This window comes from Candidatus Pantoea gossypiicola (assembly GCF_008632075.1).
In the GTDB taxonomy this organism is placed as follows: Bacteria; Pseudomonadota; Gammaproteobacteria; order Enterobacterales; family Enterobacteriaceae; genus Pantoea; species Pantoea gossypiicola.
Map to the genome: position 1 here is coordinate 1 of NZ_VWVM01000002.1, position 111,838 is coordinate 111,838.

The following is a 111,838-nucleotide window of genomic DNA, read 5'->3' on the forward strand; positions in this document are numbered from 1 at the left end:
AGCATGAAGTTGAAGATAAACAACTGTCGCTTCATGAGGTGTGAAGAGAGGGCTCTAAGAGTCCGAACTTAGTACGCCCCTATGGGGCGGAAAACAAAGCCGCCTTCTATGAAGGCGGATTTTTACTGCTGACCTTTTGCCCTCATCGATCCCTGAACCTTATCACTGGTAATCTCCCTCTGAGCCTTTACTATGCTGTGATCCCATTGCAACAAGGAGTACATGGTCATGAAACTGTTTTGCAAAGCAGGAGCCTGCTCTCTCTCTCCCCACATTGTCATGCGCGAATGCGGTCTCGACTTCACTCAGGTGAATGTTGATCTGGCCACAAAACTCACTGAGCGGGGCGATGATTTCCGCCAGATTAACCCTAAAGGCCAGGTGCCCGCGCTGCAGCTCAGCGACGGCAGCGTGCTGACAGAGGGCGTTGCCATTGTACAGTATCTGGCTGACCTGAAGCCCGATCGCCATCTGCTGGCTCCGGTCGGTAGCCTGACGCGTTATCACACCGTGGCGTGGCTCAGCTACATCGGCAGCGAGCTGCACAAAAGCTTTGGGCCGCTGTTTCGCCCGGGTTATTCCGACGAGGTGAAAGCGCAGACGCGCAGTCAGCTGGAAGCGAAATTCCGTTATGTCGATGCGTCATTGCGTGACAGACAGTGGCTGACGGGGATGCATTTCAGCGTGGCGGATGCCTATCTGTTTGTGGTGACGCGCTGGGCAAAAGCGCTGGGACTGGATCTGTCCGGCTTTACGGCGCTGGAGGCGTGGTTTGATCGGGTCGCGGAGCGTCCTGCGGTGCAGGCGGCGCTGAAAGCGGAAGGCTTAGCCTGAGTGAACAGGGCCGGTTAACCGGCCCTGATGCGTTACAGCTTTTCTGCCGTGAAGTGCTGCGTCGGACTGGCGATGGCATCCTGGGCCGCCACCAGCTGCAGCTCATACTCGCCCATCTGATGGGTTTTCAGCATCACCTCATAGACCGCCGCAGTGACGTGCTCCAGCGCATCCTGCAATGATTTACCGTGCAGCAGATTCACCAGCAGCAGACCGCTGGTGAGATCGCCTACGCCGACCGGCTGACGGACGCCGAAATCGACCAGCGGACGGCTGATGTGCCAGGCGTCTTCCGCCGTTACCAGCAGCATCTCAAAGCGATCGCTGCGACGCCCCGCACGCGCCAGGTGCTTCACCAGCACCACGCGTGGTCCCTGGGCAATCAGCGCCCGTGCAGCGTCGACTGCCGCGTCGACGTCGGTGACAGTGCGTTCGCTCAGCATCTCCAGCTCAAGCAGATTCGGGGCAATAATATCGCTGGCCGGCATCGCCATCTTGCAGTGAAACTCCGCGACGCCGGGTGCCACGATGCAGCCTTTCTCGGGGTGACCCATCACCGGATCGCAGAAGTACCAGGCATTTGGGTTAGCCGCTTTGACCTGCTGAACAATCTGCAGAATCTGCTCGCCCTGCTCTGCCGAACCCAGATAGCCGCTCAGCACCGCGTCGCAGGTCTTCAGACGGTCAATGTCTGCAATGCCTTTAACGATGTCGGTTAAATGCGTGGCAGGCATCACCGTGCCGGTCCAGTGGCCATATTGCGTATGGTTGGAAAACTGAACGGTATTCAGCGGCCAGACGTTTGCCCCCAGGCGACGCATCGGAAACTCAGCCGCCGCATTACCGGCGTGACCAAAAACAACGTGCGACTGAATCGCTAAAATATTTTTCACTTGTTTGCCCTGTCCTGCCTTGCCATAAAAAAGGGCCGGAAACCGGCCCTGAAATCTTACTGCCAGTTAATCAGGCAGTAATGTTTCTTGCCGCGACGCAATAGCGTAAAGCGGTTAAACAGTTTGTCGCTGTCGCTGAAGCGGTATTCCGCATCAGACTGCTTTTCACCGTTCAGAGAAACGGCGTTGGAGCCAATCATGGTACGCGCCTGACCGCGTGACGGCACCAGCTCTGCTTTCACCAGCGCCTGCTGCAGATCGTCTTCAGCGCCCAGGGTGATGGTTGGCATACCATCCTGTGCCAGTTGCTCGAAATCCGCTTCAGTCATGTCGCTCACGGAACCAGAGAACAGGCTCGCCGTAATACGCTTCGCTGCCGACAGACCCGCTTCGCCATGCACCAGACGCGTTACCTGCTCAGCCAGCACATACTGCGCACGCGGTGCGGTGCCGCTGTTTTTGTCCTCTTCTTCCAGCGCGTTGATCTCTTCAATGCTCAGGAAGGTGAAGAACTTCAGGAAGCGATAGACATCGGCATCCGCGGTGTTGATCCAGAACTGATAGAACTTGTACGGGCTGGTTTTCTTCGCATCGAGCCAGACTGCGCCGCCTTCGGTTTTACCGAATTTGGTGCCGTCAGACTTGGTGATCAGCGGAACGGTCAGGCCAAAGACCTGGTTCTGATGCAGACGACGGGTCAGGTCGATACCGGAGGTGATGTTACCCCACTGATCGGAACCGCCAATCTGCAGCGATACGCCGTGACGCTCGTTCAGGCAGGCGAAATCATAGCCCTGCAGCAGATTGTAGGAAAACTCGGTAAAGGAGATGCCCTGATCGTCACGGTTCAGACGCTGCTTCACCGCTTCTTTATTGATCATCTGGTTAACGGAGAAGTGTTTGCCGATATCACGCAGGAAGGTCAGCACGTTCATGCTGCCAAACCAGTCGTAGTTGTTGGCGGCGATTGCGCTGTTGCTGCCGCAATCGAAGTCGAGGAAGGGTGCCACCTGCTGGCGGATCTTCTCAACCCATTCATTGACGGTGTCGCTGGTATTAAGTTTACGCTCTGCGGCTTTAAAGCTCGGGTCGCCAATCAGGCCGGTTGCACCCCCGACCAGCGCCACCGGCTGATGGCCGGCATCCTGAAAACGCTTCAGGCAGAGCAGCGGTACCAGATGGCCCAAATGCAAGCTGTCAGCAGTGGGGTCAAAGCCGCAATAGAGCGAAATTGGCCCCTGCGCCAGTTTCTCTGTTAACGCGTCTTCATCCGTCACCTGGGCGATAAGGCCCCTCTCCTGCAATTGTTGTATCAGGTTACTGCTGGTCATCACTGACTCCAAATTGATCAGACTGCACCTATGCTGGTACACAGCTTTCCGCTGAGTTGCGGAATCGAAAAAAATGAGGGCTATAGCATAAAGCGCTGACGCCTTCTGTGCCAGCGCTGATAGGGGGAAATCATGCAGATTCAGGGTGCCAGACGGTCGATTTTCCAGCCGTCGTGATCGCGCTGATAGATGAAACGATCGTGCAGGCGATGTTCGCCTCCCTGCCAGAACTCTACTGTGTGAAATTTCACCCGGTAGCCACCCCAGAAGCTGGGCAGCGGCACGTCGCCCTGCTGGAACTTCTGCTTAAGCTCAAGAAACTTCCCTTCCAGAATGCCACGGGCAGAGATCCGGCTCGACTGCTTCGACACCCAGGCACCAATCTGACTGTCGCGCGGGCGGCTGTGGAAATATTTCAGCACCTCCAGCGGCGACAGTTTTTCCACTTCGCCCAGCACCATTACCTGACGTTCCAGGTAGTGCCACGGGAAGTGCAGGCAAATGCGCGGATTGTGCGCCAGCTGCAGCGCTTTGCGGCTGCCAAGGTTGGTGTAAAACACCATGCCCTGCGCATCAAAGTGTTTCAGCAGCACGATGCGCTGCCACGGCTGGCCCTGCTCATCCACGGTGGCCACGGTCATTGCCGTGGGATCGGGCAGTTTTGCTTCACACGCCTGGCTCAGCCACTGTTCAAACAGGGCTATCGGATCATCCGGCAGATCCTTACGACGCAATCCGCCGCGGGTATATTCGCGCCGCAGATGGGCAATGGTGTGTAGCGTTTCGCTGTCGCTCATAATGCTCGCCTTTTCAGATAAAGAGTCAGCTGGCAGGTTGCAGCTCACAATCATTCACGACGATTTTATCGTTACGTTCGATAAATGCGCCGTTTCCTTTGGACCAGAACACATAGGTGTTGTCGCTGTAGCGCGCGCCGGAGGCGGATGCCGTCTGCTTCAGCGTCAGGGGCTGGCCATCCATGATGAAGCTCACCTGCTCGTTCGCCTCATCCAGCGTCACGGTCAGGGGCAGAGTTCCGCAGCGATAGTGCAGGGTCTGCGGCGACGGTGGCTGTTTATGCATCAGGCTACAGCCCGAGAGCAGCAGCACCGCGGCAACGGTTAATCCTTTCAACATAAGCGGGTCTCCTTTATGAGTGAAGCTGGCATTATAAGAAGGATTTTGCGCGAAGTAAGTGGGAATCCGCGCCAATCTGGTGGATGCTGTCAGGCAGCCTGAATTATTGCGCGTTTTCAGGCGGTTGTCTGAATGCACAGGCCGCGTTCTCAGGCTACGCTCTATAGATCTTAAGCGAGGAAAACCAACATGAAATTTGATAACGAAGATGCATTTAAGCTGGCCGTGGCGTTTATGAACCATAAAGAGAATGCCACCGTCGCCAGCAGCTACTTTAAAACCTTTATCGACACCTACCAGAAATTTGACCGCTGGCTGAGCGCATCCGACCCGGTCAGCGCCATGAAAGCGGAAAAAGCGGCAGCCAAAGCCGGCGAAGACTCCATTCTTTGATCCCCTTCTTCACTGGCCCGGTAGTCATCAGGGTATCGGGCCAGCGGACATGATCAGCGGTTAACGCTGGTGCAGATGATTACCCCTGGGGCGACTCTGGCTTTAACGAACAATATCTGCTCTGGCTGCCGTGCTTATTTCCCCACATTGGCGTCACTTTTATTCCGGCCTGGTAATGCCTCTGCTGAAACGGCATAAACAGCCATGCTCATTTGCAATAAATGCTATTTCCCGCCGTCACTCCCGCAAATAATCGCTACACCCCCCTTTTTTGTCTAAAAAATCGGCAGCGAAGCGTGGCAGGCCCAGCAAACTCTATAAAGCCGTCTATGCTGTAAGCGTCTGGTTATACTTCATGGAGTTGAAAAAAATGAAAATGAAATCCCTGTCAGCCATTGCTTTGCTGGCGCTTTCTTTAGGTACGCTGGCAGGCTGCGCCTCGAATCAGTCGATTAAGACCACTGATGGCCGCACCATTGTCACTGATGGCAAACCGCAGATCGATTCAGATACTGGCCTGGTTTCTTATCGCGATGCTCAGACAGGAAAAACTGAGCAGATCAATCGCAATGAGATCAGTAATATGAGTGAACTCGACAACTAATATAAGGTGAATAAGATGAAAAAAGCGCTGATTTTACCTCTCGCCGCATTGATTGGTATGACCGTATTAACCGGCTGCACCCGTACCAGTTATGCGATTCAGACTAACGATGGACGCACCATTATTAGTGATGGCAAGCCTTCTGAGTCAGATGCCGGCCTGCTGGCTTACACTGACGCCAATGGCGTGAAGCAGCAGATTAACAAAGCGGACGTTAAAGCGGTCTCTGAAGTACCGAAGAAATAAACCTGGCGCTATCGTTCAGTAAATAAAGCCGCCCATGGGCGGCTTTATTTTTGCCTGCGCTTAGCACGACATGTGGCACCCACGAGGTTCCCCGCCACCTGCCGGTTTTAATCAGAAATATCCGTTATTCCTCGGCAATAATATGGCAGGCGGCATGACAGTAATCGTGATTCACCTGCTTATTACTTATCTGAATTTCAGGCAGCCTTTATCTTTTTTAACCAGCTTAATAGCTCAATATGATTTATCCGTAAACCAGCCATCTGCTTTTACTCTTTATTATCATAGAGTTATCACTCTACTTAAAGGTTCATTTTATTTTTAATAATTTCAACTGCCTTTATCGGCGGTTTCCGATCTTTTAGTCCGGATTGCCTTTAACTAGACTATTCATTTCGTTATTCAATCAGGAGGTCGCTGATGGTTTACCATGATAAATCAATCGGTCATATGATTCTTGGTGAAGCTGCAATCAATCTGGCGTTTGAAGAGCAGGAGATTACACTGGTATCACTGATTCGCCAGCTGGGTGAGATGGCTGAAAACGAACGCAGCGATGAGCGCGTCGCGCAGATTGCTGATGCACGCAACTGGCTCAAAGGCTTTATCAAGGCCTCGACGCGCGACCGCGCCGAATTAAACTGGCTGGTCGAGACCGGACAGGCGCCGGTTTACCTTAAAGATTATCGTTAATGTGCTGAAGGATGACGCCGTCGGTTCAGGGTGCCAGGCCTTGCCTGGTGCCCTTCAGCATTTCTCAGCTCCACGTCAGTTTTGTATTTCCCTGTTTATCGCTAAGTGCTATGTAAATAGCACAAAAACTTCCCTCTTCTGCGCTGAAATAGCTGTACAGGCTCACTTTTTTTGTATAACTTTGCCGCGAACCGATCGCTTTTCCATCACCTGACAGGAAATCACCTATGTACCCGAACCAGAGACTGCCGCGGACGGCAGACGATATTGCCCGTTATTTTAATGCGGCAAGCCTGCCCTCACAGCAGGAAACGCTGGGCCAGGTGGTGGTGGAAATTCTGCATGCGGGCGGGAACGTAAACCGTAAATCGATCTGCACCAAACTTCTTCGTCGGCTGGAAACAGCGTCTACACAGGAAGAAGAGCGCCACTACCATGCTCTCATCAGCCTGCTGTTTGGTCGTTAAGCAGCGGACGCTCTCTGCCAGCGACTTCTGTTAGTGCGTCAGCGGCTCTCCGCTTTCTGTCACCTGCTGTTGCAGCGGGTGTTTCGCTGCGCGGGTTTCAAATCCCCCCTGGGCAGCAAAAACAGAGCAGCCAATAGCGGCTACGAGTGTCAGTAAGATTGAGGTTTTCACGAAGCAGACCTTAATTATTACGCTACAGAATAAAACGTAAAAGCCTGGCACATAAACAGCGTCGGGAAAAGCGTACTGCAAACTTTCTCTGTGCGAAAAACGCGGGCGGAGAAATGCAGGTGTATTGACCCGCCCCGTAACGATTACCCCAGTACTTTTAATGCCAGCGCCAGCGTCTGCTGTTCATTGGTCACATCGCTGACCTTGCCTGCAACCCGCATTCCGTATGCAATGCAGAGGATTAAACCGGCTGCCGCTTCATTGTCCAGCGTATTATCGATTGAGCCATCCCGTTGCCCCAGCTCCAGCAGCGAGACCAGGAAGCGCTGATTACGCCGAACCACCTCATCAATGCGCTGCGCCAGCGCCTGATCCATCGTCTGCAGAGCAATGGCGCTGGCAACGACCAGACAGCCGCGCCGCCCTTCAATGGCACGCGCCGAGTCCAGATAGAACTGCAATAGCTCAGTTATTTTTTCCCGTCCGCTGACACAGGTTGCCAGACGACGGCGCAGCTCGGTATTTCTGAGTAACAGATAACGTTCAAACACCAGCAGAAAGAGCGAGCGCTTATCTTTAAAGGCCTTATAGATGCTGCCTGCGGAGAGGTTCATCGCCTCGCCCAGATCGCTTATTGATGTGGCGTGATACCCTTTTTGTCGGAAAACGATCATGGCGTGATCCAGAGCCTGTTCAATATCGAACTCTCTGGGACGTCCCCGCTCTTTGTTTTGTTGCACTGTCGCTGTTGTGATCATTGTTACCGGTCTGGGAAGTTCGTTCCTGTCAGAATCAGCCCGGATTCTATCCCAGGCACGGGTAACAAGTATAGATAGCGACAATCGACCAGCGGTCTGACACTGACGGATATCCGTTTCTGTCGCCTGATGATCAAGGGAAGTAACCGGTTGTGCCCTGAAACCCGACACAGGTTACAGGGCGAACCGGTCACGATTCACTCAGATAATAACGCGGTCTCTTTGCGGCGCTCTGCCCGTTGCTGCCTGCGTTGCTGGGCGTTTATTTTGATTAGCCATAACATAAACTGCTTAATGAGCAGACTGGCGTGGTGCTCATTGTCAGCAAAACATAAAAAGAGTCGGGTTTTTATATTGCTGTTGTCGTCGACCACATAAATCTCATAGTCGTCGTGGTGGCGGGATTGAATGATTGCTGTGAAATGTATTGCAGGCCAGAGCATCACTCTGGCTTCAAACTCTCTGAAATCCATTATATTTACCTGGTTATTTTTTTAAAATGCCCGATGAAAAACTACACATCGAGCCAGGTAAAGCATAACTTCCTGTTACTTAAATCGCGTGATAAAAAAAGCTTTTAACAGACGCTGCTACGTCAGCAACAGAGGAAGCCGGAGCCGCGCCTACTTCACCGCAGCTACCGGCAAATCCGTTACCCGTGTGGTATAGGCAGGCGACAGCATCTCGCGCTTCATCGCCCAGGCCTTATTGATCCCCTGCCCGGCAAACCACAGTTTTCCACTGCCGGTTTTGTTAATTGTATCAATCAGCTGCATCAGCTCCTGGCTGTTGCGGCGCGGCTGATGCTCGTCAAACAGATCAAGCTGGGCCACGCCCTGACTGAAAAAATCCCCCAGCACGATGCCCGCCTTGATATAGCGATATCCCTTAATCCAGATGTTATCCAGACACGCCATTGCAACATTGATGATGTCGCGGGTGTCCTGCGTCGGGATCAGCAACGTCTCTATAGACTGATTGCCATAAAAGGGTTCGTCAGTCGCGTGCGGGCTGGTGCGCAAAAATACGCCTATCTGACGGCAGTATTGATTCTCACGACGCAGTTTCTCTGCCGCGCGCTCCGCATAGGCACAGACGGCTTCGCGCATCTGGTCATAGTCGGAGATGCGGCTGCCAAACGAACGGGAACACATGATTTGCTGCTTATCCGGTGTCACTGACTCCAGTTCCAGGCAGGATTCGCCACGCAGTTCTCTGACGGTGCGCTCCATCACTACGCTGAACTGTTTGCGAATGGATTCGGTGCTTTGATCGGCCAGATCTTTCGCCGTTATGACGCCCATAGCGTTGAGCCGTTTGCCGATCCGGTGCCCCACGCCCCAGACGTCAGCCACATCAATCAGTGCCAGCAGCTTTTTCTGTCGTTCGGGGTCCGATAAATCAACAATGCCACCGGTTTTGCTCCACTTTTTAGCCGCAAAATTCGCCAGCTTGGCCAGCGTTTTGGTCTGGGCAATGCCGACGCCGACGGTCAGATGGGTCTCTTTGCGGATCCGTTCTTTGACCTGCCGGCCAAAGGTCTCCAGCGCCATGCAGTTCTGCACGCCGGTGAGATCCATAAACGCCTCGTCAATCGAATAGATCTCCACCGAGGGTGCCATCTCTTCGAGGATGGTCATCACCCGCTCACTCATGTCGGCATAAAGCGCGTAATTGGAGCTGAAGACCTGTACCGCGTGACGCGTCAGCTCTTCGCGCATTTTAAAATAGGGCGCGCCCATTTTTATACCGGCTTTCTTTGCCTCGGCGCTGCGCGCAATCACACAGCCGTCATTGTTCGACAGCACCACCACTGGTTTGCCTTTCAGATCGGGCCGGAAAACGGTTTCGCACGACGCATAAAAGCAGTTCACATCGACCAGCGCGAACATGGTCAGTGCGTCGATTTAATAACAAAGGTCACAACACCAAATACCTCCAGCGCATCTTCGGTCTGGATAGCGATCGGTTTAAATTTGGTGTTCATCGGCATCAGTTGCAGGCAGGGATGAAGCTGAAGACGTTTAACGGTAAATTCACCGTCGACGGCGGCCACCACGATATCGCCATGTGAGGCGGTGAGCGAGCTGTCAACCACCAGCATATCACCATCATTAATGCCCGCCTCAATCATCGACTCGCCGCTGACGCGGACAAAATAGGTGGCGCTGGGATGCTGCACCATCAGCGCATTGAGATCGATACGTTGTTCGACATAATCCTGCGCCGGAGAGGGAAATCCGCACGGCACACGTTCGATATAAAGCGGTAAAGGCATAACGGCGCGAATGTCCGCAGGTTTAATGAATTCCACAATTTCACTCCTTGCTCAGATTACTGTATATAAATACAGTAATGGCTAATCCCCCTTTTAATCAAGTGACACGGAACATTTTTAAGTAAAGCAGTTGATGGTAATGCACTTTTTTAACCCTCTTTTTTCTTACTGCTGCGCGAGTAAGCGGAAACGGGTTACTTTTGCCGCAGCACGGGAATATCAGCGTTTTTTTCTTTCAGTAACTAATCTTATAAATTCACCCGCTGATTATTTTTACTTAAGGAAAATCTGACAACGTCTCTGTGGCATTTGCCGAGGTTTGAATATTCAGAGCGGGCTGGTTATTCTGCTTTTTTTAAGGCATGGAGGAGTTATGGCAGACGACGATCGAATTAAACATCTGGAAGAAGCCGTTGCGCAGTTAACGGTTGAGACCACGGTATTAAAAGCGATACTCGGTCAGCAAATTGCGCTGAATAATCTCAACTACAAAGGGAAGTTTGACGATGTGCTGGCCGCGCTGGCGAAAGAATATGCCGAACGCGGTCTGGAGGAAGGCAATAATCAGGCAATCCATGACGCCCTGCGTCAGTATATTAAATATGAGCCACCCGCGATGGAATAGGACTTTCCGGCAGCGTCCGCTCACCGGACGTTACCGGCTCCTGAACACTGCCATCTTCTGACCCGTCCCGGCAGCAGCCTGAGGCGCTGCGGGTTAGTCTTTAAGCCTGGCTATCACTCTCCAGCGCATCCTGAATCGCATCAGCCAGATTACCAATTTCATTCGCCACGGCCTGCAGGTCCCAGGAAGCTTTTGAACCGGTTGCTGATGTTGAAGCGCTGACTGACTCCTTTGCCACTGACAGCGCCGCTGCCACAGCCACTGAACGTTTATGTTGTTCCTGCGTCACGCCCGCAGGCGGAATCGCAAAATAGTCGTGAACCATGATCATTTCCTTGTGATGAATAAGGGCTCAACCTTAGCCTTCTGCATCAGGCGTGGGAAGTGAATTATGTGGCATGACCTGTCAGGCGGACAGGATTGCAGCAGCCGTGTTGCGTTGTCTGCTTTTCCTGCGCAAAAAACCTGTACAGGCTGTACAGGTTTTTTTGCTGAAATAACTGCCTGAACCGCTGTTGTATCATTTTTGCAGAGCCGCAAAGAAGAGACGTTACGCACAAGCGGACGCTCTCACCCTGCAAAAATAATCCTTTAACTCTCTGAATTAAATCATATAAACACTAAAAACCCGACACACTTCCGTTGTCTGCCTGCCCCTCAACACCTCTGACCAGTGATTTTTTGTCAAATTCTATTGTACAACTTTGCCATCTTTGTATAACTTTATCTCGTGATGTTAAATCACTTGTAACGAGGGTGCTTTGCACCGCATCTGAAGGTGTTGTGGATTTCCACCTTCAGATGCAATTTTTTTGCGTCAGCCGGTTACCGGATCTGTATCGACGCATTCCTCCCCAATTTTTTATGAGGCCTGACATGCAAACAACGATGAATACAGAGTCTCAGATTTCTGATTACTTCATGAACTCTGGTACAGCGCTGACCACTGAAAAACAGGTCATCGCCGCGGTCCATACTGAACTCGCGCGAGCCAAAGCCCATGTCTCCGATAAAGACATTGTGCTGGGCCTAATTCACCGCCTGGAGAGCGAGCGCGACGTGGTTAAGCAGGATATTTACCGTCAGGCTCTTGAACATGTTCTGCAGCGTGCAACGGCTACCAGCGAAAGCTAAAAACCTGTGTCTGTTATGACGGAACGCGAATTAGCACGGATGCTTTTCCACTACGGAATCGGCCCCTTTTAAAGGGGCTTTTTTATTTCTGCTGCACTGCATCACCCGCCTCTTTTTCATCTCACGCATTGCCTGCCCTGCCGGGCCACATATAGCTCTACTATTTACCTTTTTTGCCGCTTATTTCACCTTAAATTGCGATTAATTGCTCTCGGTTCGCTTTATTTATCCGATATCTGTGTCCAGGCTTTTTCTGCATCCACTGCAAACACAGACGAGGAAAATAACCATGTTTCATCATTCATCAAAACTTCAATTCCCGGTTCGTGTAGAGAAGCCCGATCCAGAGTTTGCCATGCTGTTACAGCAGGCCATCGGCGGCGTCGAGGGTGAGATTCGTGTAGCGATGCAATACTTTTTCCAGGCGATGGGCGCGCGGGGTGATGCGCGGATTCGGGATCTGCTGATCTCTACCGCCACCGAAGAGCTGAGCCATATCGAAATGCTGGGCTATGCCGTAGCGCTGAACCTTGAAGGCGCACCGCTCTCTTATCAGGAAGCGTCAGCGAAAGATCCGGTGGTTAATGCGATTCTGGGCGGCATGAATCCGCGCCATATTCTCTCTTCCGGTCTGGCAGCCATGCCGGTGAACGCCAACGGCATGCCGTTCGACATGAGCCACATCTACGCCTCCGGCAACGTAGCCGCCGATATGCTGGCTAACGTCACTGCAGAAGCCACCGGCCGCGTCCTCGCCACCCGCCTCTACAACATGACCGAAGATAAAGGCATGAAGGATTTCCTTTCCTTCCTGATCGCCCGTGACACCATGCACCAGCAGCAGTGGCTGGCGGTAATCGAAGAGATGGGTGGCCTGAACGCATCACTGCCGATCCCGAACAGCTTCCCGCAGGAACATGAGGCGCAGGAGCACTCTTACTACTGCCTGAATACCTCACTGGATAAACCGCTGCCGGAAGGACGCTGGAGCAGTGGCCCGGCTTACGATGGTCATGGTCAGTTCAGCGCGAAACAGCAGCCCGAGATTCTGGGTGATGAGCCGCTGCTCGGCAATGCACGTCCCGGCTCCGGTGCGCAGTCAGAGCAGATTGACGGCATCACGCCACCGAAACCTTAATTGCCCGCCTGTCAGGGAACGATGCCCTGACAGGTTTTTCCCATCTTTTTATGGAGGAGTCGTCATGTCATCCACTCAGCGTCCACAACCCCCTTTCGAAGAGCAGCAGCAGACGTGGCCTGGCAGTACCGCCGCGATGCAGCCACAGCCCGATCATGGTGAAGAGAGTTATCAGGGTTCAGGCCGTCTGGCGGGTAAAAAAGCGATTATTACCGGCGGCGATTCCGGCATTGGCCGGGCCGTGGCGATTGCTTTTGCCCGGGAAGGTGCTGACGTGCTGATCTCTTATCTTGATGAGCATGAGGATGCGCAGGATACCGCCCGACTGGTTGAGGCCGCCGGTCAGAAAGCCGTCCTGGTGCCTGGCGACATTACCGATGCGTCACACTGCAACGCGCTGGTCGATAAAGCCGTTGAAGCCTTTGGTGAAATTAACATTGTGGTGAATAACGCGGCGTATCAGATGACGCGCGAATCGCTGGATGAGATCGGTGACGACGAGTTTGATCGGACGATGAAGACTAACCTGTACGCGATGTTTTACATCACCAAAGCGGCCACTAAACATATGCCTGCAGGCGGGTCGATCATTAATACGGCCTCGATCAATGCTGACCAGCCGAAACCGAAACTGCTCGCCTACTCCGCGACTAAAGCCGCCATCGTTAACTTCTCCGGTGGCCTGGCAGCCCTGCTGGCGGAGAAAGGCATCCGTGCCAATGCGGTCGCACCCGGTCCCATCTGGACACCGCTGATCCCGTCGACCATGCCGGTTGAACAGGTGAAAAACTTTGGCAGTGAAGTACCTCTGCAGCGTGCCGGTCAGCCTGCTGAGCTGGCACCCACCTATGTGATGCTGGCCAGTGATGAAGCCAGCTACATTTCCGGGGCGACCATCGCCGTCACGGGCGGCGTGGCGATTATTTAACGTTTGCCGATTCCCTGGTCGCTTCGGCCAGGGGATTCCTTATCAGCTTCTGCGCTATCCCCCACTGATAAAGCGGTTCCCGCGCCAGATTTTTCATTTTCACTTCACACATGATGTCGAAAGCCTGAAACGACAACGCCCAGCCATTCAGCGTCGGATTGAAGAAGAAGTCTGAGTGCGCCCGCAGTTTGCTTTTGCTCACACCCAGCTGCTGCTGATCGGGCCAGCCCTGTTCGGGAATCATCCCCTCCTGTGAAATCGAATAGTGAAGCACCGGTCGCACGCCGCGCCAGGAGTCGATGACCCTGGCCACACGCGCGTCATCCGGCTGAATAAACTCACTCTCTTTCACCCAGTGATGGTGGATATCCAGCACGACCGGACAGAGCGATGCCGCCTGCAGCACATCATCCAGCGAGCAGGAGATCTCATCATTCTCCACCGTCAGCATCAGCCGTGCCTCCGGGCTGAGCTGATTAAATGACTGTTTAAAGCCGTCGAATCCTGCCTTACCATTCATATGGATGTTGATTTTAAAATCCTGGAAGGTCTTGCCGTAGCCCATCAGACAGGCGCAGAGCGTGTGATACTCCACATCCTCCAGAGCACGCACCACGACATCGGGATTATCAGAGGCCAGCACGGTATATTGGCCCGGATGGAAGGAAAGCCGGATGTCATGCGCCCGCGCCAGCTCACCACAGCGGGCAAACAGCGGATAGAGTTCAGGCAGGAATTCCGCAAACAGCGGCGTCGCTTCGGGCACCGTATAAAGCGGCAGCAGATCGCTGCCGATACGCATCATTCGCAGCGGCGCGGGTAACGTAGCCAGATGCTCAAGCGTCAGGTAGAGATTATTGAGATTGGTAACGGTGATCTCATGAACCAGCTGATGACGTTCAGCGTGCGGTAAACTCAGAAATCGTTTACGGGTCGTCGCGCGAAACGGGAAAAACTGTTTGCCGTCGCTGTTGAGATACTTACATGCAAAGCCTAATTTCATGACTGCTCCTGATTGATGCTTATCAGAAGTGTAACAGGCCTCTGGCGACCAGCCAGTCGCGGGCCACAGAGGCAGAGTGAATAATGACAGGGAGAGAGACTATGCAGGGTCACGCGATCCAGCGCATCGCTATCGACGCGGCTGAAAGGCTGCCCGCCGCCGAATCGGGCTATCCGTTCGGGCCGGAACATCAGGTTTTTAAAGTGTGTGGAAAAGTGTTTTTACTGCTGACCGAACTGCGGGGCGTGCCAATTATCACCCTGAAATGCGAACCGCAACAGGCGGAGCTGCACCGGGTCATCTATCCCTCGATCACTGCCGGTTACCATATGAATAAGCGCCACTGGATTACGGTTTATCCCGGCGACGGCCTCTCGCCAGGTCTGATTCAGCAGCTGGTTGAGGAGTCATATCAGCGGGTGGTGCGCGGCATCCCCGCCTCACGCCGCCCGGTGTGGGTGGGATGAAGGCGGCCGGATGGGATGAGCATTATCCCGCGTCAGAGAGAAAGTGTGTTTGATGGCAGGAATAATCTATAGCAGGACCAGAATCAACGCCTGCCATCCTTAGTCAGTCAGAGGGAAATCTGAGGATTTTCAACGCCACAGGCGCGGGCATAGCGGGCGAGTGTTTCAACTGTGGCTTTATCTGCGCGACGTTCGGTGCGTGAGACTGCAGAGGGACTGACACCGAGTGCCTCTGCGACCTGGGCGCTGGTCATTCCCGCGCTTTCCCGCCATTTGGCTAACTGCTCGCGCAGGTGCTCTGCCCGAACCTCAGCCTCATAATGCTCGCGAACAACCGGATCAGATAAAATTTCTTTGCGGGCCGTCGTCCACGCAACTGATTTTTTACTCATCGTTTAACATCTCCTCTAAACGGTGCGCCGCTGCGATCATGACTGCTGCTGGCGTTTTTTTAGTCTCTTTCACAAAAGCTTTCAGGATAAAAATACGTCTGCCTTTCTGATAAACATACACCGCTCGCCCAATCTCATTTGCCTTCGCCCTGAGCTCAAAAAAACCCGACCCTAATGGTTTGGTATCAGGCTCTCTCAAATCAGTTCCACGGGTAGCCAGTTTATCTATTTGCCGGGCTAGCTTAGCCCGGAGCATCTCTGGCATTGCCTTAATTTCAGCGAGCGCTTCCATGTGTATCGTTATCTCAAACATAAATCCTCCGTTGGCGTTAAGTTAACTCATGAGTTAACTTAACTCAAGGATCTATATCTTTCACAGACGGGGTAAATGAATGCAGTCGCCATCTTTGCAAAAGAGCCCTGAATCGTGAGTCATCCTATCCCGCACGGCACTCAGTGGTGCAACATCTCATCCACCACCTCTGCATTCATCATCTGGTAGGGATAATAGGTCGGCCAGTTGTCCATCTCCGCCAGCAGGGCCTGCTGAGACGCGTTACCCATAAAGATATGGAAATGGGCGGACTTACGCGGCCCGATGGTGTGATCGCTGAACTGCACATATTTCGGTGCCTTGCTGCTGGCGTCCTGACACTCGAACAGGTAGCGCACCCCTTTCTTCCCGGACGTATAGGTCAGGATTTTGTGGCCTGCATAGTGATAGTGGCAGGCGCTGACCTTATCGCCGACATGGAACTCCATCACGCCATTTTCGATCCCAATGGTATCGACGTCGGTGGCGTAGCCTTTGCGATAGTAGGCCTTGTACTGCTCTGCCGTTTTACTCTTGTCCTGCTGCGCTTTCTTCTGCCAGACCGGGTCCAGTTCGCCACTTTGCAGCAGGGGATAGACCGACTGCCAGATTCCATCCCAGTCAGAGAGCGGACGATCTTTCACATCGCCGTCAGCGAAAACCCCTTCCGCCGCCTTCTGCTCCATCGCTGACAGCGGTTTGCCATGTGAATGCGTGCCGTGTGCCAGCGTCTGCGGGCTGATTAGCAGCGCGCCCACGATCCCAATCCATTTACCTGCGTGTTTCGTCAAAGCCAGATCCTCAGTCAACGTTACAAAATGAAATGTTATGATATAACATTTCTTATATCAACGTAAAATCTCGCCTGACTCTATTAATTTTATTTATTGGTTAGTGACCTCGTATGGCACATCACACGCGCCTGCAACGGGCAAAGCTGGCGTGGTATCAAAACGGGTTGCCCGCATAGCAGGCGCGGGCTGACAAACCGCTAAGCCAGACGGCACAAGGTGTGAATAAGCGAAGCGAGAATAAGCATTCAGTGATAAGCCCGGTTTTGCTGTCGGATGAAACAGGCGCTGTCGCTAAGGTTAAATAGTCGAATTAGCCTCAGCATTGTTCAGGTTGTTCTATATTTAGTGTCGCCGAACGTAAAATAACAGCTGGAGCATGGATTAATGTCGAAAGAAACCGAGAAGAAACCCCTGAGCGAACGCGCGCCGACCACCGGCCCGGAATCATCAGAGCCGGGGCTGGGATCGCTGGCACCGAAAGATGGTTCACATCAGCCCCCAGCCGAACCGACCCCGCCAGGCAAGCAGCCTACCGCCCCAGGCAGCCTGAAAGCGCCACAGACGCACAACGCCAAACTTGACCAGCTTGAAGCCAGCCGTAAAAACGGCACCGACCGCGCCCTTACAACCAACCAGGGCACACGCATCGCCAACGATCAGAACTCACTGCGTGCCGGTTCGCGTGGTCCGACGCTGCTGGAAGACTTTATTATGCGTGAGAAGATCACGCACTTTGACCATGAGCGTATCCCGGAGCGTATCGTGCATGCCCGTGGCTCTGCCGCACACGGCTATTTCCAGCCGTATCGCTCCCTGAAAGATCTGACTAAAGCGCAGTTCCTCAGCGATCCCGAGCAGACCACCCCCGTCTTCGTGCGTTTCTCCACGGTTCAGGGCGGTGCAGGATCTGCCGATACCGTGCGTGATATTCGCGGTTTCGCCGCCAAGTTCTACACCGAAGAGGGAGTGTTTGACCTGGTCGGCAACAACACGCCGGTATTCTTCATTCAGGATGCGCACAAATTCCCTGACTTTGTGCATGCCGTGAAGCCAGAGCCGCACAACGAAATCCCGCAGGGCCAGAGTGCCCATGACACCTTCTGGGATTACGTCTCTCTGCAGCCGGAAACCATGCACAATGTCATCTGGGCGATGTCTGACCGCGGTATTCCACGCAGCTATCGCACCATGGAAGGTTTTGGTATCCACACCTTCCGCCTGATTAACGCCGAAGGCAAAGCGACCTTTGTCCGTTTCCACTGGAAGCCGGTGGCCGGTAAAGCCTCGCTGTTGTGGGACGAGTCACAAAAACTGACCGGTCGCGATCCCGATTTCCATCGCCGCGATCTGTGGGAAGCGATTGAAGCGGGGGATTTCCCGGAATATGAGCTGGGCCTGCAATTGATCCCGGAAGAAGATGAGTTCAAATTCGATTTCGATATTCTGGATGCCACCAAGCTGATCCCGGAAGCCCTGGTGCCGGTGGAAATTGTCGGCAAGATGGTGCTTAACCGCAACCCGGACAACTTCTTTGCCGAAACCGAGCAGGTCGCGTTCCACCCAGGCCATATCGTGCCGGGTCTGGATTTCTCCAACGATCCACTGCTGCAGGGGCGTCTCTTCTCCTATACCGACACGCAGATCAGTCGTCTGGGCGGACCGAACTTCCATGAAATCCCGATCAACCGTCCGACCTGCCCGTACCATAACTTCCAGCGTCAGGGCATGCATCGTCAGGATATCGACACCAATCCGGCAAACTACGAGCCGAACTCAATTAATGACAACTGGCCGCGCGAAACGCCACCTGCTGCAACAGGCGGCGGCTTCGAAAGCTATCAGGAGCGGGTTGAGGGCCACAAAGTGCGCGAGCGCAGCCCGTCATTCGGCGAATATTATTCCCAGCCGCGCCTGTTCTGGAACAGCCAGACTGAAGTTGAGCAGCAGCATATCATCGGTGCCTACTCGTTTGAGCTGAGTAAAGTGGCGCGCGCCTATATCCGTGAGCGTGTGGTCGATCATCTGGCACGCATTGATACCAAACTGGCGCAGGGCGTGGCGGATAACCTCGGACTTGCCCTGACTGATGAGCAGCGCAATCTCCAGCCACCGGCTGCGGTGAACGGCCTGACCAAAGATGACAGCCTGAGCCTTTACGCTATCCCGGATGGTGAGATTAAAGGTCGTCAGGTGGCGCTGCTGCTGAGCGATGGTGTGAAAGCGGCTGATGTGCTGGCGATTTTGCAGGCGCTGAAAGCGGAAGGTGTGCATGCCAAACTGCTGGCACCGCATATGGGCCAGGTGCGCGCGGATGACGGTTCAGTGCTGCCGGTTGATGCCACCTTTGCCGGTCTGCCTTCTCTGACCTTTGATGCAGTCATCGTGCCGAATGGCAATATCGATGCTCTGCTGTTAAGCGGCGATGCCCGTTACTTCCTGCTGGAAGCCTACAAGCACCTCAAGGTGATTGGTCTGGTGGGCGACGCGCGCCGCTTTAAAGCGCAATTCGGCCTGGAAGATGCCGATCAGGAAGAAGGCATTGTACAGGGCGACTCGGCGGAGATCGCACTGATGTCGGATTTCACGCAGGCGATGAAAGCGCACCGCGTCTGGTCCCGCAGCCAGAAGGCACAGTCCGTTCCGGCCTGATGCGTTGAGTAAATAAAAAACCGCCTCCAGGGGCGGTTTTTTTATGCCGGAAAGCGTAGCACAGTCGCGTGCGCGGTGATCCGTAAGACGTTCCGTTATCAGAAGGTCTGCCAGTTCTCATTGTCCGTCACAGCAGCAGGCTGACGTTTTGGCACAGCAATCGCCTTCGCAACCGGTGTGGCGGAGAACGCCGTATGCAGACTGCCGGTTTTAAATACCGACACCGTTTTACGCAGGTAGCTCGCCTGCTCCTCCAGCGAGGCGGCAGCAGTGGCGGACTCCTCCACCAGCGCGGCGTTCTGCTGCGTCACCCCATCCATCTCAGAAACCGCAATGCAGACCTGCTCAATGCCCCGCGTCTGTTCGGTCGAGGATGCCGCAATCTCTTCGATCAGCTGCGTTACCCGGCTTACCGACTTCACGATGCTCTCCATCGCGGTGCCCGCCTGCGCAGCATGACCAGCACCGGTTTTGATCCGCTCGGCTGAGCGGTCGATCAGTCCGCGAATTTCCTGCGCGGCGCTGGCGCTGCGTCCAGCCAGCGAGCGCACTTCACCCGCCACCACCGCAAATCCACGCCCCTGTTCACCGGCACGCGCGGCTTCAACCGCAGCGTTCAGCGCCAGAATATTGGTCTGGAAGGCGATGCTGTCGATAATGGCGATAATACCGGCAATTTGATTCGAGCTTTCGCTGATCTGATCCATGTTGGCAATCACCCGGGCAACGGTCTCGCCACCCTGCAGGGCCGTCGCTGACGCCTCTTTCGACACCGTGGTCGCCTGCTGCGCATTGTCTGCGTTGAGTTTTACCGTCGAGGTAAGCTGCTCCATGCTGGCGGCGGTCTGTTCCAGAGCAGCTGCCTGCTGTTCGGTTCGCGAGGAGAGATCGGTGCTGCCGGCGGAAATTTCCGCTGCACCGGTGAAGATAGAGCGGGTGGCGTCATCGACCGAGGTAATGGTGACCACCAGCGCATCACGCATCTGCTGCAGCTCCTGAATCAGCTGGCCCATCTCGTTGCGGCCTTCCTGCTGAATCGCCGAAGTTAAATCCCCTGCCGAGATAGCGCGCATATGCGCGGTCAGCCTGGCCAGCGGGTTAATCAGCAGCTTCTGCAGTCCTATCCAGACAGCAACCCCAATCACGCCGGTGATCAGGCCGATGGTCAGCAGCGCCCAGAGTGCATCCGTCAGGCTGCGCTGATTGTGCAGAGAGGTATCTTTCATCAGCTGGATGTTCACCGCACGCCAGGCCTCATAGGCCGTGTCGAGCTGATCCTGCGCCGCCTGCGCTTCGAGGTTGCCATACGCCGGGTAGTTGCCCTGCTTCAGAAAGGTAATAGAGGCCAGCATAGTGTCACGCATCTGCTGATAAGCCGTCTGAACCTGCGTTGACTGGGCGTCGCCCTGTTCTGCTTTACGCGGCATCGCCTGCCACGCTTTAAAGTCTGCATCCGCGCTTTCCGCTGACTGACCCGCCTGCTCCAGCAGCGCAGCCATCGCCGCAAGGGATTTTGGGTCCTGCTGATTTTTCAGGAAACGGATTGCCACGCGATTGATGGTAACGCGGGTTTTAATCAGGGTTTTCACCGCATCGCTCAGGTGCTGCTGCTGCAGCGTCAGCTGCTCGGCCGCCACGAAGTTTTTGTCGGCTTTTGACACGCCGTTGTAGAACAGAAATCCGGTCAGGGTCAGTAACGTAATAAAGACGGCAAGCACCGCCAGAATACCGTGAGTTATTTTAAGATTTTTAAGCATGTCCGCAGACTCATATCAGAGGAGGTAAAACGGTTATCGGCCAGCAAGACATTTATCTGAGTGCAGTTGCAGAGAAGCCTGCTCTCCGCAACACGCCGGATGCAGCCAGCACGCCGTTTACGGCAGAAAAACGGGGCCGACGGAGCCTGGACGCATTCGGCGCTTAACAAGCGCCCCCGTGCTGTGGTTGAATTCGCCCCTTACATTTTTCGCACGTGGTTAACATGCATTACATTCAGAGTCTGATGAGTTTTATTGAGGGAAACCGGGTGCTGTCGATCGGCTTCAGCCTGCTGCTGCTGATTATGGCGGGGATGGTCACTCACCTGATCTGCAAATTTTTCATCGTCAAAGTGATCAGGAAGGTCTTTTTCAGCAGTCATAAAAAAGATGTTCCGCTGGATAAAGATGTCCGCCTCTCTCAGAAGCTGTCAAATTTTGTGCCGGTGATTGTGGTCTACAATTTCCTGCAATTCATGCCGGGCCTGCCTGAAAACCTGAAAGTGGCGATTCAGACCATCTGCGGCATTCTGTTTTTTGTCTATCTGTCGATCTTCTTCAACGAAGTGCTGGAGATTGTTAACAACTCCTACTCACGCAAATCGAAGCGCAAGAATCACTCGATCAAGGGCTATATCCAGATTGGCAAAATCCTGGTGCATATTATCGCTGCGATCATGATTCTGGCGATTATGTCCAACAAGTCGCCCGCGATTATTATCTCCTCGCTGGGTGCGGTCGCCGCGGTGCTGATGCTGATCTTCCAGCATACGCTGCTGTCGCTGGTGGCGAATATTCAGCTCTCCTCCAACGATGTGCTGCAACTGGGCGACTGGATTGAGATGCCGGACAGAAATATCAGCGGCGAGGTGATCGATATTGCGCTGCATACCATCACTATCCGCAACTGGGATAACACCATTTCGCGTATCCCGACCAAGAACTTCCTGACCGAAACCTACACCAACTGGCAGGCGATGTTCTCCTCGGGCGCGCGCCGCATCATGCGCAGCTTTTATCTTGACCAGAAATCGATCAGCTTTGTGAATCAGGAGATGCTGCAGGCGATGAGCCAGATCCGCCTCGCGGGCGAAACGATCACTGAGCTGCTGGATGGACGGGATATCAATGCCGTCGGCGACCGCTGGTTTATGGAGAACGGCATCACTAACCTCATGGTGTTCCGTAAATTCCTGAGTGCCTGGCTGGCCCAGCGTGATGATATTAAGAAAGAGATGTATATCGTGGTGCGGCCGCTGAAACCGTCGCCGGATGGGTTGCCGGTAGAAATCTACTGCTTCACCTCATCCATTTTCTGGGCCGATTATGAAAATACCCAGGCGGCAATTTTTGAGTATATCTATGCCATGGCCCGGTTATTTGAATTGCAGATTTACCAGCATCCTGCCGGTTCTGATTTCGCCCGTCTGGCGCAGCCGCGTCCCATTAGCGGGGATGCAGAGCCCAACGGCATGCCGTAACCGGCGACCTGCTGTGGCGGTCCCGCACCGCCACAGCAGGTCATTAACTCTTACTCAGCGCATAGTTCAGCACTTTGTCATTCTTCATCTGCACGGTCAGCGTCTGCCCTTCGGTGGTATTCAGGGTGCGCGCCTCACTGTAGGTCCACTTCAGCAACCGCTGACCGTCCGGGTAAGGCGTCTCACTGTCAGGCTGACCAAACAGCGCGATCAACTGGGCTTTGGTCGTCTGACCCGCATGAATCTGCTGCAGATTACGGTTGTCCAGCCGATGTCCGACCCGGTTAGAACAGGCGGAAACCAATAGCAGCAGCGTGACTAACAGAACGCGTTTCCTCACGTAATATCCTTTTGAAATGTTCAGCGCCGCAGATCCTCCAGCGTGACCTGCGCGATCGCGCTTAAGCTTATAGTGAATCCGCGCCATCCGGCAGGATTTTCTGGGCCAGCCCCCCATGATTTTCCCCTGGCAGAGGCCGATTCAGAGCAATTAACGCAAATTAATGCGCCTGAACAGCCTGCCGCCCTGCGACTGCAACATCTTAGTCTATGATTACTCTCTGTATGCCGCGTGGAAGCGGTCTCACTTTTTCTCTTCCCGCCGCATCACGCTGAATACCAGTCCAGCTTCCTGGCTGAAGAGGCGCGCCAGCCCACCTGGCATCCGGGTCTCACTGATAGCTTTACGATTTTTTGACGCTTGCGTCATCGACATCCTATTCGCGCGGTGGTCACCATCGCGTATTTCCAGGCTAAATGAGGCAACTGAATGGAATCCAAATCTTTTTCTAAAAGTTGGGGCGCTGAACGGGTTGCCAGTGACGAGGTGCGTTTCCGCCTCTGGGCAACCGGTCAGCAACGCGTGACGCTGCGTCTCGCCGGTAAAGACATTGAGATGACACCGCAGGCTGACGGCTGGTTTGAAGCCCGGGTCGCCGGTGTGGCTGCGAATGCCGAATATGATTTTGTGCTGGCGGATGGCACGGCAGTGCCCGATCCCGCCGCCCGCGCCCAGAAAGCGGAGGTCAACGGTCCCTCACTGGTGATCGATCCTGACGCGTATCAGTGGCAGAACACGAGCTGGAAGGGGCGTCCGTGGACAGAGTCAGTGGTCTATGAACTGCACATCGGCACCTTTACCCAGGAAGGCACCTTCCGGGCGGCGATTGAGAAATTGCCAATGCTGGCTGAGACCGGCATCACCATGATTGAAGTGCTGCCGGTGTCGCAGTTTGGCGGTAATCGCGGCTGGGGCTACGATGGCGTGCTGCTCTATGCACCGCATGCCGCCTACGGCTCACCCGATGATTTCAAAGCCTTTATCGATGCGGCGCACGGTCACGGCCTGTCGGTGGTGCTGGATATTGTGCTGAACCATTTCGGCCCGGAGGGCAACTATCTGCCGCTGCTCGCGCCAGACTTCTTCCATAAAGAGCGTCAGACGCCGTGGGGCGCCGGTATCGCCTATGACGTTGATGCGGTACGCCGCTATATCGTGGAAGCACCGCTCTACTGGCTGCAGGAGTTTAATCTGGATGGCCTGCGCTTTGATGCCATCGATCAGATTGATGACCCGAGCGAAAAGCATGTGCTGGTTGAGATTGCCGAGCGCATCCGCGCCACTATTACCGACCGCCCCATTCATCTCACCACCGAAGATTGCCGAAACGTTACCTTCCTGCATCCGCGCGACGAAAACGGAGACGCTCCGCTGTTTACCGGCGAATGGAACGATGACCTCCACAACGCCGTGCATGTGCTGGCAACCGGTGAAACTCACGCTTATTACCAGGATTTTGCTGACCAGCCGGCGCAGCGGGTAGCGCGAGCGCTGGCAGAAGGCTTTGTCTATCAGGGCGAAGTCTCAGCACAGTCGGGCGAGCCGCGCGGCGTGAAGAGCAGCAGCCAGCCGCCGGTCGCCTTTGTCGACTTCATCCAGAACCATGACCAGACGGGCAACCGCGCGCAGGGCGAACGGCTGGTCTCGCTGGCGGGTGCAGAGCGGACGCAGGTGCTGCTGGCCATGCTGCTGGTCTCGCCACACATTCCGCTGCTGTTTATGGGCGAAGAGTATGGCGAAACCCGACCGTTCCTGTTTTTCACCGATTTCCACGGCGATCTGGCTAAAGCGGTGCGTGAAGGTCGCGCCCGGGAGTTTGAAGGCCATGCCGGTCACGGCGAAACCGTGCCGGATCCTAACGATATCACCACCTTTGAACAGTCGAAACTCGACTGGCAGCGTACAGAAACGCCGGAAGGTCAGCAGTGGCTGGCGCTGACACGTCATCTGCTGGCGCTGCGTCAGGAACATATCGTCCCGCTGCTGCAGACCGCCGGCGGTGATGCCGGTCAGGTGGTGAAAACCGCAGACGATTTCCTGGCGGTGCGCTGGGACTTCCCGCAGGGCACGCTGTCACTGGCGCTGAACGTCGGCGACAGCACGCAGCCGATCCCCGATTTGCCGGGTGAAACGCTGTTTGCCTGGCCGCAGACCGCAACCGAACTGATTCCCAACGCTATCGTGGTGCGTCTGGCTAAGAGAGAAGCAGAATGACTATTCCAACCGCAACGTACCGCATCCAGTTCCGTAACGGCATGACCTTTGACCGTGCGGCGGCGCTGGTGCCCTACCTGAAACAGCTTGGCATCAGCCATCTTTATGCCTCGCCGGTCTTCAGCGCCACCGCTGAATCAACCCACGGCTATGACGTAACCGACGTTAACCAGATTGAGCCGTCGATTGGTGGCCGGGAAGGTTTTGACCGCATGGTGGCCGCGCTGAAAGCGGCCGGGCTGGAGCTCATCCTCGACATCGTGCCGAATCATATGGCCGCCTCGCTGGAGAACCCGTGGTGGCGCGACGTCATTGAACATGGCGAACAGAGTCGCTATGCCACTTATTTCGATATCGACTGGTCTCGCCGCCTGACGCTGCCGTTCCTCGGTGACACCTTTGAGGCAGTACTGGAAAACGGTGATATCAGCGTGCAGCGCGATCCGCAGACTGGCAAACCGGCGCTGGCCTACTTCGACAATTTCTATCCGCTGAAACCTGAGACCTGGCAGGATCGGGAAGAGGCGGTGCTCGCCCTGCGCGATGCCGCAGAGATCGCCGAACTGCACGACCAGCAGCCGTGGCGACTGATGTCCTGGCGCGACGCGCCCAACGACCTCTCCTACCGCCGTTTCTTTGAAGTGACCGGTCTGGTGGGCGTGCGCGTGGAAGACAAAGCCGTCTTTGATGCCGCCCATCAGCTGATCCTCGAACTGGTTCACAGCGGCGCGGTGCAGGGATTGCGCGTCGACCACGTGGATGGCCTGGCCGATCCGCGCGGCTATCTGGAGCAGTTACGCCAGTCTGCCGGTCCCGACTGCTATCTCACCGTGGAGAAGATCCTCGGCGACAATGAACAACTGCCTGAAGAGTGGCCGGTTTCCGGCACTACCGGCTATGAGTTTATGGCCGCGCTTGCCAATCTGCTGGTCGACAGCGATCGCCTGAGCGGACTGCGTAAAGCCTATCAGGCCGTGATTGGCAAAAGCGTCGACATGAAAGCGGAGCTGCGTGCTGCCAAGCTGCTGATGGCGAACCGCAACTTTGCTGGCGAATTTAACCGGTTACTGCAACTGGCACTGAAGATTGCTGAGGCAGAAGGCACGACTCAGCCGGAAGCGGAGCTGAAAAATGCCCTGCGTGAGCTGCTGGTCGCCTTCCCGGTTTACCGCACCTATGGCACGCCGGAAGGCCTGACGACAGCCGATACTGCACTGCTGGACCAGGTGGTCAGCGACGTAAAAGCCAGCGACCACGCGCCTGATACGCAGGCGCTCGACTTCCTGACCCGCATTCTGCGTGCAGAGGTGGGTGATTCCGCCCGTGACGATGCCACGCAGTTCCGTACCCGCTTCCAGCAGCTGACCGGCCCGCTGATGGCGAAATCGGTAGAGGACACCCTCTTCTTCCGGCAGCACATGGCGCTGGCCTTAAATGAGGTGGGTGCTGAGCCGCTGGCGCGCCACTTCTCGCTGGATCAGTTCCACGCGGAGATGCAGGCAAGGCGTGAGCATCAGCCCGATGCGCTGTCGGGCACCTCAACGCACGATACCAAGCGCGGCGAAGATGCCCGTGCGCGGCTCTATACCCTGACCGAAGCGCCACAGCGCTGGGCGGAGTGCGTGAGCCGCTGGCGGGAGATGAACGAGGATCACGTCGTACGCCTGAAAGATGGCCCCGCACCGGAACCGGCCGTGGAATGGATGCTGTACGAAGCGCTGGCCGGCGTCTGGCCGACCACGCTGCAGCCGCAGGATGCGGAAGGTCTGGCGGCGCTGGAAGCCCGCTTTGTGGTCTATGTTGAGAAAGCGATGCGTGAAGCCAAACTGCGCACCGACTGGGCCGACAATAACGATGACTATGAAGAGGCGGTGCTGAGCTATGCCCGTCATCTGCTTGCACCCGGCAACCGCACCTTCCTGACTGATTTCTGTCAGTCGTTGCAACCCTTTATGCGCGCCGGACTGGTCAACAGCCTCACCCAGACCGTAGTGAAGCTTACCGCACCAGGCGTACCCGATATTTATCAGGGCAGCGAGGCGCTGGACTTCAGCCTGGTCGATCCCGATAACCGCCGCGAGCCTGATTTCGACGCGCTGGCGGCGATGCTTAACGCGCCACAGCACGATGACAGTGAGACGCACTGGCTGCGCGGTCAGGTCAATCAGCAGGCGATTGTGAAACTGCTGGCGCTACGACAGCAGCAGCCTGCGCTGTTCCGCTACGGTGACTACCTGCCGCTGTCCGCAGAAGGGGCGCAGCAGGATAACGTGCTCGCCTTTGCCCGCACCCGTGAGGATCAGGCAGTCATCGTGATTGTCTCACGCCGGGTCTTTAACGCATTGCCAGAGAATCTCGATCAGCCGTCTGAGGCACGCTGGGCTGATACGCATATCGCTCTGCCCGCGGCACTCGCTCAGCGCGGCTATCAGGATGTGCTGAGCGGTAAAAGCTTGTATGCAGGTGACCAGCTGCCGCTTACCGCACTGGCGTCGCAGTGGTGCGCCGTGCTGGTGGCACAGTGAAGTCGGGAAGAATTTTGTTTATTACGCGTCAATCTGTTCATTGAATAACGAGGCATAAATGTCAAACAGTCAGCGTTTTGAAATTACGGCGGGTTACAGCCATTTGCTGGGGGCCAATTTTGATGGCCAGGGCGTAAACTTCGCCCTGTTCAGCGCCCACGCCGAGCGGGTTGAACTCTGTCTGTACGATCCCAGCGGCAAAACGGAAATTGCCCGGCTGGAGCTGCCGGAATATACCCATGAAGTGTGGCACGGCTACATTCCGGGCCTGAAGCCCGGCGCGCTCTATGGCTATCGCGTCTATGGCCCTTATGACCCGGAAAATGGTCATCGCTTTAACCCGAACAAGTTGCTGCTCGATCCCTACGCCCGTGAACTGGCGGGCGACATCGCCTGGAACGAGGCGCACTTCGCGTACGATCTCTATCACGATGATAAAGATCTGACGTTCGACACCCGTGACAGCGCGCCGTTTACACCTAAGTGCCGGGTAATCGACCCTGATGAATTCGACTGGCAGGATAAAAACCGCCCGAATGTGCCGTGGCCGAAAACCGTCATCTATGAAACCCACGTGAAAGGCTTTACGCAGCTCAACACCGCACTGCCACCGGAGCTGCGCGGCACCTTTGATGGTATGGGCCATAAAGCGACCGTCGACTACATCAAAAGCCTGGGCATTACCTCCGTCGAGCTGCTGCCGGTGCACTGGTTCCCGGACGATCAGCACCTGCTGGATAAGGGGCTGAAAAACTTCTGGGGCTACAACACGCTGGGCTTCTTTGCGCCCGCGACCCGCTACTTCGGGCCGCGCGGCATTCAGGGCTTCCGTGACATGGTGCGCGCCTTCCACGACGCCGGTATTGAGGTCATCCTCGACGTGGTCTACAACCACACCGCCGAGGGTAATGAGCTGGGTCCGACGCTGTCATTTAAAGGCATCGATAACTTCTCCTATTACCGTACGATGCCCGACCAGCATCGTTACTACATCAATGATACCGGCACCGGCAACACCGTGAACACCTCACATCCGCGCGTGCTGCAGATGGTGCTCGATTCGCTGCGCTACTGGTCTGAGTCGATGCATATCGACGGCTTCCGTTTCGACCTCGGTACGATTCTGGGTCGCGAACCGGATGGTTTCGACCCGCGTGGCGGCTTCTTCGATGCTGTGATGCAGGACCCGATCCTGTCGCGGAAAAAGCTGATTGGTGAACCCTGGGATATCGGTCCCGGCGGCTATCAGGTGGGCAGTTTCCCGCCAGGCTGGGCAGAATGGAACGACCAGTATCGCGACACGGTGCGTGACTACTGGAAAGGTAACAACGTCTCTACCGACTTCGCCGCCCGCCTGCTGGGTTCCGGTGACCTCTACGACCAGCACGGTCGGCGTCCGTGGGCCAGCGTCAACTTCATTACCGCCCACGACGGCTTCACGCTCAACGATTTGGTGTCGTACAACGACAAACATAACGATGAGAATGGTGAAGACAACAACGACGGTCACAACGACAACCGCTCTTACAACTATGGCGTTGAAGGCCCGACCGATGACGAAGGCATTAACGCGGTGCGCGAGCGACAGAAACGCAACTTCCTCGCTACGCTGATCTTCTCCCACGGCACGCCGATGCTGCTGGCAGGCGACGAGTTTGGCCGCAGCCAGATGGGCAACAACAACGGCTACTGCCAGGACAGCGAAATCTCCTGGGTACACTGGGATAACCTGCCGGAATCCGCAGAGGCGCTGCGCGAGTTCACCCGTCAGATCCTGACATTGCGTGCTCAGCAGCCGTTGCTGCGCCGTGAAAACTGGCGCGACGGCATGGATATTAAGTGGTTTAACGCCGGTGGCGGCTTCCAGCAGAGTGAGCAGTGGGATGAAGGCTCAACGCTGGGCGTCTATATCGGCCGACCGGATCTGCAGACCGAGGAAGGCATCTGGCATGACGTCCTGATGCTACTTAACCCGTTCGAAGGCAATGTGCCCTTCCGCATTCCACAGTTTGGCGAAGGGGGCTGGGTGCTGGAGCTGACCACCAGCGACGTGACGAAGCGGGGTCTGGTTATCACCAAAGAAAAAGATTTCGAGCTGGAAGGACGCAGCTTCGCCCTGTTCAGACGTCCCTAGTCGCTGAACAGGTTAACGATCAGGCATCAGGCGCAGCGCATTTCGCGCTGCGCTTGTTTTTTTGCCGATCGCTGCCAGGCTTAACCGGTTGTTAACAGTAAGGATTGATGCTGATAAGGAGGCATAATGTCCAGATTTACACAGAAAGTTGTGGTTGTGACAGGTGCCGGATCCGGCATTGGCGAAGCCAGCGCAAAGCGCTTTGCTGAAGAAGGGGCATCCGTGGTGCTGGTGGGACGCACCCGACAGAAACTGGAAGAGACGCTGGCTGAAATGACGGCGGGCGATCACCTGGTGGCGGCCTGCGACGTCTCAGAAGCCGAACAGGTTAAACAGCTGTCAGAAACGGTACTGAAGAAGTATGGCCGTGTAGATGTGCTGGTAAATAATGCGGGCGTTATCGTGCAGGGTCGCATCCATGAAGTCGACCTCGACGCATGGAAAACCCTGATGAAAACTGACCTCGACGGCGTTTTCCACGGTGTTCACTACTTCATGCCAGCGCTGCTGAAGAGCAAAGGTAACGTCGTCAACATTTCCTCCGTTTCCGGCTTAGGCGGTGACTGGGGTATGAGCATCTACAACGCCGCTAAAGGGGCGATTACCAACTTCACCCGTGCGCTGGCGATGGATTACGGTGCGGATGGCGTGCGGGTCAATGCCATCTGCCCTGGCTTCACCTTTACCGATCTGACTGAAGATGCCAAACAGGATCAGGAACTGCTGGAGCGTTTTTACGATCGTATTCCACTGCGCCGTGCCGGTGAAGCGGATGATATCGCTCGCGCGATTCTCTTTATTGCCAGCGATGAAGCCAGTTATATTACCGGCGTCAATCTGCCGGTTGATGGCGGCATTACCGCCTCAAATGGCCAGCCTAAACAGGCATAAGTATCAGGGCAGCGTATTACGCTGCCTTTTTTATTTTCGACGCCCCGCCCAGTTAATTCCCTTTATTCTCTTTTACTGCTGCCATTTAATTTCAGTGAATTAATGTTTTGGCGTGTGACGGGTTGGCGTGGCCGCCCGGGCCGGTTTAATTGCCGTGCTGGTCGTGGTCGGGCAAATAAAGGTGCTCAGGCAGGCATTACACAATATGGCATTGGCGTGATGGACTTTCGCCACCGCCAGCGCCTGCTGTCGGGTATAAAGCGAACCAATAAAAACGCGTTTATCGTTCTTTGACAGATTAACGCAACCTTCTTTGTGTAAAATCCATCCACCCATGGGACGCGGGCACAGATAATAATAGCTGGCTTTGAGCATGGTAGTCATCCTGATAGTTGCTGTATGTATCGTAAAAAACGAACCAAAATTCGTAAGAGTTTTTATTTGTAATCTGAAGCTTTATTAAACTAACTGAGAATTATCCCTAAAACCACTTTATTGCGTAACTCAAACCGACTTTGAGAATATGCCCTTTTCAGCCACGATTATCGCTTCAGTCATTCAGCGCGCTTAAACTTCCCGTCCCGCTTTACAGCTCCGCTTACATTTAGGGTTCTAATGCATCAATAAAAAAACAGCAATCAATAAAATCCTTATAAAATAATTACTTATAAAGCACTCTGCTTTAGCCAGCCTGATATGTCACGGCCGTTATGATTAGAGCCACAACAAACGACATTAACCGCCGCAGGGGTACTTATGAGTATTGATAAACTGAGGCTGAAAAAGCGTGAAAGCGGCAGAGCGACTCTCTTTCAGCGAAGCGGTGAGACAGGCAAAGTCAGGGGTTTATCAATAACGGCGGGAGTAATTAACCGTAACTGGCTTGAAAAAGTAAAACGATCGGTTTACTTTTAAGGAATGAAAAAGAGAGACGATATTCTTCAGGCCGCCGAGCGGCTCTTCTATACCCATGGCTTCCACGCCACCAGTACCGATCAGCTCTGTCGCGAAGCGGGCGTCTCAACACGCACGCTTTATCATCATTTCGACTCTCGCGAAGCACTGACCGCCGCGGTGCTTAACGCCCGCGAGCAGCGCTTTATGGCGGCGCTGCTGCCAGCGCAACAACCTGAGGCAATTGCGCATCTGTTTGCGGTGCTGGTTGAGTGGACGACGTTAAACGGCGCGCGTGGCTGCTTCTTTCTGAAAGCCTGGGGAGAGTATGCCGAGCGGGATAGTGAGCTGGCATCCCAGGCTCTGGCCTTTCGCGCCACGATGCGTGCTTACATTACGCAATGCGTGACGCATCTGCGCGGCGATGTTAATCAGCAGCTGAGTGATGCCATCTGGATACTTTTTGAGGGCGCGATTACCACAGCGCTGATTACCGGTCCTGCCGCTGTGCGGCAGGCGGAACAGGTCGCCAGCCAGTTATTGCAGAGTGGTTCGGTCAGATGAGGTCATCCGCCGCGCTGGCGCTGACCGGCTTTAGCCTGATTGCTGTGACTTACGGCATGGCGCGCTTCTCGTGGGGATTGATGCTGCCTTCGATCTCAGCCGATATCCCGTTCAGCCCGCAGCAGGCGGGATTACTGTCAGCCTGTAGCTTTGTGGCCTACTGCCTCACTATTCTCACCGCAGCCGCACTGGCAGACCGCTATGGTGCCCGACTGACTGCGCTGCTGGCGGCCCTGAGTGCCGCATCAGGGCTGCTGCTGCTCGCCTGTGCCTCCTCACCGCTACTGCTGGCGACAGGTCTGTTTGTTGCCGGATTGAGTTCAGGGCTGGCATCGCCCGCTCTGGCCGCGGCAGTCAGTAACCGGATTGCGGCTGCCGATCAGCCGCGCATCAATACCCTGATCAACGCCGGCACCAGCGCAGGTATCATTCTGACCGTGGTGATCCTGAGCGTGCTACCTGGCGGCTGGCGTGCCGCCTGCCTGCTGTTCGCCCTGCTGTCCCTGGCCTGTCTGCTGCCGGTGATGCGCGTGCTGTCGGTGCATGCGGCTGGCCGCGCCGCCCGCGTCAGCCGCGGGTTCCCGCGTCTTTACGGTCACGCTATGCGGCGACTGATGGGCATAGCGCTGGTTTCAGGGCTGGTCAGTGCGGCCTGGTGGAGCTTTGGGTCGGCGCTGCTGCGCCAGCATGTCGGCGTTGATGCAGAGACCGCCCGTTTACTCTGGCTGGTTGCCGGAGGTGCAGGCATTGTGGGTGCCGCAACCGGCCCGGTCGCTGCCCGTATCGGGCTGAACGCGGTTTACCGGCTATCGTTGTGCGGGATGGCATTGCCACTGCTGGTTCTGGCCTTCAGTCACGGTGAATCTGCCGGTTTACTGATTGCGGTGGCCTGCTGCGGCGCAGGTTACGTCACGCTGTCGGGGGTGTTGCTGGTATGGGGAGCACAGGCCACGGCGGAAGAGCCGGCGACAGGCGTCGGTATCCTGTTTTTTATGCTGGCAGTCGGTCAGGTTGCGGGATCGCTGCTGTTTGGTCAGCTTTACGCCGCGCTGGGTGCCATTACGGCTTTAACGCTGTTTGCACTCACTGCCCTGATCCTGCTGTTTATTACACCGTCGCAGAATAGTGACGCCTCAGATGAATAAGCCGTAAATAACGCACAGCATCGTAAAGCGTGGCGGGAATTAACTGATGATTTTATTTACCAGACAGCGTGAAAAATAACTGTCCGGCTCATCAGGAATGATCATGTCAGTTTTATAATTAAATGGATAAAGGCAGCACCGAAGCTTTTCAGATCGCGCGGATATTGTTAATTCGTGGATTGACCTTCTGCTGAAGTAAATCTTCATCGGGCCCCAGATAATAAGGCACCGCACACTGTTTACCATCTTTGGTAAAAATAATCTGATTATCCTGCAGGAATAACGCCGTAAAATGGCCCAGTACTACCCCATTTAATTCGAAGCAATGATTTCGTGCTGCACGCAGCCCCTGCTTACTATTCAGAAAATCAACAAATCGCATCACGCTGCGCCTCCCGTCAATTAATTAACTCTATCGGAACGGCACAGATAATAGCCTTAAGCCCGGGACGGATCATCCGGCTGACGCTGTTTTCAGAATAGGCTTAACCGCCATTCAGTAGCGGGACTCAATCGGAAGGAAGGCGTCTCTCTGTTTCGCCAGGCGTTCTCCTGGAGGAAGCGCCCATAATAAAATTGCTAACGCGCACGAGAATTATATTGCACGCTCTGAGCGCCCGCTATACCGTTGTTTTCCAACAGGTGCAGACGATCAGGGCAAAACCACATGATGGAAATTTTTGATGCAGATGAACGCCATATCCCGGCGATACAGCAGATCTACGCCTGGCATGTCCTTAACGGCACCGGCTCATTTGAGACCGTGCCCCCGGACGCTGCGGAGATTGGCGAGCGGATGCGTAAGATTCAGCAGGCAGGGCTGCCGTGGTTTATCGCTGTCAGCGACGGCGACGTACGTGGATTTTGCTATCTCGCACCTTATCGCCCGCGCTACGCCTATCGGCATACGCTGGAAGACTCGATTTATATCGATCCCGGTTTTCAGAAGCGTGGTGCCGGCTCCCGTCTGTTAGATCATGCCATTACGTGGGCTGAACAGGCAGGGTTTCGTCAGATGATCGCCAACGTGGGCGACAGCGAGAACCGGGGTTCGATTGCTGTGCATCAGGCAGCAGGTTTTGAGATGACAGGCATCCTGCGATCGGTGGGGTTTAAACAGGGCCGCTGGCTGGATACCGTTTTCATGCAACGTTCTCTGGGAACCGGCGATACCACGCCGCCAGTTGATTAAAATAATAGCGTCATAATAAGAAAGTCATACTGGCCCTCGTTTTCCCCAGGAGAAGCTTCTGGTAAGGTGCCTTAACAAAAAGATAAAAAATTCCGGAACCCTTTATGTTGTCGACACTCATCTATCGCAGCCACATCACTGAACATGTGCAGCTCGAGACCCTGAATGATTTGGCGCGAAAAGCGAATAAAATCAACAAATCGTCCGATGTCACCGGAATTTTACTGTTCAATGGCACGCATTTTTTCCAGCTTCTGGAAGGCCCGGAGGCGGCCGTGAAGGCGGTCTATAGCCGGATTTGCCAGGATCCGCGCCACCACAATCTGGTCGAACTGCTGCGCGATTACGCCCCGGCGCGACGTTTTGGTCATGTTGGTATGGAGTTGTTCGATCTGCGGCTGCACGATCAGGAAACCGTGCTCGAGTCAGTGCTGGAAAAATGCACGACGAAATATCAGATGACCTATGCCGATCGCGCACTGCAATTCCTGCGCACCTTTGTTGAAGCGCGTGAAAAAGAGAACTATTTCGAGATCCCTGCCGCCAGCGGCTGGACGTTTATTCGTAACGAGACAGAGCAGCGTGAAGGCGATGCGGCGCTGGTGGCTGCGGATGAAGTCAGCTTTGCGTTTCAGCCTATTGTTGATCCCTTCGCCTGCGAAATCGTTTCGCTGGAAGCACTGCTGCGCGGTCCGCAGGGGGAATCGCCGCTCGACTATTTTGCCCGCCTGACACGCGAACAGCTTTATCAGGTCGATCTTCGGTCAAAAAAGATCGCCTTCGCTCAGGCGAAGAAGCTGGGGATTGAGGGGATGACCCTGTCGATCAATCTGCTGCCGATGACGCTGGTAGAAGTACCCGACGCTGTCTCCTTTTTGCTGGATGAGATGGCGGCCCAGGGACTGGTGCCAGAGCAGGTCATGGTTGAGTTCACTGAGAATGAAATCATCTCACAGCCGGAGGCATTTGAAGCCGCCATCAGGCAACTTAAAGCGGCCGGGATCAGCCTGGCGCTGGATGATTTCGGTGCCGGTTTTGCCGGGCTGTCGCTGCTGACCCGCATTCAGCCCGACAAGATTAAGATTGACCGTGCCATCATCTCTGACGTGCATAAAAGTGGGCCCAAACAGGCAATCATTCACGCCATTCTGAAATGCTGCGCCTCTCTGGAGATCGGTGTGATCGCCGAAGGCATAGAACAACCGGAAGAGTGGATGTGGCTTGAAGCCGCGGGCGTGACCCAGTTTCAGGGCTTCCTGTTCTCTGAGCCTGAACTGAATGGCGTTGCGGCCGTCGCCTGGCCGGAGCTGATTTAACCCCTGCGATTTGGATGAATTTACACTTCCCTGCCTTGCTGGATCATCCGGCTGCTGCTAAATAATTTACAGCGCCGGAGGATCATCTTTCTGTCATCTCTCCGCGTCACAGTCAGTCATGAACCCATCAGTGATTAAATGTTTAGCAGTCAGATGTTCAGTGTTTAGGCCAGCGCTACGCGCCATTACGTGCGACGTGACTCCAGGGACAGCATTTGAGGAACTGAATGAAGCAAATCATCCGCGGTGATAAAGAACCCTCCCATATCCTGGCAGCGACCCGTGCGCTCGAAGCGCACTACGCCCGCTACGGAGAAGGTAATAAGTACCACCCCATCATCTATTCCATCGCCTACCGCAGCCGGTTTTATCAGGTTGAGGTGATTACCCGACGTGAAACCATGGTTGCCACGGTGATTACCGGGGTTCGTAATCTGACACATCTCTCCGGTGCCGCCTGACGGCCGCCTGTAACATCAGGGGGCAAAACCTGCCCCCGAACTCCCGCTTAGCGTTGATAGAGAACGTTGGCCGGATAGATTGCGCCAATTACGCTTTTTTCCCGTGCGCCTGTCACCGCAGGCAGATTGCCCGGCAGGCCGGAGAGCGTGCGAAATGCCAGCCACGCAAACGCCAGCGCTTCCATATCATCACCACTGATACCCGCCGCATCGGTGGTCGCCACTTCCGTTCCGGGAAGGTGCGCCGCCAGCCGCGTCATCAGCAGTGGATTGCGACTGCCGCCGCCGCACACCAGCAGACGATCGCAGCCATCATTGAGTAACACCTGCTGTGTGATGGTGATAGCGGTCAGCTCCACCAGCGTGGCCTGCACATCCTGCGGTGCCAGACCCGGAAAATAGCGCAGATGTTGCTCCAGCCAGCCCAGGTTGAAGTGTTCGCGCCCGGTGCTCTTCGGCGGCGGCAACGCAAACCAGGGTTCACGTAACAGCGCCTCCAGCAGTGCAGGGATCACCGATCCGCTGCGCGCCCACTGCGCATCTTTGTCATAAGGCTGCCTTTGATTCCGCCAGATCCAGGCGTCGAGCAGCATATTGCCGGGACCGGTATCAAAGCCACGTACCGCCTGACCCGGGATCAGCAGCGAGAGATTGGCAATGCCACCAATATTCAGCACCATGCGGCGTTCCGTGGCATCCATCAGCAGCGCCTGATGAAAAGCGGGCACCAGCGGCGCGCCCTGCCCGCCCAGCGCCATATCACGACGGCGGAAATCGCCCACCACGGTGACGCCGGTTACCGCGACAATCTGGTTATTGTCACCAATCTGCAGCGTGTTCGGCGCGTCACTCTGGGGCTCATGCCAGACGGTCTGACCATGACAGCCAATCGCTGTGATATCGCTGGCCTCCAGCGATTCACGCTTCATTAATGTCACCACGGCTTCTGCAAACAGCTGGCCGAGGCGGGTATCAAGCTGGCCGAGCTGTGACAACGTCAGGGATTGTCCCTGGCAAATCCCCAGAATGGCCTGACGCAGCGCAGGTGGCATCGGATGGTAGTAACTCGCCTGCTGCGCCACCATATTCTCATCAATGGCGGCCAGCACAACATCCACGCCATCCAGGCTGGTGCCTGACATTACCCCGATATAGCGTCCTGATTTCATAACCATTCCTTACTTCCGGCGGGAAGTGCGATTCATCTGCGGCTAGCCTGACAAATAATGATCGCTAATTCTATGATTAAATTCTTTTTATCCGAACGTGCTAACCCGTAACGTTACGGGACTATTTTTAAAAGACAATTGAATTATTGTTGATCTTACATAGTCTATGCTTCGTCCAACCGTGTTTTATTCGGACAGGGATTAATTTGCCAGTTTTGTGTCTTATACTGTGTGCAGGATACAGCGATAAACGTGGCGCCTTCTCGACTAAAGGAGTTTCAAATGATTAAGCGTGTAATTGTGGTCGCTCTGGCCGGTGCGATGCTGGCAGGTTGTAGCAATACCAGTACGCTGTCGGGTGATACCTACAGTGCCAGTGAAGCGAAGCAGGTGCAGAGCGTGTCGTACGGTACTCTGGTCTCTGTGCGTCCGGTGAAAATCCAGGGCGGTGATGAGAGCAACGTCATCGGTGCAATCGGTGGTGCGGTGCTGGGTGGCTTCCTGGGTAACACCATTGGTGGCGGTAGCGGACGTAGCCTGGCGACAGCCGGTGGTGCGGTTCTGGGCGGCGTAGCAGGCCAGGGCGTACAGGGCGCAGTCAATAAAACCGATGGCGTTGAGCTGGAAATCCGCAAGGATGATGGCAACACCATCATGGTAGTTCAGAAGCAGGCTGCCTCACGTTACTCCGTTGGCCAGCGTGTAGCGATGGCGTCCAACGGCAGCCAGGTGACGGTTTCACCTCGCTAAGGCTGCAAAACAAAAACCGACGCGCAGGCGTCGGTTTTTTTATTTCTCTTTGTGCTGAAGTTCGAGAATGTTTTTCTCAAGTCGGGCAATCAGCGTCACCATCTGACTGATCTCTTCCCGACTGATGCCGGACAGGATGTCATCCCGCGTCTCATCAATCACACTCTCAACCTGTTCAATAATCGGCTCAGCCTGCTGCGTGAGCTTAATGCGTTTAGCACGACGATCGTTGGCGCAGGTCGAACGGGTAATCAGTCCTTTCTCTTCCAGCTGATCCAGCGTCCGCACCAGAGAAGGCTGTTCAATACCAATCGCCTTGGCTAACTGAATCTGCGACTGTTCGGGCGGCAGTTGATGAATATTATGCAACGTCACCCAGTGAGTCTGAGTCAGCTCAAGCGGTTTGAGCCGCTGATCAATCAACGCGCGCCAGATGCGCACCAGGCGAGATAAATCCGTTCCGAGAGGCGTATCCATTTCATCTCCTTATAATTAGCTTGCTAGCTATCAAGCCAGATTTTACACTATTCTGCGAGTTTACAGGACAAATTACAAATCCCGGACCAGGCTACGATTACGCGGTAGCGCGTTCAGTCTGCCGTTTGGGTTAACGAAGGATGTTATCACGTGATCACTCCTGCTTTTTCAGGTGCGAAACCGCTAACCGAACTGGTCGTGGGCGCCTCGCTTTTTTTCCCCCCGATATTCAAAGCGGTACTGCTCGGCTTCTTTTTCTGGCTGCTGATTCACCCGCTGGTGCGCGGCTGGATCTACTCCGGTGATGTCTGGCATCCCACCCTGTTTGATCTCTCCCTGTTTGTGCTGTGCGTTACCGCCGCACTCTGGCTTATCGGTCACGGATAATCGATATGAAATTTAACGCGATAAAATATTTCTCAACGCTGATTGTTTTTGCGCTGGCGCTGCTGGCTGCTGGCTGGCTGTGGAACTACTACATGCAGTCGTCCTGGACGCGTGACGGGAAAGTACGGGCAGAGCTGGTGGATATCACGCCTCAGGTGTCGGGCCGGATTACGCAGCTGAAGGTCAAAGATAATCAGTTCGTGCATCAGGGCCAGCTGCTGTTAACGCTGGACCCGGTGCCATGGCAGATTGCACTCGACAACGCTGCCGCTCAGCTTAGCAAAGCGCAGGCGGACCTGGCGAAAGCGCAGCATGAATATAACCGGCGCAGCAGCCTGCCGCGCAACATCATCTCCGCTGAGGATCTCGATGCGGCGCGCTTAAGCGCGGAAGCCGCCGCCGCCAGTGCCAAAGCCGCACAGGCGGAGCTGGAGCGGGCGCGCTGGAATCTGCAGCAGACGACACTGACCGCACCGACAGATGGCTGGATCACGAATCTTACGCTTCGTCCCGGCAACTATGCGACGGCGGGATCGCCCCTGTTTGCGCTGGTCGACAGTCACTCTTACTACGTTATGGGTTATTTCGAAGAGACCAAGCTGCGCCATATTCACACCGGGGCGGCGGCTCAGGTGGTGCTCTACAGTAATGGCATGCGGCTGCAGGGCCAGGTGGACAGCATTGGCCGCGCTATCTATGACCAGAGCATTGAGACTGACAGCGGCCTGGTACCCGATATCAAACCCAATGTGCCCTGGGTGCGGCTGGCGCAGCGGGTGCCTGTGCGCATTCGTCTCGATACGCTACCGGCTGATGCCGATCTGGTGGCCGGCACCAGCTGCACCATCACCATTCAGCCATGAATTTTCAGTGGCTGGCCTGGGATCAACTGCCCTGGATTAAGGCGAACGCCGGTCAGTGGCGCTATGCGTTGCGAAATGCTATCGCGATGTGTCTGGCGCTGAGCATCGCCTATGGGTTGGATCTTGATGAGCCTTACTGGGCGATGACCTCTGCCGCCGTAATCAGCTTTCCTACCGTGGGCGGCGCAATCAGTAAAAGTCTGGGCCGCATCGTCGGCAGTCTGCTCGGGGCCAGCGCCGCCCTGCTGATTGCCGGACATACCCTGAATGAACCCCGGCTGTTTACCTTTGCGATTGCCGGCTGGCTCGCGCTCTGCACTGGCATTGCAAACCACTACCAGAACAACGTCGCCTACGCCTTTTCGCTGGCGGGCTACACCGCCGCTATTATCGCCTTCAGCAGCGTCAATATCACTGATATCACCTCATTGTGGACCATCGCCCAGGCACGCGTCTGTGAGGTGATCTCCGGTATTCTGTGCGCCGGTTTGATGATGATGGTGCTGCCGAGCACCTCCGACGGCGAAACGCTGATTACCTCACTGAAGCAGATGCATGCGCGATTGCTCGAACATGCGCTATTACTGCTGCAGCCCTCGGCCAGCGACACTATTCGCACCGCACATGAAAACGTCATCAGCCAGATCCTGACCATGAACCTGCTGCGGATTCAGGCGTTCTGGAGCCATTACCGTTTTCGCCGACAGAACAACGTCCTGAACTATGTGCTGCACCAGCAGCTACGACTTACCAGCGTGCTCTCCAGCCTGCGCCGCATGCTGCTGAACTGGCCCGACGCGCCTGAGGCGCTGTTTGAGGCAGTGCAACAACTGCTGGCGGAGCTGGCAAAACCGGCGTGTGATAAATATCGTCTGGCGCAAATTCTGCGCAGCGTGACGCCTGCGGCAGATGGGGACTACCGGCAGCGTGCCTTTTGTCAGCGGCTGCGCTACTTCTGCTGGATGTACCTCAACGTGCTGCGCTGGATCCGTCTGCTGGAGCGCGCCGATGCCGATACCCGCTTTCAGCCGCCGCCGGTTCCGGCGCTGGCGCGTGACAGTGACAGTGCCGAAGCGGGCTGGAGCGCCCTGCGCACTTTCTGTGTGATTGTACTGGGCTGCGCCTTCTGGATTAACACGCAATGGTCTTCCGGTGCCTCGGCGCTCACTCTTACCGCCATTGCCTGCGTGCTCTATGCCTCTGCCCCCTCACCTGGCGGCAGCGTCACGCTGCTGCTGAAAACGCTGCTGTGGCTGTTTGCATTTAGTTTTGTGATGAAGTTTGGCCTGATGGTGCAGATCGGTCAGCTATGGCCGTTTTTACTGTTTTTGTTTCCGCTGCTGGTGACGCTGCAACTCTTCAAGCTGCAGCAGAAACAGCGCGCCGGGATGTGGGGGCAGTTCATCGTATTTATGGGCTCGTTTATCGCGGTGACGAACCCGCCCACCTGGGATTATCAGGACTTTTTTAACGATAACATCGCCAAAGTCTGCGGGGTGCTGCTCGCCTGGCTGGCGTTTCAGATTCTGCGGCCCAGCTCCGATGCACGGCGCAGCCGGCGGCATATCCGGGCGCTGCGGCTGGCGTTTCTCGATCAGCTGCGGCAACGGCCACGGCTCAGCGAGAGCCGCTTTGAATCGCAGATTTATCATCGCATCAGCCAGCTCAGCCATAGCCGGGATGAGCAGGCGCGCGTCTGGCTTCTGCGCTGGGGCGTGGTGCTGCTCAACTGTTCGCATATCGTCTGGCAGTTACGTGAATGGCGTGCCAGTTCGGTAACGCTGATGACATTTCGCGATAACAGCCTGCAGAATTTACAGCAGATTATGAGCAGCCGCGGCGTACGGCACAATTCACTGGATCAGATGCTGTCGGAACTGGAAGCGACGATTACCGCGTTGCTGGCACTGGAGAACAACGAAGCCAGCGAACTGGCGGGGATTATCTGGCGGTTACGCTGTTCGCTGGCCCAGCTGAAGCAGGCTGTGCCAGCGTAATTACTGGCAGTATTGCTGTTGCTGCCGGTTAAAATCATCCTGCAGCTGTTGCAGCGTTTTGTGGCCCTCGAAGCGGGTTTTATCCATCTCGGTCATCGGTTCAATCACCAGCGCTTTCTCATCAGGTGAGAAGATAAAACGGCGTGTCAGTTCGCTGCCGGTAAAACTCTGACCGTGAATGCCACCGCACACCATGGTCATGGTGCGGCGATAGATCGTGGTGTCAGTGAAATTGGTTTCAGTGGCACTGCGAAAGACCTGATCGCACCCCTGCGCTTCCAGCTTGCGCACCATGTTGCGGCTGAGCCATTCACGACCTTTGGCGATCTTTTCACAGGTGACACGCATCTTGCTGGTATCAATGGTGCGCTGAAGTTCCCGTCCGGTTTCAGTGACCAGTTGCGTATCATTGGGTTTATCGCATCCCACCAGCAGCAGACACAGCAGTAATGCGCCCTTGAATTTCATTTTCCTGCTCCTTCCCCATCACGCTTTCTTACCTGAATCAATATCATAGGGTGGAAATGACGGGGATGGTATAACAATTCATAAACAGGCGGGATAAAAAAGGGCGGCTATCGCCTGCCGCCCGGTAATTCAGATAACGCCGCAGGCATAACGCGCCCCGCCGCCGCCCAGCGGTGCAGGATGATCGGCATGATTATCCCCGCCGGCATGCACCATCAGTGCTTTACCTTTGATCTCTTTTAAGGACTTCAGCCGTGGTGCCAGCACCGGATAGGTGGCGTTGCCTTTCTCATCAACATAAATCGCGGGCAGGTCGCCCAGGTGACCTTCAGCATAAGGCCCCAGATGTTTGCCGCTGTTCGCCGGATCAAGGTGACCGCCAGCCGCACCGGCGGCGACCACTTTGCCTTCAGATTCGCCTGGCTCACAGCTGCCTTTAGCATGAACATGAAAACCGTGAATGCCTGGCTTAAGTCCCTGCAGATCCGGCGTAAACTGCAGACCATACCGGGTCTCGTCAATCTTAACGGTACCCAGCGATTTTCCAATCCCTTCAGCGGTAACCTGATGGATCGTAACCTGCTCACTGGCAGCCTGCGCTGAGCCGCAGGCGATTAGTGCAAAAAGCGCAACTGCTTTCATTTTCATGGTGTCTCCATTTGTCTCCCAGGGTTTGAGATAAGTCTGGCCGCTGTTGCACTATTTTGCCGAAGATTGACGCAGTTTTACGCTTCAGGGAACATCAAATCCCAGCGCCGCTTTGCGAATACGGAACCACTGCTGCCGGGACAGGGATAAATTCAGTGACCCGGCGGCTTCAGTGACCCGCGCAGCTTTGCCTGAACCAATGATGGGCAACGGTTGCGACGGCAGCATCAGTATCCAGGCATAAACCACCTGTTCCAGACTGGTCGCACCGGTTTCCTGCCGCACCACCTCCAGTTCGTTACGCAGTGGCTGGAAGTGAGGATCGTTAAACAGACGGCCGCCGCCGAGACAGGACCATGCCATCGGACGAATGCGCAGTTGCTGGCACTGATCCAGGGATCCATCCAGCAGCACGCTTTGCTGCACGGGTGAAATCTCCAGCTGGTTAGTGACCAGCGAGAACGGCAGACGCGATTGCAGCAGTGAAAACTGGGATGGCGTGAAATTCGAGACGCCAAAATGCAGCACTTTTCCGCTTTGATGAAGTGCCATAAAGGCTTCAGCTACTTCGTCAGCCGCCATCAGCGGATCGGGGCGATGGATCAGCAGCAGATCGAGACGATCGGTATGGAAATGGCGAAGCGAGTTTTCAGCACTCTGCACGATATGATTTTTGTCGGTAATGTAGTGCCCAATATGATGCTCAGGCCGGGCGCGGGTGGCGATGCCGCATTTGGTCACAATCTGTAGCCGATCGCGCAGTCCGGGAGCCAGCTTCAGCGCCTCACCAAAAGCTGCCTCACATTGGTAGTCGCCGTAAATGTCCGCATGATCAACGGTGGTAATGCCAAGCCTCAGATGGTGCTCAATAAACGCAACCCGCTCCTGCGGCGACATGCCCCACTCCATCAGACGCCAGTACCCCATAACCAGCGGTGAAAAATCGGGGCCCTGTAAAGCGATGGCTTGCAGTTCTGACATGACGTTCTCCCTGTTGCGCGTTGGCTGTAATTAATGTGTCAGAGAGTATAACGGAAAGCGGAAAGTCGTCAGAATAACTCCGGCTGTTGTGGCTCTGGTGGCTCGTCGCTTTTCTGCTGCCGCAGCAGGCGCAGACGACGCTGCTGACAGAGACGAATGACCTCCCGCTTTTGCGCATCGCTGAAGCGAAGCCAGTTAAACCGCTCATCGCGGCTGCGTAAACATCCCAGGCAGTAGCCGCGCGCATCCGTCTGGCAGATGCCGCGACAGGGGCTGGGAACCGGGAAAAACTCAAGCTGCTCGGCCACCATGACTCCGGATTAACAGAATAAACAGACCAGTAAAAAGCGTAGCCTGGATGCGCAGGAATTAAGCTATGCCCCGTCAGAATTATCCTTTTCTCTCACGGGTGAGTGAACACTCTGTGCCAAATGTACGGTGCAGCGTTGCATTAGACCAACCGGTCTACTACTCTCTCTGCCATGAATAAGACGCTACAACGCAACGAAACCCGCGAACACCTGCTCCAGACAGGTGAACAGCTCTGTCTGCAACGCGGCTTTACCGGAATGGGACTCAGCGAACTGCTGACGCAGGCGGCGGTGCCCAAAGGCTCCTTCTACTACTACTTCCGATCTAAAGAGGCGTTTGGCGTGGCGTTACTGGAACGCTACTTTGTGCGTTATCTGCAGGATGTTGAGTTACAGCTCAACCAGACAGACGGCACGCCGCGTGAACGTCTGCTTAACCATTTTCGTGCTGCCGTTGAGCTGTTTGTGCAGCAGGGACATATTGTCGGTTGTCTGGGCGTGAAAGTTTCTGCGGAGGTCTGCGACCTTTCAGAGCCGATGCGTGATGCACTGCAGCAAGGTGCAGCAAAGATTACCGCGATCTATGCCCGGACGCTGGTTGCCGCAGAGCAGCAGGAGTCACTGAGCCTGCCGCATCCCCCCGCGCAGATGGCTGAGTTACTGTCGCTGCTGTGGCTGGGTGCCAGCCTGCAGAGTAAAATTTCCCGCGAGGCGCAGCCACTGCGTCTGGCACTGAGTACCATCGAACAGTGGCTTAAATGCCACTGATTTTTAAAAAACATGTTTGTAGACGACTGGTCTACTAATCAGGAGCTATTATGGCGAGTACCCAGCTGTTTCGTCCGCTGAAAGTCGGCGCAATTACCGTCCCAAACCGCGTATTTATGGCACCGCTGACCCGTCTGCGCAGCATTGAGCCTGGCGACATCCCTACCCCGATGATGGCGGAATATTACCGTCAGCGCGCCACTGCTGGTCTGATCATCACTGAAGCGACCCAAATCTCTTTCCAGGCAAAAGGCTATGCCGGTGCGCCAGGCCTGCATACTCAACCGCAGATTGCGGCATGGAAAGCGATTAACGAAGGTGTCCATCAGGCGGGCGGTCATACCGCAGTGCAGTTATGGCACACCGGTCGTATCTCTCATAACAGCGTACAGCCGGAAGGCAAAGCACCGGTTGCACCATCCGCCATTGCTGCGGGTACCCGTACCTCACTGCGTGCTGAAGATGGCAGCGTCTATCGCGAAGACACGTCTGTACCGCGCGAACTGACAGTGCCAGAGATTCAGCAGATCGTGGCTGATTTTGGTCAGGCTGCGGCGAACGCACGTGAAGCAGACTTCGACCTGCTTGAGCTGCACTCCGCGCACGGCTACCTGATGCACCAGTTCCTGGCACCGGGTTCAAACCAGCGCACCGACGAATATGGCGGCAGCATCGAAAAACGCGGTCGCTTTGCGCTGGAAGTGGTCGATGCGGTGATCGCCAACTGGTCAGCCGATCGCATTGGTATCCGTGTCTCGCCTATCGGCAGCTTCCAGAATCTGGACAACGGTCCGGACGAAGAAGAAGCAGCGCTGTGGTACATCGGCGAGCTGGCAAAACGCAACATCGCCTATCTGCATCTCTCAGAACCAGACTGGGCCGGCGGCAAGCCTTACACCGACGCATTCCGTCAGAAAGTACGCGATCTCTTCCCGGGTGCCATCATTGGTGCCGGTGCTTACACCGTTGAGAAAGCGGACGATTTGATTGGTCGCGGTCTGATCGATGCGGTTGCGTTTGGTCGTGATTACATTGCTAACCCGGATCTGGTTGAGCGTCTCCAGCAGGATGCCCCACTCAACCCACAGCGTCCGGAAAGCTTCTACGGCGGCGGCGCGGAAGGTTATATCGACTACCCGACGCTGTAATCCGTTTGGGCTGCCGTCCGGGACGATGACGGCAGCCATTATTCAATGGCGATTTTCGTCGCTATACTTAGCGCCTGGGTCATCCGGCGATGGCGTTTTATTTAAAAGAGGATGTTATGCGTTTACTTCATACCATGCTGCGCGTTGGCGATCTGCAACGTTCAATCGATTTCTACACCCGCGTGCTGGGCATGCGCGTGCTGCGTCAGAGCGAAAACACCGAATATAAATATACCCTGGCATTCGTGGGCTACACCGACGAAAGCGAAGGTGCTGTGATCGAGCTGACCTACAACTGGGGCGTTGACAAATATGACCTCGGCGATGCTTATGGCCATATCGCGCTGGGCGTCGATGACGCAGCAGCAGCCTGCGAACGTATCCGCAAAGATGGCGGCAACGTGACCCGTGAAGCGGGCCCGGTCAAAGGCGGCTCCACCATTATTGCCTTTGTTGAAGATCCCGATGGTTACAAAATCGAGCTGATCGAAAACAAAGATGCCGGTAACGGCCTGGGCAACTAAACCTGCCTCTCAGTCCGCCTGAACAGGTGGGCTGAATCCCTTCTCTGCGCTTCATCTGCTGCACCCGGCCCTGTTTTTTGCCATAATACGCGCTGCCCTTTTCCTGCAACGAGATCCTGATGTCTGAATCGAATTCCCCTAATGCACTCAATCAACGTTTCCGTGGCTTCTATCCGGTGGTGATCGACGTTGAAACCGCTGGTTTCAATGCGCAAACCGATGCGTTACTGGAGATTGCCGCTATCACGCTGAAAATGGATGAAGAGGGATGGATTCAGATTGACCAGACGCTGCATTTCAACGTCGAACCCTTTGTCGGCTCGCTTTTGCATCCGGAAGCGCTGGCCTTTACCGGTATCGATCCGAATAATCCGCTGCGCGGCGCAGTCAGTGAATATGAGGCGCTGCATGCCATTTTCAAAATGGTTCGCAAAGGCATTAAAGACAGCGGCTGCAATCGCGCCATTATGGTGGCCCACAATGCCACGTTTGACCTGAACTTTATGTCAGCAGCAGCAGAACGTGCCAGCCTGAAGCGCAATCCATTTCATCCGTTTGCCACCTTTGATACCGCGGCGCTGAGCGGACTGGTGCTGGGTCAGACGGTGCTGGCGAAAGCCTGTATTGCGGCGGGAATGGAGTTTGACAGTACGCAGGCGCATTCTGCGCTGTATGACACTCAGCAGACAGCGACACTGTTCTGCGAGCTGGTAAACCGCTGGAAACGGTTAGGCGGCTGGCCACTCCCCTTTGCCGAGGGCGACGCAGACGCCTGCGCCTCCGCATAAGGGATGCCGTAACGAAAAAGGCCGACATTGCGTCGGCCTTTTTTTATTCTGCTTCTTTAAACTTTTCTGCGGTCTCTTTAATCAGCGACTGCAGTTCACCACGCTGTAACATCTCAACGATGATATCGCATCCACCGACCAGTTCACCGTCTACCCACAGCTGCGGGAAGGTAGGCCAGTTGGCATACTTTGGCAGCTCTGCACGAATGTCCGGGTTCTGCAGAATATCCACGTAAGCAAAACGCTCACCGCAGGCTGACAGTGCCTGCACCGCCTGTGCAGAGAAACCGCAGCTTGGCAGTTTCGGCGAACCTTTCATGTACAGCAGGATCGGGTTTTCTGCGATCTGGCGCTGAATTTTTTCTACAGTACTCATAATTGCCTTCCTTAATTCGTTACTTCGTGTTTGTTTATTGTAGCGACTTCGCAGCGTGACTGAAAACGAGATTTTACCGCTGTCCGATTAAATCGCCATCATTGTTAAGTTCCGCTTCCGGACGCCTGAACGCCTGATTATTAACAGCGGGTAACAGTTTAATAATTCGTAATAATTTCGTTGATATAAGACGCTGAAAATGTTCATTTTCAGCGCGATTGCGTAGATTGCAAAGATTAATATTAAAAGGCATTACAGTTTTTAAAAGAACTGAACTAGAATGGCCTGGGCACTGATCCTGGATCAGATTAATCTCAACTTTGTCGCGGTGCGTAGTGGCCCTGACAACTTAACTAATCAACGGACTATGCGTTTAATCATTACGCTTTTCATGCTGGCCTTTGCGCAACTGTTTTTCAACGTCGCTGCTGCTTCCCCGCACGCGCCGGTGAACGTGAGTACGCATAAAGCAGAAAAAAAGAGCGCGCGCGACGATGAGCGCCGCAAGCGTCGCCAGGTAAAAACGGTGACCAAAAAAACTCGCCTCAGCCCTGTTCAAAAACTTAAAACGAAAAAACAGAAAAAAGTCGAACTCACTGCTCAACAGACGCCAGCTAAGAAGACCTCGCTTAAAACCGCCCGTATCAGCAAAAATAAAGAAAAAAAACGCTATGGTCATCAGCGCCTGCTGAAAACCGCTGAGGTCACCACCAGCGAACCTGGCACGATTAAAATGAGCAAATCTCACCGTCAGCGCTACCAGAAAGCGCGCGAAACCGCGATGACTAAGCTGATGGGACAGCTGGGTAAACCTTATCTGTGGGGCGGCACCTCACCACATACTGGTTTCGATTGCAGCGGTCTGGTCTGGTATGCCTATAAAGATCTGGTGAAGTTCAAGATCCCGCGTACCGCTAACGAGATGTATCACCTGCGTGACGCTGCGCCAATCAAGCGTGAATCGCTGGAGAAAGGCGATCTGGTCTTCTTCCGCATTAACGGCCGCGGTACTGCGGATCACGTCGGCGTTTACCTGGGCAATGGCAAGTTTATTCAGTCGCCACGTACCGGCAAAGATATTCAGATCAGTGCATTAGGGGAAGACTACTGGCAGCGCCACTATATTGGTGCGCGTCGTGTGATGACGCCGAAAACCATTCGCTGATCAGCACTACAGTTCGAAAAAAGCCGGGATAATCCCGGCTTTTTTATTAGTGCAGAATGGCAGTAAAACTAAAGGCCACAATCATCAGCAGACAGCCGACAGTAGTCATCAAAGCCAGTTTCAAATCAGTACTCATTACCTGCTCCTTAGTCACACACTTTGTAGGGATATGGCATTTTCCCACATGACCTGGTAAAAATCTCGTTTTATCCGTTCAGCCTTGTTAGAATCCCGCCTTTGTTGCGCAACGCGCGCAACCCTGATTCCGTTTGCGCATCTTTTCAGGCGTTTTTTCTCCGCCAGCAGCCTGTTTACCGGCCAGAAAAACCGTATTTTTGCGGAAAATTCCCTGAGAAGACGCAAACGTTTAACATTACGCTTATCATAGAGTTAGGTAAGCAATGGAGTCCGATTTTCATGGCAACAATTAAAGATGTGGCGAAACGCGCTGGCGTCTCAACGACCACCGTTTCGCACGTCATCAATAAAACCCGCTTTGTCGCTGAAGAGACGCGCGAGGCGGTCTGGCAGGCAATTAAAGAATTGCACTACTCGCCGAGCGCTGTCGCGCGCAGCCTGAAAGTAAACCACACCAGGACGCTGGGTCTGCTTGCCACGTCCAGCGAAGCGCCCTATTTCGCTGAAATTATTGAGGCGGTTGAAAATCACTGTTTTGATAAAGGTTATACGCTGATTCTGGGGAATGCGCATAACGACCTGCAAAAACAGCGCGCCTACCTCAGCATGATGGCGCAGAAGCGCGTCGATGGCCTGCTGGTGATGTGCTCTGAGTATCCGGACGATCTGCTGCAGATGCTGGAAGAGAACCGCAATATCCCGATGGTGGTGATGGACTGGGGCGAATCGCGCGCAGACTTCACCGACACGGTCCTGGATAATGCTTTCCAGGGTGGCTATCTGGCGGGACGCTATCTGATTGAACGTGGACACCGTGATATTGGTGCGATTCCCGGTCAGATGGAGCGTAACACCGGCGGCGGACGTCATGCCGGCTTCCTGAAGGCGCTGGAAGAAGCGGGTATTCAGCCACGCGCGGAGTGGATTGTGCAGGGTGACTTTGAGCCGGAGTCGGGCTATCAGGCGATGCAGCAGATCCTGTCGCAAAAGCAGCGCCCGACCGCCGTGTTCTGCGGCGGCGACATCATGGCGATGGGGGCCATTTGCGCCGCCGACGAAATGGGTCTGCGCGTGCCGCAGGATATTTCGGTTATCGGTTATGATAATGTGCGCAACGCACGCTATTTCGCCCCTGCCCTGACCACGGTGCATCAGCCTAAAGCCCAGTTGGGTGAGAAGGCGCTGGATATGCTGCTCGACCGCATTACCAGTAAGCGCGAAGTGTCACAAACGATTGAGGTCCATCCGACGTTGATTGAGCGGCGTTCAGTAGCTGATGGTCCGTTCCGCGACTATCGCCGCTAATCCTCGCTTAACCACTCCTGATTAAGCGTTCGCGCATCACCCAGATAGCTGAGCAACCAGCCTGTCGCCGGTGATGCGCGATCCTCTGCCCAGCTAACGCAACAGGGACTGTCCGGAAATGCCACCGGCAGCGTCAGCTCCACCAGCTCGCCAGTGTCGAGCAGTGGCCTTGCCAGATGACCCGGCACCATCGCCACGCACAAGCCCGCCTGCACGCACTCCAGTCCGGTTTGCCACTCCGGCACCACCAGCCTGCGCTGGTTATCCAGCGTCCATGTCATTCGACGCGGTAGTGCGCGTGATGTATCTTCCAGTACCAGGGACGGCCAGCTACGCAGCGTGTCGTCATCTATCTTGCTCGCCTGCGTCAGAGGATGATCGGGCGCGACCACGCAGCGCCAGTTGAGCGTACCCATATCACGAAACGCAAACCGTCCCCCCACCGGAATCGCCTGCGTGGCACCAATTGCGACTTCCACCCGGCCATCGGCCAGTGCATCCCAGACACCGTTAAACACTTCGTAGCTGATGATCAGTTCCATATCGGGGAAGTGGCGATAGAAATCTTTGGCCAGCTGTCGGGTACGCTGAGGTTTGGCAATACGGTCAACAGCAATGCTGAGCTGCCCGCGCCAGCCGTTGGCCAGCTGCTGACACTGCCGCCGTGTGGCAAGCATTTTTTTGATGACGCTGCGCCCTTCCCGGACAAAATGCTCCCCTGCAGGCGTCAGCACCACTTCACGATGCTGGCGTTCGAACAGCGGCACCGCCAGCCAGTTCTCCAGCTGACGCACTGTATAGCTGATGGCAGAAGGTACCCGATGCAGCTCCTGCGCGGCTGCGCTGAAGCTGCCTCCGCGGGCAACCGCGTCAACGACCTCTAATGCATATTCTGACCACATAATCTGCCTTCAAAAATTTTAACAGCAACCGGCAAATATTACCGTTTCACAGCGGCAAACGCACCTTTTACACTCTGCCGCGTTTATCCTGCAAAAATGAGAATGAGATGCTGTCGAATAAAGGATTTATGCCCTATCTTGCCCTGCTGAGCATGCTCGGCTTTTTAGCCACTGACATGTATCTGCCCGCCTTTGGTGCGATGCAGCAAACATTTAACACCTCGCCTGGTCTGATCAGCGCCAGTATGAGTCTGTTCCTGGCGGGCTTCGCCGTAGGTCAGCTCTTCTGGGGACCGCTTTCCGATCGCATCGGCCGTAAACCCGTACTGCTGGCCGGACTGGCCATGTTTGGCGTCGGCTGTGCGGGCATGTTGTGGGTGAATGATATTGCTCTGATGCTGACGCTGCGCTTTGTGCAGGCGATAGGCGTCTGTGCTGCGGCCGTGAGCTGGCAGGCGCTGGTAGTGGATCGCTACCCCGCCGCGCGCGCCAACAAAGTCTTTGCAACGATTATGCCGCTGGTTGCGCTCTCCCCGGCGCTGGCCCCGTTGCTGGGTGCCTGGCTGATCGGCCATTTCCACTGGCGTTCGATTTTCCTGGTGCTGACGCTGATTGCGGTGGCGTTGATTCTGACCACGCTGCGTTTGCCCACAGTACGCCCGGAAGCACGTGAAAAAGGAGCACAGCCCGGCTTCCTCACTCTGTTGAAATCCCGGGTCTACAGCGGCAACGTGCTGATCTACTCCGCCTGTTCTGCCAGTTTTTTTGCCTGGCTGACCGGCTCGCCGTTCATTCTGGCGGATCTGGGCCTTTCGCCCGCCGATATCGGCCTGAGTTATGTGCCCCAGACGCTCGCCTTTTTGATTGGCGGATTCGGCTGTCGCGCCATGCTCAACCGCTTTCATGGCGCTCAGCTGTTACCGTGGCTGCTGGGCATTTACAGCCTGAGCATTCTGGCGCTGTTTGCCGTAGCACTGTCAGGCAACAGCATGCTGGTGAGCCTGATGGTGCCGTTCTGTGGGATGGCGCTGGCTAACGGCGCAATTTATCCGATTGTGGTTTCCAGTGCGCTGACGCCCTTCCCGCACGCCACCGGTAAAGCAGCCGCATTGCAGAACACCTTACAACTCGGACTCTGCTTTGCTGCAAGCCTGGCAGTCTCTGCCGGATTAACCCAGGCGCTGTTTACCACTACGCTGATAATGACGGTAACGATTCTGCTGGCGCTACTCGGTTACGCTCTGCAGCGTACCGCAAGCGCACAAACTGTTGTTGCCTCTCCGCAACCTGCCTGCCAGGATAATCACTGATACACTGACTTTTTCGTTAGCCTCCTAACAATAAGTCATTGAATATTGACCCGCGTGAGCATATACTCATTCGGGTCAACAAATCTGTAATAAATCAACAATATAATAACGTAATAATCTGATTGGTACCCTGTTGCCGGGACGGTATTTGCGCGCGTTATTCTTACCCTGACCGACCTGCTGCAGGCTATTGCAGTCCTCTGTATCACACAGTCAACCGTTGTGCGGAGTCATCCGTACCGTTTCTCAATGCCTGACGAAATTGACTACTCTTTGTTCAGGTTCAGATTGGACAGGTGGTGGAAAAGCTATGAGTTCATCTTATGCAGAAGCAGTGAGTCCTGAAGAAAACCATTGGTATCGCATCGTCCACGAAATGCTGGAAAAAGCGGATATTGAAATTAATGGTTCACGTCCCTGGGATATTCATATTAATCATCCCGGCTTTTTTAAGCGTGTTCTACAGGAAGGATCGCTTGGGCTCGGCGAGAGCTATATGGATGGGTGGTGGGAGTGCGACCGGCTGGATATTTTCTTCCATCAGGTGCTTAAACATAAACTCGATCAGCAACTCCCGCATCACTTTAAAGATACGCTGCGCATCGCCGCTGCCCGCTTAACCAATCTGCAGTCGAAAAAGCGGGCCTGGATTGTCGGTAAAGAGCATTACGACCTGGGTAACGATCTCTTTTCACGGATGCTTGACCCCTATATGCAATATTCCTGTGGCTACTGGAAAGAGGCCACGACCCTGGCAACAGCGCAGGAAGCCAAGCTGGATATGATTTGCCGTAAATTAGCGCTGGAACCCGGAATGTCGCTGTTGGATATCGGCTGTGGCTGGGGCGGACTCGCGGAATTTGCCGCACGTCATTACGGCGTCAAAGTGCATGGCGTGACGATTTCCGCCGAACAACAGAAACTGGCGCAGCAGCGCTGTAGCGGATTAGATGTCACGATTCTGTTGCAGGATTATCGCGATCTGAATGAGCAGTTTGATCGCATCGTTTCAGTAGGCATGTTCGAGCATGTCGGGCCGAAGAATTACGCCACCTATTTTGATGTGGTCGATCGTAATTTAAAACCTGACGGTATTTTCCTTCTTCACACCATTGGCGCGATTAAAACCGATATGAGTGTCGATCCCTGGATTGACAAATATATCTTCCCTAACGGCTGCCTGCCTTCGGTGCGTCACGTAGCGGATGCCAGCGAGCCGCATTTTATTCTGGAAGACTGGCATAACTTCGGGGCCGATTACGACAAAACGCTGATGGCCTGGCATGAGCGCTTTTTGCAGGCCTGGCCGGAGCTGGCCGATAACTATGGCGAACGCTTCAAGCGGATGTTCTCCTATTACCTTAATGCCTGTGCCGGTGCCTTCCGCGCGCGTGATATTCAGCTGTGGCAGATTGTGTTCAGTCGCGGTATTGAGGGAGGATTACGGGTGGCGCGGTAGTGCTCTGTCATGTAAACGCTGCGAATGCCAAATCATATTGAATCTCACAGCAACGAATAAGTTTAACGAGCAGGGAACTGGGTCAGAAGAGGAAAGCGTCCCGCGTCTGTGACAAAAACGCCGGGAGCGTTTTTGAACAACGCAACGTGTTGGCCCGGCAACGGGCGCACCTCAGGGATGAGGTGCGTACTAAAAACGCCGGGAGCGTTTTTGATCAACGCAACGCGTTGGCCCGTTTACGGGCGCACCTCAGAAATGAGGTGCGTCATCGCGCGGGCCGAGCGTGTCATGGACTGGATTTTGCGTCTTTCCGATCTGACCCTGTACCCTGTGATGGCTCGGTAAAACAGCAAACAGTTCAGATCCTATCACTACTCTCAAAGGCGCTCACACGCCCTTTATTAACTTTCGGAGGCAGGCTGGCCGGTCAGCGCACTCATCGCCGCCGCGGCATCGCGCTGAGCTAACACCCGTTCAACGGTCTCTACGATTGCCTGCGTGTGCGGATCGATCTCAATGTTGACCCGGTCGCCAAAGGTCTTCGCGCCCAGCGTCGTGCGCTCCAGCGTTTCCGGAATCAGATAGACGCAGAACTTGGTCTTCGTCACATCACCTACCGTCAGGCTGATGCCGTCAATACCGACAAAACCTTTATGCAGAATATATTTCATCTGCATCGGATCCTGGATTTTAAACCAGACTTCGCGATTGTGTTCTGACTGGATAATCTTGCAGATTTCAGCGGTGGTCATAATATGACCTGACATCAGATGACCGCCTATTTCATCGCTGAATTTCGCTGCACGCTCAATATTCACCACATCGCCCTGACGTAAATCGCCAAGGTTAGTCACGCGCAATGTCTCTTTAATTAAATCAAAACTGACGCGGTCACCTTCGATTGCCGTTACAGTCAGACAGCATCCGTTATGGGCTACGGATGCGCCCAGCGCCAGGCCCGGCAGGAGCTCTTCCGGCAGTCGGACAGTGTGGGTACGAAACAGTTCTTTTTCTTCAATGGACACGATTTCTGCGGTGCCCTGCACAATACCGGTAAACATAGTCTTTGCCTCTGCGAAGTTTACGCTAGTTTATCACAGCTCCGGTCGGCTGATAGAATTCAGCCCACGCCGCCTCTGTAATCTGTGGCAAAACGCATTGTGTGACAAAGATTGGCGAATTCTGTTACCACGGTTACACTGGTTCGCGCTATTCCCCGGGCTTTTCTGCCCTTTTAACTCATTTAATAAGTCAGGTGTTAACGTGCAGAAGTATTTAACAGAAGCGCGTCAATTGCTGGCCCTTGCGATTCCGGTCATCCTTGCTCAGGTGGCCCAAACCGCAATGGGATTTGTGGATACCATTATGGCCGGTGCAGTCAGCGCCACGGATATGGCCGCCGTTGCTGTCGGCACCTCTGTCTGGCTTCCGGCCATCCTGTTTGGTCATGGTCTTCTGCTAGCATTGACGCCCACCGTTGCGCAACTCAACGGTTCAGGCCGCCGCGAACGCATCGGCGAACAGATCCGCCAGGGCTACTGGCTCGCCTTTTTTGTCTCACTGCTGATTATGGTGCTGCTGTGGCACGCCGGTTATCTTATCCGGGCGATGCATGACATCGATCCCGCGCTGGCGCGTAAAGCCGAGGGCTATCTGCACGCCCTGCTGTTCGGCGCGCCAGGCTATCTCTTCTTTCAGGTGCTGCGAAATCAGTGCGAGGGGCTGTCGAAAACCAAACCCGGCATGGTGCTGGGCTTTCTGGGCCTGATGTTTAACATCCCGCTAAACTATGTCTTTATCTACGGTCACTTCGGCATGCCCGCATTGGGCGGTGTCGGCTGCGGCGTGGCAACGGCATCGGTCTACTGGGTGATGTTTATCTGCATGCGCTTCTGGGTGCGCCGGATGGGCAGCATGCGTGATATCCGCATGGAGAGCCGCTGGTCGCCGCCTTCGCGTCCGATTCTGAGCCGTCTTATGACGCTGGGATTGCCGGTGGCACTTGCGCTGTTCTTTGAAGTCACGTTGTTTGCCGTTGTGGCCCTGCTGGTGTCACCACTGGGGATCGTGAATGTGGCCGGTCACCAAATCGCGTTAAACTTCAGTTCACTGATGTTTGTATTACCGCTGTCGCTGGGCGTCGCAACCACCATCCGCGTCGGCTATCGTCTGGGCCAGGGCTCTACCGAGCAGGCAAGAGTCGCCGCCTGGACCGCCCAGGGTGTGGGCATCAGCATGGCCGCGCTGACCGCCATTTTTACCGTGACGTTTCGTCATCAGATTGCCCTGCTCTATAACGATAATCCGGAAGTGGTCACACTGGCGGCGCAGCTGATGCTGCTGGCAGCGATTTATCAGTTCTCGGACTCGATACAGGTGATTGGCAGCGGAATCCTGCGTGGGTATAAAGACACAAGGTCCATTTTCTTTATTACCTTTATCGCTTACTGGCTGCTGGGACTGCCCGCCGGGTATCTGCTGGCGCTGACAGACTGGCTGGTTCCCCGGATGGGACCAGCGGGCTTCTGGTGCGGCTTTATTATCGGTCTGACCTCAGCGGCGGTCATGATGATCTGGCGCATCAGACGTTTACAGCGGTCACCTGCGGAAATCATCCTGGCGCGCGCGGCGCGATAACCCTAAAAGCGGGCTATTTATAGCCCGCGATGACGAAAAAAACGACGGTTAGCACAGTTGCTGCTCAGTCATGGCGAAAAAACTATTTTCCCCTTGCCAGGCTTCTGTGCTGCCGTTAATATTCGTCCCCGCTGTCGCCCTGACAGCATGTTGCGCTCTTAGCTCAGTTGGTTAGAGCACCACCTTGACATGGTGGGGGTCGATGGTTCGAGTCCATTAGAGCGCACCAAGTGCGTCCGTAGCTCAGTTGGTTAGAGCACCACCTTGACATGGTGGGGGTCGGTGGTTCGAGTCCACTCGGACGCACCAATATTCAGTATGCGCTCTTAGCTCAGTTGGTTAGAGCACCACCTTGACATGGTGGGGGTCGATGGTTCGAGTCCATTAGAGCGCACCACTTTCAGAATTTCTTCAACTTGCGCAACTCTCCCTTTTATTGATCTGCATCGCTCGCCCCTCTGCTTTTTGATTGGTTTTCGCATACTTAGCGTCTATACTGTCCCGCGTTGCTTACTTGAAAGGTTTCAGCGATCACGTGCTTACTGCGATAACTCAAATGATTTGCGCAACAACAGCGTGGTGGTTACCAACCGTAACCGCACAACTTCCCTGCACGCCTGGCCTTCGTCACCTATTCTTACTCAGTACTGCCCATTTCAGTCTCAATCAGAATTTTCATTTCGATGCGCTGCCATCGGATTTCGCCCTTATTCATCCATCACAACTTACAGAAAATCCGTCATGAAAAAGACTAAAATCGTTTGTACAATCGGCCCGAAAACCGAATCCGAAGAGATGCTGACTCAACTGCTTGAAGCGGGCATGAATGTTATGCGTCTTAACTTCTCTCACGGCGACTATGCTGAGCATGGTCAACGCATTACTAATATGCGTGCCGTCATGCAAAAAACCGGCCGTCAGGCGGCTATCCTGCTGGACACCAAAGGCCCTGAAATCCGCACCATGAAGCTGGAAGGCGGCAACGATGCGGCGCTGAAAGCTGGCCAGACCTTTACCTTCACTACCGACCAGAGTGTGATCGGCAACAGTGAGCGCGTTGCGGTAACCTATCCGGGTTTCACAGCCGACCTGAAAATTGGTAACACCGTGCTGGTCGATGATGGCCTGATTGGCATGGAAGTGACCGAAGTCACTGAAAATACCGTCGTGTGCAAGGTCCTGAACAATGGCGACCTGGGTGAGAACAAAGGCGTTAACCTGCCGGGCGTTTCCATCCAGCTGCCTGCGCTGGCAGAAAAAGACAAGCGCGACCTGATTTTTGGTTGTGAGCAGGGCGTAGATTTTGTCGCCGCCTCGTTCATCCGCAAGCGTTCAGACGTGCTGGAAATTCGTGAGCACCTGAAACAGCACGGCGGCGAGCATATCCAGATCATCTCTAAAATCGAAAACCAGGAAGGCCTGAATAACTTCGACGAAATCCTCGAAGCGTCAGACGGCATCATGGTTGCACGTGGTGACCTGGGTGTTGAGATCCCGGTAGAAGAAGTGATCTTCGCGCAGAAGATGATGATCAAAAAATGTAATAAAGCACGCAAAGTCGTTATCACTGCGACTCAGATGCTTGATTCAATGATCAAGAACCCACGCCCTACCCGTGCAGAAGCCGGTGACGTGGCGAACGCCATCCTCGACGGTACCGATGCGGTAATGCTGTCTGGTGAGAGCGCTAAGGGTCGTTATCCGCTGGAGTCAGTCACCATTATGGCGACCATCTGTGAGCGTACCGACCGCGTCATGAAGTCACGCATCGACAGCCAGAACGATACCCGCAAGCTGCGTATCACTGAAGCAGTCTGCCGTGGTGCGGTAGAGACCGCTGAGAAGCTGGAAGCGCCACTGATCGTGGTCGCGACCGAAGGCGGTAAGTCTGCAAAAGCCGTGCGTAAATATTTCCCGAACGCCACCATTCTGGCACTGACAACCAATCCGACCACCGCACGTCAGCTGATCCTGAGTAAAGGGATTGAGACACGTCTGGTCACTGAAATCGCCTCAACCGATGATTTCTATCGTCTGGGTAAAGAAGCGGCGCTGGAAAGTGGTTATGGTCAGAAAGGTGATGTTGTGGTGCTGGTCTCAGGTGCATTAGTACCAAGCGGAACTACCAACACTGCCTCTGTACACGTACTGTAAAACTCTTTTTTGCTGTTATTTTAAAGCGCCTTAATGGGGCGCTTTTTTTATTTCTACTTAAACCAAATCCGGGAAAATTCCAATCGAAAATAACTATTCAAATACTCTTAATATTAAGGTTAATCCGATTAAATCTCTCTGTTTTCGCTAATTTTTTTTATCATATTCTGGGATTCGCTGCTTCTTTGAGCGAACGATCAAATTTAAGCATCTTCTCATCAAAAATTTATTCTCAACTTAAAAAGCTTTGTGTAATACTTGTATTGCTACATGGAGATTAACTCAATCTAGAGGGTATAAATAATGAATCGTACTAAACTGGTACTGGGCGCGGTAGTTCTGGCTTCAACTATGCTGGCTGGTTGCTCAAGCAACGCTAAAATCGATCAGCTGTCTTCAGACGTTCAGACTCTGAACGCGAAAGTTGACCAGCTGAGCAACGACGTGAACGCAGTGCGTTCAGACGTTCAGGCTGCTAAAGATGACGCAGCTCGCGCTAACCAGCGTCTGGACAACCAGGCTCACTCTTACCGTAAGTAAGAGTTCTGGTTTAGAAATGGCGCCTTCAGGGCGCCATTTTTTTGCTCTGAATTCAGTGCCCTTTCAGGCACTCATTCGTTCAGGGCTGTACAGCTTCACCTTCGGCCTGCACATCCGGGCTATTCGCATTCGCCGAGGCACTCTCCAGCCCCGCAGGCGGCACGGTATCACTCTGCACCGGCTCGCCACTGCTGACCAGGACAGGCATGCCTGAGCGTCGCGCTAAGCTGGCTTTAATCAGCGCGCTATCACTCTTCTCACTCTTCATGAATTTCTTCAGGTCACTGCCGATCGCAATGGGCATGGTCTGTGGATCGTCTTTATCGTTCCGCGACAGCGGCTGATGCACTTCCACATAGCGTTTTCCATCCGGCTCCACCGCGTACTTAACCGGCTGGTTGATGATCTGAACACGTGTACCTTTGGGTGCGGCGTTAAACAGTGCTTCGATATCCTCTGAACGCAGACGGATGCAGCCTGAACTGACCCGCATGCCGATGCCAAACTTCGCATTGGTGCCGTGGATCAGATACTGCCCGGTACCCCGTGCCAGACGCATGGCAAACTGCCCCATCGGGTTATCCGGTCCTGCTGGTACCACGCCAGGCAATGTAATGCCCTCTTTGGCGTAGCGCTTGCGAATGTTAACCGTGGGAGTCCAGGTCGGGTTAGGGATTTTCTGGCTGATCCGGGTTACCATCACCGGCGTTGCCGCACCCAGCTGGCCAATGCCAATGGGATAGACAATGACCTTATTTTCCCCTTTGGGATAGTAGTAGAGCCGCAGCTCGGCCAGATTCACCACAATCCCTTCGCGTGGCGTGTCGGGCAGGATCATCTGCAGCGGTACTGTCAGCTGGGTACCCGCTTTCGGCAGCCAGGGATCGGTGCCGGGATTTGCCTCCAGCATGCCCAGCAGCCCGACCTGGTAGCGGGCTGCAATGGCTTCCAGCGGTTGTTTATCATCAGGAACCTGAGTCAGCACGTTTTCGCCAATCAGGCGACTGTCAGGCGGAGGCAGCGGGTATTCGGTGGCGAATGCGGGTGCAGAGAGCCCAAAGCAGGTCAGCAGCAATGCACCGGCTAAACGTAAAGCAGGTTTCATGCAATTTTCTCGTCAGATAAAAAAACAGACGCCGGATGGCGTCTGTCGAGTGTAACTTAGCTGAGGTTCTGAGCGGTATGGCGAATAGACCGAATCATCGCCTCCAGCCCCTGCGACCGGGTGGGCGTCAGGTGCTGCACCAGGGCCAGTTCGCCAAACCAGTGGCGCACATCCAGCGCCAGAATTTCGGCAGGTGGCAGGTTCTGATAGAGACTAAACACGATAGCAATCAGACCTTTAACGATAGCGGCATCGCTGTCACCTTCAAATGCGATGGTGCCATCTGTCTGCGGGGTCATTCTGATCCATACCTGACTCTGGCAACCCGAAATCGCGTTTTCCGGCTGGTGTAATGTTTCAGAAGATTCCGGAAGCTTTGAACCCAGTTCGATAATGTAAAGGTACTTCTCTTCCCAGTTAGCACAACGGTTGAAGTTGCGAACCAGTTTCTCTTTTTCAGGCAAATTCGCCATCAGTAACTCCGTTAAAACTGTTCAGCCGCCCAGCAGACGATGAATACGCGTCAAACCGGCAGCCAGACGATCCACTTCCTCTTCACTGTTGTAGAAGGTGAAGGAGGCACGGCACATCGCCGGGACATTGTAGTGCTGCATCAGCGGCATCGCACAGTGATGTCCGGTGCGGATGGCAATACCATATTGATCCAGGAAACTGCCGACATCAAAGGCATGATGTTTGCCCAGGTTGAAGGCAATAACACCGGCACGAGACTGCGGGCCGTAGATCTGAATATCCGGAACGGTGCCCAGCTTATCAAGCGCATAGTTCATCAGTGCCGTCTCGCGCTGATGAATCGTATCCAGTCCCAGCGCCTGCACATAGGCCATCGCAGCGCCAAAGCCGATAATGCCGCCGGTGTTGGGTGTACCTGCTTCAAAACGCCACGGCGCACTGTTCCAGGTGGTACCGGTAGGCAGCAGAACCTGACCGATCATCGAACCGCCGCCTTCCCACGGTGGCATCTCATCCAGCAGCGCTTTGCGCCCATAGAGAATACCGACGCCATTCGGACCGTAAAGTTTATGGCTGGAGAAGACGTAGAAGTCGCAGCCGATATCCTGCACATCGACTTTGTCATGCATCACGGCCTGCGCGCCATCCACCAGCGTAATCACGCCAGCGGCTTTTGCCTGGGCCACGATGGCTTTAACCGGGTTAACAGTGCCGAGTACGTTTGACACATGCGTCACGGCCAGCAAACGCGTGCGGCTGTCGATCAGCCCCGCCAGTTGCTCCAGCGCCAGTTCACCGTTGTCATTTAAGGGCAGGACACGCACTTCTGCGCCGGTACGCTGCGCCAGCATCTGCCACGGCACGATATTGGCGTGATGCTCCATCTCCGTGATGATGAGGTTGTCGCCAGATCTGAGGTTACTGCTGCCCCAGGTATTCGCCACCAGGTTGATGCCTTCGGTGGTGCCTTTAACGAAGACAATCTCTTCCTGTGATCCGGCATTAATGAAACGGGCAGCCTGATCGCGCACGTTTTCCATATCGCTGGTCGCCTGCTGGCTCAGCGTATGGATACCACGATGCACAGCTGCATAGCCGTGCTGATAGAAATGACTCTCGGCATTAATCACCGAGAGGGGACGCTGTGCGCTGGCTGCACTGTCAAGATAGGCCAGCGGATGACCGTTGACCTCACGCTTCAGGATAGGAAAGTCAGCCCTGATGCGTTCGAGATCGAAGTTCATCATACGTCGCCTCCGGGAAAACGTTGTGCGATACGCTGCAGTACAGCCTGGCGCATCACTTCATTTTCAAGCGTTTCGGTAAGTTCAGCTGCAAACGCATGAATAATCATGGTCTGTGCCGCATCCTCCTCAATACCGCGAGAACGCAGATAGAACATCTGCTCATCGTCAATACGACCAATGGTAGCACCGTGGCTGCACTTAACGTCATCCGCGTAAATTTCGAGCTGCGGTTTGGTGTCGACTTCAGAAAGCTTGCCCAGTAACAGGTTGTTATTGGTCATCTGCCCGTCAGTCTTCAGTGCATGCTGTGCCACTTTGATATGACCGTTAAACACCGCACGCCCTTTGTCACGCACGATGGTTTTATGCATCTGGCGGCTGACACAGTGGCCTTTGTTGTGCTCCAGGTAAGTACGGGTATCCGCCACTTCCTGTTTCACCGGCAGAACCAGGCTGTTGATGGCCAGCGTGGTGTTTTCGCCATTCAGCTGAGTACTGGTATTGTGACGCGACAGGCCCGCACCCAGCAGGAAGCTCGTGCTGCTGACCTGGCCATCATTACCAATCACCAGATCGTTGTGCGCAAAGTGGTAGCTGGCGCTGCTTTCAAAGGCGAGCTTGGTGTGAGTCAGTTTCGCATTGTCACCGATCGCAAAGGTAAAGCGCGTGCCGGTGAAATGGGCGCGTTCATCCAGTGAAACGTAGTGCTCAATGACTTCCGCTTCGGCACTCTCTTCCAGCTGCAGGTGATGGCGATAATGAACCGTGTTCATGCCCGTCTGCTGACCGCTGGTGATATGCAACAGGTAGACCGGACGCGCTGCGGCTTTACCGCGTGCGAGACGCAGGGTCGTCACCTCTTCTGCCAGGCTCTCGGTCAGGTGCAGAAAGACTTCCGGCTGAACCGCGGCAGGCAGCGGACGGCGATCGGCGGCCACGCTGTGCTGGATCTCAAACAGTTCGACGTCGCAGCTGCTGAAGGCGGGCTGGAACTGACCGTCAACGTACACCAGACGGATTGCATCCAGCGGCAGCGCCAGCGCATCAACCTGTTCAGCACTCAGGGTCTGCGGCGCATCGGGCAGCACAAATTGCTGGGACAGCAGGGTGTCCAGCGGCGTGTACTTCCAGTTTTCATGCTTCCGGGTTGGCAGGCCAACCCGCATCAGTTGCTGCCAGTGCTGCTGTGCCTGCAGAGAACGCACGTCGCCGCGCGATTCAAACAGGTGATGCCACTGTTGCAGCGCAGAATCACTCTTCGTCGGTAAGCCAGCCATAACCTTGCTCCTCCAGCTGTTTCACCAGCGAGAAGTCGCCAGATTTCACGATTTTGCCCTGATACAGAACATGAACGAAGTCTGGCTTGATGTAATCCAGAATACGCTGGTAATGGGTCACGATGATAAAGGCACGCTTCTCATCACGCAGGCTGTTAACGCCATTTGCGACGATTTTTAGTGCATCGATATCCAGACCGGAGTCAGTCTCATCCAGAATGCAGAGTTCCGGCTCCAGCGCCGCCATCTGCAGGATGTCGTTACGCTTCTTCTCACCGCCTGAGAAGCCAACGTTAACGGAACGGGTCAGCAGATCTTCCGGCATCTTCAGCAGATGAATTTTCTCTTCAATGAAGTCCTGGAAATCAAAACGATCCAGTTCGTCCTGCTGGCGATATTTACGCACCGCGTTGACCGAGGTTTGCAGGAAAAACTGGTTGCTGACGCCCGGAATTTCTACCGGATACTGGAAGGCCATAAAGATGCCTTCACCGGCACGCTCTTCAGGGGCCAGTTCCAGCAGATCTTTACCTTTGAAGCTCACTGAACCGCCGGTCACTTCATAATCTTCACGGCCTGCCAGCGTGGCTGACAGCGTACTTTTACCGGAGCCGTTCGGCCCCATGATGGCGTGTACTTCGCCCGGTTTAATTTCGAGATTCAGGCCACGCAGAATGGCTTTATCTTCAACACTGACCTGCAAATCTTTAATGCTTAACATTCTTATTCCTTCACATTGCTTCCGGCAAGGCGTGTGACGGCATCAGCCCACACTGTGCTCAAGGCTGATGGCTAACAATTTCTGGGCTTCCACGGCAAATTCCAGTGGCAGCTCCGAGAATACGTCTTTACAGAAGCCATTCACGATCATTGAGATGGCGTCTTCTTCACTGATACCGCGTTGCAGACAGTAGAACATCTGATCTTCGCCGATACGCGAGGTTGTGGCTTCATGCTCAAGCTGGGCGGTATTGTTGCGGGTTTCGACATACGGGAACGTATGTGCGCCGCAATCAGGGCCAATCAGCATTGAGTCACACTGCGTAAAGTTACGGGCATTGGTGGCGGTTGGCATGATTTTCACCAGGCCGCGATAGGTGTTCTGACTTTTACCGGCCGAAATCCCTTTAGAGATAATGGTCGATTTGGTGTTTTTACCAATGTGGATCATCTTTGTGCCGGTATCGGCCTGCTGACGACCGCTGGTCAGTGCCACCGAATAGAACTCACCCACCGAATAATCCCCGCGCAGAATGCAGCTCGGGTATTTCCAGGTGATAGCTGAACCGGTTTCAGACTGGGTCCAGGACATCTTGCTGTGGTCACCTTCACACAGCGCACGCTTGGTAACGAAGTTGAGGATACCGCCCTCGCCTTCGCCGCCAGGGAACCAGTTCTGAACGGTCGAATATTTCACTTCAGCATTTTTATGGATGATCACTTCGACCACGGCGGCATGCAGCTGATAGCTGTCACGCACGGGGGCTGAACAACCTTCGATGTAGCTGACGTAACTGTCTTCATCGGCAATCAGGATGGTACGTTCAAACTGACCGGTTTTCGCTGCGTTAATGCGGAAATAGGTCGATAGCTCCATCGGGCAGCGAACCCCTTTCGGGATATAGACGAAGGTGCCGTCAGAGGCCACCGCCGAGTTCAGCGCTGCGAAGAAGTTATCGTTAGCCGGAACCACCGTGCCGAGATACTGCTTCACCAGCTCCGGGTGTTCCTGAATCGCTTCGCCGAATGAACAGAAGATAATCCCCTGCTCCGCCAGCTTGCCGCGATAGGTAGTTGCCACAGAGACGGAGTCAAAAATGGCGTCAACCGCCACTTCCCGCCCTTCACGCACCGGCACACCCAGCTGATTAAAAGCGTTCTCAACTTCCTGCGTCAGGTAGTCGCTGGCTGGCGCGCTGCCTGAAGCCTGCGTCACACCCGGCTCTGAGGCACAGGTGTCATCGCAGTTACCGCAGGAGGGCGCGGAGTAGTAGCTGTAATCCTGATAATCGAGTTTTTCGTAGTGCGCTTTCAGCCAGTGAGGCTCTTCCATTTCAAGCCAGGCACGAAACGCTTTAAGACGAAACTCCAGCATCCACTCTGGCTCGTTACGCTTGGCCGAGATCGCCCGCACCACATCTTCATTGATGCCGTTGGCAAATTCTTCGGTCTGCAGTTGGGTAAAGAAGCCCTCTTTGTAGTTGAGCTTGCCTTCCCAGATTTGTACATCGTCAGATGTTTCGCTGTGTCGTGACATATTTCACTTACTCGACGCCAAAGCTCTCACCGCACCCGCAGGCGTGCTGAGCTTTAGGGTTATTGAATTTAAAAATCTGATTCAGGCCTTCACGAACGTAATCCAGTTCAGTGCCATCAACGAATGGCATCGCCTGAAGCGGCACAAACAGCGTTGCGCCGTGGAATGAGAACTGCAGATCGTCTTCGACGGGTTCTTTCACCAGATCCATGACGTAGCCAAACCCGGCGCAGCCGGATTGTTTTACGCCCAGACGCAGCCCCTTGACTTCAGGGTCCTGAGCCGCCAGATTGAGAATTTGTTGCGCTGCGGTTTCAGTCAGCGTCAGACCTTTCCAGACAAAATCGTCGGGTGAGAAAGAGTCTGTATTAACAGATGCCATGTTGATACCTCTTGAGTCCGGACCTTTTCAGGCTATCCCCCTATGGTAGTGATCTGACCAATCACTTCAACCTCTTGTTTTGCAGGGATAATCATCTTGTGCTGTTTTATTCGCTCAATTATTAAGCATAGCTGCTTCCGTTCACCCTGTGTGAACAATGTCAGTCGCAATAAGCCAGTGATAACCTATTAATAAATCACTCTATTTGAAATAACCATTTTTGATAAAAATGCTTATTGATAGGTTACGCCTTTCTCTGATGTAAACAGATTGTTATTTCCGATTATACCGACAGGCAGGATAAATCGATAAATTTTTCTCTCCTGCAATTGCAATCGCGGCCTGGATGAATATGATAATTATTATCATTAACATTCAGGGTGACGCCATGATGCTTTCTGTCTCCGCCTGGCTGCAGCATAAAATCGACGAATACCAGTTTTCAGTGCGTGATATCACCGTCGACTTTTATATGGCGCAGGCAAAACTTGACCGGGCCGACTGCACGATTCATCAGCTACGTCAGTTTAACGATGCCTGTGAGGATATGGCAGAAGTCTGCCAGTTGAACGGTGACGATCAGAGTTACCTTCATGCGATGGGTAAACTGCATCACCGGCTGGTGCAGGAGATGGGAAACAGCGATCGCGATCGCCTGTTCCGCCTTCAGGCCTATCAACTGGCGCGATTGTCCCTGACCCGCCTGTGCCATCAACTGGCCCTCGTCGGAGAGTGGAACAAAGCCACCGTGCTGCAAAGTGACTTTGTGCGTCACGCAGGCTGGATATTCTAATCCAGCCACGACGTGACGTCGCGCACAATTTTTTTACATTAACGTTAACAATGCCTGAAGCGGATGGCGCATGCCGTTGCCTTCCACACGCTTGACCTGGCTGCGGCATGAATAGCCGGTGGCCAGACAGCGCTGACGCGGCAGTTGCTGAAGCTGGGGATGCCAGGAGAGCGCATAGATCCCCAGCGAGTTTTCAAGGTTCTGACTTTCGTGACCATACGTGCCCGCCATGCCGCAGCAACCTACATTGATGTTCTCCAGCTTTGCGCCAAAACGGGCGAAAATCGCCTGCCACTGGTTAGGCGCTGAAGGCAGCGCCGTTACCTCGGTGCAGTGCGCAAACAGATACCAGGACTCCCCGCCTGTGGTCTGCATCTCACGTTCTGCCAGGGCACGCTCTAACCATTCATGCACCAGCAACACGTTGAAGTCGCCGCGTGAATCACCCAGCGTCTGACGATACTCATCGCGATAGCAGAGCACGGTAGCCGGATCGACGCCCACCATCGGCAGCTCCAGTTTTGCGACCCGATTAAGAAAATCGGCGGTACGGGCTGCCGTGCGGGCGAAACGTTGCAGGAAGCCTTTTACATGCTGCGCTTTACCGTTTGGCGAGAAAGGCAGCAGCACCGGGCGATAACCCAGCTTCTCAATCAGCCTGACAAAATCGTTAACCAACTGTGCCTCATAAAAGCTGGTAAAGGGATCCTGTACCACCAGCACACAACTGGCGCGCTCCGTGGCTGACAGTCCTTCCAGCTGTTCCAGCGTCATGTTCATGGCGGGATGGCCACTGAGCTGCTGTTTCAGGTTAGGGGACGAAAGCAGCGGCAGATCGACCATGCCGATATGCGTTTTGCTTAACTCTTTCACCCACGGCTGGCGAAGGAAGAAGTTAAACACGTTTGGTGCCTTCGCCATCAGTGGCGCATAACTTTCGACTGCCGCCACCAGGTGATCGCTGACCGGGCGCAGATAACGGGTGTGATAGAGCTGCAGAAAGCGCGAACGAAACGCGGGTACGTCAATTTTAATCGGACACTGGGTGGAACAGGCTTTACAGGCCAGACAACCCGACATCGCCTCTTTAACCTCGTGTGAAAAGTCATACTCCCCTTTGCTGGCGTGCCAGCTGTTGCGGGTGCGGGCGATCAGCCCGCGTAGTGACAGGCTGTTTTCCGGCAGCTGCTTTTCGAGTGCCAGCGGATCGACGCCCTGCCCGGCCAACAGCCGCAGCCATTCCCGCGTCAGCGTTGCCCGCCCTTTTGGCGAATGAATACGGTTGCGGGTGATCTTCATTGACGGGCACATCGGGCTGCGGGCATCAAAATTGAAACATAACCCGTTGCCGTTACATTCCATCGCTCCACGCCATTCATCCCGGACCGTTAACGGAATCTGTCGATCGTAGGTTCCGCGCTTCACCGCATCGACCTGCATCATCTCGTCATTGCTGTTAAAGGGCGTACAGATTTTGCCCGGATTCAGGCGGTTAAGCGGGTCAAAGGCCGCTTTGATGCGGCGCAGTTCGTTAAACAGCGTCTCGCCGAAGAAGGCCGGACTGTACTGGGCGCGGAACCCTTTGCCATGTTCGCCCCACAGCAGGCCACCGTAGCGCGCGGTCAGCGCCACCACTTCGTCGGAGATCTGTTTCATCATCATCTCCTGCTGCGGATCGCACATATCCAGCGCCGGACGCACGTGCAGGACGCCCGCATCGACGTGACCAAACATGCCGTAGCTCAGACCGTGGCTGTCGAGCAGCGTGCGAAACTCGACAATGTAGTCCGCCAGTTTTTCCGGCGGAACGGCGGTATCTTCGACAAACGGAATCGGCTTAGCCCGGCCTTTCGCATTTCCCAGCAGGCCCACTGCTTTTTTACGCATGTTATAGATGCGCTCAATGCCCGCCAGATCGTTACAGAACTGATAGCCAATCACGCCGCCCTGCTGCTGTAGCATCAGCGCATCAAGCCGGGCGCACAGTTTTTCGATCTGCTGATCGATGAGTGCGGCGTTGTCACCGGCGAACTCAACAATGTTCAGACCCAGCATCTCTTTATCAGGTACGTCAGCAATCAATTCGCGCACTGAGTGCCAGACGATATCTTCCCGCGCCAGGTTCAGCACTTTGGAGTCAACGGTTTCTACTGACAGCGCCTGCGCATCCACCATAAAGGGCGCATTGCGCAGCGCCGAGTCGAAAGAGTCATATTTGATGTTCACCAGTCGCCGCACTTTAGGCAGCGGGGTGATATCGAGACGCGCCTCAGTGACAAAGGCCAGCGTTCCCTCGGCACCACACAGCAGACGTGTCAGGTCAAAGGTTTGCATATCGTCGCTGAAGACATGGCGCAGGTCATACCCGGTCAGGAAGCGATTCAGCCTGGGAAACTTTTCCAGAATCAGATCCCGCTGCTCGCGGCAGCGCGTCAGCACCTGCTGGTAAATACGGCCTTCGGGTGTTGCCGTCTGCGCCAGCGTTTCAGCCAGCGCGGTGGCCATCGGCCGGGTATCAAGGATATCGCCGCCCAGCAGCACGGCGCGCAGGCCCAGTACATGGTCCGAGGTCTTGCCATAAACCAGCGAGCCCTGACCCGACGCATCGGTATTGATCATGCCGCCCAGCGTGGCGCGATTACTGGTAGACAATTCAGGTGAAAAGAAAAAGCCGAAAGGCTTCAGCCAGGCGTTCAGCTGATCTTTGATCACGCCCGCTTCGACCCGCACCCAGCCCTCATCGGTATTGATCTCCAGGATGCGGTTCATGTAGCGCGACATATCCACCACGATGCCCTGATTCAGCGACTGACCGTTGGTGCCGGTGCCGCCGCCGCGCGGGGTAAACACCAGGCTGGTAAAACGTGCTTCTCCGGCCACACGGGCCAGCAGCGCAACGTCCGCCGTCGATCGTGGAAAGAGCGCCGCGTCGGGAAGCAATTGATAGATGCTGTTATCGGTAGAGAGTGAAAGTCGATCGGCATAGCTGGTCGCCATGTCGCCGGTAAAACCCTGCTCTTTCAGCGACTCAAGGAACGTCAGCACCAGTTGAACGAGGCCCGGTGCCTGCGAAATCTGTGGGATCATGATTGTCTGACCGAAGGTGTTGTAAACGTTTGCGTTTATACGTGAGCGATTTCTCGTTTTATCATATTTTTTCTGCGGCTGCCCTTTTTTCAGAAAAGACAAAAACCTTTCTCCGGACGCTGTTTAAACCCTGGCAAATAGATCATGATAAAAACGGGCATCCGAATGCCCTGAAATGAAGGATTAAGACGAGGTTATGAGTCAATGATGAAAAGCCAGTACCGGGATATGGATTTACCGCAAATACTCTTCACCCTGATGTTCATTTTGCTGCTGATTGTCGCCTGTTTATGGGTGGTGCAGCCGTTTATTCTGGGCTTTGCCTGGGCCAGCATGGTGGTGATTGCGACCTGGCCGTTGATGCTGAAATTCCAGCGACTGTTATGGGGGCGTCGTTCGCTGGCGGTCATCGTGATGACAATGCTGCTTTTGCTGCTGTTTATCATCCCTATCGCACTACTGGTCAGCAGCCTGATCGATAACAGTGCCCCGGTTATCGCCTGGGTTACCCAGGGTCATACGATGCCGCAGTTGCTGTGGCTCAGGGATGTGCCGATGGTCGGCAAAAAGCTTTATGTCAGTTATGACACACTGGTGGCGAGCGGCGGGGCCGGCATCATGGCCAAAATTCAGCCCTACATTGGCCGTACAACCGGCTTTTTTGTCGCGCAGGCCGGTCATTTTGGCCGCTTTATGATCCATCTGGGCGTGATGTTGCTGTTTAGCGTGCTGCTTTACTGGCGCGGTGAGCAGGCTGCCCAGGGCATTCGTCATTTTGCTTTCCGCATGGCGGGACGGCGCGGTGATGCCGCCGTGCTGCTGGCAGCACAGTCCATTCGTGCCGTGGCGCTTGGCGTGGTGGTGACGGCACTGGTGCAGGGCGTGCTGGGCGGTATCGGTCTGGCGATTTCAGGCATTCCCTATGCCACGCTCTTAACGGTGCTGATGATCCTCTGCTGCCTGGTGCAGCTCGGCCCGCTGCTGGTGCTGGTCCCGGCCATTATCTATCTCTACTGGAGCGGCGATACCACCTGGGGAACCGTGCTGCTGGTCTGGAGTTGTGTAGTCGGCACGATGGATAACGTCCTGCGCCCCATGTTAATCCGGATGGGTGCCGATCTGCCGATGATCCTGATCCTCTCTGGCGTAATAGGTGGCCTGTTTGCTTTCGGCATGATTGGTCTGTTTATCGGGCCGGTAGTTCTGGCCGTTTCTTACCGTCTCGTTTCCGTCTGGGTTCATGAAGCGCCAGCACCAGACAATGACCCACTGGCCGTGGCGGATGCGCTGGCCGATCACGATGGCACCCCACCAGCCGTCTGATTCACAGCAATGACACGCTGCGTCACTCTATTCTGTGAGCATTGATTAGTGCGGTTAATGATGATTAACCGCCCCCCTTCTCAGAGACTCGTCAAATTTTGTTTTCCATTAGCGAATTTTAAGAAAAAAGCCATCTTTGGCCTTTATTTGACCTTTCTGGCCTAAAAAAGATTACTTTCTGCACTGTTTCTTTAGACAAACGGTGAGGTAAAGGTGACAAAAGATTATCGGCTTTAAACTAATAAGAGGATTCTTAAAGACGCCAGCCAGCGGTGTGAATAACATGTTTCCTATGTTCGGAATCAAGCTATTGATTTTCAGACAACCTGATTCCCCTGAGTAGAGTAAAGAATTGCTGTGTGTAGTCTTTGCCCATCCCCTGTGATGGGCTTTTTTTTTGCCTGAATCTGACCATCGATAAACAGAAAAAGGCCCGCAGTGCGGGCCTTTCATCATTTCTGTAAGCGGTGTCAGGCGGATTTGTTTAACTGTGCCAGACTCACCCACGTTTCCACTACAGTGTCCGGGTTCAGCGACAGGCTATCGATGCCCTCTTCCATCAGCCATGCGGCAAAATCCTGATGGTCGGACGGTCCCTGGCCGCAGATTCCGACATATTTGCCCTGCTGCTTCGCGGCCCTGATCGCCATGGAGAGCAACGCTTTCACGGCTTCGTTACGCTCGTCAAACAGCGCGGAGACCACGCCGGAATCGCGATCCAGCCCCAGCGTCAGCTGGGTCATGTCATTGGAGCCAATTGAGAAGCCATCAAAGTGCTGCAGGAACTGATCTGCCAGCAGCGCATTCGACGGGATCTCACACATCATAATGATCTTCAGGCCGTTCTCGCCACGCTTCAGCCCCTGACGGGCCAGCTCTTCCACCACGGCCTGCGCCTGATCCACAGTGCGCACGAACGGTACCATGATTTCGACGTTGGTCAGGCCCATCTGGTTGCGAACGCGTTTTACCGCTTCACACTCCAGCGCAAAGCAGTCGCGGAAGTTATCCGCCACATAGCGACCTGCGCCACGGAATCCCAGCATCGGGTTTTCCTCTTCAGGCTCGTAACGTTCACCGCCAACGAGGTTGGCATATTCATTAGTTTTAAAGTCGGAAAGTCGGACAATTACGCGTTTCGGTGCAAATGCTGCACCAAGCGTGGCAATTCCCTCAGTCAGGCGGGCAATGTAAAACTCCACCGGATTATCAAATCCTTTCATCATTTTACGGATCTGCTGCTGCAGTTCTGGCGTCTGCTGATCAAATTCAAGCAGTGCTTTCGGGTGGACGCCAATCATTCGGTTAATAATAAATTCCAGCCGTGCCAGGCCAACACCTTCATTCGGCAGACAGGCGAAATCGAAAGCCCGATCGGGGTTGCCCACGTTCATCATGATTTTCAGCGGCAGTTCCGGCAGCGAATCGACCTGCGAACTGGTGACGTCGAAGTCGAGCAGCTGATCATAAACGTAGCCGGTGTCGCCCTCGGCGCAGGAAACGGTGACCTGATGGCCCTCTCTCAGCCGATCGGTGGCGTCGCCACAGCCCACTACCGCCGGAATACCCAGCTCACGCGCGATGATCGCCGCATGGCAGGTTCGTCCACCACGGTTCGTGACAATGGCTGACGCCTTTTTCATGATCGGTTCCCAGTCCGGGTCGGTCATGTCCGTCACCAGTACATCGCCTTTTTCAATGCGGTTCATTTCGCTGATATCGTGGATGACCTTCACCACGCCTGCGCCGATACGATGACCGATGGCTCGCCCTTCAACGACGACGCTGCCCTGACCCTGAAGCGTATAACGTTCCATCACCTGGCCATTTGAGCGCACGGTTTCAGGACGCGCCTGAACGATAAACAGCTTGCCGGTGTGTCCATCTTTGGCCCACTCAATATCCATCGGCCGTTGATAGTGCTGTTCAATCAGCACCGCCTGCTTCGCCAGCGCCTGCACTTCCTCATCGTTCAGGCAGAATCGATCGCGTTCGGCCTCAGGCACATCTTCGATGCGCACCTGTTCGCCATGTGCCTGAGAATCGGCATACACCATGCGCACCTTTTTCGAGCCCATATTGCGACGCACGATTGAAGGACGATCGGCTGCCAGCGTTGGCTTGTGAACATAGAACTCATCCGGGTTCACAGCGCCCTGCACCACCATCTCACCCAGCCCCAGGGCGGCGGTGATAAAGACCACCTGATCAAAGCCGGACTCGGTATCAATGGTAAACATCACACCTGACGAGGCCAGATCCGAGCGCACCATACGCTGTATGCCCGCAGAGAGCGCAACGCCACGATGATCGTAGCCCTGATGAACACGGTAAGAGATAGCGCGATCATTAAACAGTGAAGCAAAGACATGCTTGACCGCCACCATGACGGCGTCGATGCCCTGCACATTCAGGAAGGTTTCCTGCTGGCCGGCAAAGGAGGCGTCGGGCATATCTTCGGCGGTGGCCGAGGATCGGACGGCAAACGACGCGTCAGCATCATCGGCAGAAAGTTGCTGATAAGCGTCCAGAATGGCGGACTCCAGTTGTGGCAGAAACGGCGTTTCCACCACCCACTGACGAATCTGTTTACCTGCTTTTGCCAGCGCATCAACATCATCAATATCTGTCTCATCCAGCAGCGCATAGATTCGCTGGTTCAGCCCGCTTTGATCGAGGAACAGGTTAAAGGCGTACGACGTGGTCGCAAAACCATTGGGCACGGAAACACCCAGCGACGACAGATTCGTTATCATTTCACCTAACGAGGCGTTTTTGCCGCCTACCCGATCAACATCATGCATGCCAAGCTGGTTATACCAGAGTACCAGTGGCTGTTCTTGAGTGGACATCGCGCTTATCCTTTATCAATTTTCAATGAATGGACACAGAGAGTGAGCTGTTTCCAGCCTGGCATATCACCCCTGCAATAACGATCTGTTGAATCGTTAAAGCAGAATTTCAGCCGCAGTTTCAGAATTGTAAGCGGATTATTTTGCCGTTGCGCAAAGTCGCGATTTTTATCTAACTGATTGATGTGGCAGGAAATGGCAGATTTTCAGCCACTTAAGCATTCTGTTTTGTTGCGCAACAGATGGAGGGCTATTTAAGGTCCGATTGCATTTTAAAAAAGAATTCCGGCGAATCGAAACGCCTTTTCAATTTTATTAGCATGATGAAACTGCAGACAAATAATCCGGACAGGCCTTCCAGAAATTAAAATCAGAGATGATTTATTGAGTCGCATCGCGCATGCTGATGGCTCACTCCTGGCTGAGGCAGAATTCATTATGACAACTGACAGAAGCGTTTTTTATATCTCCGATGGTACAGCGATTACAGCTGAAGTCCTGGGCCATGCGGTGCTGTCGCAGTTTCCGGTCAATATCACCAGCCTGACGTTGCCATTTGTGGAAAACGTCCAGCGGGCGCTGGCGGTTAAAGCCCAGATTAATGCGCTCTACCAGCAGAGCGGTGTGCGACCGCTGGTGTTCTTCTCCATTGTGACACCAGAGGTGCGCGACATTATCGTGCAGAGTGAAGGTTTTTGTCAGGATATCGTGCAGGCGCTGGTGGCTCCCCTTCAGCAGGAACTGGGCTTATCGCCTGCTCCCGTGGCACACCGTACCCACGGACTGGACGCCAGTAATCTGGGGAAATATGACGCGCGTATTGCGGCGATCGATTACGCCCTGGCACATGATGACGGTATTTCGCTGCGCGGGCTGGAGGATGCGCAGGTGATTCTGTTAGGCGTCTCACGCTGTGGCAAAACACCCACCAGCCTCTATCTGGCGATGCAGTTTGGTATTCGTGCCGCCAACTACCCGTTTATTGCCGACGATATGGATAATCTTAAACTGCCGCCCGCGCTACGCGCCCATCAGAATAAACTCTTCGGGCTGACCATCGATCCGGAACGACTGGCAGCGATACGGCAGGAACGGGCGGAAAATACCCGCTACGCCTCAATGCGTCAGTGCCGGCTGGAAGTGGGCGAAGTGGAAGCGCTGTTCCGCACCCATCAGATCCGCTATCTCAACAGTACCAACTACTCAGTCGAAGAGATCGCTACCAAAATTCTCGACATTATGGGCCTGACACGCCGCATGTACTGAAGGGAAATCAGTTCGAAGATGTAAAGCGCTGCTGCCGTGGGTTTTGATTTCATTATCAAATCACGGGTTGAATTCGCAAACTAATGGTTTATTGTGACAACCATCACTTCCCGGTATTCCACCGCTGCGAAGAACCGTTTTCGAGATACTCATGAACAAAACCGACGAACTGCGTACTGCACGCATTGGTAATCTGATTACCCCCGCCAGTCTGGCGGCTGAACATCCTGTCTCCGCGGCAATTGCCGACAACGTCACCGCTGCCCGTAAACGCATTGCCCGTATATTGACGGGTGCAGATCCCCGCCTGCTGGTGGTGATTGGCCCCTGCTCACTGCACGACCCGAAAGCGGCCCTGGAGTATGCTGCGCGTCTGAACGCGTTGCGCAGCCGCTATGAAGATCGGCTGGAGATTGTAATGCGTGCCTACTTCGAGAAGCCACGCACTGTTGTCGGCTGGAAAGGTTTAATCTCCGATCCGGACCTGGATGGCAGCTACGATGTGAACCGGGGCATCGGCATCGCACGCAAGCTGCTGATTGATATCAACGCGCTGGGCCTGCCCACCGCCACGGAATTTCTGGATATGGTGATCGGCCAGTTTATTGCCGATCTGATCAGCTGGGGCGCAATTGGCGCACGTACCACCGAAAGCCAGATCCACCGCGAAATGGCATCGGCCCTCTCCTGTCCGGTCGGCTTTAAAAATGGCACTGATGGAAACGTGCAGATCGCGGTAGATGCAATTCGTGCTGCACGCGCGAGCCACATGTTCCTGTCGCCGGATAAACTGGGCCAGATGACTATCTATCAGACCAGTGGTAACCCGCATGGACATGTGATCCTGCGAGGCGGTAAACAGCCAAACTATCATGCCAGTGATGTCGCCGCCGCCGCGGAGAGTCTGGGGGCATTTAATCTGCCGCAGCAGCTGGTGATCGATTTTAGTCACGGCAACTGTCTGAAGCAGCATCGTCGTCAGATGGATGTGGCGGCAGAGGTGGCAGAGCAGATTAAATCAGGCTCGCGGGTCGTTGCCGGTGTGATGATTGAAAGCTTTCTTGAAGAAGGCAATCAGAAAGTGGTGAGCGGCGAGCCGCTGGTTTACGGCAAGTCAATTACCGATCCCTGCCTCGGCTGGCAGGAGAGCGAACAGGTACTCGCCCTGCTGGCCGAGGCGGTTTCGCACCGCCTCTGAGTTCTTATTAGCTGGAGCAGCTCACCTCTAAGGTTTTGCCCCAGTCTGGCGGCCGCTGACGATACTCAGCGGCTGTTTCATCACTAAAGGGTTGCTGTAACGCCTGATGCAGACGAGCCAGCGCACCCTGCTCGCCCCGCTCCGCCTCTTCAATCGCCTGCTGCGCCAGATAGTTGCGCAGAATCACCGCCGGATTGGCCGCCTTCATCACAGTTTGCCGTTCCGTATCGCTGACATGCTCATCCATCAGACGACTGCGGTAGCGCTGATACCAGCTATCAAACGCCTCACGATCGATAAATTCGTCGCGCAGCGGTGAGCGGCTTTCAGCCTGCCGGGTTTCACTCAGCAGCCTGAAGGTCAGGGTGTAATCACTGTGCTCCTGCGCCATCATTGCCAGCAGATCGGTCAGAATCTGATTGTCGCTGCTCTGTTGTGTCAGCAGGCCGAGTTTTGCCCGCATCCTTTCACCCCAGACCCGCATCAGTTCAGGTTCATAGGCGCTCAGCGCCGTCCGCAATTGCTCAGTGGTCAGCAGACCCGACAGCGCATGTGCCAGACGATTAAGATTCCACATGCCAATCATCGGCTGATTTTCAAAACTGTAGCGCCCCTGATAGTCGCTGTGATTACAGATAAAGTCAGGCTGATAATCATCGAGAAAACCAAACGGGCCATAGTCGATGGTCAGGCCAAGGATCGACATGTTGTCAGTATTCATCACGCCATGCGCAAAGCCCACACTTTGCCATAGCGCAATCAGGCGCGCGGTGCGTAATACAATGTCGGTAAACCACTGTTGATAGCGGTCTGCGTCCCCTTCCAGATGCGGCCAGTGATGACGAATAGCGTAATCGGCCAGCTGCTCTACTTTCTCCTGCTGCTGGTTGTAAAAGAAATGCTCGAAATGGCCAAAGCGCAGATGGCTCGGTGAAATGCGCATCAGCATCGCACCACGCTCAGTGGTTTCGCGATAGACCGGCTCATCGCCTATCGACAGGGTCAGTGCGCGCGTAGTGGGGATGCCCAGATGGTGCAGCGCTTCCGAGGCGAGAAACTCTCGCACGCTGGAACGGATCACGGCACGACCATCGCCCATGCGGGAATAAGGCGTCAGCCCGGCACCCTTGAGATGCCAGTCAAGTTTGCTGCCATCATCCAGGCGCTGTTCACCCAGCAGGATACCGCGCCCGTCACCAAGCTGACCCGCCCAGACACCAAACTGATGGCCACTATAGACCTGCGCCAGTGGCTGCATGCCGGGCAGCAGTGCCGCACCGTGCCAGACATCGTGACCGTGACCTTCAAAGAGCGTGCTATCCAGCCCCATTGAGGTTGCAAGCGGTGCGTTGTGATACAGCAGGCGTCCGCCTGCCATCGGCGTGGGGTTCAGCGCGGTGTAACACCCGGAAAGCTCACGGAACCAGGTGTTGTCAAAAGAGGCCTTGCCTGAGGACATTGTTTCTCCCATGCGATACTCAGCGATACGTAGGTTAGTCCTTTAGTGTAACGCTGATGGCGGGGATTAACAGGTCAGGTCAGCCAGGATGCTGAGAGGATGGCATGCGCTCGTCGGCACAGAGCAGCGAACGCAGTGCATCAGATTTGACTACCGGGAAGAGTGCACCCTGAAACTCAGCACCGTTCAGCTGGCTCACTTTATCGAACAGCACTTCATCGTCAATGCCACAAATAATAAGGCGGTCACAATGAGCACGGAAATTATCAATAATGCTCTGAATAAACGGCACGAATGACGCGCGCTTTGCCAGCGAGTGAATAAACTCTTTGTCGAGACAGATGCAGTTGAATAAATTATCGTAGACCGCATTAGAGGGTGTTTTGCCCGCGCCAAAATGTGAAAGCGCTAAATTAAACTCAGCATGCAGGCTCGCCAGCAACGGATTATTTTTGCCCAGTTTGAGTTGCGGAAACGTTTCAGTAATATTCAGGAGAATGAACGGCAGCTGTTTTATTTTGCGCATGACTAATTCACTGGCAAGCAGCGTCCGGGCCATGCCTTCATCAATACGGATAAAGGCTGACACGGAATTCGCTTCAAATAATCCGCGATTCTGCTCCAGCAACCCAATCTGGCTTTGCAGCAGGCGTAATTGCTGCGACTCGTCAAGCTGGGGAAGCAGCAGATCCTGTGGCAGGGTGATGGGCGCACTTTCATGCACAAACTGCGTTACCAGCTCAACAGCGGTCAACCGTCCGTCAACATCACAGACAGGATAAAACCAGATTTCCGACTGATAGTCGGCCGAGAGATGAATTTTCATTTTAATGCCAGAATATGCGGCGATGTTGTTATCGTATAGTAATGGTCAGCCGCAGGCAATAGTGCCAAATCATTGAAGAGACGACCTTCTTTACCCTTCCATTGCCGTTTGGCAACAGCCGATCACGCTTAAGCCAAATAGTAGTGATAAAACACCGGTTATTAGTGGAATTAAATCAGCGATTATTCTGTTTATTAAAATCCTCATCCTAAACGTTCATTTAAAATAAAACTTTTACTCTTTGTTTTAACTCTATTTAAAATTGGACTTAAGTCTGATTTCGCGGACCTGCAGTTAAATACGGCGAGCCTGCCAGAACACTTTTCGCCAGTAGACATTGTCGAGTGAGGAGCGAATGACGCCCTGACTGGTGGAGGCGTGGATAAAAGCATTATCGGTATCGTAGATGCCCACATGCAGGCCATTTTCACCGCGTCCGGTTTTGAAAAAGACCAGATCGCCTGGCAGCAGTTCATCTTTGCTGATGCGGGTGCCAATATCACTTTGGGCTGAGGTGGTGCGCGGCAATTGCAGTGCAAATTTATCGCGGAAGGTCAGATAGACAAAGCCGGAGCAGTCAACGCCGTTACGACTCATGCCGCCATAACGATAAGGCGTACCGTGCCAGTGACCAAGCTGATCGTTGAGTTCCGCTATCACGGTGATTGAATCGGAAAGACGGCCATTAATCGGCGGGGCGTGATGACTGCATCCCGTCAGCAGCAGAACTAAAATCAGCAAACCCAGGCGCATCGCCAAATGTCCTTATCAGAAGTTGCAACCGGGATAATGTAGCGGTAAAGCCCGCCAGGTAGCAAGTGTCAGGGCAGTACGGTCAGCAGCGTGCGTCCTTCCAGTTCAATCTGCCGGAATGCAATCTGGTAGAGCGGTGTCAGGCGCTGCGGCGTCAGAACCTCTGAAGGTTCGCCCTGCGCGATCACCTGTCCGCTATCCATCAGCCAGACCCTGTCTGCCTGTTGCAGGCTGTGGTTAAGATCGTGACTGCTGGCGACAACACTAATACCCGACGCGCACAGCGCCGCAATCAGATCGTCCACCGCTTTTTGCTGGCCGATATCCAGCGCCGTCAACGGCTCATCAAGGATCAGCAGCCGCCCGTGAGGATTGATGTGAGGATCAATCTGAGCACAGACGGCTGCCAGCCGGACGCGCTGCCATTCTCCGCCGGAGAGCCGGGTCAGTGAACGCGTTAACTTATCCTGCAGCTGAAGCCGCTGCAGCAGCATGCTGAGACGGGCATCGGCCTGCGACCCCGCTGGTTTAAGATGGAGACGCAGATAGTGCCAGACCGGCATCTGACTCAGGGGTGCCTGCTGCTGTGGCAGCCAGCCGCGCACCCTGGACAGTGCTGCACCGTTCCAGTTACTTAGCGGCTGTTCATCCAGCAACACCCTGCCAGAAGCGGATTGCAGCCCCGCAATGACACTCAGCAAGGTGCTTTTACCGGCTCCGTTCGGGCCTGCAATGTGCAGCAGCTGACCGGCGGAAAGTTCGCCGGTCAGTGGCAGCAGCCGTCCGGGGACGGCGGCCTGTTGCAGGCGCAACAGCATCTATTTTGCCAGCGCCTGTTTAATCGTTTCCAGAATAATGGGATCTTCCGGCGTCATGTCTGGTGCAAAACGCTGGATCACACTGCCGTCACGGCCAATCAGGAACTTTTCAAAGTTCCACAGGATGTCGCCCTGCTCCTTCGGCGCGCGTCCTTTACTCTCCATACGCTCGTAAAAACCGCTGCCTTCCGGACGCACCGCGTCAGGTCGGGCTGCAATCAGCTGTGCATAGAGCGGATGACGCGCCGGGCCATTAACCTCGGTTTTGGCAAACATCGGAAACGTCACGCCATAGGTGGTACTGCAGAAGGTTTTGATCTCCTCACTACTGCCCGGCTCCTGCTCCAGAAACTGATTGCAGGGGAAACCGAGGACGCTGAAGCCCTGATCCTGCCAGGCTTTCTGCAGATTCTCCAGCTCTTCGTACTGCGGCGTCAGACCACATTTCGAGGCAACATTGACCACCAGCAGGACTTTGCCCTGCCACTGTGACAGCGTAGTTTTTTCCCCGTCGAGCGTAACCAGTTCAGTCTCATAAATGTTCATGCTTTTTCCTGTCATGGATGCGGTTTTGGATACAGAGTAGCCAGCCGAAGCTAGCGTGAAGATTTCATCAGTAAAATAATAAACAGTGGCGCGCCCAGTGTCGCCGTCACGACGCCTATCGGCAACTCCGCTGACGTCAGTGCCAGACGCGCCACGATATCGGCGGCCAGAAGCACCGCCGCGCCCGTCAGCGCCGATGCCGGCAGCAGATAGCGGTGATCGCTGATGCCGCTCAGGCGCAGCAGATGCGGGATAACCAGCCCGACAAAACCAATGGTGCCAGCCATTGCGACGCTGATGCCGACCAGCCAGCCCATGGCCAGCACCAGCAGGTTACGCCAGAAGAAGAGTGACAGCCCGAGCTGACGGGCGGACGTCTCGCCCAGAACCAGCAGATTGAGAATCGGGCCGGTCGCCCCCAGCGCGAGCATCACCGGCAGCAGTGCCAGCATCATCCAGCCATAGCGCCAGTCAATGCTGCTGAATCCCCCCATCATCCAGTACATCAGCTGACGCAGATCGAGGCTGGTGCTGAAGTAGACCGCCCAGGTCATGATGGCACTGCAGATAATCCCCAGCGCCACGCCGGTCAGCAACAGCCGGGTGACTGAGAGCTGACGATGAGCAAAATGCAGCAGGATAAGCGTAATAATCAGCGCACCGGCCATCGCCGCCAGCCCCAGACTCCACAGCGAGCCGCTGCCCAGCAGCACGCCGAGCACCAGGCCGATACCTGCGCCGTTCGAAACGCCGAGCAGACCTGGCTCCGCCAGCGGATTGGTAAACAGCGCCTGCATCACCACGCCGCATACCGCCAGCGACGCCCCCACCAGGACTACCGCCAGACTGCGGGGCAGCCGCAACTGCCAGACAAAGAGCTGTCCGCTATCGCTGAACCACGCTGAGGGCGTGATCCAGCTATCTCCGGCACAGAGGCTGAGACAGAGCAGTACAGAGAGCATAAGGGCGAGCGCAATCAGCCATTTCTGGCCGCGTTGATCGGCCTGGCGCGCGAACGTGTCGAGCAGAGACATAAGCGGGATTAGCTGAGAAAACAGTGATTTGATTGTAGAGGGATTGGTGAAAAAAGAAAGGCTGATGAGGCGGTCTGCGCCGGGTTGAGGTGGACATTAATGCGCGCCTGAAGCGGGATCCTGCTTTCTGAAACCCTGAAAGCTGCTTACTGGAACCATGAAAAAAGGCCGCTTGCGCGGCCTTTTTGAAACGCTGAAATTCAGTCAGTCTCTTTGGGTGTAGCGTTCTCTACGCGGCTTTTCAGCTTCTGTCCTGGGCGGAACGTTACTACGCGACGCGCAGTAATCGGAATATCTTCACCCGTTTTCGGGTTTCTGCCAGGACGCTGGTTCTTGTCACGCAGGTCAAAATTACCAAACCCAGACAGTTTTACCTGTTCTCCATTCTCCAAAGCGCGACGTACCTCTTCGAAAAACAGCTCTACTAACTCTTTGGCATCGCGTTTGCTCAGTCCGAGTTTCTCAAACAGGTACTCTGACATCTCAGCTTTTGTAAGCGCCATAGGTTCAATCCCTCAAGGTTGCCTGGAATCGCTCTTTTAATGCCGCAACGCATTTGCCAACGGTCGCGGCAATCTCCTCTTCTTCGAGTGTCCGGCTGGTATCCTGCAAAATCAGGCTGATTGCGAGGCTCTTATAGCCCTCAGAAACGCCCTTACCGCGGTACACGTCAAACAAGTTTACGCCAACTACCTGATTTACGCCAACTTTCTTACACTCCGCAATGATATCTGCTGCAGGGACGTTTTCAGCCACTACAACGGCAATATCACGGCGGTTCGCCGGGAAGCGAGAAATCTCGCGCGCGTCAGGCAGGACGCGGTCTGCGACCTTATTCCAAAGCAGTTCAAAGACTAAGGTGCGGCCATTGAGATCAAGCTTACGTTCCAGCTCAGGATGTACAACGCCGATAAATCCGATATGTTCATCACGCAAATAAATTGCCGCGCTCTGTCCTGGATGCAACGCCGGATTCGCCTCAGCCCGGAAGCTGATCTCATCCAGTTTGCCGGTTAAATCGAGCAGCGACTCTAAATCGCCTTTCAAATCATAGAAGTCAACTGTCTGACGCGCCAGATCCCAGTGCTCTTCAACGCGGTTGCCGCTGATGACGCCAGCCAGCATAAGATCCTGACGGATGCCTAAATCCGCCTGCGTATCTGGCACAAAGCGTAAGCCGCTCTCAAACAGACGTACACGGCTCTGCTGACGGTTCTGGTTGTAAACCACCGCACTGAGCAGACCGGTCCAGAGTGACAAACGCATGGTCGACATATCGCTGGAGATCGGGCTTGGCAGTAACAGCGCTTCTTCACCCGGATGCAGCAGCTGCTGGATTTTCGGATCGACGAAGCTATAAGTAATCGCTTCCTGATAACCTTTATCCACCAGCAGGTTTTTGGCGCGTTTCAGCGACAGATTCGCTTCACGGTGACGGGTCATGACCAGACCGGCCTGAACAGGCACATCAGGAATATTGTTGTAGCCATAAATACGGGCCACTTCTTCAACCAGATCTTCTTCAATGGCCATATCGAAACGCCAGCTCGGCGCGACGGCCTGCCACTGCCCTTCACCTGCCGTCACGTCACAGCCAAGGCGCGTCAGAATGTCGGTAACCTGCTCATCCGCAATCACGTGACCAATCAGACGATCCAGCTTTTCGCGACGCAGTGTGATTGTGGCGGGTACAGGCAGCGCTGACTGATGAGTCTGATCGATAATCGGGCCCGCTTCACCGCCGCAGACAGACAGCAGCAGCTGAGTAGCACGCTCAAGCGCGAGGTGTTGCAGCGCCGGGTCAACGCCACGCTCATAGCGATGAGACGCGTCGGTATGCAGACCGTGACGACGGGCGCGGCCGGTGATAGAGAGCGGATCAAAGTACGCGCACTCAAACAGGATGTTCTGCGTTTCACCGTTAACGCCTGAATGTTCGCCACCAAAGATACCGGCCATCGCCAGCGCGTTCTGATGATCGGCGATCACTAAAGTATCACTCTGCAGGGTGGCTTCGGTACCATCCAGCAGCGTCAGCTTTTCGCCCTCTTTCGCCATACGCACCACGATACCGCCATCAATACGGTCAAGGTCGAAGGCGTGCATCGGCTGACCCAGTTCCAGCAGAACGTAGTTGGTGATATCGACGACAGGATCGATAGATCGAATGCCGCAGCGACGCAGCTTCTCTTTCATCCAGAGTGGCGTAGCAGCCTTAACGTTAATCCCTTTCACGACACGGCCCAGATAGCGCGGACAGGCGTCTGGCGCGTCAACCTGAATCGGGAACGTGTCGTTAAGCGTCGCCGCGACCGGTTGCATCTCCGGCACGTTCAGCGGCAGACCGTTGAGCACGGCAACATCACGGGCAATACCGATCAGACCCAGACAGTCGGCGCGGTTAGGCGTGACGCTGATTTCGATAGTGTTGTCGTCCAGTTGCAGATAAGCGCGGATATCGGTGCCAACAGGCGCATCAGAAGGCAGTTCGATGATGCCATTGTGATCGTCGGAAATACCCAGCTCAGAGAACGAGCAGAGCATACCTTCAGAGGGCTCACCACGCAGTTTGGCCGCTTTGATTTTGAAATCACCTGGCAGCACAGCGCCGACGGTAGCAACGGCGACTTTCAGTCCCTGACGGCAATTCGGCGCGCCACAGACGATATCCAGCAGGCGATCGCCACCGACGTTGATTTTGGTGACACGCAGCTTGTCGGCATTGGGGTGCTGACCGCACTCCACCACTTCACCGACCACAACGCCGTGGAACGCGCCGGCAACCGGCTCAACGCCGTCCACTTCCAGACCGGCCATGGTAATTTGTTCAGACAGCGCGGCGCTGTCCAGGGCTGGATTTACCCATTCGCGTAACCAGAGTTCACTGAATTTCATTGGATATCCTGCCCTTACTTAAATTGTTTGAGGAAACGTAAATCATTTTCGAAGAAAGCACGCAGGTCAGTCACGCCATAGCGCAACATGGTCAGACGCTCCATGCCCATACCAAAGGCAAAACCAGAGTAAACTTCCGGGTCGATGCCGACATTGCGCAGCACGTTAGGATGCACCATGCCGCAACCCAGCACTTCCAGCCACTTGCCGTTTTTACCCATAACATCCACTTCTGCCGATGGCTCAGTGAACGGGAAGTAAGAAGGACGGAAACGAATCTGTAAATCTTCTTCGAAGAAGTTGTTCAGGAAATCGTGCAGCGTGCCTTTCAGATTGGTGAAGCTGATGTTTTTATCCACGATCAGCCCTTCCATCTGATGGAACATCGGCGTGTGAGTCTGGTCGTAATCGTTACGGTAGACGCGGCCTGGCGCAATAATGCGGATAGGCGGCTGCTGAGCCTGCATGGTGCGGATCTGCACGCCAGAGGTCTGCGTACGCAGCAGACGCGTGGCGTCAAACCAGAAGGTGTCGTGATCGGCACGCGCCGGGTGGTGCGCAGGAATATTCAGCGCATCGAAGTTATGATAATCATCTTCAATTTCCGGCCCTGTTACCACACCAAAGCCTAACTCGCCAAAGAAGGTCTCAATGCGATCCATGGTGCGGGTGACCGGATGCAGACCGCCATTCTCAATACGGCGACCCGGCAGCGAGACATCGATGGTCTCTTCCGCCAGACGGGCATTCAGCACCGCGGCTTCCAGTGCGTCTTTACGGGCATTCAGTCGATCGGTGACCTGCTGCTTCGCTTCGTTGATTACCGCACCCGCTGCAGGACGCTCTTCTGCTGGCAGCTCGCGTAACGTCGTCATCTGCAGTGTCAGATGTCCTTTCTTACCCAGGTATTCGACGCGCACCGCGTCAAGGGCGGCGATATCCGTCGCCCCGTCGATGGCCGCCGTGGCGCTGGCCACCAGTTCTGCGAGTTGGGACATAATTTCCTCTTTTTCCAGTCAGGCTGGTCAGTTCTCGTTGGGACCTGCCGGTCCAATATGCTAGCGCCAGAAACAAAAAAGCCTCCACGAGGGAGGCTTTTAGCGCGGTTTTTCGTTTCTTCTCTTATGCGCAAAAGCCCCCAAATGTCAGGCGCTAAAGTAAAAAAAGAAACGGAAAATAGCAGCATTCATGCTTGCGGTTACCTTGTCATGCGATACAGGGGGGTATATTGAAAAGCTCAGCGACGAAAATGTCAATCTTTTGCGTAAGTTACAGGCAATAAAAAAGGGAGCAAGCTCCCTTTTCCATCTGACTTACGCCAGGGCTGATTTCGCTTTTTCGACCAGTGCAGAGAATGCCACTTTGTCGAATACTGCGATGTCGGCCAGGATCTTACGGTCAATCTCAATGGCTGCTTTTTTCAGACCATTGATGAAACGGCTGTAAGACATGCCGTTCTGACGTGCCGCTGCGTTGATACGCGCGATCCACAGCTGACGGAACTGACGCTTACGCTGACGACGGTCACGGTAAGCATACTGACCAGCTTTGATAACAGCCTGGAAAGCAACACGGTAAACACGTGAACGTGCACCGTAATAGCCTTTAGCTTGTTTTAAGATTTTTTTGTGACGTGCGCGAGCAACTACACCACGTTTTACACGAGCCATTTAGCTCTCCTGTTTAATATTCTGAATTAATAAAAAATTTACTTATGCGTACGGCAGGCAGGCAATAACCAGACCCAGATCGCCTTTTGACACCATGCCTTTAGGACGCAGGTGACGTTTACGCTTAGTAGATTTTTTAGTCAGAATATGACGCAGGTTTGCGTGTTTACGCTTGAAGCCGCCAGAAGCGGTCTTCTTGAAGCGCTTAGCCGCGCCACGTACAGTTTTAATCTTTGGCATTTTAAAAATATCCACTTCGCATTGTTAATAACATGACCCAGACAGGCGAGCAGATAGCCGCACAGCGCGAACGCTGCGCGGCTATTGCTACTTGAAAGCCTACTGTTTCTTCTTAGGAGCGAGCACCATGATCATCTGGCGGCCTTCGATCTTCGAAGGGAAGGATTCGACAATGGCCAAATCCAGATCTTCACACAGGTCTTTACGGACGCGGTTAAGCACTTCCATACCGATCTGCTGGTGCGCCATCTCACGACCGCGGAAGCGGAGCGTGATTTTAGCTTTATCGCCATCTTCCAGAAAGCGAATCAGGTTGCGTAGTTTGACCTGATAGTCGCCATCATCGGTTCCAGGACGGAATTTGATTTCCTTAACCTGAATAACTTTTTGCTTCTTCTTCTGTTCCTTAGAAGATTTGCTTTTTTCATAGAGGAATTTGCCGTAATCCATAATACGGCAGACCGGCGGTTCGGCGTTCGGGCTGATTTCGACTAAGTCGCCGCCCGCTTCCTCGGCTTTTTCCAGAGCTTCGCGTAATGAGACGATGCCTATCGGCTCGCCATCCATGCCCGTTAAGCGCACTTCAGTTGCGCGGATTTCACTGTTAATTTTGTTCGGACGCGTCGGTAGTACTCGTTTTCCGCCTTTAATACTTTATTCCTCCAATTGGTGAAGATTTCGGCTGCGAACCTCTTGTTGCAACTTCTCAACAAACAGGTCGACATCCATCGATCCCAGGTCTTTACCACGGCGGGTGCGAACGGCAACTTTGCCAGATTCCACCTCTTTATCACCGCAGACCAACATATAAGGGACGCGACGTAATGTGTGCTCGCGGATTTTAAAGCCTATCTTCTCATTTCTCAAGTCTGCCTTCACACGAATGCCAGCATTCTGCAGCTTACGCGTCAAAGACTCAACATATTCCGCTTGTCCGTCGGTAATATTCATTACCACAACTTGCAGCGGTGCCAGCCAGGTTGGGAAGAAACCGGCGAATTCTTCGGTAAGAATACCGATGAAGCGCTCCATCGATCCCAGAATCGCACGGTGAATCATCACTGGCGTCTGACGGTCGTTGTTTTCACCCACGTAGGTTGCTTCAAGGCGTTTTGGCAGGGAGAAGTCTAGCTGAACGGTTCCGCACTGCCAGGCGCGATCAAGACAATCGTACAAAGTGAACTCAATTTTAGGGCCGTAGAACGCGCCTTCGCCGGGCTGGAACTCAAACTCAATGTTGTTTTCGTTCAGCGCGGCGGCCAGATCTTCCTCGGCACGATCCCACATCTCATCTGTACCGATACGCTTCTCAGGACGGGTGGATAACTTCACCACAACCTTTTCAAAGCCGAAAGTGCTGTACATGTCATAGACCATGCGGATACAGCTGTTCACTTCGTCACGCACCTGCTCTTCTGTACAGAAGACGTGTGCATCATCCTGGGTAAAGCCGCGAACGCGCATCAGACCGTGCAGCGCACCTGATGGCTCATTACGGTGACAGCTACCAAACTCTGCCATACGCAGCGGCAGGTCACGGTAGGATTTCAGACCCTGATTAAAGATCTGAACATGTCCAGGACAGTTCATCGGTTTGATGCAATATTCACGGTTCTCAGATGAGGTAGTGAACATCGCTTCTTTATAGTTTTCCCAGTGCCCGGTTTTTTCCCACAGGACACGGTCCATCATGAACGGACCTTTAACTTCCTGGTACTGGTACTCTTTTAATTTGCTGCGGACAAACACTTCCAGCTCACGGAAGATGGTCCAGCCGTCATTATGCCAGAAGACCATACCCGGTGCTTCTTCCTGCATGTGGTAGAGATCCAGCTGCTTACCAATCTTACGATGGTCACGCTTCGCCGCCTCTTCCAGACGCTGCAGATAGGCTGCCAGCTGCTTTTTGTCTGCCCATGCGGTGCCATAAATACGCTGCAGCATTTTATTGCTGCTGTCGCCGCGCCAGTAGGCACCGGAGATTTTCTGCAGTTTAAAATGATGGCAGAACCGCATGTTCGGCACGTGCGGACCGCGGCACATGTCGACATATTCTTCGTGATGATACAGGCCAGGCTTATCGTCATGGCTGATGTTTTCATCAAGAATGGTGGTCTTGTAGATTTCGCCGCGCGCCGCAAAGACGTCGCGTGCTTCCTGCCAGCTGACTTTTTTCTTCACCACATCGTAGTTAGTTTCAGCTAACTGATGCATGCGTTTTTCCAGCAGATCGATATCTTCCTGGGTCAGGGTACGATCGATGTCGACATCATAATAGAAGCCGTTATCAATGACCGGGCCAATCGCCATTTTGGTATCCGGCCACAGCTGTTTAATTGCGTGCCCTAACAGGTGCGCACAGGAGTGACGGATAATTTCCAGACCCGCTTCATCTTTTGCGGTAATGATCGCGACAGCGGCATCGTCGGTGATGGGATCAACAGCATCAACCAGTTCACCGTTAACGCGGCCAGCGATACAGGCTTTCGCCAGACCTGGACCGATGTCCAGCGCAATATCCATGACACTGACAGGGCGGTCAAACACGCGCTGGCTGCCATCAGGAAGCGTAATTACAGGCATTTCATGTCCTTATTTGCAGTGGTAAGCCACACGAAAGCTTACATGCAACGTAATGTAAAATGAGTGACCTGGCGTAATATCAGACCCACATTGTCGGAATGTCGCCAGGATTGCAGTGCGGAGCGGATGATAGCAGTTTTCGCCGACGAGAAAAACCATCCCCTTTTTGCTCAGCCATGGAGCGAACAAAAAAAGCGGCCTGACACAGAGTGTCAGGCCGCCGGGCAAGCCTTAGGCAAAGATGCGCTTACATTGCGTAAGAAAGCATGATTGAGGTTTTGGTGTCGGTACGATCTGGCGCAGACTCAGCCGGATTGTTGTTCCAGGTGACATTGTAAGCCAGCTTCAGCGCGAAGTGGCTATTGATAGCGACCTGCAGGCCGGTTTCGGAGTTCACCGTGGTGTCTTCACCGAAGCTGCTCAGCACGGATACGCCCTGAATAAATTTGGTGGTATCGGTCAGCTGCCACTGATAGCTCACTGCGCCATAGCCCAGCGCCTTGGTCTGATGACCACCAGCGTGGTAGTCGTCATAACGTACACCCGGACCCAATTCCGCACGCAGCGAGTGCACCGGACCATTCAGGATCTGACGACCGTAACCGGCAGTCAGCACGTCACGTGAATCATAACCATTGAAACGATCGCTTAACCAACTCGCCTGCCCAAACAGGTAGTCATAGGAGTTGAGGTTATAGCGTGAACGACCACCGATGTTGTACGTCTCTGAAGAGCGTTCATCATTTGAGGAAGTGTTCGCTGCGTTACCCCACAAGCTGTAGGCCATAGATGACTGATACCAGGTCATATTGGTCTGAGCCGTCATTGATGAACTGGTGGTGTTACCGGTTTGCGCCAGGTATCCCGCAGAAGCAGAACCTTCAAATGGCTTTTTAGCCGTTGAAGGGTCATCCATTGAGGTGAATACAGCGTTATCGGCCAGTGCCTGGTGACAAAACGCTCCGGCGGAGAGCAAAAGAACAGCAGACAGCTTGTTAAAGGCTTTCATTAAATGTGATCCGTGCGACTGTTTAAAAAACGGAGAGTCTGAAGCGTTTTGCCGGGCATTCAATGCAATTTACGGTAAGTTTTGTAAAAAATTATTAACTCACACAAAATGCCTGTAATCACCCTGAAAACCCATGTTAATTGGGACTCATCTTATTAACGTCGCGCATTATAGTGCTGCCCAAATGAAAAGCCAGACGTAACGGCAGAAAGATTTTGACGTCAGTGACTGGACTCCTGACACTGATTTACGCTATGCGTCACGACAGACATCCAGCATCTCTTTCATAATTCGCCTGAATTTTCACCATAGTCTACGCTCAGTTCAGTTTCTTTTTCCCGGAGGTGCCTCATGAGCAACACGACCTTAACCCGTTACATCGTGACCTTTCATTACCAGGAGTCGGGATTAAGTGACATCCTGGAGCTGACCAGCGCGATGACCGCCGCCGGTTTCACCACCACGCTGGCTGATGAAAACGGCCATCCCCATGAACTGGGCACGAACAGTTATGGCATTGTCAGTACGCTGGACGCTGAGGATCTGCGACAGCAGGTTGCAGATGCCGGTGAAAACGCACTGGGTCAGAAACCCGATGTGACTGTTATGACCTTTGAAGAGTATCTGCGGGACACCGCCAGTCATCGCCCCGCCACCTCAGCGCCAGAATAAAAAGGTGCAATCACGCTGGTTTTGGTGAATATTCAGGCATCAGCATCGGACTTACGCAGCGAACAACGAGGATAGCCCTATGTGGTCAGCCATCAGTCGTCTGTTAAGCGAGCAGTTAGGCAACGCCGAAATCACTCAACGTCACGCCCTTGCGGGTGGTGATATCCACCCCACCTGGCATATTCGCTACGGTGATCATGATGTCTTCGTTAAAAGTAACAGCCGCGAGATGCTGTCGCTTTTTACCTGGGAAGCAGACCAGCTCGCCTTGCTGGCACGCACCGGCACGGTTCGGGTGCCAAAGGTATATGGTGTGGGTCATCATCGTGAGGAGAGCTTTCTGTTACTGGAGTACATCAGGCCACAGCCGCTTGATGAGCAGAGTGCATATCTGCTGGGTCAGCAGCTGGCGCACCTGCATCAGTGGAGCGAGCAGACACAGTTTGGCCTCGATTTCGACAACAACATCACCACCACGCCCCAGCCTAATAGCTGGCTGCGACGCTGGTCAGTCTTTTTTGCCGAACAGCGCATCGGCTGGCAGCTGCAGCTGGCGGCCGAAAAGGGGATTCAGTACGGGGATACCGAGCTGATTATCGCCTCCGTGCAGCGGGTGCTTGCGTCACATCATCCGCAGCCGTCGCTTTTACATGGCGATCTCTGGCCCGCTAACTGCGCCAGCAGTGACAGTGGCCCCTGGCTGTTCGATCCCGCCTGCTACTGGGGCGACCGTGAATGCGATTTAGCCATGCTGAGCTGGTACCCTGACCTGCCACGCCAGATATACGACGGCTATCAGGCTGTGTGGCCCCTGCCGGATGGTTTTTCGCAGCGCCTGCCGGTCTACCAGCTCTACTATCTGCTGAACCGGGCTAACGTGTTTGGCGGGCACTGGCCTGGCGACGCGCAGTTCGCCATTGGCCAGTTGCTGGATGAAGATGCGCTCGGCACCCGTCAGGCCAGACCGGCCTGACGGCGTTCACAGTCAGATAAAGCCCAGCAGCGACAACGCAAAATAGCCGGCTATCGCAATTATCACTGGCAGGACATAGAGCGGGAAGATCTGCAGGAAGATGGTGTGGCGAGGAACGCGCACCTTTTCTTCCAGTTGCTGACGGCTGCGTCCTTCTCTGCCTTTTGCCTGCTCCAGAATCATCTGATCTTCAATGCCCTCTTTGACGTGACGTGCCTGCCGTCCCATCCGCGCGCCTGATGACTCCAGCGCCAGCCCGACAAAAATCAGAATGTAGATCAGCCAGAAACCCAGGTTCATCTGACCATTAAATTCCGGTACCGGCGAGTTATGCCAGAAAACGTTCAGGAACGGCGTGTTGAAGCGCAGCATATCGACAATGACATGGACGAAATCAAGCATAACGGCGTCAATACCGGGCTGCTTCTCGCTGTGCTTAAACATAAAGCTCAATACCGAAATAATGGTCGACAGCAGTGCCACTAAAAAGAGCACCCAGCCCACTACGCGCTTAAGGATGGCGATACGGCCAGCCTGTTGATAGGTCATAATATCTCCTGAACCTGGAATCCAATTTGCCGTCAGTCTACCTGCCCACAAAGAAATTTCCCAAATAAAGCGTGGTCAATTGGTTGAAGCAGGCGTCAGCAGAGAATGATGGTATGGTAAACCGACTTTATTTATAAGGAGACCGCTGATGACCTGGCACCGCCCTGTCCTTGCTGCCCTGTTTGATATGGATGGCTTACTGATCGATTCTGAACCGCTGTGGGATCAGGCTGAACTGGATATCTTTTCAACGCTGGACGTCGACCTGTCACGCCGCAGTGAAATGCCTGATACCCTTGGCCTGCGTATCGACCAGACTGTGCGGATGTGGTACGAAACGCTGCCCTGGCAGGGCCCCTCTCAGCAGGAGGTTACTGACCGTATTATTGCGCGTGCCATGACGCTGGTGGATCAGACGCGCCCGCTGCTCCCTGGCGTGGAAACGGCGCTACAGCTCTGCCAGGAGCAGGGACTGAAAATCGGTCTGGCCTCAGCATCGCCGCTCATGATGCTGGAACAGGTGCTGGAGATCTTCAACCTGCGCCACTATTTCGATGTGCTGGCTTCAGCAGAATCACTGCCCTATAGCAAGCCCCATCCGCAGGTCTACCTCAACGCTGCCGCCAGCCTGGCGATTGATCCACTCAACTGCGTCACACTGGAAGACTCGTTTAATGGCATGATCGCGACCAAAGCGGCCCGCATGCGGTCGATTGTGGTACCTGCTACTGAGCATCGTGACGATCCGCGCTGGGCGCTGGCGGATGTCCGGCTGGACAACCTGACACAGCTTAGCCTGCAGCATCTGCAGGGATAATAAACAGCCCGCGCATAGCGGGCTTTTTTTTGGCCCGCTGCGCATGCCGGTTGATCTACCCCGCAAAAAATAAAACAACGTTTCATTTTTATTGAATTCCCATCCCACTCTGCCTAAGATGCCCGAAGCGTCCCCGTTCGGGGCATGAATAACCTGACCTGCAGAGAGGCCTGAGATGGACGTTCGCCAAAGCATTCATAGCGATCACGCTAAACAACTCGACACTGACGCGTTGCGCCGCGAGTTTCTGATTGAGACGATTTTTTCCGCTGACAATTACACCCTGACCTACAGCCACATCGACCGCATCATCATTGGCGGCGTGATGCCGGTTAATAAGCCAGTCACTATCGGTGATGAGATGGGAAAGCAGCTGGGTGTCAGTTATTTTCTTGAACGCCGCGAGCTGGGCATGATTAACATTGGCGGCCCGGGTCTGGTCGAGGTCGACGGTAAAGCGTGGGAGATCGGTCACGAAGAGGCGCTTTACATTGGCAAAGGTGCGCGCCACCTGCTGTTCCGCAGCCTGAACCCAGCCCAGCCCGCCAAATTCTATTACAACAGCGCACCCGCACACTGCACCTTCCCGGATAAGAAGATCACGCTGCAGGAAGCAGCCACCGCCACGCTGGGTGATGTTGCCACTGCCAATCGTCGCACCATTAACAAATTTATCGTGCCGGATGTCCTGCCCACCTGCCAGCTCACCATGGGCTTAACCAGGCTGGATGAAGGCAGCCTGTGGAATACCATGCCCTGTCACACCCATGAGCGGCGCATGGAAGTCTACTTCTACTTCGATATGAGCGAAGAGAGCGCGGTCTTCCACATGATGGGAGAACCCCAGCAAACCCGCCATCTGCTGGTACATAACGAGCAGGCGGTCATCTCACCCAGCTGGTCAATTCATGCTGGTGTCGGCACCCAGCGTTACACCTTTATCTGGGGCATGGTGGGTGAGAATCAGGTCTTTGATGACATGGACCACGTCAAAATCAGCGAACTGCGTTAAGCAGAGGAGAGGCATAAATGGTACTGAATATGTTTGATTTAAAAGGCAAAGTGGCAATGGTGACCGGTTGTAATACCGGTCTGGGTCAGGGTATGGCTCTGGGGCTGGCTCAGGCTGGCTGCGACATTGTCGGCGTTAACCGTTTCGAGCCTGACGAAACGCAACGTAAAGTTGAAGCACTTGGCCGCCGTTTCTGGTCGGTGTCAGCGGATTTGATGCGCTCTGATGTTGCGTCGCAGGTTGTTGAGCAGGCTGTCGCCGCCGCAGGCAGAATCGATATCCTGGTCAACAACGCCGGGATTATCCGTCGTGAAGATGCACTGAACTTCAGCGAGCAGGACTGGGATGATGTGATGAACATCAACAGTAAAACGGTCTTTTTCCTGTCACAGCAGGTAGCGCGGCAGTTTATTGCTCAGGGTAACGGCGGCAAAATTATCAATATCGCCTCTATGCTGTCGTTCCAGGGGGGCATCCGCGTGCCTTCATATACGGCGTCAAAAAGCGCCGTGATGGGTTTAACGCGATTGATGGCGAATGAGTGGGCGAAGCATGGCGTTAATGTTAATGCGATTGCCCCAGGCTATATGGCTACCGATAACACCGAACAGTTGCGTAAAGACCAGGCCCGAAGCGATGAGATCCTGGGACGTATCCCGGCAGGACGCTGGGGCGTGCCTGATGACATGATGGGGCCGGTAGTTTTCCTGGCCTCTTCCGCGTCTGACTACGTAAATGGCTATACCCTGGCGGTAGATGGCGGCTGGCTGGCACGTTAATCTTTCTGTCAGAACAGGCGGGCAGTGTTTCATCGCTGTCCGGCTTGTTAAAAATATTCATGCTTCGTTACAGCGTCACATGTTCTCATTCACTGGATAAATCCCTATACTGGATGCATCGACAGTTTTCTTTGCAACCAGGTTCTATCATGACGGGCGAAGGCCACATCATTTTTGCCATTGCCAGCGCTATTTTTGCTAAGCGTGCTGAGCTTACACCCGTACTGGCGCAGGCCGATTGGTGGCATCTTGTTCCTTCTGCTCTGCTGACATGCCTCCTGCCCGATATCGATCACCCCAAATCTTTGCTGGGGCAGCGACTACGCTGGCTCTCTCATCCTATTGCACGCGCGTTCGGTCATCGGGGCTTTACCCATAGTCTGCTGGCGGTAGCCGCCGGTTTATGGCTTTTTCAGATAAACCTGCCCCAGTCGTCGCCGATACCCGCGGACGTACTGCAGGGTCTGACGCTGGGCTACCTCAGTCATATTGTGGCCGATATGCTGACGCCCGCCGGTGTCCCGTTGCTGTGGCCCTGCCGCTGGCGCTTCCGTCTGCCGATCCTGCGCAGTCAGAAAGGCAATCAGCTTGAGCGGGCATTGTGTCTGGGACTGGTAGGCTATGCGCTGTGGTTCCCGGTCGGCATGCCATCTTTTGGTGCAAACGGCTGGCCGGCTCAACTGTTTGATACGCTACAAAATGGCGTCGGTCGGTTAATATCCAGTCATTCTGCGCAATAAATCCGCACAAAACACCATTAAGTTATAAACCATGCCATTTGGATATAAGGCACCCTCTGCACCTGCTGTTACCATTCCTGCTGTCTTAATTCGTGATTAACGTTATGCGGCTTTCCCGGGTGGGAAAGCCGCATTACTCTGGAGTTTCAGCATGGACCTTCCTCTTACGCTTAATATCGTGGCCTTTGTGGTGCTGCTGGTATTACTCTCCCGCTTCAGCCGTCAGAACTGGAGCCTGTCGAAAAAAGTGCTGACCGGTCTGGTGATCGGCGTGCTGTTCGGCCTGGTTTTGCAGTTGATCTACGGCGAAAATAGCGCAGTGGTAAAAGAGTCTATCAGCTGGTTTAACATCGTTGGCAATGGCTATGTCCAGTTGCTACAGATGGTGGTGATGCCGCTGGTGTTCGTTTCTATTCTGAGCGCGGTGGCCCGTCTGCATAACGCCTCGTCGCTGGGGAAAATCAGCGTGCTGACCATTGGCGTACTGCTGTTTACCACCGCTATTTCGGCGCTGGTCGGCGTGTTCGTGACCGGCCTGTTTGGTCTGAGCGCGGAAGGTCTGGTACAGGGTGTGCAGGAAACCGCGCGTCTGAGTGCGATCCAGAGCAACTATGTCGGCAAGGTCTCTGACCTGAGCGTGCCACAGCTGGTGCTCTCCTTTATCCCGAAAAACCCGTTTGCCGATTTGACCGGTGCCAATCCCACCTCGATTATCAGCGTCGTCATCTTTGCCGCCTTCCTGGGTGTCGCTGCCCTGCAGTTGCTGAAAGATGATGAAGTGAAAGGTCAGCGCGTGCTGGTCGCAATTGATACGCTGCAGTCGTGGGTTATGAAGCTGGTTCGTCTGGTCATGAAGCTGACCCCCTACGGTGTGCTGGCGCTGATGACCAAAGTGGTTGCCGGTTCTAACCTGCAGGACATCATCAAGCTGGGCAGTTTTGTGGTCGCCTCTTACCTCGGTCTGGCCATCATGTTTGGTGTCCATGCCCTGCTGCTGTCGGTGAACGGCATCAACCCGCTGCGCTTCTTCCGTAAAGTGTGGCCGGTGATCACATTCGCCTTCACCAGCCGCTCCAGCGCAGCAAGCATTCCACTGAGCGTGGAGACGCAGACCCGTCGTCTGGGCGTACCTGACTCGATTGCCAGCTTCGCTGCCTCCTTTGGTGCCACAATTGGACAGAATGGCTGTGCCGGTCTCTATCCGACCATGCTGGCCGTGATGGTAGCGCCAACGGTTGGTATCAACCCGTTTGATCCGCTGTGGATTGCCACCCTGGTTGGGATAGTGACGCTGAGCTCCGCAGGCGTGGCCGGTGTCGGCGGTGGTGCCACCTTTGCCGCCCTGATTGTTCTGCCTGCGATGGGCCTGCCTGTCACCCTGGTGGCGCTGCTGATCTCCATTGAGCCGCTGATTGATATGGGTCGTACGGCACTGAACGTCAACGGTTCTATGACCGCCGGTTCCCTGACCAGCCGCTGGTTAGGTCTGACCGATAAGCGCGTACTGGAAAGTGACGACAACGCCGAGCTGGCGCATCGTTAATCTGCTGTAAACCTGGCGCGCCCGCGCCAGGTTATTTCCGCCCTGCCTCTCCATAATCTTCCCCGTTGATGGCGACGTCGTTAAGAAAGCGTTAAGCATGGTAAACAGGCGAAAAATCGCCGCTTTAATGCTTGTCTTTGCCCGGCAAAAAGCGAATTCTGCATCCAGTCTTATGAGGAGGACATCCGATGAAAAAAATTATTGCCTCGCTTCTGACGCTGGCGCTGTTGACGCCCGCGCTGGCTTTTGCCCACCATGGCGACTGGGGCCCGGGTGGATGGGGTCGACATGGCGGACCAGGCCCCCACTGGGGCGGGCCTGGCCCGATACGTTTTTTACCTGAAGCCGCTACCGCGGTGCTGATTGGCGGACTGACCTACTACCTGCTGAACGGCAGTTATTACCAGCGTCACGGGGAGGAATATGTGGTGGTCGAACCGCCAGCCGAGTCGCGGGTCAGCAATGAAATGCGGGTACTCGACTTTAATGGTAAACGTTTTTATGTGCAGGACGGCCACTACTATCAGCGGCAGATAGACGGTGATTATGTTGAGGTGCCGCGTCCGGCAGGATTGTAGTCTGCGACACAACGAAAAACGGCCCGTCATGACGACGGGCCGTTTGCTATTCAGGGGGGCTACGTATTACTGCTGAACCTGCGGATCGGTGTCATATTCCGCACAGCTCTGGAAGCCGTAGTTCATCACACGGCCAGTGTCGTTATAGCTCACGAAGTAAGTCTGTGCTTTACCGTCGCGCTGACCCAGTACGTAAGTCTGGCAGGTGCCGCGCGCGTGAACCATGGTGATTTCAGTTGACGGCGTACCGGCGATCTGACGAACCTGATCGCGAGTCATACCTTTTTTAACATCCTTTACCACTGGCTTAGTCACGTAGCTTTCAGCACGATCGTAAGTCGTACAACCAGACAGTGCAGCCAGTGTCAGCGCCGCAGCGATACATCCCATCACTTTATTCATCTTGTTGTTCCTCATTGATTGTCCATGTGGAAACAAGCCTGGAACATAAATGCTGATTTATCAAGTTTATGAGCAATAATTCGTGGCAAGGTAAATGTCAGGATATCGTAAAGAAGGCTGTTTTGCTGTCAACGCAGACGTATACTTCACCGCAAAACAGACACGCCGTAACGACCTATTTTCAGACGCATCGGCCATCATCTGTGAAGGCCTTGAGCAGTGTGATAGCTGCGTTACGGGTCTCTGTAATTTACTGCCTTGCCTGCTTTCTGTTCACCCCATCGCTGATGATTCCGAGGATAAATGACCCCTGTACACTCCAACCGCCTGGTTTACGCCGTTACGCTCGGCCTGCTGGCCGCACTGGGCCCGCTCTGCATCGACCTCTATCTGCCTGCCCTGCCACAAATGGCGCAGGATCTGCATACTGAAACCGCAACCGCGCAACTGAGTCTGACCGCCGGTCTGTTGGGTCTGGGCGTTGGCCAGTTGCTGTTTGGCCCGATGAGCGATAAGTTCGGCCGCCTGCGTCCGCTGACCCTGTCACTGGTGCTGCTGTTTATCGCCTCAATGGGTTGTGCGCTGGCGCAGGATATTAACCAGCTGCTGCTGGCACGACTGTTCGAGGGACTGGCCGGTGCAGGTGGTGCGGTGTTGTCACGGGCGATTGCGCGAGATATGTACAGCGGTCATGAGCTGACGCGTTTCTTCGCCCTGCTGATGCTGGTCAACGGCCTGGCACCGATTGGCGCACCGGTCCTGGGCGGTGTGCTGATGACGATAGTCAACTGGCGCGGCATCTTTATGGTGCTGGGCGGCATTGCCATTCTGCTGATCCTGCTGGCACGCTGGAAGCTGCATGAAACGCTGCCAGAAGAAAGACGCAGTAAAGGATCGATCTTCTCCGCCTACGCAGCGCTGGGTCAGGTGATAACCCATCGCCCCTTTATGGGCTTCTGCCTGACGCAGGGCTTTATGATGTCCGGGATGTTCGCCTACATCGGTGCCTCTCCGTTTGTCCTGCAACAGCTCTATGGCCTGTCGCCTCAGGCCTTCAGCTTCTGTTTTGCAGCAAACGGATTTGGTCTGATCATTGCCTCGCAGACCAGCGCCCGTCTCTGTCCACTTTGGGGCGAGTATCGGGTGCTGAAAGGCGGGCTGACGCTGGCCTTTGTCGCCTCCAGCCTGCTGCTGCTGACCGCGCTGCTCCATGCACCGCTGGCACTGCTGCTGGTCGCGCTGTTCTTTACCATCGCCAGTAATGGCGTCATCGCCACCACCGCCTCATCACTGGCGATGCAGAGTCAGGGCCACCGCGCGGGCAGCGCCTCCGCAGTGATTGGCGTCACTATGTTCACCCTGGGCGCGATTACCGTGCCGATCACCGGCATCGGCGGCACCTCGGTACTGAGCATGTGTGCCACCATTTTTGGCTGCTTTATGATGGCCATTCTGATGTTCAGCCTGCTGGCCAAAAAACCGCTGCCTCAGGTAAAAACTCACTGATTTCGCAACGTTAAGCCGTAATCAGTTGCCGCTTAAGCTTGTTGTTTTGGCGAAGGCACGTTAGCTTTATTAAAACGTTCGCATCGAGCCGACAGGCCACTGACCTGAGGAGAAGTTCATGTCACTGCAGCAGGAAATTATTGAAGCATTGGGTGTGAAACCCGCTATCGACGCCGACCAGGAAGTGCGCGTCAGCGTCGATTTTCTTAAAGCCTACCTGAAACGTCACAGCGGACTGAAAACGCTGGTGCTGGGAATAAGCGGCGGCCAGGATTCAACCCTGGCGGGCAAGCTGGCGCAAACGGCGATCAGCGAGTTGCGTCAGGAGAGCGGCGATAATGACTACACCTTTATTGCCGTGCGTCTGCCTTATGGCGTGCAGGCGGATGAGCAGGATTGCCAGGATGCACTGGCGTTTATCAAGCCTGATCGTTCGCTGGTGGTCAATATCAAAGAGTCGGTACTGGCCAGTGAGCGCGCGCTGAAAGACGCAGGTATCACGCTTTCCGACTTCGTGCGCGGCAATGAAAAAGCGCGCGAGCGTATGAAAGCACAATACAGCATTGCCGGCATGACCAAAGGGGTAGTGGTTGGCACCGATCACGCGGCTGAAGCGGTCACCGGATTCTTCACCAAGTATGGCGATGGCGGCACTGACATCAACCCGCTGTTCCGCCTGAACAAGCGTCAGGGCAAACAGCTGCTGAAGCATCTTGGCTGCCCGGAACATCTCTACCTGAAGAAGCCGACTGCCGATCTGGAAGATGATCGTCCAGGCCTGCAGGATGAAGTGGCGCTGGGTGTCACCTACGAGATGATTGATGATTATCTGGAAGGTAAAACCATCAATCCTGATAACGCCCGCATCATCGAAGGCTGGTATCTGAAGACCGAGCACAAACGTCGCCCACCGATCACGGTGTTTGACGACTTCTGGAAGTAATCCCGCGCCTCCTTTGCCCCGGCAAGGGAGGCTTCTCTCACTCATCTTGTTGATCGCTGCATGCCTGCCACCGTTTCGCGCGCTACTCTCATCGGGCTTATTGCCATTCTGCTCTGGAGCACCACCGTTGGCCTGCTGCGCAGCGTTAGTGAAGCCTTTGGTGCCACTGGCGGCGCGGCGCTGATCTATACCACCACAGCGCTCCTGCTCTGCCTGACCCGCGGCCTGCCAAAGCCCGGCGCAATGCCTGCAATCTATTTATGGCTGGGTGGCACTCTCTTCGTGGGCTATGAAATCTCTCTGGCGATGGCTATCGGGCTGGCCAGCGATCGCAGCCAGTCGCTGGAGCTGGGGATGATTAACTATCTCTGGCCCTGTCTCACCATCGTGCTGGCAATCCCATTTAATCAGCAGCGCTTCCGCGTCTGGCTCTGGCCCGGGCTGCTGCTGGCGCTGCTGGGGATTGTCTGGGTAATGAAAAGCAGCGGCAGCGGCTCGCCTGCGCTGCTATGGCAGAATATGCTGCGTAATCCTGTCGCCTATGCACTCGCCTTTATCGCGGCTCTGACCTGGGCTTTCTACAACAATCTTACCCGCCGCTATGCCCGGGGTTCGAATGGCGTTACGCTGTTTTTTATGCTGACCGCGCTGGCGCTGTGGATTAAATATGCCTTCAGCGATCGTTCTGCGCCGATGACCTTTGCACTGGTACCGCTGCTTGAGGTGCTGTTTGTCGGCCTCTCTACGGCTATCGCCTACTCCACCTGGAACCACGGGATTCAGCAGGGCAACCTGACGCTGCTAGCCACTGCTTCGTATTTCACACCCGTGCTGTCGGCTCTGCTGGGATCGCTATGGCTCGGCCTGACGCCGCCGCTGGTCTTCTGGCAGGGGGTCGCAATGATTACCCTGGGTTCGCTGATCTGCTGGCTGGCAACACGGCGTCTTTAACCAGACGGCTGGCGATCATTTCGCCTGCCTGTTATGCTGTATGGACAACCAGTAAGTGGAGTCCATTTTGGCCAGACGTTCTGCCATTCTTCGCCCCGAACCCGACGCGAATACAATTTATCAATATCCTGAACACCTGCGTGAATGGCTGGAAGGTCTGCCGAATCACCCTGGCGTCTATACCTTTCACGGCGAGAGTGAGTCACTGCCGCTCTATATCGGTAAAAGTGTGAATCTGCGTTCGCGGGTGATGTCCCATTTTCGCACCCCTGACGAGGCAAAAATGCTGCGTCAGTCGCGGCGAGTCAGCTGGATCCCTACCGCAGGGGATCTCGGCGCACTGCTGCTGGAAGCGCAGATGATCAAAACCCAGCAACCGCTGTTTAATAAGCGACTGCGCAAAAACCGGCAGCTCTGCTCGTTACAGATTACCAATGGCAAACCAAATGTGGTTTACGCAAAAGATCTCGATTTCAGCCAGTCTCCCAACCTGTTTGGCCTCTATCGCAGTCGCTTTGCCGCGCTTGAACGACTGAAGCAGCTTGCGGATGAGTATCAGCTCTGTCATGGCCTGCTGGGTCTGGAAACGCTCAATGCAGGGCGCGGCTGCTTCCGTTCGGCACTGCGCCGCTGTGCCGGTGCCTGCTGCGGTAAAGAGCCGGTCAGCGATCATCAGGATCGTCTGCTGGAGGCGCTGGAAAATGTCCGGGTCTTTTGCTGGCCGTGGCAGGGTGCCGTAGGCCTGGTGGAGGAAGGCAAAGAGATGACGCAGATCCACGTCATCGACCACTGGTTCTATCTTGGTTCGGTGAACAGCATGGATGAGGCCAGAAAACTGCAGCGGCCCAAAGGCGGTTTTGACCACGACGGCTATAAAATTCTCTGCCGCCCGATTCTGTCGGGAGCCTACCCGATTCTTCCGCTATAAAAAAACCGCCGATGCTGCCCACTCATTTCAGTGGACATCATCGGCGGTCTCAGACCCTTGGCTTAGCTAAGGTTATTCAGCCGGTTCTGCTGGCGGTGCCATTTTTCCTTCGTGCGGGCCTTTCTCAGTCAGACGCTTTTCAAAGTTCGCGTTGTACTGTTTTTTCTGCTCCGGCGTCAGCACGTTATAGAGCTTGTTCTGGGTTTCCAGCATCTTCAGCGCATGCTCTTTCGCATTGGCGGACATTTTTTCTGCCTGCGCTTCTGCTTTGCTCTGGTCAAAGCTGTCAGAGGCAATGATGCTGTGGGCTGCGCGACGCTCATCCAGCGATGGACGCTGCATATCTTTGTGGCTCTCTTTCATGATGTCGCGCATCTGCGTTTTCTGCGCGTCGGTCAGGTTCAGACCTTTAAACATCATCTCCGGGCCATGACGCATTGGCGGTTTGTGCATCGCTTTTTCGCTGCCTGCTGGCGGTGGAGTCAGGTTATCCGCAGCAGCATGGACGGCGCTGGCTGCACCAAACGCCAGCGAAGAAGCCAGTAAAAGGGAAGTCAGTTTGCGCATAATCGTGTCCTTATAATTCATGATAATGACGACAGCACTCTGTCGCGTCTTCGGAAACAAGCATACGACGCTGAACGTCAACTACTCAGAGCCTGAGTAAAGCCGTGAAAGCATAAAAGATAAAAATCGGGCAATCATGAAGAGAATAAGAAGAAAGGCGTGAGGAATTGAAAAAGTTTATGAATTTACAGCGGATTTCGCAGAAATCGTGGAGGAGTGTAATGGTTACGACAGGAAAGCGGAAGGCTGTCTCGCGCTTTTCCTGTCGATTTTTTAATGCCGATGAACGGTGCCGGTTACGTCAGGCATCAGACCGGCAGCGCCTGGGTCTGTTCGCCCTCTTCAATCAGCATCAGCCCGGCACGCAACCCGGCTGCTACGTTGGGGTTCGGGAACAGCACATATTCCCGTGCCTGCTGCACGTAATAGCGAGTGTTGCCATCTTCCGCCAGTAACGTCCCCTGTGGAAAGGCGGTAAAGTTCAGCGTTTCCGGCGACATATGCAGCGTAAAGTGCTCACTCAGCCGGGTGATCTGCTGCGCGACCCGATAATGGCGCGGCTTAACCGTAGTGACAGGCATCGCTTCACCATAGAGTAACGATGCCAGCGCCTGCTGTGCCGCACTGAATTGACTGAGATCGTTCTCGCCAAACGGCAACGCTTTGCCCAGCTCCAGGGTGCAGCTGGCTGCACCGAAGTGCTCGCAGCTGAAATGAGTAAAGGTGCCGCCCGGCGCGCGATGAAATACCAGCGCTTCCAGACCGGCTGCGGCCAGCCAGTTAAGAAACCCGGGCGGCCAGGGGCGCTCGTTGTACGGCATCACGCCGAACTGAGGATGATAAGAGCCGCGAATCGCCGTGTGCATGTCGAGATGCCAGCGCGTCTCATCGCACTCGCCCAGCTGCCAGAATGTTTCCAGCGTCTGCTCCAGCCGCAGCACGCGGCGGGCCTCATCGCCATCGTCAATCTGCTGCCAGCGTCCGCCAAACAGCCGGTTGATGTCATAGCGCACATAGCGCTTACCCGCCCGCAGCGCTGATGGATTACCCAGAATCACCAGCATGCGCTGCTGCAACGGTTTTTCGCCGCGCAGCAGGGGAATAATTAACTGGTTCACGATTTCAACCGGGGCGGTTTCATTACCGTGGATCCCGGCGGAAAGCACCAGCGCCTGTTTAACCGGCACCGTTGGCTCCATTAACAGTATGCCGTGATACAACCACTGCCAGCGAAGATGCGCCGTTTCACCACTACGCTTATGCGGTACTTCGCCGGAGAGCGTTTGTTGTAAAAAGTCCTGCATCGTTCCTCCTTTTCGCCCTGAGCAGGCGGCAGCCGGAGCTGCCCCCTCCTTCACTGCTGAAATGCATATACATTTCCTAAGTCTAGCAGCTTCGTCAGTTCATCCAGCGCGTCGCGTCCCTCACGCAGTAACTGCGGGTCGACCAGGTCGGCCTGGGTCAGGCGATCGCGGTAATGACGGTCAATCCAGTGATTAAGCGTGGTGAAAAGCGTGTCGTTCATCAGCACCGCCGGATTGACTGCCTGCTGCTCCTGAGGCGTCAGCACCACCCGTAAACGCAGGCAGGCCGGGCCTCCCCCGTTATACATGCTTTCGCGCAGATCAAACACCTTCAGGGCTTTCAGTGGCGTGTCACCTTCGACCTGCTCGCACAGATAGCGCCAGACACCCGGATGCTGACGAGACTCCTCCGGCAGCACCAGCATCATGCTGCCGTCGGGTCGGCTGAGCAGTTGGCTGTTAAACAGATAGGTCTCTACCGCCTCTTTTACCGAGACCCGATCTGCCGGCACTTCCAGTGCCACAAAGCCGGGCACGCGCGTCCGAAGCTGCGCCAGCAGCTCAGACTGATTAACAAACGCCTGCTGATGACAGAACAGCATCTGCTGGTTACTTACCGCAATCACATCGTTATGAAATACGCCCTGATCAATCACCGCAGGATTCTGCTGCGCGAACAGCACGCTTTCGGGTGAAAGCTGATGCAGGCGGGCCACCGCCTCGCTGGCTTCACGGGTCTGTCGCGCCGGATAGCGCTGCGGGGCGTTGCCCTCATGGCTGCTGTCACGGCCATAGACAAACAGCTGCACGCCACGCTCGCCATAGGCCCCGCCGAATCGGTTGTGGTTAGCAGCCCCTTCATCACCAAACATCGCCACCTGCGGCAAGGCATCATGCACGGCAAAATGGCGGTCGTTACGGAAGATGGAACGCAGCAGCCAGGCCGTTTCCGGCGCTTCCATTGCCCGATGGAATTTGTTGTTAAGGTTTGCCACCGTCAGGTGAACCCGGCCATCCAGACTGTCTGCTGACGGCGAAACCGTAGCGGCATTGGCGACCCACATTGCCGACGCGGAGCTGCAGGCGGAGAGTAATCCCGGCGCGGTTTTCCCGGCTGCCGCCAGCACCTGCTCATCGCTGCCGCTGAATCCGAGCTGACGCAGCGCCGCAATATTGGGCCGCTCATGTGGCGGGATCACGCCCTGCACATAGCCCATATCGGCCAGCGCTTTCATCTTCAGCAATCCCTGCTTTGCCGCCAGACGGGGGTTCGAGGGCTGCAGCTGGTTGCGGGTTGAGGCTTCGTTACCAAACGACAGCCCGGCATAGTGGTGCGTTAATCCCACCAGCCCATCAAAGTTGGCTTCGATTGCCTTCATGATGTTTTCTCCGGCGCGGAGAAATCCAGGCCCGGCGACAGCGTGGCGGGTAGCGTCAGGTCCGGCGTCTCCAGCGAGGCCATCGGCCAGGCACAGTAATCTGCCGCATACCAGGCACTGGCGCGATGGTTGCCCGACGCCCCAATACCGCCAAACGGTGCGGTACTGGCTGCGCCCGTCAGCGGTTTGTTCCAGTTGACGATACCGGCGCGTGCTTCCAGCAGCAGCTGATCAAACTGCTGGCGCAAAGGCGAGATTAATCCGCACGACAGGCCGTAACGGGTCTGGTTCGCCAGCGCAATCGCCTCGTCAAAGGTGTCATAGCGGAGCACGCCGAGCAGTGGGCCAAAGACCTCTTCATCCGGGATGCCCTGCACGCCGGTCAAATCGATAATGCCTGGCGTCAGGATGGCGCTGTGGCGATCCGGCCAGCGCATCGCCAGCTGCACCTCACCGCCCGCCTCAACCCGACGTTGCCACTCGCTCATAATCTTCTCTGCCGCGCCGGTGGAGATCACGCTGCCCATAAAGGGTTGTGGCTCCGCATTCCACGCGGCCGGTTGAAGTCGCCCCGCCACCTCAGCCAGCCGCTGCAGAAACGCATCGCCCGCCTCGCCGCGTTTAACCAGCAGACGCCGGGCGCAGGTGCAGCGCTGACCCGCGGTAATAAAGGCGGACTGCAACGTGATGTTGACAGCCGCATCCAGGTCAGCCGGTTCTTCTACAATCAGAGCGTTATTGCCGCCCATCTCCAGCGCCAGCATCTTCTCAGGCTGACCGGCAAACTGGCGATGCAGCTGATAGCCGGTATGGGCGCTACCGGTAAACAGCAGGCCGTCGATCTGGCTACAGGTGGCCAGCGCCTGACCAGTCTCACGCCCGCCCTGCAACAGCGCCAGGACTCCTGCTGGCAGGCCCGCGGCCAGCCAGATCTCAACCGTTTTCTCGGCAGTCAGCGGCGTCAGTTCGCTGGGTTTAAAGACCACGCAGTTGCCCGCCAGCAGCGCCGGAACGATATGGCCGTTTGGCAGATGACCGGGGAAGTTATAGGGACCAAACACCGCCAGCACGCCGTGGGGACGATGGCGCAGCGAGCTTTCGCCTTCATGCTGCTCACCGGTGCGGCTATGATACGCCTTTACCGAAAAGCCGATTTTATTGATCATCGCGCCGACTTCGGTCAGCGCCTCCCAGCGTGGCTTACCGGTTTCGCGGGCGATGGTTTCTGCCATTTCTGTTTTGTGCGCTTCAAGCCCGGCCGCAAATTTCTCTATGATCGCCTGCCGTTCCGCCAGCGGGCGTCTGGCCCAGGCCGGAAAGGCGGCGCGCGCCGCGTCACAGGCCGCCGTGACCTGCGCGGCCGATGCCGCCTGGCCCTGCCATAGCGTCTCGCCGCTGACCGGATCCGCTTTGGTCAGGACCTCCGCGTTACCGTTTACCCATTCTCCCTTTATCAGGTGCGTCATGCTGTTTTCTCCTCTTTGCAGAGCGTCACCACGCGCAGGCTGTCGCCCGGCTGGCAGTGGAGCGCCCGCATCTGTTCATCCGTAAGCTGTACGCTGTCGCTGTCGGCATGGGCCGGGATCAGCGCCACACGGAACTGGCGGTAATGGTTATTGGCAACCAGACAGAGCGGCGCATCCGTCGGGTTTTCACCCCGTTCTGCGCGGCGCAGACGGCTTTTGCGCACGGCGCGGATGTGATCGATATCGCACTCCAGCGTCGGGCCGCCATCAAAGATGTCAACATAGTTGAGGTAGCGGAAGCCCTCCGCCTCCAGCACGGCCCGGGCAGGGGCGGTTTGTGGATGCACCTGTCCAATCACCGCCTGCGCCTCTGGTGTCAGGTAGTCGATATAGAGCGGATGCTTTGGCATCAGCTCCGCGATAAACGATTTCTGGCCGGTGCCGCTGAGGAAATCGGCTTTACTGAATTCCATAGAAAAGAAACGGCTGCCCACGCTCTCCCAGAACGGCGAATGGCCCTGCTCATCGCTGACGCCACGCATCTCAGCCACCACGCGGTCTGTGAAGCGTTCACGGAAACTGGCCATAAACAGGAAGCGGGACTTCGACAGCAGATAGCCATTTTTGCCGTCACGGTAATCGGGGTCGAGAAACAGCGTGCACAATTCACTGCTGCCGGTGTGATCGTTACTCAGCGACAGCGTTGGCAGCGCGGCGTAGACATTCAGCTCTTTCGAGGCGTGCACCTGCGTGCCGACGCGAAAGTTGTACCAGGGATCCTGCAGGCCGACCGCCACCTCGATAGCGCATATCCCAACAGCGCGGTTATCTTCACTGTCGGCCAGCACAAAGACATAGCCCTGCTCAGCGCGCGGCAGCGACTCCTCCCAGGTCTGCAGCGATCGATCGATACGCGCCTGTAATGTGGCGCTATCGACGGGCAGCGAGGTCAGTCCGCCACCGGTTTTACCGGCCAGCGCCATCAGCTGGCTTAAATCATCGCGTTCAACCGGACGGATTACCATCATGATGCGGACCCTCGAACCAGGCGTTCACAGACCTCAGCAAAGCGTGCCATGCCGAGCTTCACTTCCTGCTCACTGATATTCAGCGCGGGGGCAAAGCGTACCACGTTAGCCCCGGCAATCAGCACCATCACGCCCATCTCAGCGGCGGCAAGGTTGATCTCTTTGGCTTTACCGGCAAAGTCGTCGCTGAGCACCGCGCCAATCAGCAGACCCAGACCGCGCACCTCTTTGAACAGATGCAGGCGCTGATTGATCTCATCCAGGGCCGCGACAATCCACTCGTGACGCTGCGTGACACCTGTCATCATTTCAGGCTGGTTGATCAGCTCCATCACTTTACCGGCCACCGCACCCGCCAGCGGATTGCCGCCATAGGTGGTGCCGTGAGTGCCGACGCCCATCACCAGCGCCAGATCGTCGCGGGTCAGCATCGCACCAATCGGGAAGCCGCCGCCCAGCGCTTTGGCGCTGGTGAGCACATCGGGTGTGACGCCATAATGCATATAGGCGTAAAGCGAACCGGTACGACCCACGCCGCTCTGCACTTCATCAAAAATCAGCACGGCCTGATGTTTATCACAGAGTTCGCGCAGTCCACGCAGGAACGCCGGATCGGCAGGCAGCACGCCGCCCTCACCCTGAATGGGTTCAACAATCACGGCGCAGGTATGGTCATTAATCAGTTCTGCGGCCGCAGCCAGATCGTTAAACGGCGCATGCTGGATCTCTGGCGGCAACGGCGCAAAGTCTTTTGAGTAGGCGGGCTGACCACCGGCTGAGACGGTAAACAGGGTGCGGCCGTGAAACGCATTCTTAAACGCCACGATGCCACTTTTATGCGGGCCAGCACGGTCATGCGCCACTTTGCGCGCCAGTTTCAGCGCTGCTTCGTTTGCTTCCGCGCCGGAGTTACAGAAGAATACCCGGTCAGCAAAGGTGGCGTCGATCAACTGCTTCGCCAGCCGCAGGATCGGTTCGTTGGTGTAGCCATTACCGGTATGCCATAAACGTGCGGCCTGTTCCTGCAACGCCTGCTGTAGCGCCGGATGCGCATGTCCTAACGCATTGACGGCGATGCCACCGGCAAAGTCGATGTAATCTTTACCGTTCTGATCCCAGACGGTGGAGCCTTCTGCGCGAACCGGTATAAATGTCGCAGGTGCATAAACCGGCATCATCCATTGATCGAAATCGTGACGTGAAACGTGCAGTGCCATAACCCACTCTCCTGCTTTACTTTACCGGCCGGGTAAAGCTTATGTTTTAAAATTGTTAAAAGATGTTGTAGTGCAGCCCTACTGTAGAGTGCAGTTAACGTGCCAGCCAGAGAATTAATGCATAAAATTATCTTCGTAACGCAATATCAATGGGTTAGGTGCCGTCAATATTCACTTAATTTGCATATATAGTGAATAGTTGTCTGATTGCAGCGGCAAAGCCGGGTTTTAAACAGCAGAATTATGCATTCGCGGGATGAAATATCGCTTTTGTGATCGCTGATAAATTATCTCTCCACAAAAACCCCTTCTTTGCCCTGTTTTAGCGCAGTTTGCCTCGCAATGGTGCAACAGTAGCTGACAGAATTTGCATGAAAAAGAGGGGAGTATTGCCAAAACTTAACAAACTATTTTCATTTATCACGCCCGGCGGATTAATTTTCCGGCCTGTTTTCGTTTAATTAACGAACAACATGGTGACAATTTAATCAGCGTCGTGCAGGTTATTTATGACGTGATTATCGGACGGGTAATAATATTTCTGAAAAGATGAACAAATATTAATATGCAGACTAATGATTAGAAGAAAACCCTTGTGGTATTATCAACCTCATAAAACTCACTATAATTAGTCCAGAGATTAATCTGTTTTATTTATATACAGTTAACTTATGGATTTCACCGTGAATTTAACACTCAATTAGTTGATTTCATGGTAATTATTCACCATAACCACTGAAGGTTTTATTAGAAGAAAATCTTATTACCTTGTCATTTAATCTTCGGATTCCCGCTGTTATTCGTTAGCTGAATATAGAAATCACATTTTGTTACTTTTATTGCGCTTTGTGATTTTAACTTTTTGTGTCATTTTCATTTCACCCCGCATCAGGGGAATAATAATTAATGAATACAGGGTAATAATTAAATGATGAAGCGCATTTCACTGGCGGCTATTATGCCGTTACTGATCGGTCTCTCCTCCGCGCAGGCCGCAGAAATTTATAATAAGGATGGCAATAAGCTGGACCTGGTCGGCAAGATTAACGTGTCACACCTCTTTTCTGACGACGATAACAACAACGGTGATACCTCTTCTTATGCCCGTTTGGGTTTCAAGGGCGAGACGAAGATTACCGATCAGCTCACCGGTTATGGCTTCTGGCAGTATCAGTACAGCCTGCACAACTCCGAGGGGAGCGATGCGCAGACGAGTAACCGTACCCGTCTTGGCTATGCTGGCCTGAAATTTGGTAAAGCAGGCGCGCTGGATTATGGACGTAACTATGGCCTGGTCTATGACGCGCTGAGTTACACCGATATGCTGCCGTTCTTCGGTGGCGATTCCGGTTATACCGACGCCTTCCTCTCTGGCCGCTCAACCGGCGTGCTGACCTGGCGTAACAGTGATTTCTTTGGCCTGGTTGACGGGTTAAACCTTGCTGCACAGTATCAGGGTAAAAACGACCGCAGCAGTAACACTGACGGCGTGCGTCGTTCCAATGGCGATGGTTTTGCCCTCTCCGCGTCTTATGACTTCGATTTCGGCCTGAGCTTCGCTGGCGCGTTTGCGAGCCTGGATCGCACCACGGCGCAGAATGCAGCCGCACGCGGTGAAGGCGAAAAAGCCCAGCACTGGGCGACCTCAGTCAAATATGATGCCAACCAGATTTATCTGGCCGCAATGTATGGCGAGACCCTGAACGCCACCCCGATTAGCGGCGGCTTTGCAAACAAAGCGCAAAACGTTGAAGCTGTAGCGCAGTATCAGTTCCTGAACGGCTTCCGTCCATCAGTAGGCTATGTCTCTTCGAAGGGCAAAGAGATTGAAAACATCGGCGATGCCGACATTGTTAAGTACACCGCCGTGGGTGCCACTTACTACTTCAATAAGAACATGTCGGTCTATGGTGAATACCGTATCAACCTGTTGAAAGATAACAACCCGCTCGGTCTGGCAACC

At 54.8% G+C, this 111,838-nt stretch carries 116 protein-coding genes, 3 tRNA genes, 1 other RNA gene and 1 other annotated feature (1 of these 121 cut by a window edge); of the genes, 59 read left to right on the plus strand and 61 right to left on the minus strand.

Features of this window, described 5'->3' with window-relative positions; genetic code table 11:
* The first annotated feature begins 228 nt into the window (after positions 1-228).
* Positions 229-834 (plus strand): glutathione transferase GstA, encoded by a 606-nt coding sequence (gene gstA / locus F3I20_RS02290; protein ID WP_150012922.1) that lies wholly within the window; start codon positions 229-231, stop codon positions 832-834.
* A gap of 32 nt (positions 835-866) precedes the next feature.
* Here gstA and pdxY read toward each other — a convergent pair whose 3' ends face one another.
* From pdxY to F3I20_RS02310, 4 genes are all read right to left on the minus strand, one after another.
* Positions 867-1,727, minus strand: coding sequence for a pyridoxal kinase PdxY (gene pdxY, locus F3I20_RS02295; protein WP_150019634.1), 861 nt, complete (start codon positions 1,725-1,727; stop codon positions 867-869).
* A 56-nt stretch (positions 1,728-1,783) separates the two neighbouring features.
* Complete coding sequence (tyrS, locus tag F3I20_RS02300; RefSeq protein ID WP_150012918.1) at positions 1,784-3,058, minus strand: tyrosine--tRNA ligase; 1,275 nt, start codon at positions 3,056-3,058, stop codon at positions 1,784-1,786.
* A 140-nt stretch (positions 3,059-3,198) separates the two neighbouring features.
* A complete protein-coding gene (gene pdxH, locus F3I20_RS02305; protein ID WP_013357759.1) occupies positions 3,199-3,855 on the minus strand; it encodes a pyridoxamine 5'-phosphate oxidase in 657 nt (218 codons plus the stop codon).
* A 25-nt stretch (positions 3,856-3,880) separates the two neighbouring features.
* Positions 3,881-4,195, minus strand: coding sequence for an MliC family protein (locus F3I20_RS02310; RefSeq protein WP_150012916.1), 315 nt, complete (start codon positions 4,193-4,195; stop codon positions 3,881-3,883).
* A gap of 189 nt (positions 4,196-4,384) precedes the next feature.
* Here F3I20_RS02310 and F3I20_RS02315 point away from each other — a divergent pair, with 189 nt between their 5' ends.
* The 5 genes from F3I20_RS02315 (at position 4,385) to ycgZ (ending at position 6,598) form a co-directional block, all read left to right on the plus strand.
* The gene (locus tag F3I20_RS02315; RefSeq protein ID WP_061062381.1) at positions 4,385-4,588 is read left to right on the plus strand and encodes a hypothetical protein; all 204 of its coding nucleotides are present in this window, start codon (positions 4,385-4,387) and stop codon (positions 4,586-4,588) included.
* A 370-nt stretch (positions 4,589-4,958) separates the two neighbouring features.
* Positions 4,959-5,192 (plus strand): YgdI/YgdR family lipoprotein, encoded by a 234-nt coding sequence (locus tag F3I20_RS02320; protein WP_010245442.1) that lies wholly within the window; start codon positions 4,959-4,961, stop codon positions 5,190-5,192.
* A 15-nt stretch (positions 5,193-5,207) separates the two neighbouring features.
* A complete protein-coding gene (locus F3I20_RS02325) occupies positions 5,208-5,438 on the plus strand; it encodes a YgdI/YgdR family lipoprotein (protein ID WP_010245445.1) in 231 nt (76 codons plus the stop codon).
* 420 nt (positions 5,439-5,858) lie between these two features.
* Entirely contained in the window at positions 5,859-6,131 is a 273-nt protein-coding gene (locus tag F3I20_RS02330; protein ID WP_150012914.1) for a hypothetical protein, read from the plus strand.
* A 227-nt stretch (positions 6,132-6,358) separates the two neighbouring features.
* The gene (ycgZ, locus tag F3I20_RS02335; protein ID WP_150012912.1) at positions 6,359-6,598 is read left to right on the plus strand and encodes a regulatory protein YcgZ; all 240 of its coding nucleotides are present in this window, start codon (positions 6,359-6,361) and stop codon (positions 6,596-6,598) included.
* A gap of 30 nt (positions 6,599-6,628) precedes the next feature.
* Here the strand turns inward: ycgZ and F3I20_RS02340 are convergent, their stop codons facing one another.
* The 5 genes from F3I20_RS02340 to umuD form a co-directional block, all read right to left on the minus strand.
* Positions 6,629-6,769 (minus strand): hypothetical protein, encoded by a 141-nt coding sequence (locus F3I20_RS02340; protein ID WP_223811730.1) that lies wholly within the window; start codon positions 6,767-6,769, stop codon positions 6,629-6,631.
* A gap of 143 nt (positions 6,770-6,912) precedes the next feature.
* Positions 6,913-7,443: a TetR/AcrR family transcriptional regulator gene (locus F3I20_RS02345; RefSeq protein WP_223813108.1), complete on the minus strand. Its 531-nt coding sequence runs from the start codon at positions 7,441-7,443 to the stop codon at positions 6,913-6,915.
* Positions 7,444-7,724: 281 nt separating this feature from the next.
* Positions 7,725-8,000 (minus strand): hypothetical protein, encoded by a 276-nt coding sequence (locus tag F3I20_RS02350; protein ID WP_150012908.1) that lies wholly within the window; start codon positions 7,998-8,000, stop codon positions 7,725-7,727.
* Between the two features lie 150 nt (positions 8,001-8,150).
* Positions 8,151-9,419 (minus strand): translesion error-prone DNA polymerase V subunit UmuC, encoded by a 1,269-nt coding sequence (umuC, locus tag F3I20_RS02355; protein WP_150038034.1) that lies wholly within the window; start codon positions 9,417-9,419, stop codon positions 8,151-8,153.
* Positions 9,420-9,421: 2 nt separating this feature from the next.
* Positions 9,422-9,841 (minus strand): translesion error-prone DNA polymerase V autoproteolytic subunit, encoded by a 420-nt coding sequence (gene umuD / locus F3I20_RS02360; RefSeq protein WP_013357748.1) that lies wholly within the window; start codon positions 9,839-9,841, stop codon positions 9,422-9,424.
* Positions 9,842-10,178: 337 nt separating this feature from the next.
* Between umuD and F3I20_RS02365 the strand changes: the two genes are divergently transcribed.
* Positions 10,179-10,430, plus strand: coding sequence for a hypothetical protein (locus F3I20_RS02365; protein WP_033779254.1), 252 nt, complete (start codon positions 10,179-10,181; stop codon positions 10,428-10,430).
* A gap of 100 nt (positions 10,431-10,530) precedes the next feature.
* On the opposite strand, the gene F3I20_RS02370 is transcribed toward F3I20_RS02365, so the two are convergent.
* Complete coding sequence (locus tag F3I20_RS02370; RefSeq protein WP_033732545.1) at positions 10,531-10,755, minus strand: hypothetical protein; 225 nt, start codon at positions 10,753-10,755, stop codon at positions 10,531-10,533.
* Between the two features lie 551 nt (positions 10,756-11,306).
* Between F3I20_RS02370 and F3I20_RS02375 the strand changes: the two genes are divergently transcribed.
* The 3 genes from F3I20_RS02375 to F3I20_RS02385 all read left to right on the plus strand — a co-directional run bounded on the left by F3I20_RS02375 (position 11,307) and on the right by F3I20_RS02385 (position 13,630).
* Complete coding sequence (locus tag F3I20_RS02375; RefSeq protein WP_150012904.1) at positions 11,307-11,564, plus strand: biofilm development regulator YmgB/AriR family protein; 258 nt, start codon at positions 11,307-11,309, stop codon at positions 11,562-11,564.
* Positions 11,565-11,853: 289 nt separating this feature from the next.
* A complete protein-coding gene (locus F3I20_RS02380; protein ID WP_150012902.1) occupies positions 11,854-12,702 on the plus strand; it encodes a manganese catalase family protein in 849 nt (282 codons plus the stop codon).
* Between the two features lie 64 nt (positions 12,703-12,766).
* Positions 12,767-13,630 (plus strand): glucose 1-dehydrogenase, encoded by an 864-nt coding sequence (locus F3I20_RS02385; protein WP_135908952.1) that lies wholly within the window; start codon positions 12,767-12,769, stop codon positions 13,628-13,630.
* Here F3I20_RS02385 and F3I20_RS02390 read toward each other — a convergent pair.
* The gene (locus F3I20_RS02390; RefSeq protein WP_150012900.1) at positions 13,623-14,633 is read right to left on the minus strand and encodes an apurinic/apyrimidinic endonuclease family protein; all 1,011 of its coding nucleotides are present in this window, start codon (positions 14,631-14,633) and stop codon (positions 13,623-13,625) included. The two genes, F3I20_RS02385 and F3I20_RS02390, sit on opposite strands and share 8 nt — an antisense overlap.
* 101 nt (positions 14,634-14,734) lie before the next feature.
* On the opposite strand from F3I20_RS02390, the gene F3I20_RS02395 reads away from it, so the two are divergent.
* On the plus strand, positions 14,735-15,100 hold the full coding sequence (locus F3I20_RS02395; protein ID WP_150012898.1) for an MmcQ/YjbR family DNA-binding protein: 366 nt from the start codon (positions 14,735-14,737) through the stop codon (positions 15,098-15,100).
* A 107-nt stretch (positions 15,101-15,207) separates the two neighbouring features.
* Here the strand turns inward: F3I20_RS02395 and F3I20_RS02400 are convergent, their stop codons facing one another.
* The 3 genes from F3I20_RS02400 to zinT form a co-directional block, all read right to left on the minus strand.
* Complete coding sequence (locus F3I20_RS02400; RefSeq protein WP_150012896.1) at positions 15,208-15,492, minus strand: helix-turn-helix domain-containing protein; 285 nt, start codon at positions 15,490-15,492, stop codon at positions 15,208-15,210.
* Entirely contained in the window at positions 15,485-15,805 is a 321-nt protein-coding gene (locus F3I20_RS02405; protein ID WP_150012894.1) for a type II toxin-antitoxin system RelE/ParE family toxin, read from the minus strand. The genes F3I20_RS02400 and F3I20_RS02405 overlap by 8 nt, the downstream gene beginning before the upstream one ends.
* 140 nt (positions 15,806-15,945) lie before the next feature.
* A complete protein-coding gene (gene zinT, locus F3I20_RS02410) occupies positions 15,946-16,596 on the minus strand; it encodes a metal-binding protein ZinT (protein WP_150012892.1) in 651 nt (216 codons plus the stop codon).
* A gap of 387 nt (positions 16,597-16,983) precedes the next feature.
* Between zinT and katE the strand changes: the two genes are divergently transcribed.
* Positions 16,984-19,248 (plus strand): catalase HPII, encoded by a 2,265-nt coding sequence (katE, locus tag F3I20_RS02415; RefSeq protein ID WP_150012890.1) that lies wholly within the window; start codon positions 16,984-16,986, stop codon positions 19,246-19,248.
* 98 nt (positions 19,249-19,346) lie between these two features.
* On the opposite strand, the gene F3I20_RS02420 is transcribed toward katE, so the two are convergent.
* The gene (locus tag F3I20_RS02420; protein ID WP_150038033.1) at positions 19,347-21,005 is read right to left on the minus strand and encodes a methyl-accepting chemotaxis protein; all 1,659 of its coding nucleotides are present in this window, start codon (positions 21,003-21,005) and stop codon (positions 19,347-19,349) included.
* A gap of 224 nt (positions 21,006-21,229) precedes the next feature.
* Here F3I20_RS02420 and F3I20_RS02425 point away from each other — a divergent pair, with 224 nt between their 5' ends.
* Positions 21,230-22,486: a mechanosensitive ion channel family protein gene (locus F3I20_RS02425; RefSeq protein WP_150012886.1), complete on the plus strand. Its 1,257-nt coding sequence runs from the start codon at positions 21,230-21,232 to the stop codon at positions 22,484-22,486.
* Positions 22,487-22,529: 43 nt separating this feature from the next.
* Here the strand turns inward: F3I20_RS02425 and F3I20_RS02430 are convergent, their stop codons facing one another.
* On the minus strand, positions 22,530-22,826 hold the full coding sequence (locus F3I20_RS02430; RefSeq protein WP_150012884.1) for a hypothetical protein: 297 nt from the start codon (positions 22,824-22,826) through the stop codon (positions 22,530-22,532).
* A gap of 243 nt (positions 22,827-23,069) precedes the next feature.
* Positions 23,070-23,195 (minus strand): hypothetical protein, encoded by a 126-nt coding sequence (locus F3I20_RS24315; protein WP_255467298.1) that lies wholly within the window; start codon positions 23,193-23,195, stop codon positions 23,070-23,072.
* Positions 23,196-23,255: 60 nt separating this feature from the next.
* On the opposite strand from F3I20_RS24315, the gene treZ reads away from it, so the two are divergent.
* From treZ to budC, 4 genes are all read left to right on the plus strand, one after another.
* Positions 23,256-25,040: a malto-oligosyltrehalose trehalohydrolase gene (gene treZ, locus F3I20_RS02435; protein ID WP_150012882.1), complete on the plus strand. Its 1,785-nt coding sequence runs from the start codon at positions 23,256-23,258 to the stop codon at positions 25,038-25,040.
* Positions 25,037-27,565: a malto-oligosyltrehalose synthase gene (gene treY, locus F3I20_RS02440; protein ID WP_150038032.1), complete on the plus strand. Its 2,529-nt coding sequence runs from the start codon at positions 25,037-25,039 to the stop codon at positions 27,563-27,565. Before treZ ends, treY begins: the two co-directional genes overlap by 4 nt.
* A gap of 58 nt (positions 27,566-27,623) precedes the next feature.
* The gene (gene glgX, locus F3I20_RS02445; protein WP_150038031.1) at positions 27,624-29,699 is read left to right on the plus strand and encodes a glycogen debranching protein GlgX; all 2,076 of its coding nucleotides are present in this window, start codon (positions 27,624-27,626) and stop codon (positions 29,697-29,699) included.
* Between the two features lie 126 nt (positions 29,700-29,825).
* The gene (gene budC / locus F3I20_RS02450; RefSeq protein WP_150038030.1) at positions 29,826-30,590 is read left to right on the plus strand and encodes a meso-2,3-butanediol dehydrogenase; all 765 of its coding nucleotides are present in this window, start codon (positions 29,826-29,828) and stop codon (positions 30,588-30,590) included.
* Between the two features lie 99 nt (positions 30,591-30,689).
* Here the strand turns inward: budC and F3I20_RS02455 are convergent, their stop codons facing one another.
* On the minus strand, positions 30,690-30,965 hold the full coding sequence (locus F3I20_RS02455) for a hypothetical protein (protein ID WP_033732518.1): 276 nt from the start codon (positions 30,963-30,965) through the stop codon (positions 30,690-30,692).
* A gap of 381 nt (positions 30,966-31,346) precedes the next feature.
* Between F3I20_RS02455 and F3I20_RS23835 the strand changes: the two genes are divergently transcribed.
* From F3I20_RS23835 to F3I20_RS02465, 3 genes are read left to right on the plus strand one after another with little or no spacing between them, the layout of a single operon-like run.
* The gene (locus tag F3I20_RS23835; protein ID WP_190286140.1) at positions 31,347-31,505 is read left to right on the plus strand and encodes a hypothetical protein; all 159 of its coding nucleotides are present in this window, start codon (positions 31,347-31,349) and stop codon (positions 31,503-31,505) included.
* A 3-nt stretch (positions 31,506-31,508) separates the two neighbouring features.
* Positions 31,509-32,048, plus strand: coding sequence for a TetR/AcrR family transcriptional regulator (locus F3I20_RS02460; RefSeq protein WP_150038029.1), 540 nt, complete (start codon positions 31,509-31,511; stop codon positions 32,046-32,048).
* On the plus strand, positions 32,045-33,193 hold the full coding sequence (locus F3I20_RS02465; RefSeq protein WP_150038028.1) for an MFS transporter: 1,149 nt from the start codon (positions 32,045-32,047) through the stop codon (positions 33,191-33,193). Before F3I20_RS02460 ends, F3I20_RS02465 begins: the two co-directional genes overlap by 4 nt.
* A gap of 148 nt (positions 33,194-33,341) precedes the next feature.
* Here the strand turns inward: F3I20_RS02465 and F3I20_RS02470 are convergent, their stop codons facing one another.
* On the minus strand, positions 33,342-33,575 hold the full coding sequence (locus F3I20_RS02470; protein ID WP_150038039.1) for a hypothetical protein: 234 nt from the start codon (positions 33,573-33,575) through the stop codon (positions 33,342-33,344).
* A 288-nt stretch (positions 33,576-33,863) separates the two neighbouring features.
* Here F3I20_RS02470 and F3I20_RS02475 point away from each other — a divergent pair, with 288 nt between their 5' ends.
* The 3 genes from F3I20_RS02475 to F3I20_RS02485 all read left to right on the plus strand — a co-directional run bounded on the left by F3I20_RS02475 (position 33,864) and on the right by F3I20_RS02485 (position 36,162).
* Entirely contained in the window at positions 33,864-34,385 is a 522-nt protein-coding gene (locus tag F3I20_RS02475) for a GNAT family N-acetyltransferase (protein WP_150038038.1), read from the plus strand.
* Between the two features lie 104 nt (positions 34,386-34,489).
* Positions 34,490-35,701, plus strand: coding sequence for a diguanylate phosphodiesterase (locus F3I20_RS02480; protein ID WP_150012868.1), 1,212 nt, complete (start codon positions 34,490-34,492; stop codon positions 35,699-35,701).
* A 227-nt stretch (positions 35,702-35,928) separates the two neighbouring features.
* On the plus strand, positions 35,929-36,162 hold the full coding sequence (locus tag F3I20_RS02485; RefSeq protein ID WP_013357724.1) for a DUF4060 family protein: 234 nt from the start codon (positions 35,929-35,931) through the stop codon (positions 36,160-36,162).
* Between the two features lie 47 nt (positions 36,163-36,209).
* On the opposite strand, the gene anmK is transcribed toward F3I20_RS02485, so the two are convergent.
* Positions 36,210-37,331 (minus strand): anhydro-N-acetylmuramic acid kinase, encoded by a 1,122-nt coding sequence (anmK, locus tag F3I20_RS02490; RefSeq protein WP_150038027.1) that lies wholly within the window; start codon positions 37,329-37,331, stop codon positions 36,210-36,212.
* A gap of 282 nt (positions 37,332-37,613) precedes the next feature.
* Here anmK and slyB point away from each other — a divergent pair, with 282 nt between their 5' ends.
* Positions 37,614-38,081, plus strand: coding sequence for an outer membrane lipoprotein SlyB (slyB, locus tag F3I20_RS02495; RefSeq protein WP_150012864.1), 468 nt, complete (start codon positions 37,614-37,616; stop codon positions 38,079-38,081).
* Positions 38,082-38,120: 39 nt separating this feature from the next.
* On the opposite strand, the gene slyA is transcribed toward slyB, so the two are convergent.
* Complete coding sequence (slyA, locus tag F3I20_RS02500; protein WP_010245551.1) at positions 38,121-38,558, minus strand: transcriptional regulator SlyA; 438 nt, start codon at positions 38,556-38,558, stop codon at positions 38,121-38,123.
* Positions 38,559-38,708: 150 nt separating this feature from the next.
* Here slyA and F3I20_RS02505 point away from each other — a divergent pair, with 150 nt between their 5' ends.
* Genes F3I20_RS02505 through F3I20_RS02515 form a run of 3 tightly spaced genes read left to right on the plus strand, consistent with a single transcriptional unit; the run spans position 38,709 to position 41,805 of the window.
* On the plus strand, positions 38,709-38,945 hold the full coding sequence (locus F3I20_RS02505) for a DUF1656 domain-containing protein (protein WP_150012862.1): 237 nt from the start codon (positions 38,709-38,711) through the stop codon (positions 38,943-38,945).
* Positions 38,946-38,950: 5 nt separating this feature from the next.
* Entirely contained in the window at positions 38,951-39,808 is an 858-nt protein-coding gene (locus tag F3I20_RS02510; protein ID WP_150038026.1) for an efflux RND transporter periplasmic adaptor subunit, read from the plus strand.
* Positions 39,805-41,805 carry an FUSC family protein gene (locus tag F3I20_RS02515; RefSeq protein ID WP_150038025.1) on the plus strand — a complete coding sequence of 667 codons (2,001 nt, stop codon included), beginning with the start codon at positions 39,805-39,807 and terminating at the stop codon, positions 41,803-41,805. The genes F3I20_RS02510 and F3I20_RS02515 overlap by 4 nt, the downstream gene beginning before the upstream one ends.
* On the opposite strand, the gene F3I20_RS02520 is transcribed toward F3I20_RS02515, so the two are convergent.
* The 4 genes from F3I20_RS02520 to F3I20_RS02535 form a co-directional block, all read right to left on the minus strand.
* A complete protein-coding gene (locus F3I20_RS02520) occupies positions 41,806-42,273 on the minus strand; it encodes a hypothetical protein (RefSeq protein ID WP_150012856.1) in 468 nt (155 codons plus the stop codon).
* A gap of 129 nt (positions 42,274-42,402) precedes the next feature.
* A complete protein-coding gene (sodC, locus tag F3I20_RS02525) occupies positions 42,403-42,921 on the minus strand; it encodes a superoxide dismutase family protein (RefSeq protein WP_150038024.1) in 519 nt (172 codons plus the stop codon).
* Positions 42,922-43,005: 84 nt separating this feature from the next.
* Positions 43,006-43,902 (minus strand): aldo/keto reductase, encoded by an 897-nt coding sequence (locus tag F3I20_RS02530; RefSeq protein ID WP_150012852.1) that lies wholly within the window; start codon positions 43,900-43,902, stop codon positions 43,006-43,008.
* Between the two features lie 68 nt (positions 43,903-43,970).
* Positions 43,971-44,210: a DUF1289 domain-containing protein gene (locus F3I20_RS02535; RefSeq protein WP_150012944.1), complete on the minus strand. Its 240-nt coding sequence runs from the start codon at positions 44,208-44,210 to the stop codon at positions 43,971-43,973.
* 174 nt (positions 44,211-44,384) lie between these two features.
* On the opposite strand from F3I20_RS02535, the gene F3I20_RS02540 reads away from it, so the two are divergent.
* The 4 genes from F3I20_RS02540 (at position 44,385) to rnt (ending at position 47,441) form a co-directional block, all read left to right on the plus strand.
* Entirely contained in the window at positions 44,385-44,981 is a 597-nt protein-coding gene (locus F3I20_RS02540; protein WP_150012850.1) for a TetR/AcrR family transcriptional regulator, read from the plus strand.
* A gap of 50 nt (positions 44,982-45,031) precedes the next feature.
* A complete protein-coding gene (locus F3I20_RS02545) occupies positions 45,032-46,129 on the plus strand; it encodes an alkene reductase (RefSeq protein ID WP_150012848.1) in 1,098 nt (365 codons plus the stop codon).
* Positions 46,130-46,245: 116 nt separating this feature from the next.
* A complete protein-coding gene (gloA, locus tag F3I20_RS02550) occupies positions 46,246-46,653 on the plus strand; it encodes a lactoylglutathione lyase (RefSeq protein ID WP_010245580.1) in 408 nt (135 codons plus the stop codon).
* Between the two features lie 119 nt (positions 46,654-46,772).
* Complete coding sequence (gene rnt, locus F3I20_RS02555) at positions 46,773-47,441, plus strand: ribonuclease T (protein ID WP_150012846.1); 669 nt, start codon at positions 46,773-46,775, stop codon at positions 47,439-47,441.
* Positions 47,442-47,484: 43 nt separating this feature from the next.
* Here the strand turns inward: rnt and F3I20_RS02560 are convergent, their stop codons facing one another.
* Positions 47,485-47,820, minus strand: coding sequence for a Grx4 family monothiol glutaredoxin (locus tag F3I20_RS02560; RefSeq protein WP_179291196.1), 336 nt, complete (start codon positions 47,818-47,820; stop codon positions 47,485-47,487).
* A gap of 364 nt (positions 47,821-48,184) precedes the next feature.
* Here F3I20_RS02560 and F3I20_RS02565 point away from each other — a divergent pair, with 364 nt between their 5' ends.
* Positions 48,185-48,982 carry a C40 family peptidase gene (locus tag F3I20_RS02565; RefSeq protein ID WP_150012942.1) on the plus strand — a complete coding sequence of 266 codons (798 nt, stop codon included), beginning with the start codon at positions 48,185-48,187 and terminating at the stop codon, positions 48,980-48,982.
* Positions 48,983-49,028: 46 nt separating this feature from the next.
* Here the strand turns inward: F3I20_RS02565 and cydH are convergent, their stop codons facing one another.
* Complete coding sequence (cydH, locus tag F3I20_RS02570; RefSeq protein WP_095707274.1) at positions 49,029-49,118, minus strand: cytochrome bd-I oxidase subunit CydH; 90 nt, start codon at positions 49,116-49,118, stop codon at positions 49,029-49,031.
* Between the two features lie 281 nt (positions 49,119-49,399).
* Here cydH and purR point away from each other — a divergent pair, with 281 nt between their 5' ends.
* The gene (gene purR, locus F3I20_RS02575) at positions 49,400-50,425 is read left to right on the plus strand and encodes an HTH-type transcriptional repressor PurR (RefSeq protein WP_150012844.1); all 1,026 of its coding nucleotides are present in this window, start codon (positions 49,400-49,402) and stop codon (positions 50,423-50,425) included.
* Here the strand turns inward: purR and punR are convergent.
* Entirely contained in the window at positions 50,422-51,327 is a 906-nt protein-coding gene (punR, locus tag F3I20_RS02580) for a DNA-binding transcriptional activator PunR (RefSeq protein WP_150012842.1), read from the minus strand. The genes purR and punR overlap by 4 nt on opposite strands.
* Positions 51,328-51,434: 107 nt before the next feature.
* On the opposite strand from punR, the gene punC reads away from it, so the two are divergent.
* Both punC and cfa read left to right on the plus strand, forming a co-directional pair.
* Positions 51,435-52,637, plus strand: coding sequence for a purine nucleoside transporter PunC (punC, locus tag F3I20_RS02585; protein WP_150012840.1), 1,203 nt, complete (start codon positions 51,435-51,437; stop codon positions 52,635-52,637).
* 310 nt (positions 52,638-52,947) lie between these two features.
* Complete coding sequence (gene cfa / locus F3I20_RS02590; RefSeq protein WP_150019307.1) at positions 52,948-54,096, plus strand: cyclopropane fatty acyl phospholipid synthase; 1,149 nt, start codon at positions 52,948-52,950, stop codon at positions 54,094-54,096.
* Between the two features lie 401 nt (positions 54,097-54,497).
* Here cfa and F3I20_RS02600 read toward each other — a convergent pair whose 3' ends face one another.
* The gene (locus F3I20_RS02600) at positions 54,498-55,157 is read right to left on the minus strand and encodes a riboflavin synthase subunit alpha (RefSeq protein WP_150012834.1); all 660 of its coding nucleotides are present in this window, start codon (positions 55,155-55,157) and stop codon (positions 54,498-54,500) included.
* Between the two features lie 202 nt (positions 55,158-55,359).
* Here F3I20_RS02600 and F3I20_RS02605 point away from each other — a divergent pair, with 202 nt between their 5' ends.
* The 6 genes from F3I20_RS02605 (at position 55,360) to F3I20_RS02630 (ending at position 59,427) form a co-directional block, all read left to right on the plus strand.
* Positions 55,360-56,733, plus strand: coding sequence for an MATE family efflux transporter (locus tag F3I20_RS02605; RefSeq protein ID WP_150012832.1), 1,374 nt, complete (start codon positions 55,360-55,362; stop codon positions 56,731-56,733).
* A 152-nt stretch (positions 56,734-56,885) separates the two neighbouring features.
* Positions 56,886-56,962 (plus strand) — tRNA-Val (locus tag F3I20_RS02610).
* Between the two features lie 3 nt (positions 56,963-56,965).
* Positions 56,966-57,042: transfer RNA gene (locus F3I20_RS02615), tRNA-Val, on the plus strand.
* Positions 57,043-57,053: 11 nt separating this feature from the next.
* Positions 57,054-57,130 (plus strand) — tRNA-Val (locus F3I20_RS02620).
* A 344-nt stretch (positions 57,131-57,474) separates the two neighbouring features.
* Positions 57,475-58,887, plus strand: coding sequence for a pyruvate kinase PykF (gene pykF / locus F3I20_RS02625; protein WP_150012830.1), 1,413 nt, complete (start codon positions 57,475-57,477; stop codon positions 58,885-58,887).
* Between the two features lie 303 nt (positions 58,888-59,190).
* Positions 59,191-59,427, plus strand: a complete 237-nt coding sequence (locus tag F3I20_RS02630; protein WP_003853216.1) for a major outer membrane lipoprotein — start codon at positions 59,191-59,193, stop codon at positions 59,425-59,427.
* A gap of 79 nt (positions 59,428-59,506) precedes the next feature.
* Here the strand turns inward: F3I20_RS02630 and F3I20_RS02635 are convergent, their stop codons facing one another.
* From F3I20_RS02635 to sufA, 7 genes are read right to left on the minus strand one after another with little or no spacing between them, the layout of a single operon-like run.
* Positions 59,507-60,532: a L,D-transpeptidase family protein gene (locus tag F3I20_RS02635; RefSeq protein ID WP_150012828.1), complete on the minus strand. Its 1,026-nt coding sequence runs from the start codon at positions 60,530-60,532 to the stop codon at positions 59,507-59,509.
* A 56-nt stretch (positions 60,533-60,588) separates the two neighbouring features.
* A complete protein-coding gene (gene sufE, locus F3I20_RS02640; RefSeq protein ID WP_150012826.1) occupies positions 60,589-61,005 on the minus strand; it encodes a cysteine desulfuration protein SufE in 417 nt (138 codons plus the stop codon).
* A gap of 21 nt (positions 61,006-61,026) precedes the next feature.
* Entirely contained in the window at positions 61,027-62,250 is a 1,224-nt protein-coding gene (gene sufS / locus F3I20_RS02645; protein WP_150012940.1) for a cysteine desulfurase SufS, read from the minus strand.
* Complete coding sequence (gene sufD / locus F3I20_RS02650; protein WP_150038022.1) at positions 62,250-63,530, minus strand: Fe-S cluster assembly protein SufD; 1,281 nt, start codon at positions 63,528-63,530, stop codon at positions 62,250-62,252. Before sufD ends, sufS begins: the two co-directional genes overlap by 1 nt.
* Positions 63,505-64,251, minus strand: coding sequence for a Fe-S cluster assembly ATPase SufC (gene sufC / locus F3I20_RS02655; protein ID WP_013357697.1), 747 nt, complete (start codon positions 64,249-64,251; stop codon positions 63,505-63,507). Before sufC ends, sufD begins: the two co-directional genes overlap by 26 nt.
* A 42-nt stretch (positions 64,252-64,293) precedes the next feature.
* A complete protein-coding gene (gene sufB, locus F3I20_RS02660; RefSeq protein ID WP_013357696.1) occupies positions 64,294-65,787 on the minus strand; it encodes a Fe-S cluster assembly protein SufB in 1,494 nt (497 codons plus the stop codon).
* A 7-nt stretch (positions 65,788-65,794) separates the two neighbouring features.
* Complete coding sequence (gene sufA, locus F3I20_RS02665; protein WP_003853229.1) at positions 65,795-66,169, minus strand: Fe-S cluster assembly scaffold SufA; 375 nt, start codon at positions 66,167-66,169, stop codon at positions 65,795-65,797.
* Positions 66,170-66,557: 388 nt separating this feature from the next.
* Between sufA and F3I20_RS02670 the strand changes: the two genes are divergently transcribed.
* Positions 66,558-66,962, plus strand: coding sequence for a hypothetical protein (locus F3I20_RS02670; RefSeq protein ID WP_150012938.1), 405 nt, complete (start codon positions 66,558-66,560; stop codon positions 66,960-66,962).
* Between the two features lie 33 nt (positions 66,963-66,995).
* On the opposite strand, the gene ydiJ is transcribed toward F3I20_RS02670, so the two are convergent.
* Positions 66,996-70,049 carry a D-2-hydroxyglutarate dehydrogenase YdiJ gene (gene ydiJ, locus F3I20_RS02675; protein WP_150038021.1) on the minus strand — a complete coding sequence of 1,018 codons (3,054 nt, stop codon included), beginning with the start codon at positions 70,047-70,049 and terminating at the stop codon, positions 66,996-66,998.
* A gap of 204 nt (positions 70,050-70,253) precedes the next feature.
* Between ydiJ and ydiK the strand changes: the two genes are divergently transcribed.
* Both ydiK and rprA read left to right on the plus strand, forming a co-directional pair.
* The gene (gene ydiK, locus F3I20_RS02680) at positions 70,254-71,372 is read left to right on the plus strand and encodes an AI-2E family transporter YdiK (RefSeq protein ID WP_033732482.1); all 1,119 of its coding nucleotides are present in this window, start codon (positions 70,254-70,256) and stop codon (positions 71,370-71,372) included.
* Positions 71,373-71,661: 289 nt separating this feature from the next.
* Positions 71,662-71,772: antisense sRNA RprA (gene rprA, locus F3I20_RS02685), an RNA gene on the plus strand.
* A gap of 70 nt (positions 71,773-71,842) precedes the next feature.
* Here rprA and ppsA read toward each other — a convergent pair.
* On the minus strand, positions 71,843-74,224 hold the full coding sequence (gene ppsA, locus F3I20_RS02690; RefSeq protein ID WP_150012820.1) for a phosphoenolpyruvate synthase: 2,382 nt from the start codon (positions 74,222-74,224) through the stop codon (positions 71,843-71,845).
* Between the two features lie 438 nt (positions 74,225-74,662).
* Here ppsA and ppsR point away from each other — a divergent pair, with 438 nt between their 5' ends.
* Complete coding sequence (ppsR, locus tag F3I20_RS02695; protein WP_013357691.1) at positions 74,663-75,490, plus strand: posphoenolpyruvate synthetase regulatory kinase/phosphorylase PpsR; 828 nt, start codon at positions 74,663-74,665, stop codon at positions 75,488-75,490.
* A gap of 151 nt (positions 75,491-75,641) precedes the next feature.
* Entirely contained in the window at positions 75,642-76,688 is a 1,047-nt protein-coding gene (locus F3I20_RS02700; protein ID WP_150038020.1) for a 3-deoxy-7-phosphoheptulonate synthase, read from the plus strand.
* Positions 76,689-76,695: 7 nt separating this feature from the next.
* On the opposite strand, the gene F3I20_RS02705 is transcribed toward F3I20_RS02700, so the two are convergent.
* The 15 genes from F3I20_RS02705 to F3I20_RS02775 form a co-directional block, all read right to left on the minus strand.
* Positions 76,696-78,147 (minus strand): protein adenylyltransferase SelO, encoded by a 1,452-nt coding sequence (locus F3I20_RS02705; RefSeq protein ID WP_150012816.1) that lies wholly within the window; start codon positions 78,145-78,147, stop codon positions 76,696-76,698.
* Positions 78,148-78,226: 79 nt separating this feature from the next.
* Positions 78,227-78,973, minus strand: coding sequence for an EAL domain-containing protein (locus tag F3I20_RS02710; protein ID WP_150038019.1), 747 nt, complete (start codon positions 78,971-78,973; stop codon positions 78,227-78,229).
* A gap of 294 nt (positions 78,974-79,267) precedes the next feature.
* Positions 79,268-79,726, minus strand: coding sequence for a C40 family peptidase (locus F3I20_RS02715; RefSeq protein ID WP_150012812.1), 459 nt, complete (start codon positions 79,724-79,726; stop codon positions 79,268-79,270).
* Positions 79,727-79,794: 68 nt separating this feature from the next.
* Positions 79,795-80,544: a vitamin B12 ABC transporter ATP-binding protein BtuD gene (btuD, locus tag F3I20_RS02720; RefSeq protein ID WP_150038018.1), complete on the minus strand. Its 750-nt coding sequence runs from the start codon at positions 80,542-80,544 to the stop codon at positions 79,795-79,797.
* Complete coding sequence (locus F3I20_RS02725) at positions 80,545-81,090, minus strand: glutathione peroxidase (RefSeq protein ID WP_150012808.1); 546 nt, start codon at positions 81,088-81,090, stop codon at positions 80,545-80,547.
* Between the two features lie 50 nt (positions 81,091-81,140).
* Positions 81,141-82,124, minus strand: coding sequence for a vitamin B12 ABC transporter permease BtuC (btuC, locus tag F3I20_RS02730; protein ID WP_150038017.1), 984 nt, complete (start codon positions 82,122-82,124; stop codon positions 81,141-81,143).
* A 200-nt stretch (positions 82,125-82,324) separates the two neighbouring features.
* A complete protein-coding gene (gene ihfA, locus F3I20_RS02735; RefSeq protein WP_003853259.1) occupies positions 82,325-82,627 on the minus strand; it encodes an integration host factor subunit alpha in 303 nt (100 codons plus the stop codon).
* A gap of 4 nt (positions 82,628-82,631) precedes the next feature.
* The gene (pheT, locus tag F3I20_RS02740) at positions 82,632-85,019 is read right to left on the minus strand and encodes a phenylalanine--tRNA ligase subunit beta (protein WP_150038016.1); all 2,388 of its coding nucleotides are present in this window, start codon (positions 85,017-85,019) and stop codon (positions 82,632-82,634) included.
* Positions 85,020-85,033: 14 nt separating this feature from the next.
* Positions 85,034-86,017, minus strand: coding sequence for a phenylalanine--tRNA ligase subunit alpha (gene pheS, locus F3I20_RS02745; protein ID WP_033732472.1), 984 nt, complete (start codon positions 86,015-86,017; stop codon positions 85,034-85,036).
* A gap of 71 nt (positions 86,018-86,088) precedes the next feature.
* Positions 86,089-86,214, minus strand: a sequence feature (Phe leader region).
* Positions 86,165-86,209, minus strand: coding sequence for a pheST operon leader peptide PheM (gene pheM, locus F3I20_RS24090; protein ID WP_106120997.1), 45 nt, complete (start codon positions 86,207-86,209; stop codon positions 86,165-86,167). (Overlaps the previous feature by 45 nt.)
* A gap of 118 nt (positions 86,215-86,332) precedes the next feature.
* Positions 86,333-86,689 carry a 50S ribosomal protein L20 gene (rplT, locus tag F3I20_RS02755; protein ID WP_003853267.1) on the minus strand — a complete coding sequence of 119 codons (357 nt, stop codon included), beginning with the start codon at positions 86,687-86,689 and terminating at the stop codon, positions 86,333-86,335.
* A 42-nt stretch (positions 86,690-86,731) separates the two neighbouring features.
* A complete protein-coding gene (gene rpmI / locus F3I20_RS02760; RefSeq protein ID WP_004157374.1) occupies positions 86,732-86,929 on the minus strand; it encodes a 50S ribosomal protein L35 in 198 nt (65 codons plus the stop codon).
* 99 nt (positions 86,930-87,028) lie between these two features.
* Positions 87,029-87,580, minus strand: coding sequence for a translation initiation factor IF-3 (gene infC / locus F3I20_RS02765; RefSeq protein WP_150038015.1), 552 nt, complete (start codon positions 87,578-87,580; stop codon positions 87,029-87,031).
* Between the two features lie 3 nt (positions 87,581-87,583).
* On the minus strand, positions 87,584-89,512 hold the full coding sequence (thrS, locus tag F3I20_RS02770; protein WP_150038014.1) for a threonine--tRNA ligase: 1,929 nt from the start codon (positions 89,510-89,512) through the stop codon (positions 87,584-87,586).
* Between the two features lie 247 nt (positions 89,513-89,759).
* On the minus strand, positions 89,760-90,521 hold the full coding sequence (locus F3I20_RS02775; protein ID WP_150012799.1) for a DUF481 domain-containing protein: 762 nt from the start codon (positions 90,519-90,521) through the stop codon (positions 89,760-89,762).
* A gap of 351 nt (positions 90,522-90,872) precedes the next feature.
* Here F3I20_RS02775 and ghoS point away from each other — a divergent pair, with 351 nt between their 5' ends.
* Together ghoS and F3I20_RS02785 are read left to right on the plus strand one after the other, a co-directional pair.
* Positions 90,873-91,193: a type V toxin-antitoxin system endoribonuclease antitoxin GhoS gene (ghoS, locus tag F3I20_RS02780; protein ID WP_150012796.1), complete on the plus strand. Its 321-nt coding sequence runs from the start codon at positions 90,873-90,875 to the stop codon at positions 91,191-91,193.
* A 79-nt stretch (positions 91,194-91,272) separates the two neighbouring features.
* Complete coding sequence (locus tag F3I20_RS02785; protein WP_150012794.1) at positions 91,273-92,166, plus strand: fructosamine kinase family protein; 894 nt, start codon at positions 91,273-91,275, stop codon at positions 92,164-92,166.
* A gap of 12 nt (positions 92,167-92,178) precedes the next feature.
* Here F3I20_RS02785 and F3I20_RS02790 read toward each other — a convergent pair whose 3' ends face one another.
* Positions 92,179-92,715 (minus strand): YniB family protein, encoded by a 537-nt coding sequence (locus F3I20_RS02790; RefSeq protein WP_150012792.1) that lies wholly within the window; start codon positions 92,713-92,715, stop codon positions 92,179-92,181.
* Between the two features lie 148 nt (positions 92,716-92,863).
* Here F3I20_RS02790 and hxpB point away from each other — a divergent pair, with 148 nt between their 5' ends.
* From hxpB to F3I20_RS02820, 6 genes are all read left to right on the plus strand, one after another.
* Entirely contained in the window at positions 92,864-93,532 is a 669-nt protein-coding gene (hxpB, locus tag F3I20_RS02795; RefSeq protein WP_150012790.1) for a hexitol phosphatase HxpB, read from the plus strand.
* Between the two features lie 175 nt (positions 93,533-93,707).
* A complete protein-coding gene (gene kduI, locus F3I20_RS02800; protein ID WP_150012788.1) occupies positions 93,708-94,544 on the plus strand; it encodes a 5-dehydro-4-deoxy-D-glucuronate isomerase in 837 nt (278 codons plus the stop codon).
* A 17-nt stretch (positions 94,545-94,561) separates the two neighbouring features.
* Complete coding sequence (gene kduD, locus F3I20_RS02805) at positions 94,562-95,323, plus strand: 2-dehydro-3-deoxy-D-gluconate 5-dehydrogenase KduD (protein WP_150012786.1); 762 nt, start codon at positions 94,562-94,564, stop codon at positions 95,321-95,323.
* 149 nt (positions 95,324-95,472) lie between these two features.
* Positions 95,473-96,063, plus strand: coding sequence for a metal-dependent hydrolase (locus F3I20_RS02810; RefSeq protein ID WP_033732464.1), 591 nt, complete (start codon positions 95,473-95,475; stop codon positions 96,061-96,063).
* 151 nt (positions 96,064-96,214) lie between these two features.
* Positions 96,215-97,606, plus strand: coding sequence for an L-cystine transporter (locus tag F3I20_RS02815; RefSeq protein ID WP_150012784.1), 1,392 nt, complete (start codon positions 96,215-96,217; stop codon positions 97,604-97,606).
* 188 nt (positions 97,607-97,794) lie between these two features.
* The gene (locus F3I20_RS02820) at positions 97,795-98,184 is read left to right on the plus strand and encodes a DUF6515 family protein (RefSeq protein WP_150012782.1); all 390 of its coding nucleotides are present in this window, start codon (positions 97,795-97,797) and stop codon (positions 98,182-98,184) included.
* A gap of 66 nt (positions 98,185-98,250) precedes the next feature.
* On the opposite strand, the gene osmE is transcribed toward F3I20_RS02820, so the two are convergent.
* On the minus strand, positions 98,251-98,586 hold the full coding sequence (gene osmE, locus F3I20_RS02825; protein ID WP_010245718.1) for an osmotically-inducible lipoprotein OsmE: 336 nt from the start codon (positions 98,584-98,586) through the stop codon (positions 98,251-98,253).
* A gap of 303 nt (positions 98,587-98,889) precedes the next feature.
* Here osmE and F3I20_RS02830 point away from each other — a divergent pair, with 303 nt between their 5' ends.
* The 4 genes from F3I20_RS02830 (at position 98,890) to cho (ending at position 102,914) form a co-directional block, all read left to right on the plus strand.
* Positions 98,890-100,092 (plus strand): multidrug effflux MFS transporter, encoded by a 1,203-nt coding sequence (locus F3I20_RS02830; protein WP_150038013.1) that lies wholly within the window; start codon positions 98,890-98,892, stop codon positions 100,090-100,092.
* A 118-nt stretch (positions 100,093-100,210) separates the two neighbouring features.
* Positions 100,211-101,035 (plus strand): NAD(+) synthase, encoded by an 825-nt coding sequence (gene nadE, locus F3I20_RS02835; protein WP_013357668.1) that lies wholly within the window; start codon positions 100,211-100,213, stop codon positions 101,033-101,035.
* Positions 101,036-101,095: 60 nt separating this feature from the next.
* Positions 101,096-101,986, plus strand: coding sequence for an aromatic amino acid DMT transporter YddG (gene yddG, locus F3I20_RS02840; protein WP_150038012.1), 891 nt, complete (start codon positions 101,096-101,098; stop codon positions 101,984-101,986).
* Between the two features lie 67 nt (positions 101,987-102,053).
* Positions 102,054-102,914 carry an excinuclease Cho gene (gene cho, locus F3I20_RS02845; protein WP_150012775.1) on the plus strand — a complete coding sequence of 287 codons (861 nt, stop codon included), beginning with the start codon at positions 102,054-102,056 and terminating at the stop codon, positions 102,912-102,914.
* A gap of 72 nt (positions 102,915-102,986) precedes the next feature.
* Here the strand turns inward: cho and spy are convergent, their stop codons facing one another.
* The 6 genes from spy to F3I20_RS02875 form a co-directional block, all read right to left on the minus strand.
* Complete coding sequence (gene spy, locus F3I20_RS02850) at positions 102,987-103,481, minus strand: ATP-independent periplasmic protein-refolding chaperone Spy (protein WP_150012773.1); 495 nt, start codon at positions 103,479-103,481, stop codon at positions 102,987-102,989.
* 308 nt (positions 103,482-103,789) lie between these two features.
* Positions 103,790-104,785 carry a succinylglutamate desuccinylase gene (astE, locus tag F3I20_RS02855; RefSeq protein WP_150038011.1) on the minus strand — a complete coding sequence of 332 codons (996 nt, stop codon included), beginning with the start codon at positions 104,783-104,785 and terminating at the stop codon, positions 103,790-103,792.
* A gap of 50 nt (positions 104,786-104,835) precedes the next feature.
* On the minus strand, positions 104,836-106,164 hold the full coding sequence (gene astB / locus F3I20_RS02860; protein WP_150038010.1) for an N-succinylarginine dihydrolase: 1,329 nt from the start codon (positions 106,162-106,164) through the stop codon (positions 104,836-104,838).
* Positions 106,161-107,630: a succinylglutamate-semialdehyde dehydrogenase gene (gene astD, locus F3I20_RS02865; RefSeq protein WP_150038009.1), complete on the minus strand. Its 1,470-nt coding sequence runs from the start codon at positions 107,628-107,630 to the stop codon at positions 106,161-106,163. Before astD ends, astB begins: the two co-directional genes overlap by 4 nt.
* Positions 107,627-108,658, minus strand: a complete 1,032-nt coding sequence (gene astA, locus F3I20_RS02870; RefSeq protein ID WP_150038008.1) for an arginine N-succinyltransferase — start codon at positions 108,656-108,658, stop codon at positions 107,627-107,629. The genes astD and astA overlap by 4 nt, the downstream gene beginning before the upstream one ends.
* A complete protein-coding gene (locus F3I20_RS02875; RefSeq protein WP_150012763.1) occupies positions 108,655-109,875 on the minus strand; it encodes an aspartate aminotransferase family protein in 1,221 nt (406 codons plus the stop codon). Before F3I20_RS02875 ends, astA begins: the two co-directional genes overlap by 4 nt.
* Before the next feature lie 928 nt (positions 109,876-110,803).
* Here F3I20_RS02875 and F3I20_RS02880 point away from each other — a divergent pair.
* Positions 110,804-111,838: the 5' portion of a porin gene (locus tag F3I20_RS02880; protein WP_150038007.1), read on the plus strand. Its footprint extends 39 nt past the window's final position; only the first 1,035 of its 1,074 coding nucleotides appear in the window; its start codon is at positions 110,804-110,806; its stop codon lies off the right edge, out of view.

Bases quoted from the DNA above. Each gene is read 5' to 3' on its own strand.
- tyrS (WP_150012918.1), bottom strand. From the start codon at position 3,058: ATGACCAGCAGTAACCTGATACAACAATTGCAGGAGAGGGGCCTTATC.
- F3I20_RS02480 (WP_150012868.1), top strand. From the start codon at position 34,490: ATGTTGTCGACACTCATCTATCGCAGCCACATCACTGAACATGTGCAG.
- F3I20_RS02395 (WP_150012898.1), top strand. From the start codon at position 14,735: ATGCAGGGTCACGCGATCCAGCGCATCGCTATCGACGCGGCTGAAAGG.
- budC (WP_150038030.1), top strand. From the start codon at position 29,826: ATGTCCAGATTTACACAGAAAGTTGTGGTTGTGACAGGTGCCGGATCC.
- rpmI (WP_004157374.1), bottom strand. From the start codon at position 86,929: ATGCCAAAGATTAAAACTGTACGTGGCGCGGCTAAGCGCTTCAAGAAG.
- F3I20_RS02700 (WP_150038020.1), top strand. From the start codon at position 75,642: ATGAACAAAACCGACGAACTGCGTACTGCACGCATTGGTAATCTGATT.
- punR (WP_150012842.1), bottom strand. From the start codon at position 51,327: ATGTGGTCAGAATATGCATTAGAGGTCGTTGACGCGGTTGCCCGCGGA.
- slyB (WP_150012864.1), top strand. From the start codon at position 37,614: ATGATTAAGCGTGTAATTGTGGTCGCTCTGGCCGGTGCGATGCTGGCA.
- ydiK (WP_033732482.1), top strand. From the start codon at position 70,254: ATGATGAAAAGCCAGTACCGGGATATGGATTTACCGCAAATACTCTTC.
- sufE (WP_150012826.1), bottom strand. From the start codon at position 61,005: ATGGCGAATTTGCCTGAAAAAGAGAAACTGGTTCGCAACTTCAACCGT.
- pheT (WP_150038016.1), bottom strand. From the start codon at position 85,019: ATGAAATTCAGTGAACTCTGGTTACGCGAATGGGTAAATCCAGCCCTG.
- sufS (WP_150012940.1), bottom strand. From the start codon at position 62,250: ATGAACTTCGATCTCGAACGCATCAGGGCTGACTTTCCTATCCTGAAG.
- F3I20_RS02400 (WP_150012896.1), bottom strand. From the start codon at position 15,492: ATGAGTAAAAAATCAGTTGCGTGGACGACGGCCCGCAAAGAAATTTTA.
- F3I20_RS02785 (WP_150012794.1), top strand. From the start codon at position 91,273: ATGTGGTCAGCCATCAGTCGTCTGTTAAGCGAGCAGTTAGGCAACGCC.
- ihfA (WP_003853259.1), bottom strand. From the start codon at position 82,627: ATGGCGCTTACAAAAGCTGAGATGTCAGAGTACCTGTTTGAGAAACTC.
- thrS (WP_150038014.1), bottom strand. From the start codon at position 89,512: ATGCCTGTAATTACGCTTCCTGATGGCAGCCAGCGCGTGTTTGACCGC.
- ycgZ (WP_150012912.1), top strand. From the start codon at position 6,359: ATGTACCCGAACCAGAGACTGCCGCGGACGGCAGACGATATTGCCCGT.
- purR (WP_150012844.1), top strand. From the start codon at position 49,400: ATGGCAACAATTAAAGATGTGGCGAAACGCGCTGGCGTCTCAACGACC.
- F3I20_RS02405 (WP_150012894.1), bottom strand. From the start codon at position 15,805: ATGTTTGAGATAACGATACACATGGAAGCGCTCGCTGAAATTAAGGCA.
- F3I20_RS02515 (WP_150038025.1), top strand. From the start codon at position 39,805: ATGAATTTTCAGTGGCTGGCCTGGGATCAACTGCCCTGGATTAAGGCG.
- F3I20_RS02670 (WP_150012938.1), top strand. From the start codon at position 66,558: ATGATGCTTTCTGTCTCCGCCTGGCTGCAGCATAAAATCGACGAATAC.
- F3I20_RS02710 (WP_150038019.1), bottom strand. From the start codon at position 78,973: ATGAAAATTCATCTCTCGGCCGACTATCAGTCGGAAATCTGGTTTTAT.
- pykF (WP_150012830.1), top strand. From the start codon at position 57,475: ATGAAAAAGACTAAAATCGTTTGTACAATCGGCCCGAAAACCGAATCC.
- spy (WP_150012773.1), bottom strand. From the start codon at position 103,481: ATGCGCAAACTGACTTCCCTTTTACTGGCTTCTTCGCTGGCGTTTGGT.
- F3I20_RS02510 (WP_150038026.1), top strand. From the start codon at position 38,951: ATGAAATTTAACGCGATAAAATATTTCTCAACGCTGATTGTTTTTGCG.
- F3I20_RS02365 (WP_033779254.1), top strand. From the start codon at position 10,179: ATGGCAGACGACGATCGAATTAAACATCTGGAAGAAGCCGTTGCGCAG.
- kduD (WP_150012786.1), top strand. From the start codon at position 94,562: ATGGTACTGAATATGTTTGATTTAAAAGGCAAAGTGGCAATGGTGACC.
- katE (WP_150012890.1), top strand. From the start codon at position 16,984: ATGTCGAAAGAAACCGAGAAGAAACCCCTGAGCGAACGCGCGCCGACC.
- F3I20_RS02345 (WP_223813108.1), bottom strand. From the start codon at position 7,443: ATGATCGTTTTCCGACAAAAAGGGTATCACGCCACATCAATAAGCGAT.
- F3I20_RS02455 (WP_033732518.1), bottom strand. From the start codon at position 30,965: ATGCTCAAAGCCAGCTATTATTATCTGTGCCCGCGTCCCATGGGTGGA.
- F3I20_RS02470 (WP_150038039.1), bottom strand. From the start codon at position 33,575: ATGCGATTTGTTGATTTTCTGAATAGTAAGCAGGGGCTGCGTGCAGCA.
- gloA (WP_010245580.1), top strand. From the start codon at position 46,246: ATGCGTTTACTTCATACCATGCTGCGCGTTGGCGATCTGCAACGTTCA.
- F3I20_RS02565 (WP_150012942.1), top strand. From the start codon at position 48,185: ATGCGTTTAATCATTACGCTTTTCATGCTGGCCTTTGCGCAACTGTTT.
- btuC (WP_150038017.1), bottom strand. From the start codon at position 82,124: ATGTCTCTGCTCGACACGTTCGCGCGCCAGGCCGATCAACGCGGCCAG.
- F3I20_RS02475 (WP_150038038.1), top strand. From the start codon at position 33,864: ATGGAAATTTTTGATGCAGATGAACGCCATATCCCGGCGATACAGCAG.
- F3I20_RS02790 (WP_150012792.1), bottom strand. From the start codon at position 92,715: ATGACCTATCAACAGGCTGGCCGTATCGCCATCCTTAAGCGCGTAGTG.
- F3I20_RS02465 (WP_150038028.1), top strand. From the start codon at position 32,045: ATGAGGTCATCCGCCGCGCTGGCGCTGACCGGCTTTAGCCTGATTGCT.
- F3I20_RS02715 (WP_150012812.1), bottom strand. From the start codon at position 79,726: ATGCGCCTGGGTTTGCTGATTTTAGTTCTGCTGCTGACGGGATGCAGT.
- nadE (WP_013357668.1), top strand. From the start codon at position 100,211: ATGTCACTGCAGCAGGAAATTATTGAAGCATTGGGTGTGAAACCCGCT.
- F3I20_RS02635 (WP_150012828.1), bottom strand. From the start codon at position 60,532: ATGAAACCTGCTTTACGTTTAGCCGGTGCATTGCTGCTGACCTGCTTT.
- F3I20_RS02310 (WP_150012916.1), bottom strand. From the start codon at position 4,195: ATGTTGAAAGGATTAACCGTTGCCGCGGTGCTGCTGCTCTCGGGCTGT.
- F3I20_RS02350 (WP_150012908.1), bottom strand. From the start codon at position 8,000: ATGGATTTCAGAGAGTTTGAAGCCAGAGTGATGCTCTGGCCTGCAATA.
- F3I20_RS02485 (WP_013357724.1), top strand. From the start codon at position 35,929: ATGAAGCAAATCATCCGCGGTGATAAAGAACCCTCCCATATCCTGGCA.
- F3I20_RS02810 (WP_033732464.1), top strand. From the start codon at position 95,473: ATGACGGGCGAAGGCCACATCATTTTTGCCATTGCCAGCGCTATTTTT.
- ppsA (WP_150012820.1), bottom strand. From the start codon at position 74,224: ATGTCCACTCAAGAACAGCCACTGGTACTCTGGTATAACCAGCTTGGC.
- F3I20_RS02330 (WP_150012914.1), top strand. From the start codon at position 5,859: ATGGTTTACCATGATAAATCAATCGGTCATATGATTCTTGGTGAAGCT.
- F3I20_RS02370 (WP_033732545.1), bottom strand. From the start codon at position 10,755: ATGGTTCACGACTATTTTGCGATTCCGCCTGCGGGCGTGACGCAGGAA.
- astE (WP_150038011.1), bottom strand. From the start codon at position 104,785: ATGCAGGACTTTTTACAACAAACGCTCTCCGGCGAAGTACCGCATAAG.
- sufD (WP_150038022.1), bottom strand. From the start codon at position 63,530: ATGGCTGGCTTACCGACGAAGAGTGATTCTGCGCTGCAACAGTGGCAT.
- F3I20_RS02315 (WP_061062381.1), top strand. From the start codon at position 4,385: ATGAAATTTGATAACGAAGATGCATTTAAGCTGGCCGTGGCGTTTATG.
- ppsR (WP_013357691.1), top strand. From the start codon at position 74,663: ATGACAACTGACAGAAGCGTTTTTTATATCTCCGATGGTACAGCGATT.
- astD (WP_150038009.1), bottom strand. From the start codon at position 107,630: ATGACGCACCTGATAAAGGGAGAATGGGTAAACGGTAACGCGGAGGTC.
- F3I20_RS02815 (WP_150012784.1), top strand. From the start codon at position 96,215: ATGGACCTTCCTCTTACGCTTAATATCGTGGCCTTTGTGGTGCTGCTG.
- btuD (WP_150038018.1), bottom strand. From the start codon at position 80,544: ATGCTGTTGCGCCTGCAACAGGCCGCCGTCCCCGGACGGCTGCTGCCA.
- F3I20_RS02830 (WP_150038013.1), top strand. From the start codon at position 98,890: ATGACCCCTGTACACTCCAACCGCCTGGTTTACGCCGTTACGCTCGGC.
- osmE (WP_010245718.1), bottom strand. From the start codon at position 98,586: ATGAATAAAGTGATGGGATGTATCGCTGCGGCGCTGACACTGGCTGCA.
- umuC (WP_150038034.1), bottom strand. From the start codon at position 9,419: ATGTTCGCGCTGGTCGATGTGAACTGCTTTTATGCGTCGTGCGAAACC.
- sufB (WP_013357696.1), bottom strand. From the start codon at position 65,787: ATGTCACGACACAGCGAAACATCTGACGATGTACAAATCTGGGAAGGC.
- astA (WP_150038008.1), bottom strand. From the start codon at position 108,658: ATGATGGTAATCCGTCCGGTTGAACGCGATGATTTAAGCCAGCTGATG.
- slyA (WP_010245551.1), bottom strand. From the start codon at position 38,558: ATGGATACGCCTCTCGGAACGGATTTATCTCGCCTGGTGCGCATCTGG.
- hxpB (WP_150012790.1), top strand. From the start codon at position 92,864: ATGACCTGGCACCGCCCTGTCCTTGCTGCCCTGTTTGATATGGATGGC.
- F3I20_RS02630 (WP_003853216.1), top strand. From the start codon at position 59,191: ATGAATCGTACTAAACTGGTACTGGGCGCGGTAGTTCTGGCTTCAACT.
- astB (WP_150038010.1), bottom strand. From the start codon at position 106,164: ATGAAGGCAATCGAAGCCAACTTTGATGGGCTGGTGGGATTAACGCAC.
- F3I20_RS02530 (WP_150012852.1), bottom strand. From the start codon at position 43,902: ATGTCAGAACTGCAAGCCATCGCTTTACAGGGCCCCGATTTTTCACCG.
- sufC (WP_013357697.1), bottom strand. From the start codon at position 64,251: ATGTTAAGCATTAAAGATTTGCAGGTCAGTGTTGAAGATAAAGCCATT.
- F3I20_RS02325 (WP_010245445.1), top strand. From the start codon at position 5,208: ATGAAAAAAGCGCTGATTTTACCTCTCGCCGCATTGATTGGTATGACC.
- F3I20_RS02385 (WP_135908952.1), top strand. From the start codon at position 12,767: ATGTCATCCACTCAGCGTCCACAACCCCCTTTCGAAGAGCAGCAGCAG.
- treY (WP_150038032.1), top strand. From the start codon at position 25,037: ATGACTATTCCAACCGCAACGTACCGCATCCAGTTCCGTAACGGCATG.
- cydH (WP_095707274.1), bottom strand. From the start codon at position 49,118: ATGAGTACTGATTTGAAACTGGCTTTGATGACTACTGTCGGCTGTCTG.
- F3I20_RS02540 (WP_150012850.1), top strand. From the start codon at position 44,385: ATGAATAAGACGCTACAACGCAACGAAACCCGCGAACACCTGCTCCAG.
- F3I20_RS02820 (WP_150012782.1), top strand. From the start codon at position 97,795: ATGAAAAAAATTATTGCCTCGCTTCTGACGCTGGCGCTGTTGACGCCC.
- F3I20_RS02705 (WP_150012816.1), bottom strand. From the start codon at position 78,147: ATGTCCTCAGGCAAGGCCTCTTTTGACAACACCTGGTTCCGTGAGCTT.
- F3I20_RS02425 (WP_150012886.1), top strand. From the start codon at position 21,230: ATGCATTACATTCAGAGTCTGATGAGTTTTATTGAGGGAAACCGGGTG.
- yddG (WP_150038012.1), top strand. From the start codon at position 101,096: ATGCCTGCCACCGTTTCGCGCGCTACTCTCATCGGGCTTATTGCCATT.
- pheS (WP_033732472.1), bottom strand. From the start codon at position 86,017: ATGTCCCAACTCGCAGAACTGGTGGCCAGCGCCACGGCGGCCATCGAC.
- F3I20_RS02390 (WP_150012900.1), bottom strand. From the start codon at position 14,633: ATGAAATTAGGCTTTGCATGTAAGTATCTCAACAGCGACGGCAAACAG.
- gstA (WP_150012922.1), top strand. From the start codon at position 229: ATGAAACTGTTTTGCAAAGCAGGAGCCTGCTCTCTCTCTCCCCACATT.
- F3I20_RS02320 (WP_010245442.1), top strand. From the start codon at position 4,959: ATGAAAATGAAATCCCTGTCAGCCATTGCTTTGCTGGCGCTTTCTTTA.
- sufA (WP_003853229.1), bottom strand. From the start codon at position 66,169: ATGGCATCTGTTAATACAGACTCTTTCTCACCCGACGATTTTGTCTGG.
- anmK (WP_150038027.1), bottom strand. From the start codon at position 37,331: ATGAAATCAGGACGCTATATCGGGGTAATGTCAGGCACCAGCCTGGAT.
- F3I20_RS02775 (WP_150012799.1), bottom strand. From the start codon at position 90,521: ATGAAAGCCTTTAACAAGCTGTCTGCTGTTCTTTTGCTCTCCGCCGGA.
- ydiJ (WP_150038021.1), bottom strand. From the start codon at position 70,049: ATGATCCCACAGATTTCGCAGGCACCGGGCCTCGTTCAACTGGTGCTG.
- F3I20_RS02380 (WP_150012902.1), top strand. From the start codon at position 11,854: ATGTTTCATCATTCATCAAAACTTCAATTCCCGGTTCGTGTAGAGAAG.
- F3I20_RS02420 (WP_150038033.1), bottom strand. From the start codon at position 21,005: ATGCTTAAAAATCTTAAAATAACTCACGGTATTCTGGCGGTGCTTGCC.
- F3I20_RS24315 (WP_255467298.1), bottom strand. From the start codon at position 23,195: ATGACGCAAGCGTCAAAAAATCGTAAAGCTATCAGTGAGACCCGGATG.
- treZ (WP_150012882.1), top strand. From the start codon at position 23,256: ATGGAATCCAAATCTTTTTCTAAAAGTTGGGGCGCTGAACGGGTTGCC.
- glgX (WP_150038031.1), top strand. From the start codon at position 27,624: ATGTCAAACAGTCAGCGTTTTGAAATTACGGCGGGTTACAGCCATTTG.
- punC (WP_150012840.1), top strand. From the start codon at position 51,435: ATGCTGTCGAATAAAGGATTTATGCCCTATCTTGCCCTGCTGAGCATG.
- F3I20_RS02460 (WP_150038029.1), top strand. From the start codon at position 31,509: ATGAAAAAGAGAGACGATATTCTTCAGGCCGCCGAGCGGCTCTTCTAT.
- F3I20_RS23835 (WP_190286140.1), top strand. From the start codon at position 31,347: ATGAGTATTGATAAACTGAGGCTGAAAAAGCGTGAAAGCGGCAGAGCG.
- rplT (WP_003853267.1), bottom strand. From the start codon at position 86,689: ATGGCTCGTGTAAAACGTGGTGTAGTTGCTCGCGCACGTCACAAAAAA.
- F3I20_RS02520 (WP_150012856.1), bottom strand. From the start codon at position 42,273: ATGAAATTCAAGGGCGCATTACTGCTGTGTCTGCTGCTGGTGGGATGC.
- F3I20_RS02725 (WP_150012808.1), bottom strand. From the start codon at position 81,090: ATGAACATTTATGAGACTGAACTGGTTACGCTCGACGGGGAAAAAACT.
- F3I20_RS02600 (WP_150012834.1), bottom strand. From the start codon at position 55,157: ATGTTTACCGGTATTGTGCAGGGCACCGCAGAAATCGTGTCCATTGAA.
- pdxH (WP_013357759.1), bottom strand. From the start codon at position 3,855: ATGAGCGACAGCGAAACGCTACACACCATTGCCCATCTGCGGCGCGAA.
- rnt (WP_150012846.1), top strand. From the start codon at position 46,773: ATGTCTGAATCGAATTCCCCTAATGCACTCAATCAACGTTTCCGTGGC.
- cfa (WP_150019307.1), top strand. From the start codon at position 52,948: ATGAGTTCATCTTATGCAGAAGCAGTGAGTCCTGAAGAAAACCATTGG.
- sodC (WP_150038024.1), bottom strand. From the start codon at position 42,921: ATGAAAATGAAAGCAGTTGCGCTTTTTGCACTAATCGCCTGCGGCTCA.
- F3I20_RS02375 (WP_150012904.1), top strand. From the start codon at position 11,307: ATGCAAACAACGATGAATACAGAGTCTCAGATTTCTGATTACTTCATG.
- ghoS (WP_150012796.1), top strand. From the start codon at position 90,873: ATGAGCAACACGACCTTAACCCGTTACATCGTGACCTTTCATTACCAG.
- F3I20_RS02875 (WP_150012763.1), bottom strand. From the start codon at position 109,875: ATGGCACTGCACGTTTCACGTCACGATTTCGATCAATGGATGATGCCG.
- F3I20_RS02545 (WP_150012848.1), top strand. From the start codon at position 45,032: ATGGCGAGTACCCAGCTGTTTCGTCCGCTGAAAGTCGGCGCAATTACC.
- kduI (WP_150012788.1), top strand. From the start codon at position 93,708: ATGGACGTTCGCCAAAGCATTCATAGCGATCACGCTAAACAACTCGAC.